The organism is Olivibacter sp. XZL3 (assembly GCF_004368405.1).
GTDB lineage: Bacteria > Bacteroidota > Bacteroidia > Sphingobacteriales > Sphingobacteriaceae > Olivibacter.
In genome coordinates, this window is sequence record NZ_SBJH01000042.1 from 115,343 (window position 1) to 230,685 (window position 115,343).

Annotated in this window: 107 protein-coding genes, 1 tRNA gene and 1 pseudogene (1 of these 109 cut by a window edge); 40 read left to right on the top strand and 69 right to left on the bottom strand. The window is 42.3% G+C overall.

The features are described from left to right. Positions 1–235, top strand: the end of a protein-coding gene (locus tag EPX21_RS09850) for a 1-acyl-sn-glycerol-3-phosphate acyltransferase (protein WP_134089530.1). It extends 512 nt beyond the left edge of the window; only the last 235 of its 747 coding nucleotides appear in the window; its start codon lies off the left edge, out of view; it ends in the stop codon at positions 233–235. Here EPX21_RS09850 and EPX21_RS09855 read toward each other — a convergent pair. After that, on the bottom strand, positions 228–1,364 hold the full coding sequence (locus EPX21_RS09855; RefSeq protein ID WP_240768637.1) for a glycosyltransferase: 1,137 nt from the start codon (positions 1,362–1,364) through the stop codon (positions 228–230). The genes EPX21_RS09850 and EPX21_RS09855 overlap by 8 nt on opposite strands. Next, on the bottom strand, positions 1,345–2,370 hold the full coding sequence (locus EPX21_RS09860; RefSeq protein WP_134089531.1) for a lysylphosphatidylglycerol synthase domain-containing protein: 1,026 nt from the start codon (positions 2,368–2,370) through the stop codon (positions 1,345–1,347). Before EPX21_RS09860 ends, EPX21_RS09855 begins: the two co-directional genes overlap by 20 nt. Positions 2,371–2,430: 60 nt before the next feature. On the opposite strand from EPX21_RS09860, the gene ruvC reads away from it, so the two are divergent. Continuing rightward, positions 2,431–2,997 (top strand): crossover junction endodeoxyribonuclease RuvC, encoded by a 567-nt coding sequence (ruvC, locus tag EPX21_RS09865; protein ID WP_134089532.1) that lies wholly within the window; start codon positions 2,431–2,433, stop codon positions 2,995–2,997. Positions 2,998–3,024: 27 nt separating this feature from the next. Here ruvC and EPX21_RS09870 read toward each other — a convergent pair whose 3' ends face one another. The 5 genes from EPX21_RS09870 to EPX21_RS09890 form a co-directional block, all read right to left on the bottom strand. Continuing rightward, positions 3,025–3,438, bottom strand: a complete 414-nt coding sequence (locus EPX21_RS09870; protein ID WP_134089533.1) for an HIT family protein — start codon at positions 3,436–3,438, stop codon at positions 3,025–3,027. Between the two features lie 147 nt (positions 3,439–3,585). Continuing rightward, positions 3,586–4,059 (bottom strand): transcription elongation factor GreA, encoded by a 474-nt coding sequence (gene greA, locus EPX21_RS09875; RefSeq protein ID WP_134089534.1) that lies wholly within the window; start codon positions 4,057–4,059, stop codon positions 3,586–3,588. A gap of 144 nt (positions 4,060–4,203) precedes the next feature. Continuing rightward, positions 4,204–4,896, bottom strand: a complete 693-nt coding sequence (locus EPX21_RS09880) for a response regulator transcription factor (RefSeq protein WP_134089535.1) — start codon at positions 4,894–4,896, stop codon at positions 4,204–4,206. A gap of 27 nt (positions 4,897–4,923) precedes the next feature. Then, the gene (locus EPX21_RS09885; protein ID WP_134089536.1) at positions 4,924–6,567 is read right to left on the bottom strand and encodes a sensor histidine kinase KdpD; all 1,644 of its coding nucleotides are present in this window, start codon (positions 6,565–6,567) and stop codon (positions 4,924–4,926) included. A gap of 21 nt (positions 6,568–6,588) precedes the next feature. Next, a complete protein-coding gene (locus EPX21_RS09890; RefSeq protein ID WP_166670724.1) occupies positions 6,589–8,373 on the bottom strand; it encodes a S9 family peptidase in 1,785 nt (594 codons plus the stop codon). Between the two features lie 352 nt (positions 8,374–8,725). Between EPX21_RS09890 and EPX21_RS09895 the strand changes: the two genes are divergently transcribed. Both EPX21_RS09895 and rfbC read left to right on the top strand, forming a co-directional pair. After that, the gene (locus EPX21_RS09895) at positions 8,726–9,076 is read left to right on the top strand and encodes a DUF4286 family protein (protein ID WP_134089538.1); all 351 of its coding nucleotides are present in this window, start codon (positions 8,726–8,728) and stop codon (positions 9,074–9,076) included. A gap of 37 nt (positions 9,077–9,113) precedes the next feature. Beyond that, complete coding sequence (gene rfbC, locus EPX21_RS09900) at positions 9,114–9,662, top strand: dTDP-4-dehydrorhamnose 3,5-epimerase (protein ID WP_134089539.1); 549 nt, start codon at positions 9,114–9,116, stop codon at positions 9,660–9,662. A gap of 70 nt (positions 9,663–9,732) precedes the next feature. Here rfbC and EPX21_RS09905 read toward each other — a convergent pair whose 3' ends face one another. From EPX21_RS09905 to EPX21_RS09995, 19 genes are all read right to left on the bottom strand, one after another. After that, the gene (locus EPX21_RS09905) at positions 9,733–10,575 is read right to left on the bottom strand and encodes an OmpA family protein (protein WP_370450962.1); all 843 of its coding nucleotides are present in this window, start codon (positions 10,573–10,575) and stop codon (positions 9,733–9,735) included. Next, on the bottom strand, positions 10,565–10,960 hold the full coding sequence (locus tag EPX21_RS09910) for a DUF983 domain-containing protein (protein WP_134089540.1): 396 nt from the start codon (positions 10,958–10,960) through the stop codon (positions 10,565–10,567). The genes EPX21_RS09905 and EPX21_RS09910 overlap by 11 nt, the downstream gene beginning before the upstream one ends. Positions 10,961–10,972: 12 nt before the next feature. Beyond that, the gene (locus EPX21_RS09915) at positions 10,973–11,251 is read right to left on the bottom strand and encodes a hypothetical protein (RefSeq protein WP_134089541.1); all 279 of its coding nucleotides are present in this window, start codon (positions 11,249–11,251) and stop codon (positions 10,973–10,975) included. 143 nt (positions 11,252–11,394) lie between these two features. After that, positions 11,395–11,919 carry a DUF420 domain-containing protein gene (locus tag EPX21_RS09920; protein WP_134089542.1) on the bottom strand — a complete coding sequence of 175 codons (525 nt, stop codon included), beginning with the start codon at positions 11,917–11,919 and terminating at the stop codon, positions 11,395–11,397. Continuing rightward, complete coding sequence (locus tag EPX21_RS09925) at positions 11,919–12,629, bottom strand: SCO family protein (RefSeq protein ID WP_134089543.1); 711 nt, start codon at positions 12,627–12,629, stop codon at positions 11,919–11,921. The genes EPX21_RS09920 and EPX21_RS09925 overlap by 1 nt, the downstream gene beginning before the upstream one ends. A gap of 50 nt (positions 12,630–12,679) precedes the next feature. After that, positions 12,680–13,042 carry a cytochrome C oxidase subunit IV family protein gene (locus tag EPX21_RS09930; RefSeq protein ID WP_134089544.1) on the bottom strand — a complete coding sequence of 121 codons (363 nt, stop codon included), beginning with the start codon at positions 13,040–13,042 and terminating at the stop codon, positions 12,680–12,682. Between the two features lie 23 nt (positions 13,043–13,065). After that, positions 13,066–13,755, bottom strand: a complete 690-nt coding sequence (locus EPX21_RS09935) for a cytochrome c oxidase subunit 3 (RefSeq protein WP_134089545.1) — start codon at positions 13,753–13,755, stop codon at positions 13,066–13,068. Positions 13,756–13,765: 10 nt separating this feature from the next. Beyond that, complete coding sequence (locus EPX21_RS09940; RefSeq protein WP_134089546.1) at positions 13,766–14,347, bottom strand: cytochrome c oxidase subunit 3; 582 nt, start codon at positions 14,345–14,347, stop codon at positions 13,766–13,768. A gap of 2 nt (positions 14,348–14,349) precedes the next feature. Further along, positions 14,350–15,219, bottom strand: a complete 870-nt coding sequence (gene cyoE / locus EPX21_RS09945; RefSeq protein WP_134089547.1) for a heme o synthase — start codon at positions 15,217–15,219, stop codon at positions 14,350–14,352. A 10-nt stretch (positions 15,220–15,229) separates the two neighbouring features. Next, positions 15,230–16,291 carry a heme A synthase gene (locus EPX21_RS09950; protein ID WP_134089548.1) on the bottom strand — a complete coding sequence of 354 codons (1,062 nt, stop codon included), beginning with the start codon at positions 16,289–16,291 and terminating at the stop codon, positions 15,230–15,232. A gap of 72 nt (positions 16,292–16,363) precedes the next feature. Further along, positions 16,364–18,247, bottom strand: a complete 1,884-nt coding sequence (locus tag EPX21_RS09955; RefSeq protein ID WP_206106043.1) for a cbb3-type cytochrome c oxidase subunit I — start codon at positions 18,245–18,247, stop codon at positions 16,364–16,366. Positions 18,248–18,268: 21 nt separating this feature from the next. Then, on the bottom strand, positions 18,269–19,618 hold the full coding sequence (locus EPX21_RS09960) for a cytochrome c oxidase subunit II (RefSeq protein WP_206106044.1): 1,350 nt from the start codon (positions 19,616–19,618) through the stop codon (positions 18,269–18,271). Between the two features lie 51 nt (positions 19,619–19,669). Next, a complete protein-coding gene (locus EPX21_RS09965) occupies positions 19,670–20,893 on the bottom strand; it encodes a quinol:cytochrome C oxidoreductase (RefSeq protein ID WP_134089550.1) in 1,224 nt (407 codons plus the stop codon). A 24-nt stretch (positions 20,894–20,917) separates the two neighbouring features. Further along, a complete protein-coding gene (locus tag EPX21_RS09970) occupies positions 20,918–21,523 on the bottom strand; it encodes a cytochrome c (protein ID WP_134089551.1) in 606 nt (201 codons plus the stop codon). Continuing rightward, the gene (locus EPX21_RS09975) at positions 21,495–22,031 is read right to left on the bottom strand and encodes a DUF3341 domain-containing protein (protein WP_134089552.1); all 537 of its coding nucleotides are present in this window, start codon (positions 22,029–22,031) and stop codon (positions 21,495–21,497) included. The genes EPX21_RS09970 and EPX21_RS09975 overlap by 29 nt, the downstream gene beginning before the upstream one ends. Positions 22,032–22,035: 4 nt before the next feature. After that, a complete protein-coding gene (gene nrfD, locus EPX21_RS09980; RefSeq protein ID WP_134089553.1) occupies positions 22,036–23,514 on the bottom strand; it encodes an NrfD/PsrC family molybdoenzyme membrane anchor subunit in 1,479 nt (492 codons plus the stop codon). A 30-nt stretch (positions 23,515–23,544) separates the two neighbouring features. Then, on the bottom strand, positions 23,545–26,568 hold the full coding sequence (locus EPX21_RS09985) for a TAT-variant-translocated molybdopterin oxidoreductase (protein ID WP_134089554.1): 3,024 nt from the start codon (positions 26,566–26,568) through the stop codon (positions 23,545–23,547). Positions 26,569–26,606: 38 nt separating this feature from the next. Beyond that, complete coding sequence (locus EPX21_RS09990) at positions 26,607–27,878, bottom strand: cytochrome c3 family protein (protein WP_134089555.1); 1,272 nt, start codon at positions 27,876–27,878, stop codon at positions 26,607–26,609. A gap of 478 nt (positions 27,879–28,356) precedes the next feature. Continuing rightward, entirely contained in the window at positions 28,357–29,337 is a 981-nt protein-coding gene (locus EPX21_RS09995) for a deoxyhypusine synthase family protein (RefSeq protein ID WP_134089556.1), read from the bottom strand. A gap of 109 nt (positions 29,338–29,446) precedes the next feature. On the opposite strand from EPX21_RS09995, the gene EPX21_RS10000 reads away from it, so the two are divergent. Further along, a complete protein-coding gene (locus EPX21_RS10000; RefSeq protein WP_134089557.1) occupies positions 29,447–30,241 on the top strand; it encodes a S1/P1 nuclease in 795 nt (264 codons plus the stop codon). Here the strand turns inward: EPX21_RS10000 and EPX21_RS10005 are convergent. The 7 genes from EPX21_RS10005 to EPX21_RS10035 form a co-directional block, all read right to left on the bottom strand. Next, positions 30,238–30,825: a 5-formyltetrahydrofolate cyclo-ligase gene (locus tag EPX21_RS10005; protein WP_134089558.1), complete on the bottom strand. Its 588-nt coding sequence runs from the start codon at positions 30,823–30,825 to the stop codon at positions 30,238–30,240. The two genes, EPX21_RS10000 and EPX21_RS10005, sit on opposite strands and share 4 nt — an antisense overlap. A 79-nt stretch (positions 30,826–30,904) precedes the next feature. After that, the gene (gene efp / locus EPX21_RS10010; protein ID WP_134089559.1) at positions 30,905–31,465 is read right to left on the bottom strand and encodes an elongation factor P; all 561 of its coding nucleotides are present in this window, start codon (positions 31,463–31,465) and stop codon (positions 30,905–30,907) included. Positions 31,466–31,612: 147 nt separating this feature from the next. Continuing rightward, positions 31,613–32,233, bottom strand: a complete 621-nt coding sequence (locus EPX21_RS10015; protein ID WP_134089560.1) for an ATP-binding cassette domain-containing protein — start codon at positions 32,231–32,233, stop codon at positions 31,613–31,615. A 56-nt stretch (positions 32,234–32,289) separates the two neighbouring features. Next, the gene (lpxA, locus tag EPX21_RS10020; protein WP_013664831.1) at positions 32,290–33,084 is read right to left on the bottom strand and encodes an acyl-ACP--UDP-N-acetylglucosamine O-acyltransferase; all 795 of its coding nucleotides are present in this window, start codon (positions 33,082–33,084) and stop codon (positions 32,290–32,292) included. 1 nt (position 33,085) lies between these two features. Further along, complete coding sequence (locus tag EPX21_RS10025) at positions 33,086–34,498, bottom strand: bifunctional UDP-3-O-[3-hydroxymyristoyl] N-acetylglucosamine deacetylase/3-hydroxyacyl-ACP dehydratase (RefSeq protein WP_134089561.1); 1,413 nt, start codon at positions 34,496–34,498, stop codon at positions 33,086–33,088. Between the two features lie 52 nt (positions 34,499–34,550). Continuing rightward, a complete protein-coding gene (lpxD, locus tag EPX21_RS10030; protein ID WP_134089562.1) occupies positions 34,551–35,588 on the bottom strand; it encodes a UDP-3-O-(3-hydroxymyristoyl)glucosamine N-acyltransferase in 1,038 nt (345 codons plus the stop codon). Positions 35,589–35,664: 76 nt separating this feature from the next. Next, on the bottom strand, positions 35,665–36,891 hold the full coding sequence (locus EPX21_RS10035; protein ID WP_134089563.1) for an HD domain-containing protein: 1,227 nt from the start codon (positions 36,889–36,891) through the stop codon (positions 35,665–35,667). Between the two features lie 291 nt (positions 36,892–37,182). Here EPX21_RS10035 and EPX21_RS10040 point away from each other — a divergent pair, with 291 nt between their 5' ends. From EPX21_RS10040 to EPX21_RS10055, 4 genes are all read left to right on the top strand, one after another. Continuing rightward, positions 37,183–38,733: a bifunctional response regulator/alkaline phosphatase family protein gene (locus EPX21_RS10040; protein ID WP_134089564.1), complete on the top strand. Its 1,551-nt coding sequence runs from the start codon at positions 37,183–37,185 to the stop codon at positions 38,731–38,733. A 94-nt stretch (positions 38,734–38,827) separates the two neighbouring features. After that, positions 38,828–39,271, top strand: a complete 444-nt coding sequence (tsaE, locus tag EPX21_RS10045; protein WP_134089565.1) for a tRNA (adenosine(37)-N6)-threonylcarbamoyltransferase complex ATPase subunit type 1 TsaE — start codon at positions 38,828–38,830, stop codon at positions 39,269–39,271. A 182-nt stretch (positions 39,272–39,453) separates the two neighbouring features. Further along, positions 39,454–40,665, top strand: a complete 1,212-nt coding sequence (locus tag EPX21_RS10050; protein ID WP_134089566.1) for an alanine dehydrogenase — start codon at positions 39,454–39,456, stop codon at positions 40,663–40,665. Positions 40,666–40,692: 27 nt separating this feature from the next. Next, the gene (locus tag EPX21_RS10055) at positions 40,693–41,655 is read left to right on the top strand and encodes a YihY/virulence factor BrkB family protein (RefSeq protein WP_134089567.1); all 963 of its coding nucleotides are present in this window, start codon (positions 40,693–40,695) and stop codon (positions 41,653–41,655) included. 3 nt (positions 41,656–41,658) lie between these two features. Here the strand turns inward: EPX21_RS10055 and EPX21_RS10060 are convergent, their stop codons facing one another. After that, positions 41,659–42,597, bottom strand: a complete 939-nt coding sequence (locus EPX21_RS10060) for a hydrogen peroxide-inducible genes activator (protein ID WP_134089568.1) — start codon at positions 42,595–42,597, stop codon at positions 41,659–41,661. 112 nt (positions 42,598–42,709) lie between these two features. On the opposite strand from EPX21_RS10060, the gene EPX21_RS10065 reads away from it, so the two are divergent. Both EPX21_RS10065 and EPX21_RS10070 read left to right on the top strand, forming a co-directional pair. After that, on the top strand, positions 42,710–44,206 hold the full coding sequence (locus tag EPX21_RS10065; protein ID WP_134089569.1) for a catalase: 1,497 nt from the start codon (positions 42,710–42,712) through the stop codon (positions 44,204–44,206). A gap of 163 nt (positions 44,207–44,369) precedes the next feature. Next, positions 44,370–45,224, top strand: coding sequence for a transglutaminase-like domain-containing protein (locus EPX21_RS10070; protein ID WP_134089570.1), 855 nt, complete (start codon positions 44,370–44,372; stop codon positions 45,222–45,224). 636 nt (positions 45,225–45,860) lie between these two features. Here EPX21_RS10070 and EPX21_RS10075 read toward each other — a convergent pair. The 3 genes from EPX21_RS10075 to EPX21_RS10085 form a co-directional block, all read right to left on the bottom strand. Further along, positions 45,861–46,904, bottom strand: coding sequence for a hypothetical protein (locus EPX21_RS10075; RefSeq protein ID WP_166670725.1), 1,044 nt, complete (start codon positions 46,902–46,904; stop codon positions 45,861–45,863). Continuing rightward, positions 46,873–47,163, bottom strand: a complete 291-nt coding sequence (locus EPX21_RS10080) for a hypothetical protein (protein ID WP_134089572.1) — start codon at positions 47,161–47,163, stop codon at positions 46,873–46,875. Before EPX21_RS10080 ends, EPX21_RS10075 begins: the two co-directional genes overlap by 32 nt. Positions 47,164–48,035: 872 nt before the next feature. After that, positions 48,036–49,127, bottom strand: coding sequence for a hypothetical protein (locus EPX21_RS10085; protein ID WP_134089573.1), 1,092 nt, complete (start codon positions 49,125–49,127; stop codon positions 48,036–48,038). Positions 49,128–49,521: 394 nt separating this feature from the next. Between EPX21_RS10085 and EPX21_RS10090 the strand changes: the two genes are divergently transcribed. Continuing rightward, the gene (locus EPX21_RS10090; protein ID WP_134089574.1) at positions 49,522–50,307 is read left to right on the top strand and encodes an O-methyltransferase; all 786 of its coding nucleotides are present in this window, start codon (positions 49,522–49,524) and stop codon (positions 50,305–50,307) included. A gap of 231 nt (positions 50,308–50,538) precedes the next feature. Here EPX21_RS10090 and EPX21_RS10095 read toward each other — a convergent pair whose 3' ends face one another. From EPX21_RS10095 to fumC, 3 genes are all read right to left on the bottom strand, one after another. Beyond that, complete coding sequence (locus EPX21_RS10095; RefSeq protein WP_240768639.1) at positions 50,539–51,621, bottom strand: BamA/TamA family outer membrane protein; 1,083 nt, start codon at positions 51,619–51,621, stop codon at positions 50,539–50,541. Between the two features lie 138 nt (positions 51,622–51,759). Further along, positions 51,760–52,284, bottom strand: a complete 525-nt coding sequence (locus EPX21_RS10100; protein ID WP_134089576.1) for a fumarate hydratase — start codon at positions 52,282–52,284, stop codon at positions 51,760–51,762. Between the two features lie 16 nt (positions 52,285–52,300). After that, positions 52,301–53,698 carry a class II fumarate hydratase gene (gene fumC, locus EPX21_RS10105; RefSeq protein ID WP_134089577.1) on the bottom strand — a complete coding sequence of 466 codons (1,398 nt, stop codon included), beginning with the start codon at positions 53,696–53,698 and terminating at the stop codon, positions 52,301–52,303. Between the two features lie 253 nt (positions 53,699–53,951). Here fumC and EPX21_RS10110 point away from each other — a divergent pair, with 253 nt between their 5' ends. The 3 genes from EPX21_RS10110 to EPX21_RS10120 all read left to right on the top strand — a co-directional run bounded on the left by EPX21_RS10110 (position 53,952) and on the right by EPX21_RS10120 (position 56,495). Beyond that, complete coding sequence (locus tag EPX21_RS10110) at positions 53,952–55,139, top strand: serine hydrolase domain-containing protein (protein WP_134089661.1); 1,188 nt, start codon at positions 53,952–53,954, stop codon at positions 55,137–55,139. Between the two features lie 141 nt (positions 55,140–55,280). Continuing rightward, on the top strand, positions 55,281–55,586 hold the full coding sequence (locus EPX21_RS10115; protein WP_134089578.1) for a YbaB/EbfC family nucleoid-associated protein: 306 nt from the start codon (positions 55,281–55,283) through the stop codon (positions 55,584–55,586). 225 nt (positions 55,587–55,811) lie between these two features. Continuing rightward, positions 55,812–56,495: a metal-dependent hydrolase gene (locus tag EPX21_RS10120; protein WP_134089579.1), complete on the top strand. Its 684-nt coding sequence runs from the start codon at positions 55,812–55,814 to the stop codon at positions 56,493–56,495. A 114-nt stretch (positions 56,496–56,609) separates the two neighbouring features. Here EPX21_RS10120 and EPX21_RS10125 read toward each other — a convergent pair whose 3' ends face one another. Both EPX21_RS10125 and polA read right to left on the bottom strand, forming a co-directional pair. Beyond that, complete coding sequence (locus EPX21_RS10125) at positions 56,610–57,764, bottom strand: toxin-antitoxin system YwqK family antitoxin (RefSeq protein WP_134089580.1); 1,155 nt, start codon at positions 57,762–57,764, stop codon at positions 56,610–56,612. Between the two features lie 35 nt (positions 57,765–57,799). Continuing rightward, on the bottom strand, positions 57,800–60,583 hold the full coding sequence (gene polA / locus EPX21_RS10130) for a DNA polymerase I (protein WP_134089581.1): 2,784 nt from the start codon (positions 60,581–60,583) through the stop codon (positions 57,800–57,802). A gap of 266 nt (positions 60,584–60,849) precedes the next feature. Here polA and EPX21_RS10135 point away from each other — a divergent pair, with 266 nt between their 5' ends. After that, entirely contained in the window at positions 60,850–61,200 is a 351-nt protein-coding gene (locus EPX21_RS10135) for a hypothetical protein (protein ID WP_134089582.1), read from the top strand. 202 nt (positions 61,201–61,402) lie between these two features. On the opposite strand, the gene nadD is transcribed toward EPX21_RS10135, so the two are convergent. The 3 genes from nadD to EPX21_RS10150 are packed head-to-tail and all read right to left on the bottom strand — an operon-like array spanning position 61,403 to position 63,451. Beyond that, entirely contained in the window at positions 61,403–61,978 is a 576-nt protein-coding gene (gene nadD, locus EPX21_RS10140; protein ID WP_134089583.1) for a nicotinate (nicotinamide) nucleotide adenylyltransferase, read from the bottom strand. A gap of 13 nt (positions 61,979–61,991) precedes the next feature. Beyond that, positions 61,992–62,558 carry a guanylate kinase gene (gene gmk / locus EPX21_RS10145; protein WP_134089584.1) on the bottom strand — a complete coding sequence of 189 codons (567 nt, stop codon included), beginning with the start codon at positions 62,556–62,558 and terminating at the stop codon, positions 61,992–61,994. A 17-nt stretch (positions 62,559–62,575) separates the two neighbouring features. Further along, the gene (locus EPX21_RS10150; protein WP_134089585.1) at positions 62,576–63,451 is read right to left on the bottom strand and encodes a YicC/YloC family endoribonuclease; all 876 of its coding nucleotides are present in this window, start codon (positions 63,449–63,451) and stop codon (positions 62,576–62,578) included. Between the two features lie 185 nt (positions 63,452–63,636). On the opposite strand from EPX21_RS10150, the gene EPX21_RS10155 reads away from it, so the two are divergent. The 3 genes from EPX21_RS10155 to EPX21_RS10165 all read left to right on the top strand — a co-directional run bounded on the left by EPX21_RS10155 (position 63,637) and on the right by EPX21_RS10165 (position 66,713). Beyond that, positions 63,637–64,413 (top strand): hypothetical protein, encoded by a 777-nt coding sequence (locus tag EPX21_RS10155; protein ID WP_134089586.1) that lies wholly within the window; start codon positions 63,637–63,639, stop codon positions 64,411–64,413. A 94-nt stretch (positions 64,414–64,507) separates the two neighbouring features. Next, positions 64,508–65,197: an OmpA family protein gene (locus EPX21_RS10160; RefSeq protein WP_134089587.1), complete on the top strand. Its 690-nt coding sequence runs from the start codon at positions 64,508–64,510 to the stop codon at positions 65,195–65,197. A 202-nt stretch (positions 65,198–65,399) separates the two neighbouring features. Next, on the top strand, positions 65,400–66,713 hold the full coding sequence (locus EPX21_RS10165; protein WP_134089588.1) for an FAD-dependent oxidoreductase: 1,314 nt from the start codon (positions 65,400–65,402) through the stop codon (positions 66,711–66,713). Between the two features lie 53 nt (positions 66,714–66,766). Here the strand turns inward: EPX21_RS10165 and nagB are convergent, their stop codons facing one another. The 7 genes from nagB to EPX21_RS10200 all read right to left on the bottom strand — a co-directional run bounded on the left by nagB (position 66,767) and on the right by EPX21_RS10200 (position 75,569). Beyond that, complete coding sequence (gene nagB / locus EPX21_RS10170) at positions 66,767–68,686, bottom strand: glucosamine-6-phosphate deaminase (RefSeq protein WP_134089589.1); 1,920 nt, start codon at positions 68,684–68,686, stop codon at positions 66,767–66,769. Positions 68,687–68,809: 123 nt separating this feature from the next. Beyond that, complete coding sequence (gene trpC / locus EPX21_RS10175) at positions 68,810–69,592, bottom strand: indole-3-glycerol phosphate synthase TrpC (protein ID WP_134089590.1); 783 nt, start codon at positions 69,590–69,592, stop codon at positions 68,810–68,812. Positions 69,593–69,603: 11 nt separating this feature from the next. Further along, complete coding sequence (locus EPX21_RS10180) at positions 69,604–70,197, bottom strand: aminodeoxychorismate/anthranilate synthase component II (protein WP_134089591.1); 594 nt, start codon at positions 70,195–70,197, stop codon at positions 69,604–69,606. 141 nt (positions 70,198–70,338) lie between these two features. Continuing rightward, positions 70,339–71,751 carry an anthranilate synthase component I family protein gene (locus EPX21_RS10185; RefSeq protein WP_134089592.1) on the bottom strand — a complete coding sequence of 471 codons (1,413 nt, stop codon included), beginning with the start codon at positions 71,749–71,751 and terminating at the stop codon, positions 70,339–70,341. Positions 71,752–71,991: 240 nt separating this feature from the next. Then, the gene (locus EPX21_RS10190) at positions 71,992–72,444 is read right to left on the bottom strand and encodes a cytochrome B (protein ID WP_134089593.1); all 453 of its coding nucleotides are present in this window, start codon (positions 72,442–72,444) and stop codon (positions 71,992–71,994) included. 38 nt (positions 72,445–72,482) lie between these two features. Further along, on the bottom strand, positions 72,483–74,963 hold the full coding sequence (locus EPX21_RS10195) for an outer membrane beta-barrel family protein (protein ID WP_134089594.1): 2,481 nt from the start codon (positions 74,961–74,963) through the stop codon (positions 72,483–72,485). Positions 74,964–75,278: 315 nt separating this feature from the next. After that, positions 75,279–75,569: an ATP-dependent Clp protease adaptor ClpS gene (locus EPX21_RS10200; RefSeq protein WP_134089595.1), complete on the bottom strand. Its 291-nt coding sequence runs from the start codon at positions 75,567–75,569 to the stop codon at positions 75,279–75,281. 348 nt (positions 75,570–75,917) lie between these two features. Here EPX21_RS10200 and purD point away from each other — a divergent pair, with 348 nt between their 5' ends. After that, complete coding sequence (purD, locus tag EPX21_RS10205; protein ID WP_134089596.1) at positions 75,918–77,198, top strand: phosphoribosylamine--glycine ligase; 1,281 nt, start codon at positions 75,918–75,920, stop codon at positions 77,196–77,198. Positions 77,199–77,423: 225 nt separating this feature from the next. Beyond that, a complete protein-coding gene (locus EPX21_RS10210) occupies positions 77,424–78,947 on the top strand; it encodes a hypothetical protein (RefSeq protein ID WP_134089597.1) in 1,524 nt (507 codons plus the stop codon). Positions 78,948–79,044: 97 nt separating this feature from the next. Here EPX21_RS10210 and EPX21_RS10215 read toward each other — a convergent pair whose 3' ends face one another. Further along, the gene (locus EPX21_RS10215) at positions 79,045–79,752 is read right to left on the bottom strand and encodes an SAM-dependent methyltransferase (protein WP_134089598.1); all 708 of its coding nucleotides are present in this window, start codon (positions 79,750–79,752) and stop codon (positions 79,045–79,047) included. A 64-nt stretch (positions 79,753–79,816) separates the two neighbouring features. Between EPX21_RS10215 and EPX21_RS10220 the strand changes: the two genes are divergently transcribed. Beyond that, positions 79,817–80,149: an MGMT family protein gene (locus tag EPX21_RS10220; protein WP_134089599.1), complete on the top strand. Its 333-nt coding sequence runs from the start codon at positions 79,817–79,819 to the stop codon at positions 80,147–80,149. Between the two features lie 87 nt (positions 80,150–80,236). Here EPX21_RS10220 and EPX21_RS10225 read toward each other — a convergent pair whose 3' ends face one another. From EPX21_RS10225 to EPX21_RS10245, 5 genes are all read right to left on the bottom strand, one after another. Beyond that, on the bottom strand, positions 80,237–81,682 hold the full coding sequence (locus EPX21_RS10225) for a TolC family protein (RefSeq protein ID WP_134089600.1): 1,446 nt from the start codon (positions 81,680–81,682) through the stop codon (positions 80,237–80,239). Beyond that, positions 81,675–84,869, bottom strand: coding sequence for an efflux RND transporter permease subunit (locus EPX21_RS10230; protein ID WP_134089601.1), 3,195 nt, complete (start codon positions 84,867–84,869; stop codon positions 81,675–81,677). Before EPX21_RS10230 ends, EPX21_RS10225 begins: the two co-directional genes overlap by 8 nt. A gap of 23 nt (positions 84,870–84,892) precedes the next feature. Continuing rightward, on the bottom strand, positions 84,893–85,975 hold the full coding sequence (locus EPX21_RS10235; protein ID WP_134089602.1) for an efflux RND transporter periplasmic adaptor subunit: 1,083 nt from the start codon (positions 85,973–85,975) through the stop codon (positions 84,893–84,895). A 162-nt stretch (positions 85,976–86,137) separates the two neighbouring features. Next, positions 86,138–86,551: a hypothetical protein gene (locus tag EPX21_RS10240; protein WP_134089603.1), complete on the bottom strand. Its 414-nt coding sequence runs from the start codon at positions 86,549–86,551 to the stop codon at positions 86,138–86,140. Positions 86,552–86,699: 148 nt separating this feature from the next. After that, positions 86,700–87,329 carry a hypothetical protein gene (locus EPX21_RS10245; RefSeq protein ID WP_134089604.1) on the bottom strand — a complete coding sequence of 210 codons (630 nt, stop codon included), beginning with the start codon at positions 87,327–87,329 and terminating at the stop codon, positions 86,700–86,702. Positions 87,330–87,731: 402 nt separating this feature from the next. On the opposite strand from EPX21_RS10245, the gene EPX21_RS10250 reads away from it, so the two are divergent. Then, entirely contained in the window at positions 87,732–88,289 is a 558-nt protein-coding gene (locus EPX21_RS10250; RefSeq protein WP_134089605.1) for a hypothetical protein, read from the top strand. Here the strand turns inward: EPX21_RS10250 and EPX21_RS10255 are convergent. From EPX21_RS10255 to EPX21_RS10285, 8 genes and pseudogenes are all read right to left on the bottom strand, one after another. Further along, positions 88,276–88,488 carry a hypothetical protein gene (locus tag EPX21_RS10255; protein ID WP_130854502.1) on the bottom strand — a complete coding sequence of 71 codons (213 nt, stop codon included), beginning with the start codon at positions 88,486–88,488 and terminating at the stop codon, positions 88,276–88,278. The genes EPX21_RS10250 and EPX21_RS10255 overlap by 14 nt on opposite strands. 588 nt (positions 88,489–89,076) lie before the next feature. Then, positions 89,077–89,385 carry a DUF4372 domain-containing protein gene (locus EPX21_RS23440; protein WP_134089662.1) on the bottom strand — a complete coding sequence of 103 codons (309 nt, stop codon included), beginning with the start codon at positions 89,383–89,385 and terminating at the stop codon, positions 89,077–89,079. 232 nt (positions 89,386–89,617) lie between these two features. Next, a complete protein-coding gene (locus EPX21_RS10265; protein WP_134089606.1) occupies positions 89,618–90,655 on the bottom strand; it encodes a nucleotidyl transferase AbiEii/AbiGii toxin family protein in 1,038 nt (345 codons plus the stop codon). Positions 90,656–90,683: 28 nt separating this feature from the next. Next, a complete protein-coding gene (locus EPX21_RS10270) occupies positions 90,684–91,409 on the bottom strand; it encodes a DUF6577 family protein (protein ID WP_134089607.1) in 726 nt (241 codons plus the stop codon). A gap of 233 nt (positions 91,410–91,642) precedes the next feature. Beyond that, a pseudogene (locus tag EPX21_RS23445) lies at positions 91,643–92,324 on the bottom strand (RteC domain-containing protein). A gap of 72 nt (positions 92,325–92,396) precedes the next feature. Then, entirely contained in the window at positions 92,397–92,522 is a 126-nt protein-coding gene (locus EPX21_RS23260) for a hypothetical protein (RefSeq protein WP_255502100.1), read from the bottom strand. Positions 92,523–92,565: 43 nt separating this feature from the next. Beyond that, positions 92,566–93,711: an MFS transporter gene (locus tag EPX21_RS10280; protein ID WP_166670727.1), complete on the bottom strand. Its 1,146-nt coding sequence runs from the start codon at positions 93,709–93,711 to the stop codon at positions 92,566–92,568. Further along, the gene (locus EPX21_RS10285) at positions 93,704–94,795 is read right to left on the bottom strand and encodes an aldo/keto reductase (RefSeq protein ID WP_134089609.1); all 1,092 of its coding nucleotides are present in this window, start codon (positions 94,793–94,795) and stop codon (positions 93,704–93,706) included. Before EPX21_RS10285 ends, EPX21_RS10280 begins: the two co-directional genes overlap by 8 nt. A gap of 135 nt (positions 94,796–94,930) precedes the next feature. Here EPX21_RS10285 and EPX21_RS10290 point away from each other — a divergent pair, with 135 nt between their 5' ends. Beyond that, positions 94,931–95,842 (top strand): AraC family transcriptional regulator, encoded by a 912-nt coding sequence (locus tag EPX21_RS10290; RefSeq protein ID WP_134089610.1) that lies wholly within the window; start codon positions 94,931–94,933, stop codon positions 95,840–95,842. 285 nt (positions 95,843–96,127) lie between these two features. Here EPX21_RS10290 and EPX21_RS10300 read toward each other — a convergent pair. Further along, positions 96,128–96,199, bottom strand: a tRNA-Arg gene (locus EPX21_RS10300). A 200-nt stretch (positions 96,200–96,399) separates the two neighbouring features. On the opposite strand from EPX21_RS10300, the gene EPX21_RS10305 reads away from it, so the two are divergent. The 10 genes from EPX21_RS10305 to EPX21_RS22670 all read left to right on the top strand — a co-directional run bounded on the left by EPX21_RS10305 (position 96,400) and on the right by EPX21_RS22670 (position 106,245). Beyond that, positions 96,400–97,038 carry a peroxiredoxin gene (locus EPX21_RS10305; RefSeq protein ID WP_134089611.1) on the top strand — a complete coding sequence of 213 codons (639 nt, stop codon included), beginning with the start codon at positions 96,400–96,402 and terminating at the stop codon, positions 97,036–97,038. A gap of 7 nt (positions 97,039–97,045) precedes the next feature. Next, positions 97,046–97,360, top strand: coding sequence for a thioredoxin family protein (locus tag EPX21_RS10310; RefSeq protein WP_134089612.1), 315 nt, complete (start codon positions 97,046–97,048; stop codon positions 97,358–97,360). After that, positions 97,341–97,601, top strand: a complete 261-nt coding sequence (locus EPX21_RS10315; RefSeq protein ID WP_134089613.1) for a hypothetical protein — start codon at positions 97,341–97,343, stop codon at positions 97,599–97,601. Before EPX21_RS10310 ends, EPX21_RS10315 begins: the two co-directional genes overlap by 20 nt. Positions 97,602–97,995: 394 nt before the next feature. Beyond that, on the top strand, positions 97,996–99,018 hold the full coding sequence (locus EPX21_RS10320; RefSeq protein ID WP_134089614.1) for a low specificity L-threonine aldolase: 1,023 nt from the start codon (positions 97,996–97,998) through the stop codon (positions 99,016–99,018). A 30-nt stretch (positions 99,019–99,048) separates the two neighbouring features. Next, complete coding sequence (mutL, locus tag EPX21_RS10325; protein WP_134089615.1) at positions 99,049–100,911, top strand: DNA mismatch repair endonuclease MutL; 1,863 nt, start codon at positions 99,049–99,051, stop codon at positions 100,909–100,911. Positions 100,912–100,919: 8 nt separating this feature from the next. Further along, positions 100,920–101,675 carry a rhomboid family intramembrane serine protease gene (locus EPX21_RS10330; protein ID WP_134089616.1) on the top strand — a complete coding sequence of 252 codons (756 nt, stop codon included), beginning with the start codon at positions 100,920–100,922 and terminating at the stop codon, positions 101,673–101,675. A gap of 34 nt (positions 101,676–101,709) precedes the next feature. After that, positions 101,710–102,561 carry a rhomboid family intramembrane serine protease gene (locus EPX21_RS10335; protein WP_134089617.1) on the top strand — a complete coding sequence of 284 codons (852 nt, stop codon included), beginning with the start codon at positions 101,710–101,712 and terminating at the stop codon, positions 102,559–102,561. 9 nt (positions 102,562–102,570) lie between these two features. After that, positions 102,571–103,707: an endonuclease/exonuclease/phosphatase family protein gene (locus EPX21_RS10340; RefSeq protein WP_134089618.1), complete on the top strand. Its 1,137-nt coding sequence runs from the start codon at positions 102,571–102,573 to the stop codon at positions 103,705–103,707. 145 nt (positions 103,708–103,852) lie between these two features. Beyond that, on the top strand, positions 103,853–105,316 hold the full coding sequence (gene cysS / locus EPX21_RS10345; RefSeq protein WP_134089619.1) for a cysteine--tRNA ligase: 1,464 nt from the start codon (positions 103,853–103,855) through the stop codon (positions 105,314–105,316). Positions 105,317–105,378: 62 nt separating this feature from the next. Then, positions 105,379–106,245 carry a DUF4440 domain-containing protein gene (locus EPX21_RS22670; protein ID WP_166670728.1) on the top strand — a complete coding sequence of 289 codons (867 nt, stop codon included), beginning with the start codon at positions 105,379–105,381 and terminating at the stop codon, positions 106,243–106,245. 77 nt (positions 106,246–106,322) lie between these two features. On the opposite strand, the gene EPX21_RS10355 is transcribed toward EPX21_RS22670, so the two are convergent. After that, complete coding sequence (locus EPX21_RS10355; RefSeq protein WP_134089620.1) at positions 106,323–107,717, bottom strand: peptidylprolyl isomerase; 1,395 nt, start codon at positions 107,715–107,717, stop codon at positions 106,323–106,325. Positions 107,718–108,341: 624 nt separating this feature from the next. Between EPX21_RS10355 and EPX21_RS10360 the strand changes: the two genes are divergently transcribed. The 6 genes from EPX21_RS10360 (at position 108,342) to EPX21_RS10385 (ending at position 114,732) form a co-directional block, all read left to right on the top strand. Continuing rightward, a complete protein-coding gene (locus tag EPX21_RS10360) occupies positions 108,342–109,040 on the top strand; it encodes a phosphatase PAP2 family protein (RefSeq protein ID WP_134089621.1) in 699 nt (232 codons plus the stop codon). A 74-nt stretch (positions 109,041–109,114) separates the two neighbouring features. Beyond that, positions 109,115–109,612, top strand: a complete 498-nt coding sequence (locus tag EPX21_RS10365; RefSeq protein WP_134089622.1) for a hypothetical protein — start codon at positions 109,115–109,117, stop codon at positions 109,610–109,612. A gap of 38 nt (positions 109,613–109,650) precedes the next feature. Further along, complete coding sequence (locus tag EPX21_RS10370; RefSeq protein WP_134089623.1) at positions 109,651–110,226, top strand: non-canonical purine NTP diphosphatase; 576 nt, start codon at positions 109,651–109,653, stop codon at positions 110,224–110,226. A gap of 11 nt (positions 110,227–110,237) precedes the next feature. Further along, positions 110,238–112,727 carry a PIG-L family deacetylase gene (locus tag EPX21_RS10375; RefSeq protein WP_134089624.1) on the top strand — a complete coding sequence of 830 codons (2,490 nt, stop codon included), beginning with the start codon at positions 110,238–110,240 and terminating at the stop codon, positions 112,725–112,727. Positions 112,728–112,731: 4 nt separating this feature from the next. After that, positions 112,732–112,926, top strand: coding sequence for a hypothetical protein (locus EPX21_RS10380; protein ID WP_134089625.1), 195 nt, complete (start codon positions 112,732–112,734; stop codon positions 112,924–112,926). 111 nt (positions 112,927–113,037) lie between these two features. Further along, complete coding sequence (locus EPX21_RS10385; protein ID WP_134089626.1) at positions 113,038–114,732, top strand: sodium:solute symporter; 1,695 nt, start codon at positions 113,038–113,040, stop codon at positions 114,730–114,732. Here EPX21_RS10385 and EPX21_RS10390 read toward each other — a convergent pair whose 3' ends face one another. After that, entirely contained in the window at positions 114,733–115,308 is a 576-nt protein-coding gene (locus EPX21_RS10390; protein ID WP_134089627.1) for a TetR/AcrR family transcriptional regulator, read from the bottom strand. Positions 115,309–115,343: the final 35 nt, after the last annotated feature.

Genomic DNA, 115,343 nt, shown 5'->3' on the forward strand with positions numbered 1-115,343 from the left:
GGTTGGAGGCATTGCGACTATCTTAAAAAAGGTACCGAATGCCTTAGTAGTGCCTATTGCAATTAACAATTCTTGGAAGATGGTACAGTATGGCCCCTTTCCACTTCGCGCATTTACAGCCATGTCCTGGGAAGTGCTGGAACCGATTAATCCAGAGGGGCATACAGCGGAAGAACTTGTAAAAGCGGCAGAAGAAGCCATCCGGAGCAAGGTAGCATTACCGAACGCTATTTAACCTTCCTTCCCTTCCAATAGTATTTGCCGGTATTGCCTGCTATTCCTATATAAATAATATAAAAGATGTGGATAAGACTAAGCAAAGGCAAATTCAGCAGTAAGCTCCGTCGAGATGCAAATTTCACCATGGGTATCAAGAACAAAAGCTCTACCATTATCTTAACGAATAGCGCGCCTAAAAAACAGTAAAAAAGCGTTGGAATGAAAGCCCCGAGCACCACATTTAATAAAATAATCAGATTAAACGCCCAGATTGTTATCCCTAAAGCCACTACCTTTTTGTCTTTATATTTTGTGCTTTTCGATGCCCAACGCTTACGTTGCCTTATAAACGCTTTTAGGTTCTCCTTGGCTTCGGTATAAACCACTGCGTCAACGGATTTACAGAAACCTATGTCTGACGGATATTTCTGAGCAACCTTATGCAGGAACAGTTCATCGTCTCCACTGGCTAAATCGTCAATACCGTTAAATCCACCTAATTCGTAAAACACATCTCGCCGATAAGCGAGGTTAGCGCCGTTGCATGTCGACGGTTTGCGCAAGCCAATAGAGGCGGCGCCTAAACCTATCAGGTACAAAAACTCCAATGTCTGCAGTTTTTCGAAATAACTTTTTTCTTGATGATAAAGTACGGGAGACGAGATTAACTTATAGCTCCCCTCTTCATAGAGCGACACAATGGCCTTCAACCAATTGGGCCCCATCACACAGTCGGCATCCGTCGCCACCATGAGTTCGCCTTTAGCATCAGCTATCGCTTCACTTATCGCCTTCTTCTTATAGGAATTCAACTTTTCATGCTCGTTCAATTCGATCAATCTCACTCCTTGGTCCGCATATGACGCAATAATTTCGGCGGTTCTATCGGTAGAATGATCGTTCACAATAATCACTTCCAGCAACTCTTTCGGAAAATGCTGCTTCAATATGGCATCGATTGTTTTTGCGATATTCTCTTCTTCATTGCGCGCTGCAATCAACACACTTACAAAGGTTTTAAAGACGGTTGAATCCTTCGTTACACAATTTGGTATTCGCTTCCACCCTTTTAACAGGGTAAGCACAACATATCCATAATACAAGCACAGTATAGCGGTAACTCCGCTAAGAATTTGAATTGCCAAAGAAATTAATTTTAAACACAAATACCGACCCTATGATGGCCGGAACAATCAGATTAATAAACCAAATGGACGCAGCGGATGCCATAACGGCCAACTCCTGCGTTGTTATAAAGGCGAAAAGATAGCCAGCTGTTACGCTTCGTACTCCTATATCCAGCAAATCTAACGAAGGCATTGCAGATTGAATAAAAAACAATAAAAAAATCATTAGAATCATCGGCAATGTGGGTATAGAAGGTATAAGAATATGCATAATCAGCACGTATTGCGATGTAAAAACGATATATCTCAGCAAGGATACCGTAAAAATATATCTTAGTTCCTGCATGCTATATCGCTCTAAGAGCGAGAAAAAGCGATGAACTTTCGCCAGCCACTTTAAGCGTCGAATAAAGCGATTAAGCAACTTAATTCTAAAGTACAACACCAACATTAGTACAATAAAGGCGATTGCTGCAGCACAGAGGAGTACATACAGCCAAAACGGGGGACGTTTATAACTTCCAATAAACCAAAGCAGGGCCGTTGCTCCCATGATATTGGTGATAACTAACTGTGCAAATGCTCCGACGGCCATCGCCAATACGCCAAATAGGCGCTTACGCGGCTTTAAGAACAACACCCGTCCGCCGTATTCGCCAATCCTGTTTGGCGTAAAAATCGCCCAACTTAATCCACAAAAAACGGATTCAAACGCGCGGACGAAAGAAAGTTTCTGTATAGGCCGACAGAGGTATTGCCATTTGACGCATTCGAGTGACCAATTTACCATCATTAACATGACGAGCGAAAAGATGGTAACAAACAGCACCTCTTTGTTTAACTGTTTTACTAACGAATTGAATTCGTACAAATTATGGTTATCGCTCAGCTTCTTATATACAAACCATATGGTTAATAAGAGTACGGCTATCTTCGTGCTTATGCTGATTATTTTTCTCCCCTTAACGCTCAATGGTATTTTTGTTTTTGCAATGTTAAGAAAACTTAAATAAAATTGTAACATGCCAAGGCCGAAAGAACGTTCTCAACGCTTTTTATGATAATAAAATCGTAATATTGTGCCATGTTGCAACGCGATTTAAAGGAGCGCATTATCTTGGGAATCGATCCCGGCACCAAGGTTATGGGATATGGCTTGATCAAAGAGAAGGGAAAACAACTTACACTCATTAGCCTAGGAATCGTTAAATTGGCCCATCTGGACAATCATGCGCTGAAGTTGCAACGCATATTCGAAAAGACTGCAGCCTTAATCGATCAATATCATCCGGATTGCATGGCTTTAGAAGATCCCTTTTATGGCAAAAACATCCAAGTGATCCTAAAATTAGGAAGAGCGCAAGGGGTGGCCATGGCTGCGGCCTTAGCCAAAAGCGTTGAAATCGCAGAATATGCACCCAGAAAGATTAAGCAATCAGTTACAGGAAATGGAAGCGCATCAAAAGAACAGGTGGCTTCTATGCTAAAGAGTTTACTAAACTTCAACGAAAGCCCACAATTCCTTGATGCGACAGATGGTTTAGCGGTAGCGGTATGCCATGCCTTTCAGGGAAGCAGCGCGGGTAGCAATAAAAAGAACTATACCGGCTGGGAGGCCTTTATAAAAGACAATACACATCGCCTGAAATAAGTACCCGGTTGCACGCCGTGTTCAATATCAGGACTTGCTGGTTAATTTGGCAAGTTCTTCTCTGATTCGTTCGGCATGTATATTCAGTTGTTCGCTGCTAAGGCTGAGCTTTTCCTTTGAGAAATTAATATCGCCAACGTGATTGATCGGTACCAAGTGAATATGCGCATGCGGAACCTCTAAACCCACCACTGCCACGCCCACCTTTTCACAAGGAAAAACGACCTTGATCGCGGATGCGACAATCTTAGCGAACATCCAAATCCCCATGTATTCATCGTCGTCCAGATCAAAGATATAATCTGTTTCTTTTTTTGGAATAACAAGCACGTGCCCTTCCGCTAAAGGCTGGATGTCCAAGAACGCTAAAAAGTCATTTGATTCAGCTACTTTATATGAAGGAATTTCGCCTGATACGATTTTTGAAAATATAGAAGACATAGTAAGTAAAAATTCAAAAGTAAAAAAACTTATCTCTGTTGGAATGGCCTGCCTCCCGAAGGAATGGTAAAACCACCAGACCAAAGGTAATTTATTTTTAGTGCTATGTGGCGGTTATGGCAGCAACCGCACATAACCGCTAACAGCTTATCTCGAAATTTCTAATATTTCCAGTTCAATTTTCCCTGCGGGCACTTCTATTTCGGCCTTATCCCCAACCGATTTACCTAATAGACCTTGCGCGATGGGTGATTTTACGGAGATCTTTCCAGACTTAAGGTCTGCTTCCGTTTCTGAGACTAATTGGTAAGTCATAACCGCTCCATTTTTTGTATTCTTGAGTTTCACAATAGATAAGGCCAGTACTTTGGTTACATCCAATTTAGATTCATCAATTAATCTGGCATTCGCCAAAACCTCTTCAAGTTTGGCTATTTTAGCTTCATGAAGGCCTTGCGCTTCTTTGGCCGCGTCGTACTCTGCATTTTCGGATAAGTCTCCTTTATCCCTTGCTTCTGCAATAGCCTTCGCTATGGCCGCCCTTCCTTCCGTCTTCAGATATTGAAGTTCCTCTTTCAGCTTTTCCAATCCTTCTTTGCTATAATATGTTACGTCTGCCATAAAAAAATAATATATTAAGGTTCCATTATAAAAAATAAGCAAGACCACGCCTAATTACCAAGCGTGGTCTTGCTGAATTACCAACGAAGTTAACTCAATTTTCTTAAAAAAACAAATTCAACTGCCTCTTGATCTGCTTCCCGCCTACGTTCTTTCTGCCACAAATTTATAGCCCATTCCCCTTACCGTTTGCAGATGGTAAGGCTTGTCTGGATTAATTTCGATCTTTTTTCTTAATCGTACAATATGCATATCTAATGTGCGTGTGTTGACATTAGAGCTATACCCCCATACTACCTGCATGAGTTCATCTCTGCTGATAACCCGATTAACGTTCTGCAAAAAATAAAGCAAGATCCGATTTTCAAGAATCGTCAATTCTATCTTCTTACCGTCCCTAATTAAAGAATGCGTATTGGGATGATGCTCGGTATTGCCGAAATAGAGGGTGTCATTTGTATTGTTGACAAAAAATTTCACTTTATTCTCAATCATGGCCACCAAGACGTCCATATTGAAAGGTTTGGTTATATAATCCGAAACACCAAAGCTATACGCGTCAATTTTATCTATATCTTGCGACTTTGCCGTCATCATAATAATCAGGTTGTTAAAGCCTGCTTTACGCAGATTAGTGCATACTTCAGATCCCTGCTTTCCAGGTAACATCCAGTCCAATAATACGATATCGGGCTTTTCGCTCAATATCAATGCCTCCGCCTCCTTCCCGTTCGAAGCTTGTATTACGTGATAATGTTCTGATTCCAGGCGATGAACAACCAAAAAACGGAGATTTTCATCATCTTCGATGACAGCAATTTTAGTGTTTTTTTGCATAGTCTTACTTCTGTGCCGTTTGTCTAATTAATGTGCATATGGCAGTGTTACTATAAACGTTGACCCCTTCCCTACCGTGCTCTTCACTTGTATATCTCCCTCCATAAAGTTCAACAACTCTTTACAAAACGCCAAGCCTAAACCGACACTGCCTTGTTGGTTATACTGACTTTTTACTCGATAAAATTTCTTAAAGATGTTTATAAGCTCACTTTTAGGAATTCCTATCCCCTTATCAACAAACTTAAACATTATTTGCTTTTTTTGCCTAAAAATTGTGATTTTTAACGATTTACTTCCCTCTTCGGAATACTTATAAGCATTGTCTATTAGGTTTTGAAACACACTTCCTAACAACACAGGATCTGTGTACAGGGTAGACACCTCTTTGAGCTCATACTGCAAGTCAAAATCCGGAAATTTGAGCTGGTATGTACTGATGAGTTTCCTGCAAAATTCGTCGAGATTTACCTTCTCGTAGGCTAGCTTAATAGACTTGTTTTCAATTTGGGTAAATGACAGCAAGGTATTCAATAAGTTGTTTAGCTTATCGGCTTCTTCATCTAATATTTTACCGTATAACTGCCGGGTGTCATCCTTAAGTTCCTTTGCGCTTCGAATATTATTTCCGGCTATTTTAATAACGCTTACAGGGGTTTTAAACTCGTGGGTCAGGTTGTTCACGAAGTCATATTGCAGTTTAAACATTTTATTGTTAAAACTGATATTTCTGTAGATCAGGTAGCCAATTATAAACAGCACAAGGTACCCCATCGAAATCATGAGTGCTAAAGGCATAAAACGTCTATTGGCTTCATTTGTTAAAAAATTTCTGTTCGCGCTGAAGTATATCTTATAAGATGCAAGCGCCCCTGGCAATGGGCTCTCGGCAGTTAACAAATCAGGGTCGGTATCAAGCGAAGTATAAAACAAAGGCTTTATCTCTATTTTCTCATAAAGTTCGGGATGATTGTTCTGTAATTTCAGCGCCTGTGGATCGATATAGTAGCTCAATATATCTTGTTCATAAACAGAATTGTTGTCTACAGATCCTTCGACGAACTGCTTATAGGCTTTAATATCCTCCTTGCGAGGAATATTCATATAGGTGATCTTCTCAGGAATGACGGCATAGAAAAACTTATTTATTTCGTCGTTATTAACGCTCCGCGAGGTATCAGCAATATCAATAAAGCCACTAAGCCTGGCGGCCATGCTATTGAAATCATCTGCTATACGGATATCCATTTTGGTGCCTGAACCGGCTTTATAGATAATATGACTCTTCGGACAGTCCCTATTAAACTGATAGACGACGCGAGGGCTTATGGCAAGCCCTCCAGCTGTATTACTCACATAGGCATCAAAAAACAAGATCCGCTTTACAAAGTCATATTTCCTTAGTATTGAATCCGCATAAATAAGGGCGGAATTTGAATCGAGATAGCCTTGATAAAAGGATACTTCCGGTATTTTATTGAAGAAAAGGTCGTTATAAGATTCGATATTTTTGTCTAAAACATCTATTTTTTTACCTACAAATTCATTTTCTACGATTTTTCGCGCATATTTTTTCGCAAAGCCCAATGCTGTGATAAACAATAGCGAGGCCAATACTGCAAAAATGATAATGAGCCAGTAATTTTTTCTATAGTGGTTATGATGTGGCATATTATACCCGATAAGCCTATTTTAATTCCCGCCGAGATTGGCCGCGAAAAAAGCCTCTAGTTGTTGATAAAACGCCAAACGCGCCTGCTCATCTTTAAAGAAATGTCCTTCTTTCTCTTTTAAAAAATAAGTTATATTAATATTCTTTCCTTTAAGATCTCTTACCATCTGATTCGTTTCATTTACATTACCCCGTTCATCTTTGCCACCCTGTGCGATAAAAATAGGCCCTTTGATTTTATCGGTGTGAAAAACAGGAGAAACGGCCCGGAAGTAGTCTGCTTGCTTCTCTGGATTGCCAATTATCTCATAATACATTTGCAAATATGGCTTATAGTAAGGTGGTATTTCCTTTAGGTAAGTAAACAAATTTGTAATTCCCGAATAGGATGCGGCACATTTATACAGATCCTGATGGAAACAGGCGCCATATAGTGCACAGAAACCACCGAAGCTATATCCATAAATGCCAATTCTTTTAGGGTCTGCGATTTTTTTATCGATCAGGTATCTTACGCCATCAGCAATATCTTCTTGTATTTTACCTCCCCATTCGCCGAAGCCTGCGGACCAGAACGCTTTTCCATATCCGGTTGACCCGCGGTAATTCGGCTGGAAGACTGCGTAGCCGCGGTTTGCTAAAAATTGGACCTCGCTGTTATATTCCCACACATTTCTTGCAGAAGGCCCGTTATGCGGAATGACAATGAGCGGCAAACCTTGCTTTCTCAGTCGATTCGGCAAGGTCAAATAGCCACTAATGGGCATCCCATCCCGTGCATTGTAGCGGATAGAATCCATTTTGCACAATTTCCGACCATTAAGTGCCGGATTGACATCAGCCAATTTCGTTAAGCGGTCGTCGTTAATACTATATAAGTAGACAGCTCCGGGGTCATCGTCTGCGTAAGTACGGATAATGAATCTCGTCTCCGCTTCATTCTTATCGACGACACGCATCCAATAACCATTTAGTCGGCGTCGCAGATCCTCGTGCACATCCTTTATTCTCTTGTTAAAATAATACTTCTCGGGCTTCCATGTGTCGTATTCGGCATAAGCCAAGCCTTTTGCCACCGAAGAAAAACGAATGTCTTCTATATCACTTTCGGGATGCATATAAACAGTTTTGATCTCTTCGCCTTTGTCGAGATCAATAATTACCAAAGCGAGTTTGTCCCTATCAATATTCGACAAAGCGTATATATGGTTAGTCCGTCCTTCCAAAAACCGCAAAGGCTTAACCGTTGTCTTAAAATTATTCTCAAAAACGCGTCTGAAGGCATGCTCTTCGTCTTCACGATAAAGCAACGTTTCGTTTACACCATCACTGGCAATGGCCAACCGCACTTTTCCATCAGGATCGGCAACCCAATTGCTGATATTACCCGGATTTCGGGCGACAATTTTTAGGTGACAGTTATGGAGATTTAGGCGATAAACGTCGAATACAGAGGAGTCTCTTTTGTTTAGGGAGATCAACAACTCGTCGTTATTTACTTGTTGGCTCACCCAGCGGAAACGCATCGGTTCGGGCGTTATCAAATTACGGACTGAAAGCGAGGTTCTGTTAACTGCATAAATACTTAAATTATCATCCTTCGATCGCTCTTTCCAAAAAACAAGTTCATCATCATCAGCCCAAAAGTAATTAGCGATATTTTTATCTGTTTCGGTTGTAATACGCTTCGGTTCAGCGTTATCCCAAGTAGTTAGATAAAGGTTTTGGGTTCCGTTGTAAGATTGTAAAAAGGCGATATAGTTTCCACTGGGAGAAATTTGAAAATTACTTTTCGGCGATTTCATAAAAAAACTCTCTATCGGAATTTCTTCTCTTCTGGCAAAATCATTGCAAGCGCAAAAACTTAAAAGAAAAAACACTAAAACGATCGGAGTAAGAATCCTCATGTATGCCCGTCTCTTTATTATACCCAATTTGAGTTGTTTGTTCCCGGCGACCTACCAGGTGTGTACATTTTGTACGGTTAAGTTAACAAAAGAAGCTTTTTTTTTCAAAACTTGCGCGTAACATTTAAAGTACACTTCCTTCAATCCCTTCTCTCGCTAAAAAGCGGAGTTGATATATTCTTATAAGCGCAGAAATTCAACGGCAACTCTAGGAAAGGCACCTTCTGTTTCAAAGCATTCTGAGCAGAAAATGATATCCGAACTCGAGTTAATACACGAGGATTACTATCTTAGCCGAATGATTTTATTTAATATTACGCACATTATTTCTGACCAAAAAGCCGCAGCGTATACCGAATGGCTTAAGGCCGAATATATTCCTTTGGTGAAGGAGCAGTCGCCATTTCGTGAAATAAGACTACTGAAGATTGTCGACTCTCCGAATGAAGGGCAGTCCTTAAGCCTGCAATTGTTCACAAATAACCAGGATGATATACTAAAATTCAAAGAATCCCTGTTTAATATTTTACAGAAGAAGATGCAGGAAGACTTTTACGGACACCTTTTTCTGTTCGATACTGTTATGGAATATATCGATTAAGGTAAACAAACACGATTAGGTTACACACTATATTTATATGAATTTTATAAAGACACCGATAGAAGGGCTGATGATTATTGAACCAAAGATTTGGAAAGACAACAGGGGAGCCTTTTTTGAAACTTATAATGAGCAATTATTTAAGGATAATGGCATCGATGAGCAATTCGTTCAAGACAATCAGTCAATATCCTGTAAAGGAGCCCTCCGCGGGCTGCATGCCCAAGCCGGCCCCCATGCGCAGGGAAAGCTTGTCCGTGTTATCAAGGGAAGCGTTATTGACATTGCGGTAGACATCCGAAAAAAGTCGCCAACATTCGGCCAAAGCTTCCACATAGAGCTCAGTGAAGCCAATGCAAAAATGGTTTGGATTCCGGTTGGCTTTTTACATGGCTTTGTTTCACTGGAAGAGGATACAATCTTCTGTTACAAAGTGACGGGGAAATACGATAAGGAAAATGAAATCGGCGTTCGTTATAACGACCCGGCCTTCAATATCCAATGGCCATTACCTCAAGATGAATTGGTATTGTCTGAAAAAGACTTGCAGTTACCTCTGCTTGCCGATATTGACAACCCTTTTTAAGTAGTAATTATAACCGGCGAGAAGCGGTCGGCTGTGCATTTTGTCAAGACAAATATTGTCAACCGCTTCTTTACTTTATTAAGTCGTAAAGTTCATCTAATTTGGGTGACAGGACGATCTCTATTCTTCTATTCGCGCTCCTAGCTTCTGTGGTGCTGCTTGTGTCTACCGGCGTAAACTCGCCCTTTCCCGTTGCAATCAATCTTCTGGGATCAATACCTTCCTCTTCTGTCAAATACCTTACGACAGAGGTTGACCGCAAAACACTCAGATCCCAGTTGTCTTTTATCTGACCTAAACGTCTTACTTTTTGATCATCGGTATGACCTTCAACGGCTATGTTAATTTCAGGCTGCGTATCTAAAACTTTGGCCAACTCGGCAAGCGCTTGTTTTCCGTGTTGATCAATCACAATGCTACCTGAAGGAAACAGCAACTTATCTGCAAGTAACACATACACTTTCCCTTCCCGCATTTCTACTGTTAATCCGCTTTCGCGAAAGCCGAGTAATGCGCGTTGTAATTTATCTTTCAATAGGTTACCCGCTTCTTCACGTTTACGTAGCACGTCTTCGACTTCTTTTAAACGTTCTTCGCGTTCTGCTAAGTTGGCCGCCAATTTTTTAACCTCGCCCGAACTCGAACTCAAGCTTTTTTCCAAGGAAGCCAATTTCCTTCCTAAAGAGGCCGTATCAGCTTGTAGTTTAGCAAGCTCATCTTCCAAATTATCAATCTTTATCTGAGCTGCTCTCCAGCCCTGATTCAAGGAATCCTGTACATTCAGCATAGATTGATAAGCCTTAGGAGACATCACTTTACACCCGCTAAACAGCATACCCGCGAAGATAAATAAGCTAAAACCTTTATTAAGAAATGACATACTATGTAAATAAGTGATAAATCTAGCGCTCATCGTCAAACTGATATTTCGGATTGTACTTAATCTTGGGTGTGAGAAAATACAACAGAATTAACCGTGAATACCGGTAATTAAAAGGTGCCAAAAGTAATATAGCGAACAGCAACACAACCGAATAGAACCAAGGAGACTCACTTTTGCTGAGCATATAGCTGGTCAATCCAATCGTGATGATTTCCAGAACAGCCATGGCATAACTCACATACATCGCTGCATAGAAATAGCCAGGTTCTATTTCAAACTCTAAACCACAATACGGGCAGATATCGTTTGTTCGTTGCTTCCTAAAACCATATGTCCCACCAACGAACATCTTTCCGGTTCTGCATTGCGGACATCGGGCTTCCACCAAGGCACGAATCTTACTTCTACCGGCCATGCCTTTAAAACCTTAGTTGAGATTGGCAGGATCATGCTTAAAGCCTACTTCGCCCTGCTTTCTCCGATACTTTTTATACCAAAGATAGCCTACTGCTCCAATCGCCAAATAGGGCATCGCTAATAAAAATAAAATGCCTTTATTTAATCCTTTACCTTGGCTATTTCCGTCTTTGACAGACTGTTCGGCATTCAATGTGCACATCGCGCACTGACTATACGCCGGATTCGTATTGACCGTCGAGACAGTCAACACGAACATCAGTCCGATTATCATGAGCATCTTCTTCATCTCTAAATAATATTAATCCACCCTTTGACCCCCATCTGTTAGGTAGCCACTAGGTTACTATACAGGCTACTTGCCATTGTAAAGAACAAATTTAGCTATTAAAAATTGCTTTACCTACAAAAACAGCCTGGATCTATCTTCAACTAGTTGTAGTACGGCGCCATCATCAAATATACGATTACGCCTGTAGTAGTTACGTATAGCCAGATGGGATAGCTCCACCGCACTAGCCTGCGATGTTTTTCAACCTGCATTTTCATACCCCGGTAAAAACTGAACAGCACCAAAGGAAGTACGATTGCAGATAATACAATATGGGTTATCAGTATGAAGAAATAGATTGGGCGAATGATCCCTTGTCCGCCAAACTTAGTTTCATTTCCAGTAGAATGATAAATAATATATAACACTAAAAACAGGGAAGAAAGTATAAAGGTTATTATATTTAATCGCTTATGCATCCCTATATTACCCTTTCTTATGTAAAGAAAAGAGACGATTAACAAAATGGTACAAGTAGCATTTATAACGGCATTCATCATAGGCAAGTAGAAAACCCATTCGGGTACGACTCGCCATGCAATCAGTCCACTTTGCAACAGCGCCACCACTACAAAAACGAAAACAGAAACACCCCAAACCAATCGAAAAATAGCCTTATCGCTCATTATTGTCTTATACTTATATTTCTAAACTCTTCTGTTAATAACAACTTTATCTCATCAATAAGCTTATCCATATCCGCTTTGATCAAGGCATCGTAATACCCGCGTATTCTACGTTTAGAATCCAATAGTACAATAGCGGAACTATGTGTAACGGGGAGCCCCGTCTTCGGATCATAGACCACATCCAGCATAAACTTCTGTTGTGCTAAGGAGCTAATTTCCGCCTGGTTATTGCCTCTTAATAGGTACCACTGCTTATATACGCCCCATTTTCGCCTGTAATCCTTTAGTTGATTCGCTGTATCTCTTACCGGATCAATATCGATGGAATACAGCTTCACCATTGCATTCTTCTGAAAGCGCTCCGCTATTCTTTGCATAGCGCCATTAATCGGTTCGGCCAGCGATTCGTTTTCCAAAAAAAAGAAACTGACAACCGCTATACTGCTATCAGGCCCGAAAACGAGCTGCTTCCCTTCACTGTCCGACATGGTGAATTCACCCGCCGTGTGGTAGAGCGTATCGGGAATCTGCTTTCCGCGTTTGCTGTGAAACGTCCCTGTTAACTTCTTTTCACCGTAAAAGGGAAGCGATTTATACCGATTCTCGCCCTTCTCCTGAAGCAGATAATAACAAAATCCTGGCAAGGCCAATATGGTTACCAGGATTGCAATTTTCTTTATTGAAAAAGAACTTGTTTGCTCTTTCATTCTACATATATACCACTCAATCTATCCTATCGAAAGACGCCAAAAAAGCGTTAACCAAAGACATGGTTCAGATGTATGCCTAGATAGCTTCCTTCAGTTAATAGCAGAATGATGAAATAAATAATAAAGACGAACACAATCAGTGTCGAAACAATAAAGCCCATCTTTTCAAACTTCAAGTGCATAAAATACGCCACAATGTAGTAGGCTTTTACGAGTGTAAGCACTATATATATGAAATTAACTAACGGTCCTTTTTCAAGAGGCCCGTGATAAACCAAAGCCAATGCAATAAAGAACTCTAAACAAGTGATCGCTAATAAGTAGAAGAAGACCTTCCAGATTAGCTTTTTAGACATATCGGCATGATGCTCCTCATGCGCGTGTTCAATATGTGAATTATGTTCGCTCATTTGTATATCGTCAAAGATAAAAATTAAACCAAATAGAAAAAGGTGAATACGAATACCCAAACCAAGTCAACGAAGTGCCAATATAGCCCAACTTTCTCAATCATTAAGTACGTGCCTCTTTTCTCGAACACGTTTGCCATGGTCATGAAAAGAATGATAATGTTAATGATTACTCCTGTGGTAACGTGGAATCCGTGAAAGCCGGTAATCGTAAAAAACAGATTGGCAAATTGTTGTGCTCCAAGTTTATCGATCCCTTCGTAATGTGTTGGTATGGTTCCCCACCAATATCCTTCATGATGTAAGTGAGACCACTCTAAAGCCTGACAGCCCAAAAACATCAAACCGCCAATAATGGTAGCAACCATCCATCCCACCACCTCTTTTTTCGAATTGCGGTGCCCTGCTTCAACTGCCAATACCATTGTAACGGAACTCATGATAAGTATAAAGGTCATGATGCCTACAAACACCAAAGGGTAACCGTGATCAGCAATTCCGGGAATGGACTGAAAAACATCATCTGGATTAGGCCATGTTACTTGGGCAAAACGCTGTGCACCATAATAAATCAAAAAGGCGGAGAATGTAAAGGCATCTGACACTAGAAAAAACCACATCATAATTTTGCCATACTCCATGGCAAAAGGAGATCTACCACCATTCCATGGTCCAGATTTCACTTGATCTAATTGCGATACAGTAGTACTCATTTAATTAGTTTTATTGATTCAAAAGTAAGAAAACATATATATAAATCCATAGAATATCCAGAAAATGCCAGAAAATAGTAGCAAGTTCCATTCTAAACCGATTCTTAATCAAAGGGTTTCCATTGCTTGCTTTAAAAAAAGCATTCAACAGTACAATGATACCCGCAAAAATATGGGCCTGATGTGCCCAAACAAACACGTAAATAAAGGACTGTGAGGCATTGTTATTAATAAACATCACCCCGTTTCTGGCTAGTTCCATCCAAGCACTGTATTGCAGGAAAAAGAACAAGCCACCCAGCAAAATAGTGATCCCTAGCCAGAGCCGCTGTTTCGCTATATTGCCCACTTTCGATGCTGCATAAGCCAAATGCATACAGACGCTACTTAGCAAAATGCTAACGGTACTGTATATAAACGTAGTAGGCAGCAATGTTTTCAAGCCTTTATCTTCTCCCCCTGCGGAATAAACAATAAATCCGCTAGACCAGGCCGCAAAGAGCATGAATGACACTACTAAAAAAACATATAAAGAAAATTTCTTCGCCTTCAAAGACGTTAGATAATTATTATTATCTGCTCGTTGAACCATTATCATATCTTAATAAAATCAAACAACAACACTAATTGCATCAACGGCAATATGAAAAAAGAAGTAAACATCACTTTCTTTGCTGAAGCCAAATCTTTCTTCAAAAACAGCTGCAATGCAAAATAAGTAAATAACAATCCGCTCAAGAGCGACACTCCTGCCAATGTGTATCCTGCGAACCCGTACCAGGTAGGCAAGAGCGACACAGGAATCACTAAAGCTGCGGATAAAAAGACCATAAAGGCGCTGATGCTATCCTTCTTCGTTGTTGGCAACAGCCGGAAACCCGCACGTTTATAATCCTCATCAAGCACCCAAGCGATACTCCAAAAGTGAGGAAACTGCCATACAAACTGAATACCGAATAATATCAACGGTATTTCGTCAATGAAGGGCTGCTTATACGCCGCAAAATAACCAATAAGCGGCGGTAATGCACCAGGGAAAGCGCCTACAAACACGGCAATTGGCGACTTTTGCTTCAGCGGTGTATAAAAGAAGGCATACAGTAAAATAGAGAATACCGATAACACCCCGGTCAGAAAGTTTAACCTGACCAATAACAAGGTGCCGACCAAGCCCATGAGTAAACTCAACACCAAGGCTTGTCCGGAAGTCATCCTACCTGCAGGCAATGGCCTATCCGCCGTCCTCTTCATCAGCTTGTCCAAGTCGCGCTCAATAATTTCGTTAAACCCGTTAGCCGAACCCGTCACCAACAATCCCCCAATAGTCAGAATTGCCCAATTAAGCCAATTTATATCTCCCTGAGCCCTACTTCCAACAAGAAAAGCAACTGATGCAGAAAAGACGACTGTAAAAGAGAGTCGAACTTTTATTAATTGCTTTAAATCACTTATAAAATCCTTCACTTTAATCAATTTACTGACCTATATACTCGCTCGTCTTTCCCAGTAAGAGCATAAGATAGTATTGCGCACCGAATAACAGACTGGCTAGCATTAAATGCACCGTTTGCGCATAAGCCGGAACTCCGAGATAAGAGAGTACGAAGCCTGTAGCAAGTTGTAAAATCACCAGTATAACGACTAGATTAACAATCTTGCTTTGTATACTTCTATGCGCGTACCGTGTACGCACCAAAAAGAACATCACCAAGCACAGGGCCAAAACACCAATGGCGATATCCCTGTGATAATTAAAATAATTACTCAGTTGGCCGATCCATTGAGCCCGATCCGAGGTCGAAGAAGCGATCACATCTATTTCCTCCCGAACGGTTGTACCCAACGTCACCTGAACTACGATCAGTAGCAGCACAACGAGTGCAAGCAATTTTGCAGACCTATTTCCCCTATTAATCAACAAGCTGCTATCTCTTAAAACCTTCGCCTGAAAATACGTATAAATACTTATTCCCAATATCACCAATGCCAATAGCATATGGACCGTAATTACCCAAGCTAGCAGGTTGGTAGATACAACAATAGAACCAAGCCATGCTTGCAGTAATACTACAAAAAGATTGAGTACACTAAAATAAAATATCCGCTTCTTACTCTTCAAGAATGCGAGCGAAAAGACCGCACATAGTAGAAGGAAAAGTCCGGTTATAGCACCAACCAACCTGTTGATATACTCCGTCCAGGTCTTCGCAGCGTTAAACTCCTCATGCTGAAGCACACTCTTATCGTTTCTCAATTCATCTGCCAGCTTACCGAAACCAAACAGGTCCAAGGTTTTTGCGAAACGTTCGTTTTTCTTTGCCCGATTGTCAATGTACTTTTGCTCATACCCTTGAGGTAATTGAGACTCATCTGTGGGTGGCACATATTGGTCAAAGCATTTTGGCCAATCGGGACATCCCATTCCTGATCCGGTACTTCTCACGATCCCTCCGGCCAGGATAAGCAAAAAGAGTGAAAGAATAGTAATCTTATTGATTACTACAAATCTCCTCTCGCCAGGTAAATAAACACTCATTTAGCATAAAAATGGGGCACCTGATTAGCTTTCAAAGCCTAGGCAGATACCCCAAGTACTTTATCGAATCAATTAATGATGTAATTCTCTTTCTACGCCGTGTTCTTTATCCCACTCGCGTTGAATTTGTTCCGCTACCGCATCCCCTTCGAAATCGTGAGGCAAATTAGAGCTCATCGTTTCAGAGAAAGGGACCGTCTGAGGAATGAAATCGTCCTCATGCCCAGGCTTGCTGTAATCGTAAGGCCAGCGGTAAACTGTTGGAATTTCGCCTGGCCAATTTCCATGTAGATGCTCCACCGGCGTTGTCCACTCCAAGGTATTGGATTTCCATGGGTTCTGCGTTGCTTTCTTCCCGAACCAGATTGAATAGAAGAAGTTAAACAAGAAAGCCACTTGTCCTAAGCCAGCGATGATAGCCGCCCAAGTTACGAATACATTTACCGTTAACCATTCCTGCATAAAGGGGAAGTTAGTAAATGAATAGTACCGACGAGGCACGCCATCAATTCCCATAAAGTGCATTGGGAAGAACACCAAATAGGCACCGATAAATGTCATCCAGAAGTGGAGATATCCCAACTTATCGTTCATCATTCTTCCAAACATCTTCGGATACCAGTGGTAAACGCCGCAAAGCATTCCACAGATGGAAGCCGACCCCATCACCAAGTGGAAGTGAGCTACTACAAAATAGGTGTCGTGTAAGTTAATATCTAATGCTGAGTTACCCAAAAAGATACCTGTTAATCCACCTGAGATAAAGAAAGACACCAATCCGATAGCAAATAACATCGCCGGGGTAAATTTAATATTACCTCTCCACAGCGTTGCTAAATAGTTGAAGGTCTTAACGGCAGACGGCACGGCGATGATCAAGGTAGTGATCATAAATACGCCCCCTAAGAAAGGGTTCATACCCGTAACAAACATATGGTGTCCCCATACGATAAACGACAATACCGTGATTCCGATCAATGAGTACACCATCGCATGGTATCCAAATATTGGTTTCCGTGAATTGGTAGCAATTACCTCTGATGTCAATCCTAAGGCCGGCATCAACACGATGTACACTTCGGGGTGGCCTAAGAACCAGAAAAGGTGTTGGAATAAAATCGGACTACCTCCTTCATTCGGTAAAATCTGCCCACCAATGATAATATCAGACAGATAAAAGCTGGTTCCCATGCTTCTATCAAAAATCAGTAGCACCACGGCAGAAACCAAAACCGGAAATGATAATAAACCTACAATGGCTGTTAAGAATACCGCCCATATAGTTAAAGGCATTCTCCAAAGGCTCATTCCTTTCGTACGCATATTTAATACGGTACTGATGTAATTAATACCGCCCATCACCTGAGAGGCGATAAATAAGACCATACTGGCCAACCACAGTGTCATCCCTGTTCCAGAGCCGGGGATTGCCTGAGGTAATGCCGATAACGGAGGATAAATCGTCCATCCGGCACTTGCTGGTCCGCTTTCCACAAAGAAAGAAGAAATCATTACCACACAAGCTGAAAAAAACAACCAGTACGATAACATATTCATAAAAGGAGAAGCCATGTCGCGTGCGCCAAGCTGTAATGGAATAAGTAAATTACTAAAGGTACCACTTAATCCAGCCGTTAACACAAAGAACACCATGATCGTCCCATGGATGGTAACCAATGAAAGGAAAAAATCGGGTCTTATTCTACCCCCTTCAGCCCACTTTCCCAGGAAAACTTCCAATATCGGAAAATCCTTTTCTGGCCAGGCTAACTGAATCCTAAATAAGATGGATAGAAACATAGCAAAGAACGCCATGATAATACCCGTAATTAAAAACTGCTTGGCAATCATTTTATGATCCTGACTAAAGATATATTTAGTCAGAAACGTTTCATGATGATGCTCGTGAGCATCATGGCCATGATCGCCTGCGTGTGGAATTGCTATACTTGACATAAGCTCTTAACCTCTATATATTTAATAATTTAACGCCAATTGTTTATTATCTTCCTCCTGCTCACCTTTATTAGCCGATTGCGAAGCCTTAAATTCTTTCTTCACATCATCGCTAAAGAAATAGCTCTGCGTTGCAAGCCATTCTTTGTATTCTGCTTCCGATACAATGCGCACCGTTTTCTGCATATTATAATGCCCTTGTCCACATATCTTGGCGCAAAGCATTACGTAATCAAACTCCGGGTTGTTCAATTTTTCCCGCATTTCAGCTGTAGTATAGCGAGGAGTCATTTGAAAATGGGTTGCCATCCCCGGTACGGCGTTCATTTGAACTCTAAAATCGGGCATATAAAAACTGTGTAAGATATCTTTAGAGTTAATGGTAAATCTGACTGGTTTGCCAACCGGCAACACTATATCAGATCCCATTATATCATCCCAAGCACTCTTATCATTATAGTCGATTCCCAAGCCGTTCAAAGGCGTTGTCAACTTAATGCTTCTTTTCCCAATCTTATTATCCTTTCCACCATAGCGCACAGTCCAAGCAAACTGCTCACCGGTAATTTCAACCTGTAACGCATCCTTTGCAACGTCATCCGGCACGTTGGTTATACTTCTCCATGTAAAAAATCCAAACAATACCAAGACCGTTAAGACGATAGCAGGAACGATCGTCCAAATCTTTTCAATCAAGTTGTTATGTGGATAAAAATAAGCTTTACGTTTTCCAGTGCTCTTATATACAAAAGAGAACCCGAATAGTAAAATATGTGTTAACACGAACACGATAGTGGTAATTACTGTAGTAGTAATAAACATGCTATCAATCCGCTCTCCGTGTTCCGAAGCAGACTCATGCCAAGCTAAGCTACCGTGATGTGCATATGACCAATAAGCGCCGTACAAACCGACAAACAGACTGATCAGGAAAAGCGTTCCATGGAATTTATTCCAATTCACCCGCTTAGCCCGGCCTTGCATCTCGCGGGTTAATTCATAAACTTGAATAATTTTGCCTACAATTCCTACGATAATACACACTAAGAAGAATAACAGTACATAATAAAAGAAATTCTTGTATACCTGAGGATCTATTGACTTCTCTTCTTCTTGTGCTGCTTGAACCGCATTACTAGTTGCGCTCGTACCTTCAGGCGTTGCAGCGGCTACAGCATTACCCGTTGTATCAGCAGCAGTTGTACCAGCTGACTCCGCTTCGGCTTGCAGCTCAGAACTTGATACAGTGGTATCGTTCTCGGTAGCAGTACTATCTCCCGCCTGAGCGAAAGCTGAACCGTGTAGTAATAACATGGTCGCTATTACTAAGCTGAAGATTGTTCTAAAATTGATGTACTTTCTATATCTCATTTCAATATTAACGGTTATTCGTATTTCAATTTACAGTTCTTATCAAAGGAACTAAATCTGGTGATGAAGACTTTCTTCCAAAAAAGGATGATTCTTTGGAGCGAGAGATTGTTTACTTAATTTGCTCAGCATAAGGAAAGTGAACAATCCAGCGAAACCTAAAATAGATCCTATCTCACTCAAGCCGAACCCCCTATGATCTTCAACAGTTCCTGGCATGATCATAATATAATAATCTAGCCAATGCCCCGCTAAAAGCAGAATACATACAAAAATCATAATATTTTCTTTTCTTTTAGCATCACGATCCATCAAAATAAGCACCGGAGCAACAAAGTTAATGATAATTGACAACCAAAACCAAGGTTTATATTCAGGTTCCCATCTTTTATAGAAATATACAGTCTCTTCAGGAATGTTCGCATACCATATCAACATGAACTGCGCGAACCATACATAAGTCCAAAAAATAGAAAAACCAAATATAAATTTGCCTAAGTCGTGCAAGTGATTCTCGTTCACCCAAGATAGGTAACCCGCGCGTTTCAGCAGGATAACCGTTAGTGTAATGGCACAGAGACCGCTAACCCACATCGCGGCAAAGTTATACCAACCAAACATGGTGGAAAACCAGTGAGCCTCTAAGGACATAACCGTGTCAAAAGACCAGATTGGCGTTGTAAATCCGAAAATCACTAAGAATATCGCAGAAAACTTAAAGCTCTTTTTATAGGAGTTTAAGCTTCCCTCTAAATCTTCTTTGTATGAAAATTTAGCGAGCGCCGCTCCGAAAATGCTGTAACAGCCTAAAAAGATAATCTGCCGCGCAAAAAAGCCGGGTACATTTAGGAAGGCCGATTTTCCTGCGACTAAAGCATCGTAGTGCGGGCTATTCGGATCCGTTATGCCATCGGCGTGCCAGTGATGATATAGATTATGCGTGAATAACCCTGCAGCTGTAATAATAATCAATATGATAGATGCGATCGGCAAAACGCCTGCAAAGGCTTGCGGAATACGTAAAAAACCCGCCGACCAACCTGCTTGCGCTACAAATTGAATAGCTAAGAAGCAAGCACCTGCTGCACACACACAGGTGAAATAATATCCCATTAATAATAGGTTGGCGAACATGCGATGACTACCATCCACAAAAAAACCTGCAACAATCGCAATAACACCAATTATTATTGCCGCCAAGCTCCAAGTCTTCGCCTTTCCCGCGAATTCAAAGCGCTCGTCAAAATTATATGTAGTGTGACTATGAGTTCCCATTTGATATCTAAATATTATATACTACTACTTTTTTTGCAATTCATGAACATACATCACCACTTTCCACCGTTCCTCAGGTGATAACTGAGAGGCGTGAGATCCCATTAAGTTAAGACCGTAAGTAATGGTATGATAAATTTTACCATCTGTTAAGTCTTTCATCAATCCTCCACGGGAAGAGTTGCCGGTAGCATAAGATGGTGGCGGCGGAAATTTCTCCATATTTACGATGGTACCATCGCCGTGTCCTTCCGGACCGTGGCAAGGCGAACAAAAAGCCTGATACAAATGAGCCCCTTCTACAAGGTTCTTTTCAGTTCGTTCCAACGGATTGTGTACATTGGTACTTGCAGCCTCGTAACCTTCTAATGTATTAGGGTAATCAAAACGTTCAAAACCGATAGGCGTTGTCCCTTCTGGCGGCACTTGCGCTGTTTGCCCATTGACGAAATTTTTATTCGGTTGGTCTGGATTATATCCTATTGGATCGTACATGTTTCGTGAGAATTCCCATCCTGTGCTACGCGTTGTTTTATCTCCACAAGAAGACACTACCGCCGCGAACGCTATTGCAAAACATGCGGTTCCAAACAGTCTAGTCTTATTCATAGCTAACATATTTCCTTTCATTGTACAGTACTTCTACCGCACCTGCGTCTTTTAATAAACTGTCAATTTTTTCGTGATCAGTGTTTGATTTAGCGTCAATCGCAATGACAAAACGGTCGTCTGTTGCGCGCAAATCCATCACCCGTGGTGCCCTTCCTGGAAAAAGGTGACTTCTAAAGTAGAAAGCGGCCACCATACCCAAAGCACAAAACAGGATAGTCAGCTCAAAGGTCACAGGAACAAAGTCGGGCATCGGCAAGGTAGGTTTACCACCAATGATCATAGGCCAATCCTTGTGCAGCGTGTAATATAATAAGCTAATGCCTGATATAGTTCCAGTAATACCACATAAGAAGGCTACAATAGGCAAACGAGATGGCGGAACACCTAATTTAGCCTCAATACCGTGAATCGGCATTGGCGTATACACATCATAAATAGAAATGTTACTCTTTTGCAACCGATCTATTCCATCCATAAGATCATCTGGATGTTCAAAATGTCCTAAAATATATTTTGTGTCGCTCATCTTTTTATTTTGCTAATTCTTTAATTTCTTCTTCGCTAACACTATCGTATTTATCCAGCGATTCCTTATAGAATTCGACTTGTTCCGGCTTCAAGTGACCTTCCTTAACAAGCTTAAGCTTTTGTTGGTGACTAGCGGAGTGTAATAACAACTTAACCTCTGCGATCGCTATACCCGGAAGTACACGAAGGAACAGCAAGAACAATGTAAAGAATAGACCGATCGATCCAACAAAGATTCCAACATCCGTCCATGTTGGGTAAAACATCGCCCAACTTGAAGGAATATAGTCGCGATGTAAAGATGTTACGATAATCACGAAACGCTCGAACCACATCCCGATATTTACAACGATGGATAATACCCATGAAATTGGAATGCTCGTCCGTATTTTCTTGAACCAGAATAACTGGGGAGAAATCACGTTGCACGTCATCATCGACCAATATGCCCACCAATAAGGTCCTGCCACCCGATTAGCAAAAGCGTACATTTCGTATTCCGAGCCAGAGTACCAAGCGATAAACAATTCCGTAAGGTAAGCAACCCCCACGATGGATCCCGTAACCATGATAATCTTATTCATCGACTCGATGTGGAACATGGTTATGTAATTCTCAAAGTTTAACACTTTACGGGTAATCAACAACAATGTTTGCACCATGGCGAATCCGGAGAAAATCGCACCTGCCACGAAATAAGGTGGGAAAATGGTTGTATGCCATCCAGGGATTACCGAGGTGGCAAAGTCCATTGATACGATTGTGTGCACCGAAAGTACCAGTGGTGTTGAAATACCTGCCAAAATCAGTGATACGATTTCGAATCGCTGCCAAGTCTTTACGTTGCCCGTCCATCCAAAAGAGAGGATAGAATAAACCCTTCTTCTCAATCCAGTTGCACGGTCGCGCACCGTTGCTATGTCCGGAAGTAGTCCGGTATACCAGAAAACTAAGGATACAGTGAAATAAGTAGAAATCGCAAAGGCGTCCCATACCAGTGGGGAGTTGAAATTCACCCACAGGGATCCGAATTGATTCGGCAACGGGAAAATCCAGTAGGCCAACCAAGGACGGCCCATGTGTGCAACGACGTAAGTGGCAGCACAAATTACGGCGAAAATCGTCATCGCCTCTGCCGAGCGGTTAATGGAATTACGCCAGTTTTGACGGAAAAGCAATAATACGGCGGAAATCAACGTTCCGGCGTGACCGATACCTACCCACCATACGAAGTCGGTAATATCCCAAGCCCATCCGACAGTCTTGTTAAGGCCCCACGCTCCGATACCCGTCCAAAATGTATAACTTACACTAAAAACCCACAGCAGTGCGCCCAACGCGGCCACCGTGAAGCCTATCCACCAAGCCGCATTTGGTTTATTCTCTACAGGCACGAGAATGTCATTTGTTACCTTTGCGTAAGTAATATTCTTACCGGTAACTAATGGTTCTCTAAGTATTGATTCATTATGCGATGACATATTCTTATTTTTTCAGATCAATTAAACCGATTAAGCTTCAAAAGTATTTCTAACCTTAGTCATGTAACCAATGTTAGGTTGTACGTTAATTTCTTCCAATACATAGTAAACACGTTCGTTTCTCAATGCTTTTGATACCTCAGAATTAGGATCATTAATATCACCGAAGATAATTGCATTGGCAGAACATGCCGCTGCACACGCCGTATTTACATCTCCATCTCTCAATTTGCGTTTCTCTAATTTTGCTTTCAATTTACCACCTTGAATACGTTGCACGCACATTGAACATTTCTCCATTACCCCACGTGAACGCGATGTAACATCAGGATTCAATACTAATTGGGTAAACTCATTGTTCAGGTAGTTATCAAAGCGCGAATCGTTCCAGTAGTTAAACCAGTTAAAACGACGTACTTTATATGGACAGTTGTTTGCACAATAACGTGTACCGAAGCACCTGTTATAAGCCATGTGGTTCAAACCTTCTGAAGAATGGACAGTTGCTAATACCGGACACACCGTTTCACAAGGAGCGTGGTCACAATGCTGACATAACATCGGCTGGAACACCACTGAAACGTTATCCATATTAGCATCTTCCCTGCTTAACCTGTCTATTTCCTTTTCTTCCGTTACTTGCTCCCCGTCATGTTCAAAGCTGTAATAGCGATCGATTCTCAACCAATGCATTTCACGACGACGGCGGACCTCGTCACGCCCTACTACCGGAACATTGTTTTCTACATTACAAGCTACGACACAGGCACCGCATCCAGTACAAGCATTCAAATCGATAGCCATTACCCACTTATGCCCTGGAGCTTCAAATTTATCCCACAAGTCGTAGGTCCTATGCTTTTGCCCATGATTACCACTACCATGTGCCGGGTCTTTCACGTAATCTTTAAAAGTTGTCTCCCGAATCACATTACGGCCTTCGATGGTATGATGTGTTTGCGTTTGCGCTAACTCATAAGTCTTAGAAACTTTTTCAACTTTCGCGGTTGTATTGAATTGAAGTGTACCGTTTACTAACTTCGCAAAAGGATAAGCATTCTGTCCGACCTCGTTTCCGGCTTTACCAGCCTTTGTTCTTCCGTATCCAACGGCGATCGATATGGTACCTTGTGCCTGACCTGGCTGCAATAACACAGGTAACTCCACCTCATATCCATTCTCAGCAGTAACTTTTACCACGCTATTTTCGCCAAGTCCAAGACTTTCAGCAAATTTAGGAGCAATGGCTACATAGTTGTCCCAAGTAACCTTTGAAACCGGATCGGGTAATTCATGTAAATAGGCGTTATTCCCTTGTTTACCATCTCTTAAGGCCACGCTCTGGTAAAGCTGCACTTCTACATCTTTCGCCAATGCTTTTGCGCCATTTACAGCGGCCGCAGCAGCAGCGTTGATATCGCCAGCGAAAGCGTATGCTTGTGCAGGCTTATCACCTTTATATTCAAATCCAGTTTGCAATACATCTGTCCAAGTTCTATTGGTGCCTGCGAGGATCGTTTTTTCCCAGTTCTCTTTCACAAAATCGTGGTAGGCGACCTCACTATCCGACCAGACAAGTAAACTTTGTTCCGCCTGACGCGTGTTGAAAACCGGATTTATTGTAGGCTGAACAACGGTGTAGTATCCTTCTCTAATACTGCTGTCGCCCCAAGACTCTAAAAAGTTATGATTCGGTGCCAGTACATCAGCCAATTCAGCCGTCTCATCCTCGCGGTCGGCGAAAGAAACTTTAAGCTTAATCTTAGTTAGGGCTCCCTTAACCTTTTCGCGATCAAAATAATCGTAAGCCGGATTTACATTCAAGAAGAAAGCCACATCCACTTGGCCCGCTGCGGCCTCATTTAAGAAAGTGGTGAAATCCGAATCATTTCCTTTATACTGATACGACACATTGTCTAAATCAATTGTGCTTCCGTAGTTGTTCAGCGCTGCATTAATAGCGTTAGTAAGCGTTTGCAGCGCAACATCATTACTTCCGGCAACCACAACGGATCTGCCTTTCGCATTTAGTAGTTCCTTTGACACTAAGCCGACTACTTTCTGTGCCTTTTCATTACCTGTAAGACCACCAGAAAGGGAAGCGCCCGTCACGGCGTTATACAGGGAAATCAATACAGCCGCTTCTTCAGACGGCTTCACGGCTACGCGCGCATCGGCATTGGCTCCCGTCATACTCAATCCGCTTTCGAACTGTATATGGCGAGACATTCTTTTATTCTCTAAGGATTTGTATCCTCTATTGTCAGCATATTGCTGTGTATGTTCTTCCCCTGCTAACCAAGTTCCCAAGAAATCGGCACCTACACTCACGATCACGTCTGCTTTATCGAAGCGATAATGAGGAATAGCTGCTTTACCAAAACTTGCTTCATTTGCCTTTATGATACCGGCATAGGAGACCGCATCAACCTCTACCAATTTGGCAGTAGGATATTTCGCAACAAAGCCGGCTATTACCGACAGCGTAGAAGGACTGTTAACGCTTGACGAGACGATTCGTATCTGCTTACCGGCGCTATTAGCTGCACTTAATGCAGCTTTCACCTGCGCATCGACGGTTTCCCAATCTGCTTCTTTACCTTTAATTTTGGGTCCTTTTAACTTGGACATATCATAAAGGTCTAATACAGATGCCTGGGTTGCTGCGTCAGTACCCCGGTTTACACCAATCGACTTTGGATTAGGCTCAATTAATATAGGTCTACCTTCTCTTGTTTTAACCAAAATACTTTGTCCGTTGTAACTAGAAGCATAGTAATTCGGAACACCTGGAGTTATTTCTTCAGGCTTTATTAAGTAAGGTATAGATTTATGCACCGGTGTACTTTGGCAGGCAGCCAGTGAAACGGCACCTACTCCAAAACCTAACGCTTTCAAAAAGTCGCGACGAGGAGTCTTTGTACTTAACCCGGCTTCGGTTAATACGTTCTCTATAGGAAGGGGTTCTGCGAACTCACCTTTGCTGTCTTTTACAAAAGCAGGCGTTTGTTCCAGTTCTTCTAGGCCTTTCCAATATTTCTTGTTGCTATCCATTTAAGCTATATATATTAAAGATGCGTATTCTCAATTTATTAATAATGACATTTACCACATTCTAAGCCACCAAGCGAAGCAGCCGTAATTTTATCGCCCTCTTTCAATTTTTCGTGAGCAGCGATTAATTGGTCATAGTAAGCATTGTCTTTGTGGTTAACTTCTGTTTCACGGTGACAATTGACACACCACTTCATGGTTAATGGCGAATATTGGTAAACTTCCTCCATTGTTTCAATAGGACCGTGGCAACGCTGACACTCAATTCCGGCAACAGAAACGTGTTGCGAGTGGTTGAAGTAAGCGAAGTCAGGCAAGTTGTGAATTCTCACCCACTGGATAGGACGCTGATTAGGTCCATATTGCTGTCCGTCCCAATCCAAAGCATTATATATTTTCTGGATTTCCGGTGAAGTTTCTCCATTATACTTTTCGCTTGCCGTAACGTATTTATGACAGTTCATACAGACGTTGGCTGAAGGAATAGAAGCATTTTTAGACTTAAACGCACCGGAATGGCAATATTGACACTCGATCTGGTTGACGCCAGCGTGCAGCTGGTGAGAGAACTTAATCGGCTGTACCGGTTTATACCCTTGGTGCACACCAACATTCCACAATGTTTTCCAACCCGCAGATCCCAAGAAAACTACCAAGCCTAACACAAAGAAGAAAACCAATTTCTTATTCTTTGCTAATCTTTTAATAGTTCCTAAGTAATCTTTGCCTTTTTCCTCTTCCTCTTCTTCCTCCTCAATCAGCACCTTCTTGTTCAGAATGATTCGCTCCAAAGTTCTGATAACGCGATTTAGAACGACAATAACAATGAACGCGATCACGATTACTGCGATCAGCCCGAACAACATAAAGTTGCTTACATCATCACTTTGGGCCGCAGCATTACCGCCTTCAGCTTGATTACTACCAGCAGCCGGAGCACTTGAAGCATCGTCGATATAGGCCAATATGTTCTTGATATTGTCATCAGACAAATCAGGAAACGGAGTCATAACCACTCTGTTGTGTCCCTCGAAGAGCGCAACTGCTTGTTCATCTCCCGCAGCAACTAAAGCTTGCGAATTTCTGATCCACTTAATCAACCATTCCTCCTCATGTCTTTTGCTTATGTCCTTCAAAGCAGGACCCACGAGATCCTTGTCAATAGCGTGACACGAGGTACATTTCTGCTTAAACAGAGACGCCCCTTCTTTAACGTCCTGCGCACGGGCAGACACAGCTGCCATACTTAGTACTGAAACTAAGATCAAGGACTTTACAACACTTCTAAAAAGTAACGAGATGTTTCTCATATTGAGAGCTTTATACTATTTTATATGAATGTAACCTAACAGATCCAAAGATGCACTGGGCATACCTCTTTAAAACCTGTGCACAAAAGTATAACTAATTAAGATATCACTGACAATTTCGTGACTTTAATTATCAATTTATAACGATTCTAAATTGTTTCAAATCTGCCTTATTTACTTTCCTAAGCGCCTTTTTGTATCCCTGTGAAAAATTTGCAAAAAAAACCATGGGGCGGAAATTTGAAATATTAGAAAAATATTGCTACTCTATTTATAAGCTTCGCGCCACGCTTTGCACCTGCAAAAGCTGACGGTTAAGTCTTCTTAATAAAGCCCCAAAAAGTGAAAAGGCTATTCAAAAATCTCATCTTCGTAGCATCATACCAAACCGGTGTAATGAGGTCTGGACATGGGTCTCTTCCCGACTCTCCGAGAACGAGATGGCGACGAACTGATACTTTTTAAACAGCCTCGATTATTATTGCTTTAATATCCACGCGAAAATCAATGGAGCAACAATCGTTGCGTCCGACTCCACAATAAATTTAGGGGTGTCTATATCGAGTTTTCCCCAAGTAATTTTTTCATTGGGCACCGCACCGGAATAGGATCCGTAGGAGGTGGTGGAATCCGATATCTGACAGAAATAGCTCCAAAACGGAATGTTCTCCATCTCCATATCTTGATAAAGCATGGGAACGACGCAAATAGGGAAATCCCCTGCTATTCCTCCTCCAATCTGGAAAAAACCAATACCTTTTCCTTCCGAATTCTTCACATACCAATCGGCTAAGTAAGCCATATATTCGATTCCGCTCTTCATCGTACTGGCCTTCAGCTCACCTTTGATAACATAGGAGGCAAAGATATTACCCATTGTACTGTCCTCCCAGCCTGGCACCACGATCGGCAGGTTCTTTTCTGCCGCTGCCAACATCCATGAATTTTTTGGATCAATCTCGTAGTATTGTTCCAAGACACCACTCTTGAGCATTTTATACATATACTCATGTGGAAAATAGCGTTCGCCCGCAAGTTCTGCATCTTTCCATATTTTATATATATGTTGCTGTAGTCGCCTAAAAGCTTCCTCTTCCGGTATACAGGTATCGGTTACCCGGTTATAATGATTCTCCAACAGATCCCACTCATCTTGCGGACTTAAATCGCGGTAATGTGGCACTCTTTTGTAATGAGAATGCGCCACCAGATTCATGATGTCCTCTTCGAGGTTTGCACCCGTACAACTGATGATCGAAACTTTGTCTTGTCTGATCATTTCGGCGAGCGAAATCCCAAGCTCGGCAGTGCTCATTGCACCCGCCAAGGTGATCATCATTTTTCCTCCGGCATCTAAATGCGCCTCGTAACCTTTAGCCGCATCCATCAGCGATGCAGCATTAAAATGCAGGTAATTTTTTTCTATAAATTGCGATATTGGGCCTCGTTCAACACTCATTATGCTAATATTTTGGTTAAAGACGCAAAGATAGCTATAAAGCGCTAAGCTTTAAAGCGAAAAGATATAAAGGCCTTCCATGCGACTTGAAATTAACTAACTTTGCATCATGAAAAAGATTACCGCTTTCAACCTGCTAACCGCTTTATTTATTTTTTTAAGCAACTCCGCTTTCGCATGGGGACTTACCGGTCACCGCGTGGTAGCGGAGATAGCCGACCAACGCCTAACGAAACGGGCAAAAAGAAATATCCAGCAAATTCTGGGAAATGAATCTTTGGCGATGGCCGCTAATTGGCCTGACTTTATAAAATCCGACCCTTCGTATGCTTATCTCAACAGTTGGCATTACGTGAACTTTAACAGCGGCTTAACGTTTGAACAACTGAAATCACAACTACATCAAGACACTACAGCGAACGCTTATAGTAAGTTAATGATGTTGTTCGACCAGCTTAAAAATCGCCAATCATTAGATAAAGCAACTCAAATTATGTATTTGCGACTTGTTATACACCTTGTTGGCGACATTCACCAACCCATGCACACGGGCCGCTTTGAAGACTTAGGTGGAAACAAGATTAAACTATACTGGTTCAATACGCCTACCAATCTGCATAGAATATGGGATGAACAACTTATAGACTTCCAACAACTGAGTTTCACCGAATATACCAAAGCGATTAATTTCACGACCCCAAAGCAGCAAGCTGAATGGCAAGGCACTCCGCTAGAGAAGTGGATGTATGAATCTTATCAAATAAGTGAATCGTTATACGGCGGCGTTCAGCCAGAGGAAAAGCTAAGCTACCGTTACAACTTCGACCACATCAACACCCTGAATCAGCAGCTTTTAAAAGGAGGGATCCGATTGGCTAAGATACTGAACAACCTGTTCGGCTAGCAATTAGCTTCAGAAAACACCCAGATTTTTTCGGGCGTTACACAGGTATCCAAAGGAATATCGTGCGGTTCGCTATCAACAATTTTATCGACGGGGTCAAACAGCGAAAGTCCAATCTTCCGAACGCCGGGTCGACATGCGCTCAAAAAGCGATCGTAGTAGCCTTTACCGTAGCCTACTCTATTGCCTTCCATATCAAAACTTAGCAGAGGCAATAGTACCGCATCGATTAGCTCTACAGGCACTTCCTGTTCCGGGCCGGCAGGTTCCATGATGTCCCATTTATTTCGGACTAAGGCTTGCTCACCTAAGACGTGGTGCGTCATTAGATTCGTCGTCAAATCGCTTTTCGGCACAACAATTTTTACATCAGGCCAATGGGTCTTTATGTGTTCAATTAAGAGAAAGGTGTTGGGCTCCTTCTTGGAAAAGATGGGTAAAAAAGTATGCAGGTAAGCAAGGTTGCTGAATGATAAGGTAGCAAAACGCATTAGCAAACTGGCATTAAGTGCATCATATGCGGTATCCGATAATTGATCACGCAAAAATTTAAATCGTAATCTACTTGCCTGCTTCGTATACATTAACCCAAATATAAAAAACGGCCTTAGAGAAGAATTCTCCAAGACCGCCTAATCAACCTAAACCTAAAAACTTAATCAATTACTTTACCCGTTCTATATAATTCCCTGTTCTGGTATCAACTTTTACTTTATCTCCCTGATTGATGAACAAAGGAACCCGAATTTCTACCCCGGTCTCTACGGTAGCATTTTTCAGTGCATTGGTAGATGTATCGCCTTTCACTGCCGGTTCGGTATACGTAATCTCTAACTCCACTGTAGTGGGCGTTTGCGCCATGATCGGCTCATCACTTTCAAAAGCCACTAACACATTCATTCCTTCTTTCAAGAACCGTGCCGAGTCGCCGAAAAGCGATTTAGGGATATTATACTGTTCGAAGGACACATTATCCATTACAACGAAAAAATCGCCTTCATCATACAGATATTGATAATCGTTTGTCTCGACACGCGCGATCTCTACCTCTTCGTCGGTACGGAAACGATATTCCACTAATTTACCTGTTTTAACATTACGCATCTTCGCCTGATAAAAAGCGCGTAAGTTCCCCGGAGTTCTATGGATGTATTCATCAACAGATACAAGTTCGCCGTTAAACCGTAATATATTGCCCGTTTTGACCTCAGAAGCTTTAGCCATATCTATAAGTTATTATGTGAAAACATTTGGTGGTGCAAAGGTAACCTTAAAATTTGTATTCCCAAAAATTAAGTCGCCTAGTAGATTTCGTCTAAAAACCTTCTTTTATATAAGCCTAATACGGAGCAAAACCACCCCTTGGTTACCCTAGCTCTTATAGTGCTCAATCTGAATCCGATGCTGACAAAAGCTATATTCATGTTCCTGATTAGAACCAATAATCAACAGCTTGTTCTTGGCAAAACGTTCAATCAAATTGAGATACCAAGTAACTCCATTGACATCCAGGTTCGTCGTCGGTTCATCTAAAAACAGCGTAGGAGTTTGCGCGCAGCAGGCCAAAGCCAACTTAGTGCGTTGCCGCATTCCAGATGAAAAATAACGCAACTCTTTGTCGGCAGCACGTTCGAGTTCTAATAATTCAATTAGCAATCGGGTATTCATCCCGTCTTCCATCCGCTTAAAAGAAAAATGGAAATCAATCAGCTCACGCAATGTGAAATCCTCTATCAACTCTTGATAAGGCGCTGCTAAAGAAGTCGACAAGAAAAAGTCGTTAACATCTACTTCTCCCTTTTCCGACCAATAGCTTAACTTTCCTTCAGATGAACTGAGACTGCCGAGCAGCACTTGTAGTAAGGTGGATTTGCCGGATCCGTTTGGCCCTAAAACAGCATAGCTATTCCCTTGTAAAAAGCGGTAATTAATAGCTTTAAAAATCCACTCCCTATTAAACCGTCTGCCAATATTTTCGAGTAAGATATCCAATTAGTAATCCCTTACAAATAGCTTATACAAATTGCTCTCAATATAATGATAGCGCGCTAAAGCGCTACTTTCCCTTGGCCAAACCCCTTCATAATCCCTCTGTTGGAACTACGGACAAAATCCAATATTTCGTCTCGTATTTCCGTAGGCTGACACTCTGTTTCGATAATATCGAGCGCTTTCGTTAGGTTATTGTTCTTTACGAACATCGTTCGATAGATATCCTGAATTTCGTTGATCTGTTCGGACGAAAAACCGCGCCTTCTTAATCCGACAGAGTTAATCCCCACATAGGAAAGCGGTTCGCGCGCGGCCTTTACGAACGGAGGGACGTCTTTGCGGACCAAAGACCCTCCCGCCACAAACGCGTGCGAACCGATATGACAAAATTGATGTACAGCAACCATTCCGGCTAACACCACATAATCACCAACGGTAATATGCCCGGCCAGAGTACTGCTATTCGAAAAAATGCAGTTATTACCTACAAAACAGTCGTGGGCGATATGGCTGTATGCTTGTATTAAGCAATTGTTTCCAACCACCGTACGCCATCGGTCCTTTGTTCCTCTATTGATGGTTACGCACTCCCGGATGGTTGTGTTATCACCGATTTCTGCGGTAGTTTCTTCTCCGGCAAACTTCAGATCCTGTGGAATACCACTGATTACGGCACCGGGAAAAATCCGGCAATTTTTCCCAATACGGGCGCCATCCATGATAACCACGTTTGAACCTATCCATGTACCTTCACCTATTTCCACATTTTTATGAATAGTAACAAAGGGCTCAATCACCACATTTTCCGCGATTTTGGCCTGCGGATGTATATATGCCAACGGTTGGATCATCTTATTGCTCTTTAATTTCTTCTTTTACCTTAACTATCTGCGCCATCAACTCAGCTTCTACCACTATTTTTTCTCCTACCATACCAACTCCCTTCATTTGAGCGATCCCGCGGCGAATCGGTTGCAATAAACTACAGTGGAAAATAATCGTATCTCCCGGTTTTACCTGTGCTTTAAACCGGGCGTTCTCAATTTTCAAAAATAACGTTATATAATTTTCGGGATCGGGCACCGTATTTAACACCAGTATCCCGCCGGTTTGAGCCATCGCTTCGATCTGCAGTACACCGGGAAACAGCGGCTCGTTTGGAAAGTGCCCCATGAATATATCTTCGTTCATGGTTACGTTCTTCAAACCGACCACATGCGTTTTTGTGAGTTCAAGAATCTTATCAACCATCAGCATGGGCTGCCTATGTGGTAAGATCTTCATTATCTGCGCGGTGTCGTATACCGGCGTCATATTTGGATCGTAGACCTTGACATATTTTTTGTTCTTTTCTCGGTTTATCTGGGCTTTGATCTTTTTCGCAAAAGCGACGTTCGCCGCGTGCCCGGGCCTGGCCGCCATAATATGGCCTTTCAATGGCCGACCTACTAAAGCGAGATCACCAATCATGTCCAGTAGCTTATGACGAGCAGGCTCATTCTGATGGCGGAGCTTAATATTGTTTAATATGCCCTCCCTTGCCACGTCAATATCCTCGCGATTAAAAAGCTTTGCTAAATGTTTCAGCTCTTCTTTGTTTACATCCTTATCAACTACAACGATCGCATTGTTTAAATCGCCCCCCTTTATCAAATTATGCTCCAGTAACATTTCCAATTCATGTAAAAAGCAAAAGGTGCGCGACGAGGCGATTTCCTTTTTAAATTCGCTGATGCTTGTAATTGCGGAATGCTGACTGCCTAATACCGGAGAGTTATAATCGATCATACAAGTGAAGCGGTATCCGTCCAATGGCATTGCTACCATCTCGACCCTTCTATCTGCCTCCGTGTAGTGTATGTTGTGAGGTATTTCGTAATATTCTCTATCCGCTTCTTGATCTTTGTATCCGGCTTTTTCGATGGCTTCTACATAAACCAGCGCGCTTCCGTCCATAATCGGCACTTCAGGGCCATCAATTTCTACCAATACATTATCAATCTCCATCCCTACCAAGGAAGCCAACAAGTGTTCTACCGTGCTAACACTCGCGCCATTTTGCGTAATAGTTGTTCCCCTTGAGGTGTCTGAAACGTTATCTACATCCGCATCTACGATAGGCTGACCTTCTAAATCGACGCGTTTAAATTTATATCCATGATTTACCGGTGCCGGCTTAAAAACTAAAGTAGCGTGCTTACCGGTGTGAAGCCCAACTCCCGAAATGGTGATTTCTGAATTAAGTGTTCTCTGTTTGACGTTCATTTCTTCCTATAATTTTGCGACCAGCATGCCCCTTTGCTGCCGGCGGCTTTAACTATTTTTCGTCCGTTTTTTTGATTAGTTTTTCAATTTGATCCAATCGCCGTTCCAAATCGGGTAATCGCTGCAATACTACCTGTGTGCGCATCTGATTTTGGAATTGGCTTGCCGGTGTTCCCGCCCATTTTAAACCGGGCGACTCTATCGAGCGATTAATACCCGACTGTGCCTGCACTTGACTTCCGTCTGCTATCGTGATATGCCCTACCGCTCCTACCTGCCCTCCTAAGACTACATTTTTACCGATTTTGGTGCTTCCGGAGATTCCGGTTTGCGCAGCAATAACCGAATTTTCGCCGACCTCAACGTTATGTGCTAACTGGATCAAGTTATCCAGTTTAACACCTTTTTTAATCGTTGTATGCCCCATCGTAGCGCGATCAATCGTGGAATTGGAACCGATTTCCACATCGTCTTCGATGACGACATTACCTATCTGACTGATCTTGCGATAAGTTCCATCCTCCTGAGGAGCGAAGCCAAAGCCGTCGCTCCCTATAACCGTTCCGGAATGCACCACTACATTTTTTCCCAAAACGCAATCGTGGTATACTTTTACGCCGGGGAACAAAATACTTCCTGCCCCTATCGTTACATTATCACCAATGTAGACCTGGGGATAAATACTCACATTATCGCCCAATACGACCTCATTGCCGATATAGGCAAAAGCACCTACGTAAACGTCTTCCCCGAGCTTAGCGGAGGGGTGAATATACGACGGCGCTTCAATGCCGGTTTTATGGAGCCTGAACTTATTATATTGCTCTAACAATAAAGTAATAGCCGTATAAGCATTCCGTACGCGAATAAGCGTGGCGCTCATTGGCTCTTCAACCACCAAGTCGTTATTTACTATGATAATGGATGCTCCGGTAGTATAAAGATAGCTTTCATACTTAGGGTTGGCTAAAAAAGTAAGTCCCCCTTGACTCGCTTCTTCGATTTTTTCGACCCGTGATACCACCACATCTCCGTCTCCCTCAATCGAACCATCAACGATTTCGCTAATTTGTTTTGCAGTAAATTGCATCGCGCAAATTTATATGTTAAATATTTATGAACAAATTTTAAATTCCTTTGTATATCAACGCCTTGTAGACCTTCCTTCAACGTAATTCTTTTGGATAGGCAATCATGAATTTTTTAACCTTTTTTGCCAGCACTTCCAAGTTCGATAAGTCGGACGCCGTTGTGATGTCTTGGATCGTACCGTCCTTCATCAAAATATTGATATTGCCTTCCTCTATGTCATAAGCACTGTTTTCCACCGATTGCGTGAATACGAAGTAATGCACGTCTTCTTCCTGTACTTTGAATAGTTTCAAAGCCGCCGTCCGTAACGCATCTATCCTTTCTTTTGCAGGCATGTAATTACTCAATTCGACATGATAAAGCTTCCTTGTCATAAATTGATCGCATAGCTTAGACAAGACCGTGTCTTCATGCTTTACGCCCATTTTTACCGTTGCCAAAACATCCGTATCATCCAACATGGTAAAAAAATCGAGATGAACTTTGTTTTGTAAAAAATCCTCCTTTGTAACTTTATTATGAATAAAATGTTTCAAGGCTTCAGTGGCAAACACCTCTCTTCCTTTATCTGTGAGCTCTTTGGCACGCTGTAAAATCTTTATCAACATCTGCTCCGCACTCAGAACCGTTTTATGCAAATACACTTGCCAATACATCAGCCTGCGCGCTATTAGAAACTTCTCTACCGAATAAATTCCCTTCTGCTCGATCACTAAGCCGTTGTTTGCGACATTGAGCATCTTAATAATCCGATCAAAGGAAATTACACCTTCTGAGACGCCGGTAAAAAAGCTATCTCTATTGAGATAATCCATTCGATCGGTATCGAGCTGACTTGACACCAACTGATGTAAAAACCGTTTCGGATGTTTGTTCTTAAAAATGTCAATCGCCATCGACAACTTACCGCCGAATGCCCTATTCATCTCATCCATTATTAACGATGAAATATGCTCATGCGATACACCTTGTACCAAGGTGTGCTCTAATGAATGCGAAAACGGGCCATGCCCTATATCATGCAATAATATGGCGATGATGGCAGCCTCTTCTTCTTCTGCCGTCACCTCAATGTCTTTGCTTTTTAACGTTTCCAAAGCCAGGCCCATCAAATGCATCGCTCCCAATGCGTGCTGAAATCGCGTATGCAAGGCTCCGGGATACACTAAATGCGTTAGGCTTACTTGCTTAATGTATCGAAGACGTTGAAAATAACGATGCTGGATCAGATCGAATATTAAATCTGATGGTATGGAGACAAATCCATAAACAGGATCATTAATAATTTTTTTCTTATTCAAGAGCCAAAAATTGTAAGCACAAAGGTGCTATTTTTTAATGAAATGTCCATGACACAGCTTCTCTTTCTACATCAAAATCAAATCTAAATTGAATTTAATGACGCCGCTGTTAATTTTTGTTAAAAATGAAGGAAGCCTCCAAACAATTACGTATGTTCGTAATTGTATGTTGGGGAAAGGTGATAGGAGTGGAAGGGGTGATAAGGTTAAGGAATAAGGCTTACGCTCGGTAATAACATACTTACCTGCCGGTCGGCCGGCAGGTATCCCAACCAAAAACAAAACAACACTATGCAAGAAACAAATATATTATGGGCAGATGACGAGATTGATTTACTAAAGCCTCACATTATGCTCCTCAACGAAAAGGGATACGCTGTAAAAACGGTTACCAATGGTCATGACGCCGTTGAAGCCTTCAAGAACTCCTTTTATGATTTGGTATTCTTAGACGAAAATATGCCCGGACTTACGGGACTCGAAACCTTAGGCATTTTAAAAGGCATCAATCCCACTATTCCCATGGTGATGATCACCAAAAACGAGGAAGAGTTTTTAATGGAAGACGCCATTGGTTCGCAGATTGACGATTACCTTATTAAACCGGTAAATCCGAAGCAAGTGCTACTGACAATTAAGAAGTTTACCGAGAACAAGCGCCTCGTCAGCGAAAAGACTTCTATGGCCTATCAGCAAGAATTTAGAACACTTGGCATGACACTGAACGACAACCTCGATTTTAATGAATGGGTTGATGTATATAAAAAATTAGTATACTGGGAACTGTCTCTCGAAAAATTGGAAGATGAAGGCATGCATGAAATATTAACCATGCAAAAAGCGGAAGCGAATGCCCAGTTCTGTAAGTTTGTTGAAAGGAACTATTTAAATTGGGTAAAAGATCCTGAAAGCGGTCCCGTTTCCTCTCCGCAGCTATTTAGAAAAAGAGTGTTCCCTGTTTTGGACGATAAACCGACTTTTTTCTTTTTGATCGACAACCTGCGTTATGACCAATGGAAGATCATTCACGATATCATTGGAAATTACTATCGTATGGATGCCGAAGAAACCTATTACAGTATTTTACCTACGGCCACTCAGTATGCGCGAAACGCTATTTTCAGCGGCATGATGCCTTTGGAGATGGAGAGAAACTTTCCTCATCTCTGGCAGAACGATGAAGATGAAGGCGGTAAAAATTTACACGAAGAGGAATTTTTAGCGGCACAGATAAAGAACACTTTCCGAAAAGAATGCAAATTTAGTTACCATAAGATTCTTACCTTGGAACAGGGACGTGATATTACGGATAACTTACCGAATTTAATGGGAAACGATCTCAATGTGCTTGTTTACAATTTCGTCGATATGCTTTCGCATGCCCGAACTGACATGGCGATGATCAGGGAGCTTGCTAGTGATGAAGCAGCCTATCGTTCACTTACACTCTCTTGGTTTAAGCATTCACCGCTACTTGACACCTTGAAATGGCTTGCTCAGAAAAACGTTCGCGTTATTCTTACAACGGACCACGGTACTATTCGGGTAAAACATGCAAGCAAAGTGATCGGCGATCGCAATACAAACAGCAACCTCCGGTATAAGCAGGGTAAAAATCTAAATTTCATCGACAAGGATGTCTTACATATTAAGAACCCGCAAGAGGCGAAGCTGCCAAAACTCCATGTAAGCTCCAGTTTCATCTTTGCGAAGGAGGACAGCTATTTCGTTTATCCGAACAACTACAATCAATTTGTCAATTATTTTAATGAAACTTTTCAGCACGGCGGTATTTCACTGGAGGAAATGATTATTCCTTATATCACTTACAGTCCGAAATAACCGTTAAAAAAACACACTTTGGTTAGCAGAGTCCTTTTTAACCCAACTGCTCGCGCACATTGCATATAAAGGCTACTTTACCTAAGTTTGCTTCATGATTATTACAGTTGACGATATGCACGAACTACCCGAAGCGGCAAGAAAGATACTCCAGTTTATTGCCGACTACCGGGTAGTTTTATTTTTCGCGCCCATGGGTGCGGGAAAGACGACCTTGATCAAAGAACTCTGTAGGCAGCTGCAGGTTGTAGACCAAGTTGCCAGTCCCACTTTTTCAATTGTTAACGAATACAGCAGCCCCGATGGAAATGTTTTTCACTTTGATTTTTACCGCTTAAAAGAGGAACAGGAGGCACTGGACCTCGGTTATGAAGAATACTTCTATTCGGGCAACTATTGCTTCATTGAGTGGCCTGAAAAAATACCGAACCTCTTGCCCGAAGAGGTGATAAGCCTCACGATGACGCTTGGAGAAAATGCGGAACGCAATATAACCGTGCAAAAAGGGCTTCCTGAATCGTATTTTCCGGCATATTAAAGCGACACGCAATTGGTAAAAACCGCCAACTTGCTTCTTCTCTATACCGCTTAAAAAAGCCGTACTCAATCTCAAAAGACTTCGTTACACACTGCGAAGTGGCGAACACAATTGTAAAACTTAGACAAACTGTAGATACTTTTTCGTAAATTAACCCGATTTTTTGTGTAATTGAGCTCTGTATGACAGAATTATCCAACTTGGCGCGTCAGGCGATGATGCAGCCGCAGGAGGCCATGCTAGAAACCGGCAAAAAGAAAAACAGTTTATTAATCGGTATCCCTAAGGAAGTGAGCTTCCAGGAAAACCGTATTGCTTTGACGCCTTTATCGGTTGCATTACTGATAGAAAATGGCCATCAGATTATGTTAGAAACGGGTGCGGGAAACGGTGCTAATTTCTTAGATCATCATTACAGTGAGCAAGGGGCTATGATTGTCCACGAGAAAGAACGTATCTACACCTGCGATATTATCGTCAAAATAGGGGCACCAACCCTGGAAGAAATCGCTTTGATGAAACCGGGACAGGTTCTGTTTTCAAGTCAACAACCTTCATTATTGGGCTTTGAGCATTTAAAGGCTATGATGAAGAAAAAGATCACTGCACTTTCCTATGAGTATTTACGCGATGAAGACAATAGGTTGACGGTGGTACGTGCCATGAGTGAAATAGTCGGTGCTACCTCTATTTTGATAGCCGGCGAATACCTAAGCAACGTATTTGAGGGTAAGGGCTTGATGTTGGGAGGCATTACCGGTGTTCCTCCAACAGAAATCGTTATTATCGGTGCTGGCACCGTGGGCGAGTATGCAACTCGGGCAGCGCTTGCTTTAGGCGCGCAAGTAAAGGTTTTCGACAGTTCTCTGTATCGCCTCCGGCGTCTTCAGAACAACCTCGGCAACAAGGTTTTTACATCCGTCATCCAACCCATTGTACTCCAGAAAGCAGTGCTCTCATGCGATGTCGTGATAGGAGCCATGCGTGCCACCAACGGCCGTAGCCCCTGTATCATAACGGAAGAAACCGTTTCTAAAATGAAACCCAACTCGGTGCTGATTGACGTCAGTATTGATCAAGGTGGCTGTTTCGAAACTTCCCAAATCACTAATCATGACGTGCCGGTTTTCAGAAAATATGATGTCATCCATTACTGTGTTCCAAATATCGCGTCGCGTGTAGCCAGAACCGCCACCTACGCGCTGACAAACATTTTTGCTCCTATTTTGTTAGATATCGGAGAGCAGGGTGGGCTTTTGAAAGTTATTTGGAATAAGCCCGGTATAAGAAACGCTATTTATCTTTATCAAGGGCAGTTAACGAATAAAGACATGGCCCATAAATTTAATTTAACCCCAAAGGATCTTGAGTTACTCATCGTATCTCATCGATGATCACGCTAGGCGTTAAATAAAGGATATATGAAGGTTTTAAAAAAACAATTTTACAAAGACGCTTTCACCTTACTTAAAGCGACTGCCATCGGCTTCGGCGACGATAAGATTTCGAAAATGAGTGCAGCCCTTTCTTATTACACCATATTTGCGCTTGCTCCTCTTCTTATCATTGTGCTCGCAGTTGTTAGCTTTCTTTTAGGCGATGACGCTCAACAAGGCAAAATATTTCAGCAAATAAATGAATACGTCGGTGCAGATGCAGCCGCTCTGATACAGTCACTCATCCAACAGTTATCGGTCGGCAAGGGATCCGTTATCGCCACCGTCATTGGTGCAGGAACCTTGATCTACGCCTCTACAAAAGTCTTCGTTGAAATGCAAGACTCGCTTAATATGATCTTCAACGTAAAGCCTAAGCCGAAAAGAGGCTGGGTTAAATTATTGATTGACCGCGCGCTTTCTTTTTCCATCGTTTTAATCCTTGGTTTTCTGCTCGTAGTATCTTTGCTGTTAAATGTCGTTATTTCGGTTGTTAGCACCACGCTGGTTGAGTACCTGCCCGACCTTCAGGTTTTTGGCTTAGACCTTCTCGACGAGACCACGAACATTGCGTTGTATCTTATCAATACCCTCATAACCTTTATTGTCTTATCCGTTCTCTTCGGCTGTATATTTAAATTTTTGCCTGATGTAAACATCAAGTGGAAAGATGTGCGGTCGGGCGCTTTCTTTACCGCTCTTTTGTTTATGATAGGAAAATGGGCGATAGGCCTCTATATGCAATACGCCGCTCCTGCGTCGGGTTACGGCGCAGCCGGATCCATTGTGATTATCCTCTTATGGATTAACTATACTTCGTCCATCCTCTTTTTTGGCGCAGAATTTACAGAGAAAAACGCAGAAATGTTTGGTGATGGTGTCAAACCCTCATCTATCGCTGTCCGTGTAAATCAACAGGAAGTTACGAGCAGCAGCTTCAAGCAGTGATTATCAATCGATTTCCATCACTTCTTTTTTCTTCCGACTTCTGAAGCGCTTCGGTAGCATCTGTAAAATCTCATCTTTTAATGCTTCAATAGCCCGCTTCTTCAGATAATTTTGTTGAGTGATCAAGCTTATTTCGCGAACGGGTTCTGGCGACTTAAAATAACGCACTTGATCCAATTCTTTTACGGAAAACTCAGCAATACTCAGTTCGGGCATAATGGTTACGCCAGCGTTAGTATCCACCATCCGCTTTAGCGTTTCAACACTGCCGGTATTATATTCGAACGAACCATCCGGATTCATCGTCTTCCTCCTATTGCATATATTCAACACCTGGTTTCGCATACAGTGCCCTTCATTCAGTAGCCAGAGCTTCTCGTTCAATATATCACTGGCGGTGACCGACTTCTTTTTGGTCAAAACACTCCCTTTAGAAATATAAGCCACAAAAGTTTCGTAAAACAAGGGATGTTCTTGGAGGTTAGGCTCGTGAATAGGTGTCGAAAGAATGCCACAGTCCAAGACGCCGGTTTTCAACTCCCGAACTATTTTTTCGGTAGTATATTCCCAGACGTGCAAATGCAGTTTCGGATACTTCTCCATAAAAGTACCCAACACTTTGGGCAATAAGTAAGGCGCTATGGTAGGAATTACGCCAATCTTCAACTCTCCCTCTACTTCCCCTTTTTTATATGCTACTATCTCTCTTATTTTCTGACTTTCCAAAACCGCCACCCTTGCCTGCCGGATGATCTCTTCTCCTATTTCTGTCGGCACAACAGGTTGCCGCGTCCTATCGAAGATCCTTACCCCCAATGAATCTTCTAACTTTTGGATTTGCATACTTAGGGTCGGCTGTGTAACAAAACATTTTTCTGCAGCGGCAACAAAGCTTCTATAAGTGTCTACAGCTATAACATATTCTAATTGAACGAGCGTCATAATATAAATTTTGCTTATACAAACATAGCAAAATTCGATGGAACATCTTAGTGTAGAAGCGGTATATTTGGTCAACGCGGAAATAAATAATTAGTTCACTAAACTTTACATCATGGAAGAAAAAAGGAAATTAACCACCGCCTCGGGTATCCCGGTGACGAACAATGAGGACTCGATGACCGTCGGTCCCCGGGGCCCTATTTTATTGCAGGATTTCCACTTGCACGAGAAAATGGCACACTTTAACCGAGAGAGAATCCCGGAGCGCGTAGTACACGCGAAGGGCTCGGGAGCATACGGCACTTTTACCGTAACGCAAGACATCACACATTATACACGCGCCAAGATCTTCAGTGAAATAGGTAAAAAGACCCGGTTATTTTTACGCTTTTCAACTGTAGGTGGTGAAAAAGGATCAGCAGATACAGAAAGAGATCCAAGAGGTTTCGCGGTAAAATTTTACACCGAAGATGGCAACTGGGACCTTGTTGGCAATAACACCCCGGTATTTTTTGTAAAAGACCCGAAAAAGTTCGGGGACTTCATTCACACGCAAAAACGCGATCCGCAAACGAATATGAAAAGCGCAACAATGATGTGGGACTTCTGGTCGTTAAACCCTGAAAGTCTACATCAAGTGCTTATATTAATGTCCGACCGGGGCACCCCCGTGGGGTATCGGCACATGCACGGGTTTAGTAGCCATACTTTTTCCTTTATTAACAAAAACAATGAGCGCGTCTGGACAAAGTTCCATATAAAAACAGAACAGGGAATTAAAAATTTCACCAACGAGGAAGCGATCCGCATGAAAGGCGAAGATCCTGACTTTGCACAGCGTGACTTATTTGAAGCAATTGAACGCAGCGACTTTCCACGCTGGAAGATGTTTGTGCAAATTATGACGGAGGAGCAGGCGAAAACTTTCCGTTGGAATCCTTTTGATCTTACTAAAACCTGGCCACAAGGGGAATACCCGTTACAGGAGGTAGGTATATTAGAGCTGAATGAAAATCCATCTAATTATTTTGCGGAGGTAGAGCAGGCAGCTTTCGCTCCCGCACATGTCGTAGACGGTATCAGCTACTCGCCCGATAAAATGCTACAGGGACGGATTTTATCGTATCCGGATGCCCATCGTTACCGCTTAGGCGTTAATTACGAGCAAATTCCGGTAAACCGTTGCCCTTTTATGGTAGCCAATTATCAACGCGATGGTTTTATGCGCGTGGACGGCAATGGAGGAGCTGCCCCCAATTATTCCCCTAATAGTTTCGACGAGATTTATGAGGATGAAAGCTATAAACAGCCGGCATGGAATCTAGAAAGCGACATTGCTGATTGGTATAACCGCAACGCTCCCGGCGAGGACGATCATTATACGCAGCCGGGCGATCTTTTCCGATTAATGACGCCCGAAGCTCAAAAGAATACCGTCCACAATATCGTTAGTGCCATGAGCGGCATCAGTGGCCCTAAAAGGGACCTGATCATTAACCGACAGCTATGCCACTGGTTCCGAGCGGATATGCAACTGGGCATGTCTATTGCACAAGGACTAGGCCTTAGCATGGAGTCCTTAAGTCAACATATACCACAAGCTCAATAAACAAACCAACCGATCAGGGGAGAGCAGGTGCTCTCGCCTGATAACGTAAACCTATATTCCAGGTACCATAAGGTTTTTTAAACACGTTTATAGGGTTCATCTAAATGCAATGGTGACAGGCAGCTGGTAACTGACAACTCGCAACTTATTTTTATCTTTGTATATGCTTAATGATAAAGAGATAAATTCCTTAATACATTTACTTGACGACCCAGACGAAGAAGTCTTTCGGCACGTTGAAGAAAAGCTGCTGACATTGGGGACAGACGTTATTGCGCCTTTGGAAGCTGCTTGGGAAAAATCTTTTGATTCTTTCCTGCAATCGAGGATAGAGAATTTGATTCATAAAATCCAGTTTGAGCAGGTTTTTAACGAATTGGAGCTATGGTATCTGGGAGGAGGATTTGATTTGTTACAGGGTTTAATTATCGTTAATAAATATCAATACCCGGATCTGGAAGAACAAAACATTATCAATCAGGTAGAAGAGATAAAACGAGATGCCTGGTTAGAGATGATGTATAATATGAGTGCTGTTGAAAAGGTGCGCTTGCTTAACAATGTGTTTTACAACCTGCACGGCTTTAAGGGCAACACCAAAAACTATCACGATCCGCAGAATTCTTACATCGGAAAAGTCCTAGAAACGCGAAAAGGAAATCCTATTTTATTGGCTACCTTATACAGTATTGTGGCGCAGCGGTTGGACATTCCTGTTTATGGTGTCAATTTACCGCGTCACTTTATTTTGGCCTACGTAGATGAGCAAACGAAGTCGGAAAAAGGGGACGTTCTCTTTTACATCAATGCTTTTAATAGAGGCCAAATATTTGGTAAGCACGATGTGCTGTCATTTTTAAAGCAACTCAACCTTCCTGCCGATGAGCAGTTTTTTCTGCCCTGTGACAACTTAGCGATCGTGAGTCGTGTCTTACGCAATCTTTCGGCTTCTTATAACCAAGCGGGTAGCTTGGAGAAAGCGGCGGAAATACAACGTTTGCTAAGTGTTTTCGGTTGAAACTGCTCTTTCCTCAAACACTCAATCAGACAATTGTGAAATCCATTTCAAGTTGCCCTTTCTTTACATTATATCTACGTGTTTGTTGCCCCTATCCGTTACCAATGTCTTGTTCCGGTTTCTTTATAGTGCATCTAATACGGATCATAGCATACAGATATTACTGGAATGGAGAAGCGACAAATTGGAGAGAAGCCTGTCTACATGTTCATTCTAAACAACGCAAAAGAGGACTCTAGTAGGGTTTCGCTTGACGTGGCTCGACATGCATTTAATCCTCATAATCTCTTGAAACTTTAATTAATAAAGATAAGCAGCACGGACGAGTATAAGGCGTAAAATGATTGCCAAAAACGACATTAATAGACTGTTCTACGAGGATTACATGTATTAGCAATCAATTAGGATATCTCTAGATAGCGGCTTGTAGATAACTTAGGCTATGGCATTTTATTGTTCCTCTATTGAAAAAAGGGGCGAGCTCTAGGCTAAACAGAATAGATAAACAGCCACCAGAGATTTCATTTTATTTGTTATCTGTTTTTTTAAAGAGGGAAAAAATTGGTGCTTTAAAAGCTAATTAATTATGGGCTTAAGAAATGAAAGGGATCGTAGAATTACGCCCCTTTCTTTAGATTAATTTAAAAATCCCATGTTAGGACTCAAATCGTCAAGGCCGCTGTTAGTGGAAAACCTAAGGCGATGTACCTGATTATCCGCGTCTGGTCTTGGGTAGCATAGTCTTAATTCAGACGTATTATGTAATACAAAAACGCCGTTTTTTGCGTTCTTGCCTTTCGGTGTTGCAGGGTCGACATATGATTTTGAAGACCAGATTTTCTTTCTTTCCGTAGAGGTTATCTCGTATATTGCTAAATCACCATCTAGTTGAAAATAGCATTCGTATTTAGAGCCTAAAGCCCCTTTGGTTAAAGATGACCACGAACCCACAATATTACTTTCATCTTGAGTAGGATCAAATTGCCAATTAGACGGTACTCCAGTAACAATAAGACAGCCATTGTTTGTTAACCTAAGTCCCAGTTTCCCATCTTTAGATTTTATCCACTGGCCGTCATTTCTCAAGATAGGTTGGCTTGAGGTATGAATAAAGACTGCGTCATTAAAGAATGACATTGGTCTCGTGTTTAGGATTTTTGGTATCCATGCGGCTGGTGTACCAAAAGGATCCTCAGGAGATGGTTCGGTTAGGAACGTTGTCGTTGCTAATATATCACCGCTCCAGTTTGATGAGGATGGAATCCAGTATTTATAGCTTAAGTAAATGGTGCCGTCGTAGCTTTTTGCAGGTATGTTAAAGTTGATATTTTTTTGAGTTGTAAAACTGCCTCCAAATTCAGCATCTTCAAGAAAGATTTCCTGTGAGATTATCTTGTCCTCTTGGCCAAACCGTTTCAGAATTACCTTAAAGGCTATACGTGTATAAGAAAAACCGCTACTTACTGGCGATCTATTGACATTTACACTCATCGTGCTCTGAGTTTCACTATTGTCAGATATTGGAACATATCCGTCTTGATAAATCGGTGTGAAGCTAATTCCTGTGATAACCGGAGGTGCCCAATTTTGGGAGTACGAATGGGAAGGAAGCAAGAGAAATGCTGAAAAGAATATGTAGGTGAAAAGGTTAATTGTTTTCATTGTAAATGTTTTCTTCATAGTTAGCCTTATATTCATTTGCGTTATTGTACTGATCTTGTATCTCTTTGATGGAGACTTTGTACCACCCTTTTAATACTAATGAGTCTTTTGTCGCATTGTATGTGATTTCATTTTTTGGGGTATTTGTTGTGATGTGTAAGTAGTTAATTAGTTTTTCTCCTGATTCAAGCTGTTTTGATTCTGCTTGGGGTGATTGTTGTTTACTACACCCCATGACAATGAGGAGCGAAGCCCCAATTAAAACTGATTTCTTCATGTGATTAATTTTTAATAATATAATTGTTCAAATCTATTCTTTTTACTAAAAGAATTAGTGTATTTTACACGAACAGTGCTTTTCACTACACATAAAGGTTGTTTCTTCACTGACATACGGAAAAGATAGAGGTTGTTATTGGTAAAAATATGCTGAGCGGATTATGTGTGTGAGATTATATTGATTCATACCGTATATTTGGTTCGTACGTAAGTAAGAATCCAAATTTTCGATTTTCCGCCCAGTAATACCTTGCCGTTAAGCTAATAGCTTCATTCCAATCGCTGACTCCTTTTCCATTGCGGGCTGCACACGTAACCGGCAAACAAGTCCCGAGTCAACGGGGCGATGGTATTATTGCAAAAGAAGTAGGAGATCGGCTACGTCCGTCGGATAAAAGTAGTTCGCTAGTGGGGGGATTGGTGTTTCGAAGTTGAATTATTCGTTACTGCTATAATTACTGTTCTGCCCAAAGCAGCCATGGAGCCGTCTGCTATTTCTCGACGTATTTTTACGATGTGCCGTGTAAACTCGAATCGACGAAAAAGGCATTTATCTCGTGTTAATATATGCAAAAAATACATCAACAGTCTTGAGTCCTGTTTACTCAATTTCTGAAATAATTTTAATCAACTGATAATAGGAGGTTAGGTAAAAGATAATACAATCGTTGCTACTTGAAGACAATAAAAATTGCTTGTAAAATCCTAGAGTGAGCTGCAGGGACATTCACTAAATATCGTGAATTACGTAAGAGAGTTTTCGTTACAATGGTTCATAATTCTATAAAATAAAAGAGCCCTTAACTTCTATGGCACATTGCTGGTATAACAAACTAGACGTCTCGTGTATATCGAAGGTTGAAATTTGAGTTACTCATTTGGCCCTCGAGAATCGAGATACATGAATTCGGGTGTTAAAGAAAATGTTCCGCTTGCTTCCGGCTCGGCGTTTCCGTTGGCATCCAGAGGAAATCTTGAAAGTCGTTTCGCTCGATCTATAACATAGATATAGTGGTTCCGATTTGGCAAATCAGTAATCGCTACGTCTATTGGGTCCACCAAAGCGGTTCTTGATCCCGTGATGGTTCTTGTAGGCGTGATAGTTCCGCCAGTCATTATTGCCTGCTTTGCATTTTCGATAACATAGATTTTTCCATCGGTACTACTATTACTAGGATTATCTGTGAGTTTTGCTAGCCCTAGGTCGGAAAGGACAAGGATATCAAGGCGTGAAGAGTACGAAATACCTCTCAAATCATTCGCCGTCTCGATGCTGATAGTATAATTTGGTTTAGCGCTATTAACGAAGGTGTCTTGCACGGAAGCGAAATCTTTTAATGCAAATCCCCATATTTGTTTTGTGTTCCCTTGCATCGAAAGTAATAATAAAGAATCGCTGGTGTTAAGCGTCATTCCCGTTGCGATACCCCATGGTGCATTTGCAAGGCCAAGTCTTTTCCTTGGGTTTTGTTGTCCTACCAGCCTAGCAGGATTATAATAAATGTTTAGCGATGAGCTGTCAGGGCGGTCATTTGTAATAAATAGTTGGTCGGACTTGTTGTCATAGCGAATAGATCGAGGACTATATAGATAAAATACATCTTTAAAGCTACGCGTGGAGGTGCTTATGTTACCCACGTCACTCACGGAAAAATAGCGGATAGTGGTGTCATTTCTACTCACTTGGAAGCCTAGTTGCAAATCCGGACTATAAAATATGCCCATTCCTTGTTGGGGGTTTGTGTTTGCCCCTGTCGGTGTCGGAATATAACCAGCGCTGTCAGCTGGGTCAACTACGACGGCATTTTGATAGACCTGGGTGTCAGAATTCGCGATATCCGAAAAGGATATATATAACCTCGAGATAGGTGTTGCGGGATATACCGGCTCGTCGTCCGCCCGTTTACAAGAAGTCCACAGGCAGAGAATAATCAGGTTCAGCGCGAATAATATACGGTTCATTTGCATCGAGTACATTTTTATTTCGGGAAACAGAACACATCGTAAATCCCTATATTTACTATATAACGGCAACAAGGCAGAAAATTGCACAGGTGCAACAAAAATAGTATAGCAAACTTAGATAAACTTTCTTTCATAAAAAAGTTTATCAATCTATTCTCAAAACAACTGCATTTTATAGTGCTTCTATTAAAAAGAAGGTTTTTATTATTCAGCTTTTTTTTTGATAAAAAGCTGACCAAAACCGAAGAGCGTATAATTAAAAAAAGTTCCTTTTTTAGTACAATTCTGGTTCCCGATTTATTATGACAACAATCATCGGTATACAGCAATGCCCATGGCCGGATGAGCATATATTTCTCACTCTGATGAAAAGCTTTATCTTTGCTGCAATATGGCAAACTACCGCTTTTTCCTTGACTATTTAGCACATAGGCTTTCCGCTAAAACGCGTCATGGTGTGCATTCGCCTTTTGTGTATCAGCTCGTTGATGAGGTAATTTACGATTTTTCACCTAAACCGTACGAAGAAGAAATCGAAAGGAAGCGGCAAGCGCTACAGAAGGATATGCGGATTATCAAAGTAACCGACTATGGTGCCGGTTCGATGATGAATAATGGAAAACAAAAGGCCGTAGGCACGATTGCAAAGAACGCCTTGAAGCCAAAACGGGTTGCACAGCTTATTGCTCGATTAGCCAATCGCTTTACTCCAGCAACCATCATAGAATTAGGCACCTGTTTAGGAATCACAACGGCCTATCTTGCCAAAGCGGCACCTAAGGCCTCAGTGATCACCGTCGAAGGGTGCCCTGAAACCTCAGCTGTTGCCAGGCAAACACTCGATGAGCTAGGTGCACCGCATATCACACTAAAAACAGGGAATTTTGACAACATTTTGCCCGAGCTCATCCAGCAGCAAGAAAAAATCGACTTTCTCTTTTTAGACGGGAATCACCGAAAAGAGGCCACGCTCAATTATTTTTATCTCTGCTTGCCGAAAGTACATGCACAGAGCCTGCTTATTTTCGATGATATTTATTGGAGTAAGGGCATGAAAGAGGCTTGGCAGGAAATCAAAAACCACCCCCAGGTGACCTTAACGATTGACTTATTTTTCATAGGCCTCGTCTTCTTTAAAAAAGGTCAGGAAAAAGAGCATTTTAAAATAAGGTATTAGTTATTGGCTATTTGTTATTGATTATTCGTTACCTATATGATTTAGGATAGGCGGTAGCCACAATCGTATACCTTTCTCGCCATCATCGCGGAGTGATGAGGGTGTTGCGCAGGAGAGTCGAGACCTCGCTACGTATATGGCAGCGCAGGAGCGCAACCTTGTGCCCAAAGTCACAGCTTATTGCAGATAGCGTATGGCTTATAGCCAAAGCTGGTCGTGCAATAGACAGCCCTAAAATGCTTCACCCAGCGATAAATAAAAGGCCGACTGCCTCGGTTCGCCGGGCCGTTTTTCTCCCATACCGTAATCAATTCGAATACTCGAGTTATGTTCCAAATCAAAGAAATAACGCAAGCCGCCGCCGAACGAGGGTTTGAAGGACGAAAAATCGATCTTCTTATTATAAACCGTGCCCGCCCCCATAAAAGCGGCGAATCCGATACGGGGATGAATCCGGTAGCGAAGCTCTGTTTGGGATGTCAGCAAAGTTTTATCACGATACCTTCCCGGATAATAGCCACGCATCACCTCATCGCTGCCCAATTGCGGAAACAGATAGAAGGGTACGTTTCCGAAATATTCGTCGTAAGTTGCATGCAAGCCTAAAGTCAGTTTTGGAGTTAACGAAAAAAAGGCCCGCAGGTCGAAATCCAACCGCCCTCCGTCAAAGTTATTTCCTCCCCAAAAGTCGGGTACGTAATGATAAACAGCCCGCGCGTAATAGCCCTTCGTCGTATAAATGTTTGTATTCCGGCTATCGTATAATTGAGAAATTCCCAAGGCCACATACTTTCCCCCTTCTTTCCCGTAAAGAGGCGTCCAATCGTAAATTCCCCCTGGGGCCTCATCCTTATATTCATAATTCTCATAAATCAAACCCAGTCCGACATAATAGTTTTTGAGCAGTTTTTTTTCTCCTTCCAACCGGAACCTGAACAAGCGCTGCACCAAAGAATCCTTGTCCGCTTTCCAGGTTTGATCGCCGATGCCATAAAAATTAAACGGAAAATCCCTATACCGCAATTCAGAGATGATGTGGTAGTCGTTACCTTTCGTCCATAGGTCGGATGTCAACTTTAAATTGGCCTGCTTCTTTGTGGTTAAAGAGCCCTGCAGCACAATGCTGGATGTACGTATGAGTGTATCGCTCTTGTCTATATAAAAATTATAAATGCCTGAAAGGCCGTATTCCAGCCCCGTTTCCGGCGCATATCCCAATAAGGGTAATACTACAAAACCGGCAGAGCGCGTAGAATCCTTTTCAGAGGAAATAAATTTCTGTACAAGTTTGCTCTGCATTAATTTGCCGTTCATTATTCTTTTATAGATCCCCTGGTTGCCTTCTTGTGCCACGGCCGACAAGGTGGTCAAACAAAGAATAGCTGTCCCTAGAAGGACCCTTTGCAAAAATATTCGCATAAAAATAGTCAGTGAATAGTCTAAATATTAATGTTACAGCGGTTTGGGTACGCAGGTAATATCCTCAATTTTTCGCAGGTTAACCGGCATTTGATAATATTGACTTTCGAGGTAAACTGAATCGTCCGTATGCTTAGCCAGTTTAAAGCGCGGCAGGAACTGTCCGATTCGATGGCAGCCCGACAATTTCTGTCGCCAATTGCTATGGGTGAATGTTGACTCAATTAGTAAGCTATCGTTCCGAACTAAATAAACCCCTCGGGCATATTCTTCCCATTGCCCATCACCATAACAGGAATCCACCACGGTTTTCGCTTTACTGAATGTTTTCAAGGTAATATAAACCGAGTCACATGTAAACTTAAATCGATACAAACTATAGGTCAGCAACTGATCCTGATGCGGTACCGTATCTTGCGTCCATACACCTTGCAAATAAGGCGTTCCCTCGCCCTGTATATTCGGATTAAATTTACAGGCCGAACAAAACAACAAGCACATACCAATCAAAAAATGGTATGTGCTTGAAAAGCATAAATAATGATTCCTAACCCTCATTATCGTATTAGAAACACTATTTCAACCCGCCAATCATATCTTCTGGGCGCACCCATTGATCAAACTGCTCATTGGTCAACAACTCAAGCTCCAAAGCAGCTTCTCTTAGGGACTTGTTCTCCTTATGCGCCTTCTTTGCAATTTTAGCTGCATTTTCATAGCCGATATGCGGATTTAGCGCGGTCACAAGCATCAGCGAATTTTCGACATGTTTTTTTATACCCTCGTAATTAGGCTCGATGCCGATAGCGCAATGATCATTAAAGGAAACACAAGCCTCGCCGATCAACCGCGCAGATTGCAAAAAGTTCGCCGCCATCAAGGGCTTAAACACATTCAATTCGTAATGTCCGTTGGCGCCACCAACCGTTATAGCCACATCATTGCCCATTACCTGAGCCGCCACCATTGTCAAAGCCTCGCACTGCGTTGGATTCACTTTTCCAGGCATGATAGAAGAGCCAGGTTCATTTTCCGGAATAAAAATCTCGCCGATACCCGAGCGCGGCCCGGAAGCCAGCATCCGTACATCATTGGCAATTTTCATCAATGAAACAGCTAACTGCTTTAATGCACCATGACTTTCTACGATCGCATCATGCGCCGCCAAGGCTTCAAATTTATTCTCAGCCGTACGGAACGGCAACTTGGTAAATTCTGCAATATATTTAGCGACATTTACGTCATATCCCTTCGGCGTGTTGATCCCTGTACCTACAGCGGTACCGCCCAAAGCTAGTTCAGACAGATGGGAAAGCGTATTCTTCAAGGCCTTCAATCCATAGTTTAGCTGCGCGACATAACCCGAGAATTCTTGTCCCAGCGTTAAAGGCGTAGCATCCATTAAATGGGTACGGCCGATTTTCACCACATCTTTAAACTTGTCCGACTTTTCTTTCAGCGTATCACGTAATTTTTCAACGCCCGGAATAGTGGTTTCCACCAACATTTGGTAAGCGGCGATATGCATCGCCGTTGGATAGGTATCATTGGAAGATTGCGACTTGTTAACATCATCATTCGGATGTACAAAGGTTTTTCCTTCTCCTAATTTATTACCTTGAATAACGTGCGCACGGTTAGCAATAACTTCATTCACGTTCATATTAGATTGCGTCCCGGAACCTGTTTGCCAAATGACCAACGGGAACTCGCCATCATGTTTTCCCTCTAGTATCTCATCACACACTTGGGCAATTAGATCCCTCTTTTCGGCCGGCAATACGCCCGCATCGGTGTTTGTAAAGGCAGCAGCCTTTTTCAAATAAGCAAAAGCACGAATAATCTCTTTAGGCATTGAACCTTCTGGACCAATTTTAAAATTCTCATGGGATCTTTCAGTTTGGGCTCCCCAATACTTATCGGCAGGCACTTGCACCTCGCCCATTGTATCGCGTTCTATTCTATATGACATGTTCTACTTTTTATGTATTAATATTTTTCAATCTCGTCAACGGCAGGCTCGGCCCCGCGCTGGTTTATTCCTACAAAGTTAAAAAACTTATACACTTGACCACATTTGCGTATTAATTGTTTTCATTTTTCCCAGCCCTTATTACACTGAGCATACACAGCGTGTAAAAATTCCATTAAATTAGCATTTAACACAATATTTTACCAATTTCGCCATTCCTATGTTAGTACATTTGACAAGAAAAACTGATTCCGTGTTGAGACGATTCTTACAACTCTCCTTCTTTTCGTTAATCGTGTTTATTGCTTGCAATTCTGCCGAAGAAAAAAGAGAGCAAAAAGCCAAAGAACAAGCAATAACCGATAGCATCCGACTTCTGTATAACCCGAAAGACGCCCATAAGGAGATCGACGCTTTTATGCAGAAACTTCACAAAAAATCGGGCTTCAATGGTAACGTATTGGTGGCAAAGAAAGGCAAAATTATCTACGAGAACACCCTCGGTTGGGCGGATTATTTACGAAAAGACAGCCTGAAAATCGAATCTCAATTTGAGTTAGCTTCTGTTTCCAAACCCTTAACGGCTACGGGCGTTTTACTGCTGGTACAGGAAGGAAAAATAAAGCTTGATCAGGAGGTCAAAGAATTTTTTCCCGACTTCCCTTACGACGGAATAACTATTCGCATGTTACTAACACACCGTTCAGGCCTGGTAAACTATGTCTATTTCACTGATAATTTATGGCCCGACAAGAAGAAGGGTATGACGAATACCGATGTCATGAAGATTCTTGCTGAACATAAACCCTCTCCCTATGCCAAACCGGATGCGAGGTTTCATTATAACAACTCGAACTTTATGATATTGGCAGCGATTATAGAGAAAGTGAGCGGGCAATCGTTTACGGTATTTATGCGAGAAAAGGTCTTCAAACCAGCCGGAATGAAGAACACGCATGTCTATTCGAAAGCCGATTATGAAAAGATACCGACAGACGTTGTTGGACATGACAAAGTCTGGAGAAGATCTGTAGTACAGAATTTTCACGATGGCCCGGTAGGCGACAAGGGAATTTACAGCACCGTGGAAGACCTATTCCTCTTTGACCGCGCCATGCGTGAGGAGCGGCTGATCAACCAAGCTTGGCAGGATTCTGCTTATACACCGCACAACGACAAATCGATAAAAGGCGTGTTCAATTATGGCTTCGGCTGGCGGACCTTTGAACAAGGAAAGGAACATGTTGTATACCACACCGGTTGGTGGCATGGATTTAAAAATTTGTATATTAGAGATCTAAAAAACGATGTTACCATTGTTTTGTTAAGTAATATGGCGAATGGAAGTCTGACGCATTTAGACGACCTGTACAAAATACTGGATATGCCGGTTATTCGACAAGGCGCCTATAATGGAAGTGGCGATTATGTTGGAGAATAGCTAATTAACGCGTGGCGCTCTATAGGAGCGTGATGAATGATAAGCAGAAGGCGAAAGCTGGAAGCAGACAGGGCTGGCTAACTTAATAGGAGTTATAAGTACAGCCAATAGTGAAGAACAAACAAAAATAACCAAATAGATATGTTTGATAAATTGTTCCAGGCCCAACAAAAGGCCGAAGAAATCAAAAAGCGTCTCGATACAATCAGCGTATCGGGCGAAGTAGAAGGTGGAGCTATTAAAGTAACCGCCACCGCTAATAAAGAGATTAAATCGATTAATATCGACCCAGCCTTCCACGCAGAAGCAAACATAGAGGAACTGGAAGAGCTGTTAGCCGTAGCCATAAATAAAGCCCTTCAACAGGCTGAGAACGTGAGTCAAACGGAAATGCAGGCGGCCACAAAAGATATGTTAGGAGGCTTCGGCGGTATGTTCGGTCAATAGTTTTGGGTTATAAGCGGTAAGGTAAAAGAGGACACACCTTGCCTGCCGGTAAACTGGTGTCCTGATACCTAAAAGAAAAAGGCATAAGGTATAAGGCTTAAACTATGAGGTGATCAATAGAAGGCAATTCATCCTGATACCTGATACTTATGTCCTCATACCTAAAAACGCAACTATTATAAGAAACAGCTTTTTACTTTTGAATTTTCACTTTTTACTTGGCATATGAAAGCAACATTTTACGGACATGCTACCATAGCATTGGAACTCGAGGGCGCAAATGTATTGTTCGATCCCTTTATTACGCCTAACGAACAAGCAAAGCACATTGACATCAATAGTCTGAAGCCCGATTACATTATACTCAGTCATGCCCACGAAGATCACGTAGCCGATGTGGCAACCATTCAAAAAAATTCGGACGCTGCGGTCATCGCCATCGTTGAAACGGCTGCTTGGGTCGGAAGGCAAGGGGTTAGTCAAGACAAGATTCTTGCGATAAATTTTGGCGGAACCATTAAAACGTCCTTCGGATCAGCAAAAATGGTCTATGCACTGCATACAAATGCTACACCCGATCAGCAATATGGCGGCGTAGCCGCGGGCTATGTAATAAAAAGTGGCGACAAGAAGATCTATTTTGCGGGCGACACCGCCCTAACGCTGGAAATGAAACTTTTGGCCGACGAACAATTAGATTGGGCTTTCCTACCGATAGGCGACCATTTTACGATGGGAGTAGACGATGCCATTAAGGCTGCCGGTTTCATAAATTGCAAAAACATTATCGGTATACACTATAATACCTTCCCTCCCATTAAAATAGACGAGGAAGAAGCCAAACAGAAATTTAGTGCGGCGGGCCTGAATCTCCACTTACTGTCGATAGGAGATTCTATTGAGCTGTAAGAACGTTAGCTAGCTTCACTGTAGACATTCTTTGTGAACAAGGGAACGGCTTCGCCCCCTTATCGCAAAGAATGTGCCCACTTACCTATTCAGGAAAACCGTCTGCTCCTACGCCTATATTCCGTTTTCCCGCGCTATTTGCAAGTTATAAAAACGGAGTTGTCCGTTTTCTTCATCCACCGTTACATCCACGGTGATAGTGAGCACATCGTCTATATAATCAGTGCCGGCATAAGAAGGGATCCAATAAGCAATATTTTGTAGCGCGTTTGCGATAATTTTGTCGCCATCCTTTTCAGATAGACCTTCAACGATTTCTAAGTCCCGCAAGCTTCCCATTTTATTAACGCTTACCGTTATTTTAAGTTTTGAGGGCTCCGATAGCAAGCCGCGGGAATCATAAATAGCAAACGCAGACTCCAGTTTTTTCATCACGTACATGGAGAAATCCTGATTTTCGTCGATGGTACAATTCTTACTCACCATTTCCTCCGCTTGAAGGAAATACAATGATGGCCCGATTTGTATACGGGAGGAATTCTTGTAAGGAATACTGGTAATCTCATCATATCCTCCCTTGAACAGCCCTTCCTCAAAACGCTCGTAGCCAGCATAGTCGCGTTCGTTTTTTGGATAAACCAGAAAGATATTCCAATTGCCGTCCGGCTTTCCCGATTTAATATTTCCTTGGTAGTTTTGAAAGGTATAACCATATTCATTGTATCCTTCGGCTCTGACCGAAAATTCATATTTTCCGTTCCCCTCGATAACCCGTTGCCGCCTTCTGGTATCCCAGTAGTTTTGAACAAAGGCTCCTTCTTCATTATAGAGAATCTCTAGCATGGGCAAACCATCCGGATAGTTATAACGGGAAATCCCTTCCGCCTTCCCATTTTTAAAGGTGGTTATCCACTTGACTTGTCCGTTAGCGAAATAGGCTGTAAAAATGCCCTCTTTTTTCCCTTGTGCATAATTCCCTGTCAATATTACTTTACCATCATTGTTGTAATCAGTAAAAGGGCCATCAAAGCTCTTGATCGATAAATCGTATTTACCGACCCGTTCAATCGATTTGAATTGGCAGAACTTATCCACGAGAAAATAATGCTCGTCAAAATAGAACTGCGTCGTCCCATCCGTCAACTTTTCAAAATAAATCGGCTTAACTTCTGCGCTATCGGTTTGTGCCCAGAGCTTTGAGCCGACGAACAAGCTGACGACCAAGAGCAATCCGATTCTATAAAAAGCCTGTATGTTTTCGATTTTCATTCGAGTGATTTATTATATACCCCCACCTATTACAACTAATGTGCTTCGAGCCAATTCTGCCCTTCACCAATTTCCACTACAATGGGCACTTCTGTCTGTATAGCCCCCTTCATGCGCTCTTCTATAATTTCCTTAAACGCATGTACCTCGTCCCTTGGCACATCGAACACCAATTCGTCATGCACTTGCATGGTCATCTTGCCTTGGAGATTGGCTTTTTTGATATCCTGATGGATATGAATCATCGCAATCTTAATTAAGTCGGCCGCAGAGCCTTGAATAGGTGCATTAATTGCATTTCGTTCTGCAAACCCTCTTACAGTCGCATTGGCAGAATTGATATCCCTTAGGTAACGTCGGCGCTTCAAGAGTGTTTCTACATAGCCATGTTCTTTTGCGAACGCAATGGTATTGCTCATGTAATTCCGTATACCGGGATACTGAAGAAAATACTGCTCAATCATCTCGGCTGCCTCCCGACGGGGAATCCCTAAACTTTGCGACAAGCCAAAGGCCGATTGACCATATATTATACCAAAATTGACGGCTTTTGCATTGCGCCGTTGACTGGCCGTCACTTCCGCCAAAGAAACACCATACACTTTAGCTGCAGTAGCGGTATGAATGTCCAACCCTTTTGCAAAAGCATCCAGCATGTTTGCATCTTTACTGATTTCCGCGATCAACCGAAGTTCGATCTGCGAATAATCGGCCGATAAGATTACGTGCTCAGCATCACGAGCAATAAATGCCCTTCGAACTTCCCGCCCCCGCTCGGTTCTGATAGGAATGTTCTGCAAATTGGGATTGTTGGAACTCAACCTTCCCGTGGCGGCCACTGCTTGATTATAGGAAGTATGTACGCGTCCCGTTTTCGAATTGATCAATTGAGGCAGTGCATCTACATACGTGGATCGCAGTTTCTGCAATTGTCTATATTCCAATATATCCTGCACAATATCACTTTTGCTGGCCAGTGCTATAAGAACGTCTTCACCTGTTTGATATTGCCCCGTCTTCGTCTTTTTCGCTTTTGGATCCAACTGCAATTTATCAAACAACACCTCGCCAAGTTGCTTTGGCGAAGCAATGTTAAAAGGTACGCCTGCCTTTTCATAGATTCGGGCTTCCAATACTTGGACTTCATTTTGAATGGCCAACGAGAAGTCGGCAAGCGCCTTGACGTCAATGCGCACGCCCACTTTTTCCATCTCTACCAACACGGGCACCAAAGGAAACTCGACTTCGCGCGCCAGTTTATCCGCCTCAACTTTCACCAGCATCGGTTCAAACACCTCTTTCAACTGTAACGTAATATCAGCATCTTCCGCCGCATAATCACTTACAATTTTCGGGTCGACATCGCGCATATTTAATTGCCCTTTTCCTTTCGGTCCGATCAATGTGGTGATGGAAACCGGTGTATAACCCAAGTAGTTCTCCGCTAGCACATCCATCCCATGTCTCGTCTCCGGATCGATTAGATAATGAGCCAACATTGTATCAAAAAGCTCACCGGCTACTTTTACATCATACCAACTCAAAACCAAGATGTCGAATTTTAGGTTTTGTCCGATTTTACTTATAGCGGGATTTTCAAAAATAGGTTTGAAGCGCTGAATCAGTGCGCTCGCTTCCTGCGGATCTGCCGGCGCTGGTACGTACCAAGCTTTTCCCTTTTCTACGGAAAAACTAAGACCCACCAATTCGCAACAGTTGGCGTCCGTTCCGGTTGTTTCTGTATCAAAACAAATAGCCGACTGTTTTCCTAATACAGTAAGCAGTTCGTTTAATTTCGGCTCATCATCTACAAAAGTATAGCTGTGATCGGTACTGCCAATATGATTCCGAGACGGTGGCGGCTCGGTGGCTTCGGCAACAACCGTTTTCTCACTCGAACCAAAAAGATCCATCTGGCCGCCGTTGGAGGCCTTGTTATCGGCCACACTAAAATCGTCACCAAAGACCCTTTTACCTAAGGTTCTAAACTCTAGTTCCGCAAAAAGCGGCTCCAATAAATCTTTATCGGCCTCTCTAACCGTTAGGGTTTCCGCCTCAAATGCGATTGGCACGTCCAGGATGATCGTTGCCAATTTCTTTGAAATTAGCCCCTGTTCCGCATAGGTTTCCACATTCTCTTTCAGCTTGCCTTTTAACTGGCTCGTGTTTGCAATAATCTCTTCTATAGAACCGAATTCCTGAATTAATTTTTTTGCGGTCTTTTCTCCAACGCCCGGTATCCCGGGTATGTTATCCACTGCATCGCCCCATAAGCCTAAGATATCGATTACCTGCTCTACTCTTTCAACTTCCCACTTTTCTAATACCTCCTTTACTCCTAACACTTCATGCCCATTCCCCATGCGAGCAGGTTTGTAGATTTTTATGCGATCGCTTACCAGTTGTGCGAAATCTTTATCCGGCGTCATGCAAAAAACTTCGAAGCCCTCCTGTTCGGCCTTCTTAGCCAAGGTGCCGATGATATCGTCTGCCTCGAAGCCGTCCATCATGATTACCGGAATATTAAAGCCTTCAATCAAGCGGAAAATATAAGGTACCGCAGCAGCTAAATCTTCAGGCATCGCTTCCCTATGCGCTTTGTAGGCTTCAAATGAAGTATGGCGTTCTGTCGGCGCTTCTGTATCAAACACCACCGCCATGTGAGATGGTCTTTCTTTCTTAAGTACCTCCAACAGGGTGTTGGTAAAGCCCATAATAGCCGACGTATTCAGTCCGGTAGAAGTAAAACGCGGACTTTTACTTAAAGCAAAATGGGCCCGGTAAATCAGCGCCATACCATCTAACAAAAAAAGTTTCATTTGAATATATTTATTCGTTATCGTTCAATTTTGGAATTAAAACAGCGGTGTTATTAACAATTGTTTTTCTCCACCTCACCCAAACTAACAGCATGAAGTTGAGGCATCGCCAAGCAATGCTTTCGAAACCGCTGCAACCACCGGATACAAAGTTAAAAGAATAGCCCGATATTGAGGTATCCTTTGCACTTCCTACATGGAAGACGCAAACTATTTAGAGCATCCCATGTTATACAGTAGTTTAACAGCTATCATATCGAGTTATTATGAGTACATCTGCATCTATGACCCCACTATCAGTAGTGATGAATAAATTGGCCGCTAAAGGTTATAGCGAAGAAATCACCATAAAAGAAGAAGGCGCTTATCTGGGTAATCAGGACTCGCCCGTTTACCAAGCAAAAGATTTGACAATCGTCCGCAATTATCGTTTTGAAGGCGAGAGTGATCCAGCAGATATGTCCGTATTATACGCAATAGAAACCAACGATGGTAAAAAGGGCTTTCTTTTAAATGCCTACGGCACTTATTCCGACCAAGATACCGCCTATTACGATGCTTTTATTCTGGACGTGCCCATTAACGAAAAAGCAGAATTGGAAGAATTAGGGAATTAGGGAGTAGCGTTAATAGGGAATAAGGCTTTTTAAGGCATAGAAGGTAGGATTCTTTGTTGCGGAGGTAAATTAAAGAACAAGGAGTAAGGTAAGCCTTAAGATATAGGTTGTAGTATTCTTTGCTCCAGAGTTAAACATTAACTACCAATAACGGGCAACAGGCAACAGGCAACTGACAACTAACAACTGACAACGGGCAACGCTATAAGTAAACTCCTTTTTTATCAATAAAATCCAGTACTTTATCTGGCAGAAAGTACTGTACGTTTTTGTGTTCCTTAATAGCCTTTCTAATAAAGGTCGAGGATATTTCCATTAAGGGCGTCTCCGTGAACGTTATCCGCGGATGCGCCATCCATTCATCGGCCCCGTAATTCGGTCTGGGATACACATAAATAGAAAAATCGCGTAAGATGATCTCATAGTTCTTCCACTTCTTAAGTGTTAAAAGATTGTCCGAACCCATGATTAAAACGAAGTCTTTTGTTGGGTGCCGCTCTTTCAGGTGTATTAGCGTGTCGATGGTGTAAGAAGGTTGTGGAAGGCGGAATTCAATATCATTGGCCTTGATGCGTTCGGCATCTTCCAATGCCAGATTTACCATCTCCAACCGGTCGTACATATTCAACAGGCTGTCTTTCTTTTTAAAGGGATTGTGCGGCGAGACCACCAACCATACCTCCGACAGATCGGTATAATTGGCCATATAATTGGCAATAATTAGATGACCGATGTGAACAGGATTAAATGAACCAAAAAAAAGTCCGATTTTTTGCATTCCTTAAGCGCCCTTATTTCAGAAAATCAAGCAATAATTTGGACGCCTCTTGACAGGCTCTGTCGAGATCGTCATTCTTTAAAATAACATCAAACTTGTCCGCATAGGCCAATTCTTTATCGGCCTTTTCAATGCGTTCCTTCAGCTTCTCCTCTGTATCGGTCCCTCTTCCCCGTAGTCGTTCTATCAGTACATCCAACGTGGGTGGCTGCACAAAAATGGCAAGGGCGTTATCTCCAAACTTCTTCTTCAAGTGAAGTCCCCCGATTACATCGATATCGAAAATAACGGCCTTTCCTTCCGACCAGACCCGTTCAATTTCGGCCCGTAACGTGCCATAGAAAGTCCCAGAGTACACTTCCTCGAATTCTACGAATTCCTTTTTAGCAATTCGATGTAAGAATTCCTCTTTACTTATAAAATAGTAGTCCTTTCCATCAACTTCTCCTTCCCGAGGTGCCCGCGTACTAGCAGAAATAGAAAACGAAATCTTGTCATTAAATTTTTCCAGTAACCACTTTACAATTGTTGTTTTTCCGGCCCCCGAAGGCGCGGAGAAGATAATAAGCTTTCCTTCCATCTGGCAACGACAAGTTTCTATAAAATATTCAATAACTGTTCTTTGATTTTTTCCAATTCTTCCTTCATCTGAACAACGGTCTGCTGGATTTGGGCATTGTTGGCCTTCGAACCGAGGGTATTGATCTCCCGGCCCATCTCTTGTGAGATAAATCCTAATTTTTTCCCATTAGCATCCGGTGCTGTCAAAATCTTTGCGAAATACTCGCAGTGACTTCTCAAACGCACCTTCTCTTCCGTGATATCCAACTTATCGATGTAATATATCAATTCTTGTTCAAAGCGGTTTTTATCAATATTTTCTCCCCCAACTGCTTCCACCATATAATTACTGATCCGTTCTCTGATCAAGGGAATACGTGAGGTCTCCTGTTTTTCTACGGCCGACAAAAGGTCTAAAATCGTTTGATTTCTTTTAAAGAGGTCGTCCTTAAGCACCTGGCCTTCGTCTGAACGAAATTGTTGAAACTTTTCCAATGCCAAATAAAACGTATCCAGTAAATCCTGCCATTCTTCCTCATCAGCAGCTTCTTCCGAATAGCTGATTACTTCCGGTAGATTAAGTGCTAATTCGAATATATTCTCCGTAGGATCATTTAATTCTTTGGCGATGGCCTTTAACTGGGCATAATAATTTTTAAGCAAGCTGCCATCGATCGTTGCCGCCTTCGCCGAGGCGTCCGCGTATTCAACGTTGACCGTAATATTTACCTTACCTCGTTCAATGAGCTTTGTACACTCATTTCGGAGGAAAAGTTCTTTTTCTGAGAAAGTCTTCGGCATTTTCAGATTAAGCTCCAAATATTTAGAGTTTAGCGACTTGATTTCTACTGTATATTTCGCTTTGGCACTTTCTTTGGTCCCTAAACCAAATCCGGTCATTGATTTTATCATATGCAAACTTAGATAAAATGCCTGACATTTGCGAACACGCGTTATGATATCATTAAAGCTAATGATATCAGATTGGCCCTATTAACAGCCGAAAGCTGATGGCTGACAACTGACAGTAATTAGCTAATTTAACATTTTTTAGCACTATTAGTGCAAATGATTTGTTATGTTTACCGAGGAGAAGTATGGAGCGTAAAAAACACTTTAAAAGCATATATAGCGTCGTTCTAACACTATTTTTACTCAGTTTCGGCTGCTTAGCACAAGCCCAGGAAGCCCTGGAGGGAATAGTGGTAGAGAAGGGAACCCCTAAGAGAGTAGCGGAGGCTACCATCACCAATAGGCGGACTTTGGAGAAGGCGATTTCAAATAGTGAGGGAGGCTTCGTCATTCCTGCAAAAGCAGGGGATACGCTTATTGTTACCAAATACGCCTATTCGTCTATGTATTACCGTATAACAGATCCACGGAATATTGTGGTAAGCTTAAATCCTACCATCGAACTGGAAACGGTTACCGTTACCGGCAAGACCAGAAAAGAAGAGCTTCAAGATATATTGGAAGATTACGAAAAACAGACGCCCTATGGCGCCAGTAAACCGAAAGCACTGGCCTATGTCTTTAACCCCTTGAGCGCGCTATACGGAACCTTCAGCAGGTCAGCAAAAAATGCGAGAAGGTTTAACAATTATGCACAGAACGAAATAAGGGAAACGGAAGTCGACAAGAAGTTTAACAAGTACAATGTGGGCGAAATTACCGGCCTTGAAGGGGACGATTTAATGAACTTTATGTCTCTGTATCGTCCGAGTTACGAGCAATGCAGGTATTGGAATGAATACGATATTCGAGATTATGTTAAAACGGCATTGGCAAAATTTGAGCGTGATGGCCGACCGAAAGCGGAATCCTTACCGAAAATCCCTATTCCGGAACAGCAACTTAATAAAAACGAGTATTAATCAAGGTCATTTAATCGAGTTTAAAATTAGTGTTTTATATTTAATTTTTTGGCACTTAGTTTGCGCAGGTTTAACATTATCAAATAACATTAAAATGAGCATAAAAAATAAAATAGCAGTTTTTGGTGTTGCTCTTGCTACATCGAGTATACTATTCACAAGCTGTAACACGATAAAGTCTATGAACAACACCCAGAAAGGGGCCGGTATCGGCGCCGTAGGCGGTGCGGGATTAGGTGCCCTGATCGGCAACAAAGCGGGTAATACAGCGGTAGGTGCCATCGTTGGTGGCGCACTCGGAGGTGTTGCCGGTGGCTTGATTGGTAAAAAAATGGATAAACAGGCCGCGGAGATTGAGCGGACGGTAGATGGCGCGGAAGTCGTAAAGGCCGGAGAAGGTATCATCGTTAAATTCGATTCGGGTATCCTGTTCGGCTTTGATCAGACTGCTTTGAAGCCGGAGGCCCAAACCAATATTAAAAATTTAGTCAAATCGTTAAACGACAACCCGGATACCGATATTTTGGTAATCGGCCATACAGATAATAAAGGGACAGCAGAATATAACCAAGGCTTGTCAGAACGCAGAGCCGTTGCTGTCAAAAACTATGCTGTGGCGCAAGGTTTGGCCGCTAGCCGCGTAAGAACGGAAGGAAAAAGTTTCAGCGAGCCAATCGCCGATAACGATACCGAGGCTGGACGGGCTCAAAACCGTCGCGTAGAAATTGTCATTGTTGCAAACGATAAGATGAAAGAGGAAGCCAAGCAACAAAGCTCATTATAGACTAAACATTCATTATATACTTCGAGAGTAAGCGCGTAAAAGCGTTTACTCTTTTTTTGTTTAGGTTATTAGCTTTTTAGTCCTGACCGAGCGCATCCCATTCAGGCTTACGCAACACGCTGCCGCTAAGTGGGGATATAATTGGAAATTATTTACCGTCTATGTACCTTGCAGCAAACATAACGACAAATTATTGTATACAATGGTAGCAAGACTTTTCCTCTTCATTTTATGCTCTTTGTTATCTTTTTCAGGACTAGCACAGAAAAGTAAAAAACCACCCAAGCCACAAGTCTTTGTATATGGCCATGGACCTGATGCTTTTTCCGCCGCTATGCAGGCCGCCCAGTCGGGCGTCCAAACGTATTGGGTCGTCGACTCGACGCACATCGGCGGCCATTTGATACAGGGGGAAACAAAACACATACGATCTAATCAAGGCTTAGATGTAGGAACGTGGGCCTTCCTGTTAAAGGCAATAGCCAATGTTCAACAATTATCAGACTCCGCCCTTACCGCAGCCAAGAAAAATATAGCACCAAAAATCGCTCAGAATGTATTCGAAAATAGTGCGGACACCATTAAACGCCTCGCTTATAAAAAAAATTTAACGGTTACAAAAATTGAAAAATCAGGCAAGAAATGGCAGGTAATTCTAAGTAATGGAGAAAAGATTAAAGTGAACGCTTTGGTGGACGCCACCCCGCATGCATCTCTCCTTCGGCTACTGAAGGCAAAAAATATTGAACCCAAATTACAACCGAAAAATCTCGATAAAAAAATCGACTACCATTCTTCTTTATACAGAACCGGTATTGCCGTTGCGGAGTTAGATAAGCAGCTGTTCAACATCCCTTTAAACAGTATACTGCCCGATAGCACACTACAAAATTACTTCGCGACCGCTACCACGGATCAGCTGTTCTCTTCGGGAGAGGCTAACCATACGCCTTTACTCATGCTTCGTGCGCAGGCTTGCGGAGCGGCGGCTGCATATTGCGCTTTCTTCAACACAAGTTCTGATAACATGAATGTCAGGACACTACAAGGCGAACTTTTGGCGTTTAAAAGTTTCGTGATGCCTTTTCAGGACATCAGTTTATCCGACCCTCATTATCCCCAAGTTCAGCGCGTTGGGGCTACAGGCATCCTGAAAGGCGTTTATACCGAAAGCGATGCAAAAGGAGCTTTTCTATTTCGTCCTGACAGCCTCGTCTCATCCAAAGAGATCGAGCCCATCGTTAAGCAGTTGTATACGAGAAGCCAAATATGGTTTAAAGACAAAAATATAGCCGTTTTAAAGCTAAAACATCTGCTAGATTTAATAAAATACGTCGCTAATAGGGGAGAAGAATTAAACGCGGAGGTCGAAAAAGGGTGGACAAGGCGTTTTAAATTCGAGGGCGAATATAACTTAGACGCCACATTATCCCGCCGGCAATTTGCAGTGCTGGTAGACACCTATTTACAACCCTTTCATGTACGGGTTAATCTAAAAGGCGAGTTCCAATATTAAAAAAAGGCCTGTCTAATACACCTACAAGAGGTTATTAGACAAGCCCGATTTTTCTAAAATCTCCAGCGCACAAAGGCTTCAATTGCCTCATAATCCGCTAGACCTAATTCATCGTATTTCCTGGCCGTTTCACTGGTTCTATCCTCTGCACGTACCCAGAACTCGCGTGCGTCATCTCCGGGGAATACAGGAAGATCTTTTTGCGATTGATGCTTAAAAATAGCAAGCCGCTTCCGGACGACTTCTTGTGGCGACAGTGGAACAGCCATTTCAATTTCATGAATTTCGAATTCATGCCAAGCGCCTCTGTACAACCACAACCAACAATCTTTCGTCCACTCCTCCGTTTTGCTCAAACGGGTCAATGCCTCCAGCATAATGTCAAAACAAACTTTATGCGTTCCGTGAGGATCGGCAAAATCCCCTGCCGCAAAGACCTGATGCGGCTTGATCTGTTGCAACAGCTCCATGGTTTGCAAAATGTCATCCTCATAAGAAACAACCTTTGAAAATTTACCTCTATCATAGAAAGGTAAATCCTGAAAGTGAATATTCTCATCGGGCAAGCCGGCAAACCTAGCGCCTGCTATTGCTTCCCCTTTACGGATCAGTCCTTTGATCGTACGAATTTCATCCGTATCAATTTGATTCGGCTTCTTAGCCGCTATAAACTTTCTGGTTTCAGCGTATAGCGCATCCAACTTCTCTGTCCCCAACTGCAGCGATTTTGTAAAGTCGGTAGCGAACTCGATATAACGCAGTACATCGTCGTCCCAAACCGCCGTATTACCGGAAGTTTGATAGGCAACATGCACGTTGTGCCCTTGATCGGCCAAACGGATGAATGTACCGCCCATTGAAATCACATCATCATCCGGATGTGGCGAAAAAATAATCACATTTTTCCGAGCAGGCACTGCCCGTTCCGGACGTTGACTATCGTCTGCATTTGGTTTACCTCCCGGCCAGCCGGTAATTGTATGTTGAAGCTTATTAAAAATATCAATATTAATATTGTAAACAGGGCCTTTTTCAGTAGCCAGCTGGGCCATACCGTGATTGTTATAGTCCTCTTCGGTCAATTTGAGAATCGGCTTTTTCACAGTCTGCGCAAGCCAGATAACCGCCTTCTTAATCGTTTTCGAATCCCATGTACAATCTTTCACCAGCCAAGGCGTATTGAAGCGCGTAAGTTCGCTGGCAGCGCCCTCGTCTAACACAAACTCAACGTGATCGGAAAGTTGTAGAAAGGTCGCAGGCACGTCCGAAGACATCTCTCCCTCAACGGCCTTTTTAACGATTTCTGCTTTTACCGGACTCCAAGCCATTAAGATAATCTCGCGTGCCTTAAATATCGTACCGATACCCATGGTAATTGCCTTAGTTGGCACATTTTCCTTTCCGCCAAAGTCGCGAGATGCATCCCGACGGGTAAGGTCGTCCAAAGTCACTAAGCGCGTACCAGAATTTGGAGCAGAGCCCGGCTCATTGAAGCCAATATGCCCCGTTCTACCGATACCTAGAAGTTGGAAATCCAAGCCACCTAATTCGCTGATCTTTCGCTCATACTCCATACAGTAGGCCGGTATTTCCGACTGATCAAGCGTACCGTCGGGAATGTTTATATGCTCCCTTTTTATGTCGATATGATCAAAAAGATTTTTGTTCATAAAAGTCACGTAACTCTGGGCAGAGTCGGGTTGCATCGGATAATATTCATCCAAATTAAAAGTAATAACGTTCTGAAAGCTTAGCCCTTCCTCGCGGTGAAGCCGTACAAGCTCTGCGTAAACTTGAACAGGAGTTGCGCCTGTAGCAAGACCTAATACGGCCTGCTCACCTTTTTCTTGCTTTTCTTTAATTAATGTTGCGATACGAGCAGCAACAGCTAACGAGGCTGCCTTTGAATTTTTGTAAACGCTTACGGGGAGTTTCTCGAAACGCGTTTCTTCCAATAGATTTAATCTAGCCATTTTTGAGGATAGTTTCATTTAAGGTGAGACGCAAAAATAGCGAAATATTATATACGTCCTAATAAAATAACTAGCTTTTCGGCGGATGTCACCCTTTTTGTGCAAAGCAATCGAGTGCGTAAATTAGAGCTCGCTCACAAACCTTTTAATTGATTCCGCAGGGTCAGCCGTTTTCATAAAATTTTCGCCGATTAAGAAAGCCTGAAATCCGGCTTCCTTCAACTGCCCAATAATAAGCGGATCGCTTATCCCACTTTCCGACACTTTTATAAAGGATTCCGGAATGCGATCCACCAAAGCTAAAGAGTGATCAATCGACACGGTAAAGTCTTTAAGATTCCGGTTGTTTACACCGATAGCGTCAATCGTATCGAATAAACTCGCTTCCAGTTCCTCTTCATTGTGTACTTCCAAAAGCACATTCAAGCCTAAATCCTTAGCATACTGAGCCAGCGACGCCACTTCTTCCTTGCTTAATGCCGCAGCTATTAGCAGGATAATGTCAGCACCGTATGCTTTTGCCTCAGCTATCTGGTATTCGTCAACGATAAAATCTTTCCTTAACAAAGGGATTTTCAGCACTTCTCTAGCTCTTTTTAAATCCTCCAAACTGCCTTTAAAAAAATCTGCATCGGTCAAAACCGAAATAGCTGACGCTCCCGCTGCTGCATAACCGCTTACCACCTCTTCAACAGAAACTTTGTCGTTGATGACACCCTTTGACGGAGAGGCCCTTTTATACTCAGCGATAATCCCAGTCTTGTTCGGATCCAGCACCGCATCCTTCAGGTTGTAACAAGTACGATTAAACAGTGGCTGTTGCATTAGATCAGCAATCGTCACCTTTGTTTTCGCAACAGCAAGTTCTTCCTTTTTCCTACCGATAATCTTATCCAGTATATTCATATGCCCATCGATTATTTGTTCAACCAGTTTGCAATCATCCGCTTTCCATGTTCACTAAGAACCGACTCAGGATGGAACTGCAATCCTCTTACATCATAGGTCTTATGAGACAAAGCCATGATCACCCCTTCATCATCAACAGCGGTCACTTCCAGTTCCTCGGGGAATTGCTCATGAGCCACTGCCCACGAGTGATAACGCCCGATGCGGAAACGTTCCGGCAAATCTTTAAACAAAGGTTCTGTCGATTTTAAGACCTGCAGCGGCGTGGCCGTTCCATGTACCGGCTTTTTTAAATTGAACAATTTTCCTCCGTACACTTCCGCTATTGCCTGTTGCCCAAGACAAATACCGAGAATGCTTTTTGAGGCGCCATAAGTGCGGATAACATCCATAAGCAGTCCGGCCTCTTCCGGAATCCCCGGTCCCGGAGAAAGCAAGATTTTGTCGTAAGCCGCCACCTCTTCTATATTAAATTTGTCGTTTCTAATAACCGTGCAATCCATACCGCACTCTTGCAGCAGATGCACTAAATTGAAGGTAAAAGAATCATAATTGTCTACCACCAAAATTTTGGGTTCAGTAGCAAGTTTTTTCTGCGCCATTGTTATTTATCAGCTTTTTTTATTGTCGGCATTTCGCCGGCAGCTTATTTATTTACTATTTATTGGCTGTAGGCTATAAGCAGTATGCTGTAGGTTATATACCGTATTCCCCTTATACCCTCCACCTTCCAGCCTTGGATCCTACAGCTCCTCGGCCAACGTTAACGCTTTCCTCAAAGCAGCTATTTTATTATTAACTTCATTTAATTCGCCTTCGGCTGAAGAGCCCGCCACAACACCGCCTCCAGCCTGATAATGCAATCGATTATTCTTGCTCAGAAAAGTCCGGATCATAATCGCATGGTTGAAGTCGCCATCGAAGCCCATATAACCAATGGCCCCACTGTAAAAACCACGTTGCTGTTGTTCATACCTATCTATCAATTGCATGGCCATATGCTTCGGCGCGCCGCTCAAGGTACCGGCAGGAAAAGTATCTCCCACCACATCAAAGGGATTAGCACCCTCCTGCAAAGTACCACTCACCTTAGAAACCAAGTGGATTACATGCGAATAAAACTGGGCCTCTTTAAACGATTTGACCTCCACATCCACACAATGCCGACTCAAATCGTTTCTTGCCAAATCGACCAACATCACATGCTCAGCACTTTCTTTAGGATCATTTTTTAGCGCCTCTGCCACACGCAAATCCTCTGCCGTATTTCCTGTTCTTTTGAAAGTACCCGCTATCGGATATATGGATGCTTCTTTTCCCTTGATGGTCAATTGCGCTTCGGGTGACGAACCGAATAATTTAAAATTACCATAGTCGAAATAAAACAGATAGGGAGACGGGTTCACCGACCGTAAGCTTCGGTAAACGTTAAATTCGTCCCCTAAAAATGGACGGCTAAACGCTCGGGAAGGAACGATCTGAAAAACATCTCCTCTAAAAATGTGTTCCTTCGTTTTCTCCACCAAGGCTTTATAGCCTTCATCGGTTTTATTCGAGCTTTCGTCGCCATTCAGTTCAAATTTATACTCAGGGAAATTTTTGTTTTGTATAAGGTACTGAATCTTGCTCAACCCATCCTCCTCAGGCTCACCACAATAGTGCTCAAACACATAAAGCTCATTACGAAAGTGATCAATGGCAATTACATAGCGATAGACATGATACTGCAGAAAAGGAATATTCCGCGCCTCGTCTACGGGCGTTTCCAAGGTTATATCTTCAAAATGAGCTACGGTATCAAAAGTGAAATACCCGAATAGTCCGTTCGTGATAAACTTAAACTCCTCCGGTTTATCGGCCTTAAAAGACTGACGGAATTGGGACACTTCCTCTCTTAAATTTATACTATCGGCGGGTTTACTGGATTTTTGTCCATCAGGAAAATACACTTCCAGTTGATTTTCGTTGAGACTGATCCCCGCAATAGGCGAACAACAAACATAACTCATACTATTTTCGCGACTATGGTAATCAGAACTCTCCAACAGCAGACTATTCGGAAACACATCCCTTAATCTTAAATATATACTAACCGGCGTGGTTGTGTCTGCCAATAATTTTTTAAATCTCGTTCGTAATTGATATGTGTCCGTCATTATTTATTAACCTTTTTGTAATCGTTAAGCATAAAAAAACCCGACGTTATGCGCGTCGGGTTATAAGTTTAAGGCTTTGGTTGATCAATCTATGCCATTATATGTGCTCCCGGCGCTGTTCTTAACAGGCCACCACCAGTTGCGTATAGTAGTATTGATCGTCATGATGAAGCAAACCTAATATAAAATTTTAATATTTCAAATTTTTATTCCAAAGTTAACACAAAATCAGTCAAGCGCTTAGATTCCCCAGAAAGAGATGAACCCCTTTCCTACCGCCATCTGGATAGCTATAAGTATCACAACGAGTGCAATGGTGTAAAACACGACAATGGCCTTATGTTTCGCAGATGATTCAATCGCTTTCTTAGATTTGGAGTGCCCAACGGTAATCAAAACAATCGCTATCACCATCATGCTGATGTGCTCAACTGTCCAATACCTCAAATTAGCCGTTTTCATAACGGTGCTCATATCATTAAAGCTAACCATCGAACTCATTGTATACAAAGCCAGGCCCACCAATAATTGAATGTGTGCGGAAATCAAGGTAAATAGATTCAATTTACGGTTGCCTTCGGTGTATGATTTTCTTCCTGTTAATCCGCTTATTGCTGAAATGATTGCTAATATTAACAATAGAAGAACCACATAACGTAGTCCTGAATGAAAATGTTTAAGTCCTGTATACATGTTGTTTAGTTTTTATCCTCGGACAAAAATACATCTTTTTATTGCATTTCACCTGCGCCTGGAAAATCCTCTGAATTTTCTTCTTTTCGTTGCTCCTGATCTTGACCGGGATTCCGTGTGCCAAAGCGATAAGAGAAGGTCAACATCGCTCGAGGCCCTCTCATGAAATTACGCTCAAATTCACTAAAAAACTGTGCGGTTGTGCGGGTACCTCCAAAACGGGCCTTGTTAAAGATATTCTGTACGTTCAACATGATACTGCCCTTATCTTCCAATACAGACAGCTTGAGCCCCGCATCAGCGAAGAACATACTCCTAGACGTTCCCTGAGCCATCACACGTGGGGCCATATAATTCGCTCTTACTTGCGCTGTTAATCCTTTAGTGATCCTTCCGTTCCCCGTCAGGTTCGCATCCCAGTTGAATCCGCTATTCGGATCGACACCATATTCTTCGCTCCCGCTGAACGACTGGTAGTTACCATTGAAGTTAGCCATAAAGTCGATATTTGGGTTCAATGTAAATTGCGAAATCAATTCAATGCCGGATGCGCGATTTTGACTGATATTACGGAATGTCGAATAGGTCACATTGGTTCCTGCGGCGGCTGAGTCAACGATCATTTCCACGACATCGTTCGTGATCCGATGATATATAGAAGACGTTAGATTCACCTTTCCCCACTGCTTGCTATAGGCTAGCTCCAAAGAGTGGATATCTTCCGGTCGCAAATTCGGGTTTCCCTGCCGATAATTAACAGGGTCGGAAATATCCAGGAAAGGATTTACTTGCCAGCCTCTGGGCCTGTTTACACGACGTGTATAACTTAATTGTAAGGAAGATCCTTCGGTTAACTCTTGCGTCAAATATATACTTGGATAAACACGGAAATAGTCGAGGCGGCCCCGCGTTGATCGGTCTTCCGGGGCGACATTCGGATCGTAAGAAAGGTATTCGGTATTTAAATACGCTTGTTCAGCCCTTAACCCAACCTGATACCCGAATTTCTCAGTCAACTTATTCTGATAATTGCCATACAGCGCATGGACAATGTCATCCATATTAAAATCATTTGTCAAATCGTAATCCCGCTCGTATAACCCATTCGAGGTATTTAAGGCATCCGACAATTGTTGCTCGTCGCTATAGCGGAGCGTTGTCCTATAACCTGCTTCGAGCTTTTGCTCTTTACTGAAAGGAAGCACATAATCTACTTGGATATTAACATTTTTACCGTCTTCATAGGTGTCGTTAATACGACCGGGGTCGATCACAATAGATGGGTGGGTAGCCGTTTGCTCAAAGGTTTGTATACCATCTTCCTTGCTTCTCCCGTAAGAGACGTTAGCGGTTAACTCTTCTCCTTCCCGTTTAAATTCCCGCTTAAAATCGAAGTTTACTTCATAACCCGTATCGTCTTCGTTCTGGTTGGTGTACCGCGGACTGGTTCCGATTACGGAACCTAGCGAATCGTAATAGGTATAGAAAAGGTCTTCTCTACGCATATTGTCCCGTAAATTTAAGTTGGCAGAAAGTCCTAAGGTCGTTTTCTCCGTTGCAAAAAAATCGGCGCCTAAACGAACGGTATGGCTATTTCCCGTTCTGCCGTTATCGCTGGTATTATATACCCGGCTCCCATCATTGTACGTATTGTTATTAAAACCACTTCCCGGATTGTTTCTTCTTCTATAGTTATAGCTTCCGAAGTAATTAAACTTGGAGTCGCGGTAGTTAAGGTCGAGCCCACCATTGTAATTGTTAAAAGAGCCGCCGCCCACACGCGCCATTCCATTGAATCCGGTACGGATATTTTTCTTTAGAATAATATTGACAATCCCTCCCTGTCCTTCCGGATCGTACTTGGAAGAAGGATTCGTCATCACTTCAATGCGCTGTATCGAATTTGCCGGTAAGGATTCTAACAAATTGTTGATATTACTGCCCGCTAGAGCCGACTGCTTTCCGTCGATCAAAATCCGAACATTGGTAGAACCTCGTAAACCTACATTCCCATCCATGTCTACCGAAAGCGAAGGAACATTCGCTAACAACTCAGAAGCATTCCCGCCTGCGCTCACGATACTCTGTTCGGGATTAAACACCTTTCGATCGATTCCCATTTGCATCGCAGGGGGGGTACCCTCGATCACCACTTCCCTAAGCATGGTGCTGGCAGAAGGACTTAGCTTGATGTTTCCCATCGCAACCGACTGTCCGCCATTTATACGAACTGACCGTTTTTCATAGGCATCATAGCCTACAAAGCTTACCCGTAGCATAAAAGTGCCAGCGGAAATTCCCGAAAAAGAAAACCGGCCTTGTTCATCGGTCTGTCCGCCTTTTACTGCTTGGTTCGTTTGCTGGTTCAGTAGCGTTACGCTCGCAAAATCGATCGGCTCATTCGTTACTGAGTCGACCACAACACCACTTATCTTTGCGTTGTCTTGCGCGTACAGGATGAGGGGACCTAGGCATAAGGTTAAGAAAAACACAATATTTCTTGCACATTGTAACTTCATTTGATCAATCTGTTTAGTTTTAGCTTTATCTGACGTCGTCAAAATTAACATTATCAATTAGTCTAAGACCTGTTTTTCAACAATAAGATTAACCCGTAACACCATTATTACAGTATATTTGTGGTAGCCCGGCGGCAGACCCTCCCAGAAATTCATATAGATATTTCACTTAGCAGCACCGGAACGGGTCAAGGTACTTCGCTCGCTAAGTAATAAAGAAATAGCGAAGGGGGAAGCAGGCGCCAAAGGATTAAGTAAGGGGAAATGGGGCGGACAAGCCGGAAAAAGTAGCCGCACGCTTAAGCAGGGGCCAAGCTATTCGATACTAACGGTCAGTCCTTCTTCCTTTAAGATTTTTCTATAAACATCCACCTCTGTATAAGTGCCTTCCAGCACAGCGCACTTTCCTTCATTGTGCACTTTCCACGCTATTTTTTCAGCTTGATTTTCGCTGTAATCCAAATATTTCATCAAGCAATAAATCACATGGTCGAATGTATTTATCTCGTCATTCCACAAGATCAATCGATGATACTCTTTAGTTCCTGCCAGAATTTCTTCCAGTGTAAAGGTTTCCTCTTGTACCTGCGTTTCAGCCATCTTCATCTTTCGAGCGCTATCTTCATTTCAATTTGTTCGCTGAAAAGCCCTATTAGAAATAGGCGATTCTGCTACGTAAATTATTCTAAATTAACTATGTGGATTCGTTTCGCAAAGCTAGACAAAGTTCGCCTGATATGCAAAAAATTCCTTTCAAAGCCTTAGGCCTACCTTCAATTCGCGATAAATGGCCTGCAATGCAACGCTTGTAGAAGACTTAGCAGCAAGCTATCAGATACGCTTTTCGGATATAGACCCATAAAAGGAAAAAGCTTCTATAAAGCGGCCAATAATTGGCGAAAAAAAATAACTTTGCGGTGTTAGAATGAAAAGAATATCCTCAAAATTTAAAAAATGAATATTTTATTGATTGGTTCCGGGGGAAGAGAAAGTGCTTTTGCGTATAAGATTTCTCAAAGCCCATTGGCCTCCCAACTATTTATTGCCCCAGGAAACGCAGGAACTGGCGCCTATGGAAAGAACATAGACATAAAAGCTACCGATTTTGAAGCGTTGGGCTCATTTGCATTGGAGCATCATATCGAGCTTGTAGTGGTTGGCCCTGAGGAACCTTTGGTGAAAGGCATTCATGATTTCTTTTTGGAGAATGAGCAGTTACGAAATATTCCCGTAATTGGGCCGACAGCGGAAGGAGCTCAGCTAGAAGGGAGTAAAGACTTCTCAAAGCAATTCATGCAACGCCATGGAATTCCTACTGCCGCTTCGCGCTCCTTTACAAAAGACACCTTAGAGGAAGGGCTGCAGTATTTGGAAACCCGATCGCTGCCCATCGTTTTAAAAGCCGACGGTTTAGCCGCCGGAAAGGGCGTATTAATCTGCTCGGACCTGTCAGAAGCAAAAGCAGAACTCCGTGCTATGTTGGCCGAAGCGAAATTTGGTCAGGCCAGCAACAAGGTCGTTATAGAAGATTTCTTAAAAGGGATCGAATTGTCGGTTTTTGTCTTGACTGACGGTAAGGACTATAAAATTTTACCGTCAGCGAAAGACTATAAACGCATAGGGGAAGGAGATACGGGACTGAACACTGGAGGAATGGGATCTGTTTCACCGGTCCCTTTTGCCGATGCGGCTTTTTTAAGTAAAGTCGAAAATCAAATCATTAAGCCTACCATTGATGGCCTAAGAAAAGATAACATTCATTATAAAGGTTTCATTTTTATAGGATTAATGAACGATAACGGTAATCCGTCTGTAGTAGAATACAACGTGCGGATGGGCGATCCGGAAACGGAGAGTGTCCTCATACGTATAGAAAGTGATTTTGTTGATTTGCTGTTGGGAGTGGCAGAAGAAAACTTGGCATCCAAAACCTTTCATGTGTCGGAAAAAACCGCCGCTACTGTCATGCTCGTGTCGGGCGGCTATCCCGGCAAATACGAAAACGGCAAAGTAATCAGCGGACTCGAAAACGTGAAAGAATCTTTGCTTTTTCACGCCGGCACGGCACTTATTAACGAAGAAGTCCAAACCGCCGGAGGCAGGGTGTTAGCGGTAACCGCCCTAAAAGATAATTTACTGGAAGCACTTCAACAAGCTACCGCCGATGCCGGACGAATTTATTTCGAAGGAAAAAACTTCAGACGGGATATAGGCTTTGATCTTATAAACTATTAACGAAATATGCAGGTGCAATGCGAATGCTATTGCACTTGTATACACACCCACCCACCGCACAGACTCCCTGTTCATTTTGTTCATTATCGATTCTATTCTAAGCACTTAGAAAAGGATTGGGTATTATTGCAACAACGAACCGTCGTTAACCGGCATCATTCAGTTGACAAGGGTTTTCTTATGAGCCATAAGAGTAACCTGTTTAAACCCTAAAAAAAAATGAACATGAAGACACACTTTTTCAAAATCCTGTCCTTATCATTTCTTTTCTCGGTGCTGTTTATACGGTGTGAAAAGCCAGCACCTGAACCTGAAAGCCAAATCGATGAAGAAGCTTTGCATACGGTCACCCTCAAACTCAAAGGGTTTACCAAGCGCATCACACCCCTTGCCGATCAATCCGCGATGAACTCCTCAAGGCTAATGACGACATCATCGTCAAATCGCATGTCCACGTCCGCATCAGAATCGGGGCCTGAAGAACAGCACCTTTATTTCTGGTCGTTTAACAACGACGATCTGGTACCGGAAATAGCCGTTGGGAGCGCAGCGCCCTCTCTAAGCTTTCAAGCGGTAGATACTTCGCCCAGCTTCACGGCAGGCTTCGGCCTGAGCCCCTATCCCGCAGGAAAAGCCCTCAGTTTACGCGGCTTACAAGCCTTAGTCATCACGATGCCGCTAAGCGGGGTAAGCCAAATAACGACACTCGCTTTTGACGTTGCAAGCTCGGGCACGGGGCCAAAAAACTTTAGGATCTATTCGTCAACAGACGATGGCACTACCTATCGCCCGCTGTCTGAAGATAATCAATTTTCTAACACCAAAGACAACACCAGAAACAGTTATGAGTTTGATCTATCCCAGCTTGGTGCCGTTCAGGCGGAGCGTCTAACAATCAAAATTGAACCTTTCGAAGGGGAAAGAGGTGAGGCGAACGACTATGATCAGAATAGAGGAACCTTTAAGCTCGATAACTTCCGGCTTTCTGGACTTTATAATGCAGAACATGCCGAGGAGCCGACGGATGACATCAGTAAAATTCAGTATTTTATCTTTAACGCAAACGACCATACATTCGCAGCCCAGGGCAATACCACATTTGATCCTTCAACCGATGGGATCGACTTGTCCTTTAAGCTACCCCGAGGCACCTATTATGGATTTATTACATCCAATGTATCCAAAGCAGCGTTAGTGCTACCGCCAAGGATCGCACAGGCATCAGATCTTTATATTTCCAATAGCTTCGCCAATCATCAGGCACTAATTTTCGGCGCTCAAATCCCACACCTTGAGATCGATAATCACATCGAAGTTGACGCCGTACTGAAACGATATTTTAGTGAAATACGCTTCGAATTTACGGACGGATATGATTTGTCTGAAGTACACAAGATTCGTATTAGTCCGGAGCACGAAGACTTCCTTTACGCTCCTTTCAACGCGCAGACAACGGAAAGACAAGCGGCCTCAACCTTGGTGTTGCATCCCTCTTTTGACAGCAGCAACAAAAGCCTCAGTTTCCATCAGTTCATCGGTGATGTAAGCGACCCGGTACATATAGGCTATGTAGTGGATGTTTATAACGAAAATGACGAATTGTTAAGAACCTTTACCGTAACCGCATCCATAAAAAACAATGTCCAGCTATTGTTTAAAGGTGAACTCTTAACAGATGTGGACAGGAATAATCAGTTTCAAATCGAATGGAACCAGTTGTGGGATGAATCCTTAACGCAGACGTTTTAAAATATCACTTGGCGGTCATATCGAGTGCATCGAATCGGGATACGGTCGATATGGCGCGCCAAGAAAATGACTTGTTAACCAGCCACTGAAAATCCCATTATAGCATCAAAAAGATCGCCGGTTTTTTATGAAGATCCACCTTCTTCTTTCGCCAATTTTCCACCGTATCACTACTTATCCATTCATCAGATCCGGTGATATTACAGGCAATGCACAGACGCGTTTTGGGGGTACAGACTCTTAACACTTCTTCGAGCAGTTGATTGTTACGGAATGGCGTTTCCATAAATAATTGCGTTTGCCCAGCCTTTTGCGCTGTATGTTCCAGTTCTTTGATTTTTTTTGCTCGAGCGACCTTATCGATAGGCAGATAGCCATGGAAGGAAAACGTTTGACCATTGAATCCCGAAGCCATCAATGCCAATATCATAGAGTTAGGGCCTACTAAGGGCCTTACTTTAATTCCCAGCTTATGCGCCTGGGCAACGATGTCTGCACCGGGATCAGCAATACCGGGGCAACCAGCTTCGCTCATTAACCCGACGTCTTCTCCCTTCAACAATGCTTTAAAAAAATGATCTTTATGATAGTCATCCCGCGCATGCTTACCATAGTCGTGTATAATCAAGTCTTGTTGAGGTATCTTCAATCCCGCTTGTTTTAAAAATTTACGGGCCGTCTTTTCATTTTCAACGATATACTCTTTGATTGAATTGATGGTCTCAGAAAAGAAAGCGGTGAATGATCCCGCCGCCGCGTGATCTGATAATGGTACCGGTAATAGATACAACGTTCCTTTAGACATATACAAAGATGCATTTTTTGAAAGGGAAAATCACTATTTTAGCAAAAACCACGTTAGAAACAAGGTGAAGGAATTAAACTTTTACGAAAGCGTTTATGCCATAGTTAGACAGATTCCGGCAGGAAGAGTTACCTCTTATGGTGCCATTGCCAGAGCCCTCGGTCGCGACGGCGCTGCGCGTATGGTTGGCTATGCCATGGGAAATGCAGGCAAGGCCAATCCGCCGGTGCCTGCTCATCGTGTACTGAACAGTAAAGGTCAACTGAGTGCTAAAGCAGCCTTCGGCCATCCGACACTTATGCAACAGCTTTTGGAAAATGAAGGCATCGCCGTAAAGCACGACCGCGTCGTTAATTTTCAATCTGTTTACTGGGATCCCTTAACAGAATTATCCTAACGCTCACCACAAGCTTAACATAAAAGGAGGCTATCTAAAGCCAAAATAACGACTTCCAGACAGCCTCCTTATCCATAAAAAAAAACACTAATTCCATCCGCCGCCCAAAGCCCGATAGATCTGAACCATCGCACTCATTTGCTGCATTTTGGTCTCAACTAACTCGAATTTTGACTCCAAGGCATCACGCTGCGTCAGCAATACTTCCATGTAATCGGCCCTTGCCGACTTAAAAAGACTGTTAGAAATGCCAATCGATTGTGATAGCGCTTCCACCTGCTTCGCTTTTAACTCGTAGCTTTTTTCCAAGTTGTTTATCTTAGCTAACTGGTTAGCTACCTCAACGTACGCGTTTAAGATCGTCCGTTCGTAATTGTAAACCGCCTGAATTTGCTTCGCGTTGGCATTGTAATAGGTTGCTTTTATTGCATTCCGATTGATTAAAGGCGCTGTCAGATCACCCCCGAGCGAATAAAGCAGCGACTTGGGCGTCTTTATCAGATAAGCCGGATCAAAGGCTTGGTAGCCAATTGCGGCAGAGATTCCCAAAGAGGGATAGAATCTGGCCTTTGCCACCTTTACGTCGAGTTTTGCAGCCGCCAAGTCCAGTTCCGCTTGCTTGATGTCCGGACGGTTTGCCAGCAGTTGAGTTGGAATACCGGTATGCACAGCTTCGGGTATCAAATCTTCAAAATTTTTGCTGCTCCGCTGAATAGGCTGTGGATACCGGCCTAACAAGAAATTTATACGGTTCTCCGTTTCGGTAATCCGCTGCTGAATTGTGTACTGAAGACTTTTTGTGTTTAGCACTTCGGCCTCAAATCGGCGCACAGCCAATTCGGTAAGCTGGGCAGCCGCCTTTTGCATTTTCACGATTTTTAAGGCATTGCTTTGGATTTCTATGTTTTTCTTCACAATATCTAGCTGATTATCAAGCGCTAGCAATTCGTAATAGCCGCTGGCCACTTCAGCAATTAAGTTCGTAATAACGAAGTTCCTACCCTCTACCGTCGATAAATATCGACTGACAGCCGCTTTCTTGGCGTTGTGCAGTTTTTTCCATATATCCGCCTCCCAAGTAGCGTAAGCCGCTACAAGATAATCGGGCAGCGGTTCGGGCATTTCTCTTCCAGGTTTAATATCCGTGTTCGATTCCATCGCCCCTATGTTGGTATAGCGGGCGACCTTATCGATACCTGCGGAACCTTTCAAACCGACAAAAGGCAAGTATTCCCCTTTCTTTTCACGGATTTCGTTCCTTGAAATTTCGATTTCCTGCAAGGTGATATTCAATTCCTGATTATTGTGCAATGCTGTATCAATCAGCGCATCTAGATAAGGATCGGTAAAATATTCCTTCCAGGTGAGCTTTGCCGTATTAAGCGTATCCTGCGAGTCGTTATAACGCGCAGGTGTTTCTGTATTTGCTTCACGCTGAACTAAAGAAGGTGTTTTACATCCTGTATATGTTATTAGTACCAGGCAGCCCGCTATAACATATACATATTTATATTTACTAATTAGCTTACTCATTTTCATCAGTATTATCGAATTTATCTATCTGATGTACAAACTCATCAGATAATGAGATCTCATCTTCATCCTTAATCAGTTTTCTTCCGCTGGCAAGGGAACCGAAAATATAGTATAGTCCCGGAACTATAATTACGCCGAAAACAGTACCGAATAACATACCCCCCATCGCGGATGCGCCAATGGTCCTGTTACCGATTGCGCCGGCACCTGTTGCAATGATCAATGGAATTAATCCCGCAATGAAGGCAAACGACGTCATAAGGATTGGACGGAAACGCACCTTAGCTCCTTCAATAGCTGCTTCGAGTATCGTGGCACCTTCACGGTGTTTGAGTACCGCAAACTCCACGATCAGCACCGCGTTCTTTCCGAGTAGCCCCACGAGCATAATAAGACCGATTTGCGCATAGATATCGTTTTGAAGCCCCATTAACTTAAGTAATAAGAACGAACCGAATACCCCAACAGGCAGCGAGCATACTACCGCAAGCGGTATAATAAAGCTCTCATATTGTGCTGCAAGCACGAAATACACAAATGCGAGTACAATCAAGAATATATAGAGAGATTCATTCCCTCTATTAGCCTCGTCATAGGAAAGGCCCTCCCATGCAATATCATAGCCGTTAGGAAGTGATTTTTTCGCTACTTCACGAATGGCCTGAATGGCATCTGCGGTAGTAAAGCCTGCTGCAGGCAGCCCTCTGATAGCTGCAGAGTTATACATATTATACCGGGTGATCTCATTCGGCCCTTGAGACTTTTTAAGCTTCATGAATGCCGAATAAGGCACCATTTCACCATGATCGTTCTTGACAAAAAGGTTCAGTACGTCAGAAGGCAATCTTCTGTATTTAGGATCTGATTGAACATATACTTTAAAGAAACGTCCAAACTTAATGAAACCCTGCTCATAGGTACTACCTATCATAATATCCAGGTTTTCCATTGCTTTACCAATAGAAACTCCCTTTTGCATGGCTAAATTGTTGTCAATTTCCAGCTCATATTGAGGGTAGTTTGCCGCAAAAAAGGTAAATAAGCCGGTGAGCTCTTTACGTTTACTCAAATCATCAAGGAACTGTTTGTTCACTTTATCAAAGTCCTGATAATCAGTAGTCGTATTTTTATCTAACAAACGCAGTGAGAAACCACCGGATGAACCGAAGCCCGGAATGGCGGGCGGTTCAAAGAACTCGATGATCGCCCCTAATCCTTTAGATTTCTCTTCCAGCTCTTCCATGATCTCGGTAACCGAGTGTTCCCGTTCATGCCATGATTTAAGGTTAATCATACAGGTACCGGCATTAGATCCCCTACCTTCTGTCATAATCTCATAACCGGCCAGAGATGATACCGACTCTACCCCTTCTAATTCTTCACAAATTTTTTGAAGTCTTCGCGACACCTGGTTAGTAGTTTCCAGCGTAGACCCCGGAGGTGTTTGGATAATCCCATAAATAGTGCCCTGATCTTCACTGGGGATGAAACCTGCGGGAAGTATCTGGCTTTCAAAGAAGATACCCGCACAAAACGCCGCTAATATGGCAAACGTTAGTACTCTTCTGCTTACTATGGATTTTAACACTCCAACATATTTACCGGTAAGTTTATCAAAACCACGGTTAAAGCTGTCTAGTGCTTTACTAAACATATTCGGCTTTACATGTTCTGCATGGTGATTTTTTAACAACATGGCGCACAGTACCGGCGTAAGGGTAAGTGCGATAATGGCCGAAATCACAATTGAACTCGCCATAGTAATAGAGAACTGTCTATAAAAGGTGCCTACAGGGCCGGTCATGAATGATATGGGTAAGAATACCGATACCATCACGGCAGTAATCGCTATAATGGCACCACTGATTTCACCCAACACTCTTTTAACAGCCTGATAAGGCGTCATCGTAGGAAACTCATCAAACTTGGCGTGAACGGCTTCCACCACGACGATGGCGTCATCCACCACAATACCTATGGCTAGTACAAGGGCGAACAATGTGACCAGGTTAATGGATAACCCGAAGAACTGTATGACAAAGAACGCCCCTATGAGCGACACCGGTACGGCTAATATGGGAATAAGGGTAGATCTCCAGTCGCCGAGGAAAACGAACACAACAATCGCTACCAAGATAAACGCGTCCCTTAGCGTATGAATAACCTGTTCTATAGAGGCGTCAAGGAACTGAGAAACGTCATAACTAATTTTGTAATCCAAGCCCGGAGGAAAAGTTTTCTTCATCTCCGTAAGTTTATCTTTTACAGCAGCGATTACATCACTCGCGTTACTACCATAGTTTTGGTTTAAGAGTATGGAAGCCGAAGGGTGGCCATCGAGATTAGAGTAAATATCGAAGAACTCACTTCCTAACTCTACTTTACCTATATCTCGCAGACGAATACGTTCGCCATCCGCATTGGCACGAATAATTATATTTTCATATTCAGAAGGTTCACTATACCGACCCTTATACGTTAAGACGTACTCTAATGACTGCGCTTCGATACCCGAACTCTGCCCGATACGCCCTGGACGACCAACAATACTTTGTTCGGCCATGGCGTTCATCACCTCGTCAACAGACACGTGGTAAGCTCTCATACGGTCGGGGTTCAGCCAAACGCGCATGGCATAGGTTCTACTGCCTAATATCTGAGATCTTGCCACCCCTTTAATGCGGTTGATTTCAGGGATCATTTTTACGTTGGCATAGTTATAAAGGAATTTTTCATCCATGTTTTTGCCGGTTGCGTACAGGTTCACGTACATCAACATACTCGGCTGGATGGGGGTAACAACGACCCCTTCACGCTGAACCAACTCGGGCAAGAGGGGCATAACCTGGTCGACCCTGGTCTTTACTCTGACTACTGCTTGGTCGGGATCGGTACCCGGTTCAAAAATAATTCTTAGGGTAGCTTCGCCGGCACTGGTCGCATCGGTAGCTATATAACGCATGTCCTGAACGCCATTAATAGCGTTCTCTAAGGTAATCAGTGTCGACTTTACCAATACGTCTGCACTGGACCCCGGGTAAGCTATAAAAACATTTACGGTTGTTGGCGCAATCTGGGGGAATTGCGATATGGGTAACTGCTTGATTGCTAACGAACCCACAAATACGATCATGATGGATATGACGATCGCAAATACAGGCCTATGTATGAATTTATTAAACATTTGATCTTTTTTAAGTTATTCCATTATTCTGCATACAGCTCCAAATGCGATATAACATGTTTCGGACTTTCTAGTTTGTACTCAATTTTCTCGTTTTCTTTAACAAGACGAATACCTTCCAGAAGGATCTTATCATTTACCGATAGACCCGATTCAATAATAAAGATATGTGGCAGCTCGGCTGCTATTTTAATCTCTCTCGATTGTATCTTATCCTCTTTATCCAGCACATAAACATATTTTTTTTCAAGCACTTCGAAAGTAGCTTTCTGCGGAATGATCATGGCGTTTTTGAATGGTGTTTCCATTTGAATGTTACCGGTTTCCCCATGTCTCAACAGTCCCTTAGGATTAGGAAAGGTTGCCCTGAAAGCAATGTTTCCGGTTTCATTGTTAAAGTCGGCCTCGATCGTCTCCACCCTACCGGGATAGTCAAATAACTGGTTATTAGCCATTAGTAAATCAACCTTCGTTAGACTATCCTTTTTAAGGTTCGCTTTATAATCTAGATATTCAGCTTCGGGCACATTGTAATACACCCACATCTTACTATTATCGGAAAGCTCGGTTAGTAAGTCGCCTTCATCAACCAAACTTCCTTGCCGTACATGGAAGCGATCGATAATTCCATCAAAAGGAGCCCTGATTTCCGTAAATTGCAAGTGCACTTTTCTTAAGGCCAGTTCGGCTTTGGCCTTATCAAACTTAGCTTTCGCCATCGCAAGTTCATTGGGAGCCACAATATTACTGTCGGCCAAACTTTTTGTGTTTTGGTACTCTATCGAAGCGAAATCAGCTTCGGCCTGCGCTTTTTGCAGCTCCGCTTCGTATAGCTTGGGCATGATCTGGAATAAGAGTTGGCCTTCTTTCACAAACTGGCCTTCATCTACAAAAATCTTCTGCAGATAGCCCCGTTCTTGGGCTCGGAGTTCTATGTGGCGTATGGAGCGGATTTGACACACATAGTCTTTCGTGATAGCGGTGTCCATTTTAATGGGACTGGTCACGACAAATTTAGTTTGCTCTTCCTTTTCTTCTTTTTTTGATTGACAGCTTGAATGGCATAATACGGCACCCAAGCCCATGAGCATGAAAATTCTCTTCATAATAATTTTGCTTACTGAAGCAATATGATTTCTAATACTATTTGAAATTTGTGTACGAGAACATTTCCGGTTTATGCGAAGCGCAAACCCCTGGAATGTTTATTTAAGAAGTAGAAATGACGGAATAGCAAGGTTAGGCCTTTTCCGTTCACAAGAGACGAATCAAATCCGAATAACCCTAAATAGGAGATAGGAACGGGATAAAGAATAAGAAAAATGCGCGCAAAACGCAGCGCTATGCTTAATCTGGAGGAAAAGATAGGCAGACTTCAGGGCATAAAAAAAATCAGTAAAGTAATTACTGATTTCTACATATTTTCTCGAAGAAACCGATTCATCTTCTTCCTCATTGTCGGCAGGCCGTTCTCTCTCGGCGATGTTCACACTGTGGATTGGAGCCGGTTTAAAAACCAGTCTAGCCATATGCGCTGCATCTATAGAGGCCGCCTCCTTCAGCGCTGAAACTTTTACCAGCGTATGCGGTGTGCCATGCTGAGGCACATTCGCGTGCACTTGATGGTATCTACTGACGAAGAGCAGACATAGCGATAAAAAAAACCTGACGAACCATTTCATGATCTGCCGTCAAAAGTATATAAAGTTAACCACACGAGCAACAGTGAATTGTTAAATATTAGTTACATGAACGGTTATTGCTTTCGCTAATGCTACGTTGAGCAAGTAAACAAGGAGCGGAGCCGGAGATCCCGGCTCCGTCAACCTCTTACCTCGCCATTAAGCTAACGGCTTCACTCCAATCGCTCACCCCTTTTCCGTTGCGGGCCCGTACACGTACGCGGCAAACAACTCCTGGAATCAATGGAGCGATGATGTTGTTGCGGGACGAGGTAGTAGATAGAATGTCGCCCCATAATATATCACCATTATCGTCCACTTCGGTGGAAAAACAATACTCGTACTCCCAAGCCCTTTTTACTGGGTCAAAATCAAAACGGATCTGTCCACTCTGCGTTGTGTCACTCAATCTAAGTCTTTCGGGTATGGCAGGAACCGTTAAAGAAGACGCGAGTGATTTCACCGAAAAGCCGGAACTTAAAATAATATGTAACGCTCCGTCAGCGACAGCATCGACATAAAATGCTAATTGTCTAAGTCCCTTCTCCAGTGCCTGACGACTCACGTTTTTTTCGCTGGTATTTAATGGGCTGCCCTTTCGGGTAACGGCCAGTTTCGCACGGTAATCATCTAGAAGCGCCTGTATATCCGTCAAGGCCGGAACGGGCGTCTCAAAGTTTGGATTATCTGTCATGGCCGTAATTACCGTTGTTCCTAAAGTCGCCATGGCATCGTCTGCTATTTTACTAAAACCTAAAGAGATATATCTATTTTGCATGATTTAAAAAGTAAAAATTCAAAAGTAAAAATTCAAAACCCCGAAGGGCTCATTGATGCCTTAAAGAACTAAATAAGACATCAATAATTAAAAGGCCTGTTACCTATAGCGCATTTAAGTCGGCTTGCCTGGATGCTTTCTTTTTGTTATCATTTACTTATTCTTGTTAAAGTCCACCAACCGCTGATGAACAGAACAAAATTGAGCAGAACCGGAAAATGCCATGTCCGATTTTGACGCTTTTGTCGTTTTTGTCGTTTTTTGACGCTTTTGTCGCCTTATATAAAAGCGATAAACCATTTAAGGATCATTAATTCGAATAAGGTTGCATTAAAGACAAACAATTGTAAGCTAATTCCAATTGACATTGACATAAAGACATACGACTTTAAAGCAAAGGCGATGAGATTGAGATCAAAGCCAACCGGAATTGACACGAAGTCGACCGGAAATGAAGTTACGTTGACCGACATTAATATCACTTTTAACAACTTTAGGGCAAAGTCGCACTACTTAGTGCTAACTCCCAACGGGTTTAAGCTATCTCCAATTGGGTTTATAACCAAACCTGTCGACTTTACTATGAACCCGATTGACGACGGCGCAAAGGCGTTTCACTTTTTAATAAATCAGTACGGATTCAAGGTCATGCCGTTCGGGATAGCACTTAAGTCGATCATCTTTAAGTTCACGTCCATGGCTTTTATGATAAAGCCCTTTGGCAATGATATAAAGTCATACGTAAGTATAATATCGCCTGACAGGTTAAGATTAAAGTCAATAGGCTTCGCCATGAAGCCAATGGAATCTGTGACAAAGCCGACCGTCTTTGCTCTCGTTTTTACGCTTTTTTTTACGAGAGCAATAAGAAAGGCCACGAGCGTTTGCCCATGGCCTATCAAGAAATCTTTTTACATCGGAGCAATCCCATTGCTCATTTACCCATCTAATTTCGGTTAATCTTCAGAAAAGCAGCTATTTTTGATACAGGCGTATCGAGGTATTCTGCAACATGATATACCGTTACGGGCTGCTGCTTTTCCAAAGCATACATATCGCGGATCAACTGCATATGGCGTTGGCATGTACGCATGCTTTTGCCTAAGATCAGCTGCAAATCCGCGGTAAAAACAGATAATCGACGTAAATTCACTTCCATATCTTCCATTTTTGCTATCACAAATTTACCAGCTACCGTAGGCTTAAACAAGCAAAAAAGCAACAAAATATGGCTTTTATTGAATTTTTATCAAATTCTAAATGCACGTTCTACACGCATTTCAATTTTCATAACGCTTGTTTACATACTCGTTATGAAAATGTTAAAGCTTTTGTAACAAAAGGAAGGGTAGGGGAAATAGAAAAAACCGGTAAGTTGTTTCCTTTTCAGTTACTTTAGTTCATATACAATCGCCATTTAGATCGAGATCGCCATTTAGATCGAATAAGTAAATACCCCTAATTAAAGGTTTGAGATCGAATGCAAGACGCCGTATATATCTTTACATAGCTAAGCAAGAGCGTATAGTGCCTCGGCTGTAAGAATGCTATAGAATAAAAACCTCCATTACTTTAAGGGTTTACTTCAAAATAAAAATAGGCAAAGCAAAAATCGCACAATTTCCTGCAATATTAAATAGAAAAGCGGCCTATCCTCGGGATGTGGGTATAAATTTAACCATCAAATAATTTCAGCTGCGCCATTTCTATAATCTGCTTATGCTCGTAAAAAGGATTATCAAGCCATTTATAGAGGCCGATTTTCACAAAGAGGTTCAATCCGATAAATGAAACCAGATTTGATATAGGAAAGACTTGATTTGCACGGTACACTGCCTATCCCCAGATGATTCATAATGCCCATGGTGCTCCTAAGACCCTGACTGATATCACGGACGGAACCGGCTCCGCCTATATGGCAAAATAACATCGACACAAAATATGTCCCGCTGTTGATACCCTTGCTATACTTATCGCTACCATGCTTTTTTACCAACCTGTCGAATTTTTCCCTCGGAAAATATGACAATAACTGACTGAATAAACTTATATTTATTCATCAATTGTTTTATCTTTATGGCATTCATGCTATCCGCATAGCGAATGGTACCATCGGAGCTTATGTTTGAATTAGAGACTCAAAACTTACGGCTTTTTAGCCGTACCTCCACCTTTTTCCTTAATTATTTTTCAGCGTTTTGGACGCTCGTGAGGTTTTTTTAAATTCTTTCAACTATTTTCCAATGCGTCATACAATATAGCACTTTATTTCTTGTGATAATATTTGCTTATTTCAAGCCCCTATACCAATAGAAAAACGCTTCTGGATTGGTCTTTTTTAACTTGTTCAATTTATTAAAGGCTTGGTCTTCAATTAGCCAATCCTTAATCTCCAACGGATTTTTGAACCGTTCGATTTCCTCATTTTCTTTGTTCAATAATGAAGTCAGATAGGCAACTTTAGCCGATGCTGTTATGGCTTCTTCGATTGAAAAACGGTCAATAATGAAATTCGTGAAGTTCTTAATACCCAATTGTAAGTGTTTGAACTCATCGGACTTCATATCTCTTTCTGCTATGATATAGCAAGTTTGCCAAGTGTCTTTCAGTACCTCATCGGCATTTAGGTTTAATTTTCGATAACCTATTTCTTCATTTACCACACTTGAATAGCTGTCTTTTACTACATTAAGATTAGTTATTTGGTCAAACAAGAAACCTATATCATACAACTGTTTTATAATTTCGACAGGACGATTTTTTGAATACAATATGCCTGTGGTTTTGGGTGCGAAGGCCGTTAACTTATCTCCCAAAATAGCCTCGAATGTCGGCAATACAACTGTAGTGTCTTTGCCCGATGTCGCTAACCAACTATGTTTTATCGAATATTCTTTTGTTTCAGGATAAGGATTGGACGTATATAACAAATCCAATAATATTGGTTCTTCGTGACCATCTACCACGCTTTTGTAGAACATTTTAAAATGTCCGATAGGTGCATCAGGCGTATGTCTTCGGTCGTTATCATCTTCCCAGCGGATAAATATTTCTAATTGGCTTATCTTCTCTAAAATCTCCTTGATTTTATCCTCCGGTTCTTCTGTAATGATGTCAATGTCTATAGAAAACCGCTTAGGTGTTTCCGTTGCTAAAAGTAAAGCCGTACCTCCTTTAAACACGAAGTTCAGATTGTTCAATTGCAGCTGCTCCAAAAGGGTCAATGCATATATTACTTTCTCAATCAGTTTCGGGTCAATGCGTTTTCCTAACTTATTTCGTAAGTCGGTAATCCATTCAACCGTATAGGACTTTGTATCTATCATAATTTACATAATATTGGCATAAATAAAATTATTTTGCCAAACTTATGTTTATTAGTTCGTCAATTTCTCGTTCTCTGTTTCTTCGTACAGCATATCTACGCATTTTCAACTCATTTAGAGTGTATTTCTGCATTACACTCCTCATAATAAATTCCTTCTCATTTTGCTGTGCCGAAAAAAGTGTTGTATCAATTAACATATCCACTAATAGTTTTTCCAATGCAGGGATAACTATTTTGTCTATTTCTATTAAGGGGGACTCTGAAACCATATTCTTCACAATATAAACTTCATCTTGATTATGAATATATCGGTCAAATATTTCTTCATCAGGATTAAAGAAAACATTTTTATTAATTTCTGTCAGAAAGGCAAATACAGATTCGGAAGCATCTTTCTCGACTTCCACGACGGTATAATGCTTAAAAGGTTGATGACGCATAAAATCATTCAACCACACGGTATCCCAAACACAAAAACTGATATAGGGAAATTCCCGCTTGACCTTATTGAATGTTCTTTTTAGCGAGGTTGAAATATTAGGCTGAAAAGGCTTGTGTCCATCCAGTTCATAAATTCCTCTGGAGGGAGCGTTTATAACCCCTTCTTTTTTCAGCTTGGACAGATACATATTAATGGTATTGTCAGACCAATCAGGAAAATCCTTTTTGATTGAACCAACAAGTTTCTGCTTGGAAAGTCTCTCGTTCTCCTTGAAATAACGACTAATATGTTTTTCTAACGCTTCTACCAAAATCTATTTTACGGTAAAAATACTATTATTTCGTATAACTTCGGCACAAAATTTATTTTTTTGTCAGAGTTATATCTTTGCGTCATACCGTTGAAAAGAACATAAAATATTCACTCCAAAAGAAAAAAACAGAAAAAAAAGAAAGCCTTTCCGCTAATGGGTATAAGATAACGAAGCACTATAAGTCCCGAAGGGTGGCGAAGCCATTATGCGTGCGAAGTTATCGTTATCCTTTATTTTTGCTTCCCTTTTTGTTTGTTTTTGACACCTTTATAATCTTTATCCATATATTCTTCCAAAGAAGATTTCAGTTGATCTAAAAATGCGGTTCGGGAACCTGCTCGGTATTTCATTCGATGGAAAGAATTATGCAGATCTCCTAAAGTAATCTGGAATTATTTTTCTAAAACAAAACTGACTTTCATATTCCTATTTTACCATAGGAAAGAGAACCCATTTGCATAAAGTGCATAAATCAGTTCTATCAGGGCATTTTTGGTATTCGTCCAAAGGATACCCTCAGATGAGATACCGCTTGCAGAAAGAGAGCCTGCTATTTCATCATTGTTGATTCTTTGGAGTATGTAGGTATAGAGTACTCATTGGCAATTATCCGAACCACTTTGTTATCATAGTAAGTTGAAAACAGCGAATCAATCTCAAAAACGAAACTATTCAAACCGTCGTGTAAATTGATGTTGCCCAAACTAAAATAGGTTTCATCATGGTCTGTTCTTCCTGAACGGTAGTATCTGTAGAAATCAGAATTGTAGATACGCTCCCTGTATTCCCGTTTCAATTTCTGTAATTGTTCTGAAAAACAACTTGTGTACATTTTTCCTCCGTCAACGGGGCACCCGTCTGAATACGAAATATCTTATTGTGGTAAATGAGTTTGGAGAGGATGTACGGCATAATGTTACTGAAGAAATTGATTTCCTCCCAATGGTTTTTGAAGCCTTGCTTTATAATATCCTCCCTTACCAATCATAAGTATTCTTGCAGGTATATGGTCATTTGGTATGCTTCATCAATCTCATTGAGAGAAGCGAGCGAAAGAGCTTTTTCTTTTCGCTGTATCTCTGAAATAATATGATTTAATGAGGATGTCATTTCAGTTGGTTTATTTAATATACTTCTTTTCTAAAATACTATTTCACGGTTTTAAAAACCGAGATAAACCACCTATAAACAATGATGAAACGACCAATAGCACAAACGCCATCCTTAGATTGAAATATTCTGATAGGATGCCAATTAAAGGTGGACTAAACAGAAAGCCTATAAATCCAATGGTCAAAACAGATGCAATTCCCGAAGCTGGAGCCATTCTCTTGGTTTTACTTGCAACACCTGCTATAAGCGGAACCATTGAGGAAATACCCAATCCAACCAACCCAAAGCCAATACAACTGACTGTAAGACTTGGGTAAATGATTGCACTCAATGTTCCCGAAAAAATCAGACAGGCGTTTATCAGAATAAGATTTCTAATGCCATATTTACCCAACAGAAAATTATTTGCAAACCTACCTACGGTCATCATCGCCATAAAAATAGAATAGCCAATCCCGATATTGTCATTTGCATTATATACCTCTTTCTGAAAGTAAACCACACTCCAATCGTACATTGCACTTTCACAAATCATTGCAAAAAATGCAATCACTCCAAGTATAATAAGTGATTTTTCAGGTATGGCAAATGCCTTTCCTACCCGCTCTATTTCGGGTTTGTAAAAAAGATGCCGTTTAGATATAAGGATTGCAGTTATTCCCAAAGAAGCGATAATAGTAAATTGTGCTACGGTCGATATTCCGCTTTTGATTAACAGCGTTCCGACAGATGCTCCTATAAAACCTGCCACGCTCCAAATACCGTGAAAAAAGGGCAATAAAGGTTTATTTATCTTTTGCTCCGCAAGTGTTCCTTGTGTATTCATAGATACATTTACGGCACTGTAAAACAGCCCCGACAGGAAAAGGCTGACTGCAAGCTGTATCGTGGTATTGCTCAAACCTATTGCTACCAATATGATATGGTATAAAACCAATCCCCAAACGGCAACTGACTTACTTGAATATTTCCTGACAAACCACCCCGAAACGGCTAATGAAATCCATAACCCCACAGGCATAGCAAACAATACACTGCCTAACTGCCCGTCCGTAAGATTTAGTTTCTGCTGAATATCGGCTACTCTCGAAGTCCAAGTCGTGAAGCTCAATCCCAATAGAAAGAATACAATCCCAACCGCAATATTCTGATTGTTGAAAACATATTTTTTAGGCTCTTTATTCATAGCGCTCATCATCATTTTGCGGAAGTATCTCGGCTACATTTGATTTTATACCGTTTATGGTTGTGCCTGCCTGCAAAAGGTCTGCTGTGCCATTCAGTAAGTTATGTGGAAACGGCAGTTCGGGAACAGACAGCTTGTTTAGGGATTGCAGTTCTTCAACGGATAATAATAATTCCGACGCTTTGATATTTTGCTTCAACTGCTCCAATGTCCTTGCTCCGAGCAAGGTCGAGGTAACTCCCTTTTGGTGCATTACCCACGCAATGGCAACAGCCGATACAGGAACATTTCTGTTTTTTGCGATGGTTGCTAATTGTTCGATTATCTGATAGGTTTTTTCGGGAAGCTCGGGGCTTATTCTGCTTTCGTTCCTGCCACTTAATTGCTGACCTTTGTTTTCCCTTGTGTACTTTCCGCTCAAAATTCCCTCTTTCAATGGCGACCAAGGCATAACCCCCAATCCCATATCCAAAGCCATAGGGATTAACTCGTTTTCTACCGACCTTTCCAAAAGAGAGTATTCTAATTGCAAACCGATAAATGCCGACCAACCCCTGAATTTGGCGAGCATTTGAGCTTCTGTGATTTTCCATGCAGGGGTATCGGAAATAGCGATATACCTTATTTTTCCTGCACTTACCAAATCCTGTAAGGCTGAAAGCGTTTCTTCTATCGGGGTATGGGGGTCAAAAGCGTGAAGCCAATAGAGGTCTATGTAATCTGTCTGCAACCTGCGTAAAGAATGTTCCAACGATTGGATAATACTTTTTCTACCCGCCCCGCCACCATTGGCATCATAAGGATACATATTGCCCCAAAACTTTGTGGAAATAACCAAAGCATCCCTGCGGACGGTTTTACTTGCCAAAAAATCCCCAATGATTTTTTCCGAATGTCCTTTGGTGTAGATATTTGCCGTATCTATCACGTTTCCACCATTTTCTATATATTCGCTCAATATCCCGTGAGCATCCGTAGGATTAGCTCCCCAACCCCAATCTTCGCCAAAAGTCATTGTTCCCAATGTTAAGGGGCTGACACGTAAGCCCGATTTTCCCAATGTCCTGTAATCTGATAAACCCATAACAATTATTTTATAAATCTTTAACGGAACAAAATTAGTGAGGGCAATCGGGGGAAAATGTCCGCAATCAAACGAAGTATATCGAAAATCAATCAATAATTAGTTTGGTGCTAATAGGTTTTGTAAATTAACACAATGAAAAACAGTAACGATATAGCGGATTTTTATAAAGCAAAAAACTTGAATGTTCCTGCTTATTTTCAGTGGGGAACAGGGCATTTTGACGTAATGGAAGTTGATACGCTAAAGAAAAGGAATAAAGCTATTTCGTTGCTTGCATTTACACGGAAAAGCCTGTACAAAATAAAATTGGTGCAGGGTAAATGCAAATGCCATTATGCGGACAAGACTATCGAAATCGAAAAATATGCATTGGTTTTTATCAATCCGATGATACCTTTTCTTCTTGAAGAAACGGAAGAACCGATAAAGGAATACTTCTGTATATTCAATGATGACTTCTTCAGCAATTTCGGAAATGTTAAGGATTACCCCGTTTTTCAAAATCATCAGGAAAACGTATTTAGTTTATCGGAAGAAAACTATCGGGAATTTGAAGCTATTTTGGATAATATGAAAGGGGAACTTTCTTCTGATTATGAGTACAGGTTTGATGCTATCCGTAATATGGTGTATGAACTTATCCATAAAGCAATAAAAATGAATGGCATTCAACCCAAAACGACTAAAAGAAATGGGGCTGATAACCGAATAACTTTACTTTTTGAGGAACTGTTGGCTTTGCAGTTTCCGTTGCACTCCACTTCCGACAGCGTTAAACTCAAGAAACCCAAAGACTTTGCCGAACAGCTTTCGGTATCCATTAACCATCTGAATAAATCGGTTAAACACATCCGCAACAAAACTACTTCGGAAATCATTACCAACAGAATATTGCAGGAAGCCAAAATATTGCTTAAAGTCACGGATTGGTCGGTTTCTGAAATTGCTTATTCTTTAGGCTATGAAACTCCGTCAAGGTTTATCTATACTTTCCGCAAAAATATAGGTGTATCGCCATTGGCATACCGGAATGAAAACACATAAACCAACACCGCTTCCGATTACAAATTTCGATAAAACTATTTGACAAACAGCTATTTACAAACACGACAATGAACGCCAAATAGTGCCACTGAATGCCATCTTGATTAAGTTCACACAAGGAGAGCCGTTATTGGTTCGATATTCCCCGAAAAATTAGCGTTTGACGGAACAACGTATCGAACCACCCGAATGAATGTCATCGCAAACCATATCTTCCAGATAAACACCGGATTATCCCAAAATAAAAACAGGAGAAACGATTATTTAATCATTTCTCCTGTGTAGTAGCCCCGACGGGAATCGAACCCATATCTAAAGTTTAGGAAACTTCTATTCTATCCGTTGAACTACAGGGCCAATTTGGAAGGCAAACTTAGACAAATTTCCAATTATATGCAATTAACAAAGGAAATAGCTGTTTTTTCACCGATATTTCATATTACAATATCACAACACTGTAAATATAGTTTTTATTTATAAGGCCATAACAAAATAAGATACTTTAACCTATTAGAAAGCTTTATCTTTGTGACATCAAAAACGAAAAAACATTTAATATGAGCTTAGTAGGTAAAAAATTCCCGAACATTACTGTTGACGCCATGGATCACATGGGCGATGATTTAAGAATTAACGTATTAGAAGAAGCTACTAAAAAAGGAAAAAAAGTATTATTATTCTGGTATCCAAAGGATTTCACTTTCGTTTGCCCTACCGAATTACATGCTTTCCAGGAGGCATTACCTGAGTTTGAAAAAAGAAACACGATTGTAATCGGTGCATCTTGCGATACCAATGAGGTACATTTCGCGTGGTTAAACACTTCGAAAGATAATGGCGGTATTGAAGGAGTAACGTACCCAATTTTAGCAGATACAACACGCAATTTAGCAAATGTGTTGGGTATTCTTGATATTCAAAAAGCAGCTTACGACGAAGAATTGGATTCATTGATCATCGAAGGTTCTAACGTTACCTTCCGCGCTACTTATTTAGTAGATGAGGATGGCAAAGTGTTCCACGAAAGCGTAAATGATATGCCTCTCGGCCGTAATGTAAAAGAATACTTACGCTTGATTGATGCTTATGCTCACGTTCAGAAATTTGGAGAAGTATGCCCTGCTAACTGGGAAGAAGGAAAGCAAGCGATGAACGCAAACCGCGAAGGTGTAGCAAGCTACTTATCCGCAAACTAATATAGATATGTTACAAGAATTAGAACAAGATAATTTAGTGGATATCGTCAACCAAAACGATGTAGTGTTAGTTCAATACGCTGCAACATGGTGCGGTAACTGCAAGATTATGAAACCAAAATTTAAAAAACTGGCTTCAGAAAACGAAAACGTTCCGTTTGTCATTGTAGACGCCGAGAAATTGCCGGAATCAAGAAAACTTGCAAATGTGACCAATTTACCAACATTTGCAGCGTTCAAGGGAGGTAAATTGCTCAGTCAAGTGCAAACGAACAAACTGGATGCCTTAACGCAATTAGTAAATGAAGTTACCAATAATTAAGCATTTAACTCAGTTCATTGAGGAGAACGACGAAGACTTTGTGATTGAAGCAATTGAAACGCTTGAATCCCTTACAGAAGTTCCCTCACTGAAAGATGAAGAGTTAGACGTTATAGGTGAGCTAATTTCAAACATGTATGGCGCTGTTGAAGTCAATAAATTGGTTCAAGAGCAAGGCATGGATAAAAAAGAAGCCCTCAACACGTTCATGAAACGCGTGTTGGGCTCTATAGACAAATAGCATTTCATCGGCTAACGCAAAAGAAAAGCGGCATCTATACGGTGCCGCTTTTTCTGTTTAGGCCCTTTGGGCATTGAAGGATCTCAATAACACTCAGTATACCAGACTTTTCCACAAAAGCATGTTGAAAACCTATTTTCCTGTTGAAAACTAATTTACATGAACGACTAAATTTTCGTAAATTTACTAGAGTTAAAGGTTAATGCTTTAAGTCGCTTTTTATACAGCTCATAGTATTTTTTATCACGCAGTGATGTGTCATTTAGTTAAGCCAACTTAAAGAACAAGATTTTTTTAATTGTTAATTTACAAAGACCGCCGAGCGAACACCGCTCGGCGGTCTTTGTGTTACGACACATTTACTTACCTTTGGACTAAAAAAACGAATCTACAGATGAAATCATTGGCAAGCGACAATTATGCAGGAGCTGTCCCGGAAGTTATGCACGCTCTTCAACGTGAGAATGAAGCCCACGCTACGGCGTACGGAAATGACACCACGACAGCGCATCTCAAACAACTATTACAATCGCTCACGAACCGTCAATTTCACTTGCATTTAGCTTTTAATGGTACCGGTGCAAACGTATTAGCGTTGAGCACACTCGTAAAACCCTATCAAGCGATACTCTGTGCCGAAACCGCTCATATATATGTCGACGAATCAACGGCTCCCGAAACGCTTAGCGGCTGTCGACTCATCCCCCTTCCAATAAACGATGCAGGAAAGCTGGATCCGGCAACAATAAGACGGGCAGTCAAACGCCGTGGTGACTTGCATCACCCGCAAATAACAGTATTGAGCATCACACAGCCCACCGAGTATGGAACCTTATACACCTTAGCCGAGCTACAGGCTATTCGACAGGTCGCAAAGGAAAACGACCTTTTATTGCATATCGATGGTTCACGCCTGTTTACAGCACTGACGGCCCTGGGATGTGAATTGAAAGACATTGTCGAGGCCAGCGGCGTGGACGCCCTGTCTTTAGGCGGCACCAAATCGGGCATGCTTTACGGAGAAGCCGTGCTGATTTTCAATGAAGCTGTTCACGACAGTGCATTCTACCACAAACGAAGTATGCAGCTAGCTTCCAAAAGCCGCTTTATTGCGGCTCAATTCTTAGCGCTATTGCATGAAAATACATATAAAAAGTATGCGGAAATCGTTTTGCAACGAACACAGCGGTTGGCCGAAGTGCTAAAGAAATATCCCTCGGTTACCATTACTAAGCCGGTAGAGGTAAATGCTATATTCGCCAAATTTCCGGCCGACTGGATCAGGCCTCTACAGGAAACCTTGCTTTTTTATGTTTGGGACGAGTCTAACCATGAAGTCCGACTGATGTGTTCTTTCGATACAAGTGAAGAAGAAATCGATTTGTTTGACAGAAAGCTGGCCGAGCTCTCAAGGTAGTCTCATATCTAATTTGTAAATTCGCAGGGTATGTCAGATATCATTCAATTACTACCGGATGCAGTAGCCAATCAGATTGCGGCGGGAGAGGTAGTACAACGTCCGGCATCGGCAGTAAAGGAGCTGATCGAGAACGCGATTGACGCGGGTGCGGATAAAATACAATTAATTATTAAAGATGCGGGGAAATCACTCATTCAAGTGATAGATAACGGTTGTGGCATGAGCATCACCGATGCGCGCCTTTGCTTTGAACGCCACGCCACTTCAAAGCTCAGAAAGGCCGAAGATCTCTTTGCTATCCGCACCATGGGCTTCCGTGGCGAAGCAATGGCTTCTATTGCTGCTATTGCGCATGTGGAGCTTAAAACGAGGCGGCATGAGGACGAACTGGGAACCTGCATTGTGATTGAAGGTTCGGAAATAGTGAGCCAAGACCCGATCGCCGCTCCGGCCGGAACCAGCATCAGCGTTAAAAATCTGTTTTTTAATACGCCTGCACGTCGTAATTTCCTCAAAAGTAATCCAGTCGAAACGCGTCATATTATTGAAGAATTTCAACGTATCGCGTTAGCTCATCCTAAAATCTTTTTTAGCCTACACAGCGATGGTAACGAAATTTTCCGTCTTCCTTCGGAAGGGCTGAAGCAACGTATCATACACATTTTCGGCAACAACTATAATCAACGCTTAGTACCGGTCGAAGAGTCGACTACCATCATCAATTTAAATGGCTTCATCGGGAAGCCGGAATATGCAAAAAAAACACGCGGCGAGCAGTATTTCTTCGTCAATAATCGCTTCATTAAGGATCCATACCTTAATCACGCCGTATTGAATGCCTATGAGGAGATCCTCGCTGCCGACAGTTACCCGCTGTATGTCTTATTCATAGAGATCGACCCTTCGCAGATCGATATCAACGTTCATCCCACCAAAACAGAAATTAAGTACCAAGATGAGCGGTCGGTATATGCGATTATTCGCTCTGCAGTTAAGCGTTCCTTGGGAAAATACAATATCACGCCTAGTTTAGATTTCGATCAAGAGACCGGCTTCAGTCACATGATCTCGCAGAAGAAAACGGAAGACATTGTTCCCCCGACCATTTCCTTCAATCCGCAATTCAACCCTTTTGACACAGGTTCCCAACAAAAGGAACGGCAAGACAATTATTCGCGTTCTTTTGATAAAAAAAGTGGCATCCCTCAAAATTGGGATACACTTTATCAGATTTCGGAAAAAACAAGCCATCAACAGTTAAGCATCGACTCCCGGGATACGAACGACACCACTATCGTTGAAAATGCACAGGAGAAACCGGCGGGAAAACTCATCTTTCAGATACATAACCGTTTTATTTTATCTCAAATACGCTCGGGCTTTATTTTGATCGACCAGCAAGCAGCGCATGAGCGGATTCTGTTTGAACGTTTTTTACAGCAATTGGAAACGCATCAGGGTGCCAGTCAACAAAGTCTTTTCCCGCAAACAGTGGATTTAAGTACCGGCGATTTTGAACTGATAAGGGATCTATTACCCGATATTCAGGCATTAGGATTCCAGATTAGGCCCTTCGGAAGAAGCACCTTTATTGTAGAGGGTATTCCGGCTGATTTGGGAAGCGGACTGAGCGAGTCGCAAGTACTCGAGCAGCTATTGGAGGCCTACAAGAACAACCAATCCAGCTTTAAATTAACTAAACGGGAAAACCTGGCAAGAAGTTTAGCCCGCAATGCGTCTATAAAGAGTGGTACCATACTGGGCATCGACGAAATGAACGACATCATCGACAAACTTTTTGCCTGTTCAACGCCTAATGTCTCCTTGAGTGGTAAACCCATAATTATTACCTTTACCCTCAAGGAACTGTTAGAAAAATTTGAAAAATAGACCAAAGCATGTTTAATAACTCATCCTCTCAATTTGGTGGGATTCCACCCGTAGTAAAAAACTTACTGATTGCAAACATCATATGCTTTATAGGTGCCAATTTTGTTTTTCGATACGCATATACGATCTTTCCTGTTTACTACTTTGATTCGCCCATGTTCCATTGGTGGCAACCTATCACCTACATGTTCATGCATGGGAATATCAACGCGGGAGGCATCATGCATATCCTGTTTAATATGTTTGCCCTGTATATGTTCGGACCGATATTAGAACGAATCATGGGCTCCAAGCGATTCGTATACTTTTACCTTATTACCGGATTAGGCGCTTTAGCTTTGCAATTTGGCGTTCAGGCTTTTGAGGTCTTTAATATTACCGGCTCCGTCTCCGCAAAAAGCGTATTGGACTTTAATTTTGAAACGGGAATGGTTTCAAGCAAAATCGATGGCATTGCAAAATCCAGCTTTGACACGCTTGCCTCCATCTACTTTACACCCATGGTAGGAGCGTCCGGAGCCATTTTCGGCCTGCTTGTTGCCTTCGGCTACCTGTTCCCCAACACCGAATTATATTTGATGTTTATCCCTATTCCCATTAAAGCTAAAATATTTATCCCTATTTATATTATATTGGAATTATTTTTGGGTGTGTCAAAATTCTCCGGCGACTCAGTAGCTCATTTTGCCCATTTGGGTGGAGCCCTATTTGGCTTTATTCTCATCAAGGTCTGGGGAATAAAGCGCCCGGGATTTTGGGGGTAAACTTAACACAAAACAGCAACGAGATAGTAAATTTATGAAGAGATCATTTTTCGGCGAACTTTATTATAAAGCATTCCAATCGGGAAATACGCTTAACCTGTTTATAGCGATTAATACGATTGTTTTCATCGTAATGGGATTTTTTTCGGTGGTTGATTTCTTCGCAAAAACTCCTATAAGTTCTTTTCTGATTGAGCAATTGTCGTTACCGGCCAACTTAAACAAACTTTTGTATAGGCCGTGGTCTATTGCAACGTATATGTTCACCCAAGTGGATTTTTTCCACTTTTTATTCAATATGCTTTGGCTCTATTGGATTGGACTTATCTTTTTAGACTTTCTTAACACCAGACAATTTATTTTCACTTATTTAGCCGGCGGTCTCGTTGGCGGTGCTTTATTTCTGGTACTCTATAACCTGGTCCCTTCATTAGGGGCGGGCTTCGCGGTACTCGTAGGATCTTCGGGCGCTGTATATGCGATCGTCGTAGCCACGGCAACGCTTACACCGGATTACACCATCCGTCTATTGTTTTTTGGGAATGTCCGTTTGAAATACCTGGCAGTAGCCTTTATCGTCCTGAACCTTTTGGGCTTAGGTGGTGGTAATCTAGGCGGAAATCTGGCCCACTTGGGAGGAGGCCTCTTAGGATTCGTTTATATACTGCAACTTCGTAAAGGAAACGATTGGAGCAAAATCCTTCAAGCTAAAAAGAAAAAGCTTCGCGTGATTAAAAACGATGCTCCTAGTAAAAACAAAGCTACTTTTACCAATCAGGAGTACATCGACAGCATCTTGGATAAGATCTCCCAATCCGGCTATAGCAGTTTGAGCAAAGCAGAAAAGGAAGCGTTATTTAATGCCGGCAAGCAAGATCAAGACTGAGTTTTATTCATGGCCGCAAAGAAAAGAAAAGGAAAAACAAAAAGAAGCCTTGGCAAGGTCCTGCTACTTAGTGTGAATGGCTTATTTATGCTGTTCCTTTGTCTGAGTTACTTAGCGCCTTATGTCGACCCTCAAAAGTTTTGGCCATTTGCTTTTTTCGGTTTAGGCTACCCCATTTTCCTATGCGCAAATTTCCTTTTTATTTTATTTTGGCTGTTGAAGAAGTCGAAACTTTTTTTTCTTTCGCTCCTTTGCATTCTCTGTGGATATGTCCCTTTGAAAAAACACGTCGGCTTTCATAGCAGCCCTGGCGATGCGGCCGTTAAGCATCCCGACAGCGCCAACATCCGGGTGCTAACTTACAATGTGCACTTGTTTCGCGAAGACGACCAAGACATGCAACCGAAAACGAAGGCAGCTGTTACCGAGCTGATCCACAGCGTTTCGCCCGATATTGTCTGTATGCAGGAGTTCTATACACGCAAAAAAGGAAAATACAACAACAAACGCGACATGGCTCCGGCTTTGGGACTTCCTTACAGCTACTTTCATCCTGTAATTGAAAACGAATATGAGGCTTACGGCCTCATCATTTTGTCGCGCTACCCCATAAAAAATGCGGGAGTCATCCCCAATTATCGAGGTAAACGGACATTAAACAGAGCTATATATGCCGACATCATTAAAGACGGCAGGGCGTTCCGCGTATATAATATCCACCTCCAATCAATTGGCTTCCAACCGCAAGACTACGCCTTCGTGAAAGACGTAAAAAACCGAAGCTTTGAGAAAGACAACGTTGCTTCCACAAGAAGGATCGGTTCAAGACTAAAAAACGCCTTTTCCGAACGGAGTATTCAAGCGAAACACCTAAAAGAAGAAATCAACCGTTGCCGCAAACCGGTAATTATAACGGGCGACTTTAACGATACGCCGCTATCTTTTGCCGTACATACAGTGGCCAACGACCTAAATAATAGCTTCGAGAAAAAGGGCACCGGTTGGGGCATTACTTACAACGGTGAATTCCCGAACTTCCAGATAGATTACATCCTTTCCTCCAAGGCTTTTGAAGTTATGCGGTACCAAGTTCTTAAAAAGCAGCTTTCCGACCATTATGCTGTTTGGAGCGACCTGAAGCTGTAGCGTCAGCAGACTGTCTTCTTGTGTTCCTTTCTCTGATGTCCACGCTAAAAATAGCAAGGAATGAAAGGAAATTATTAAATTCGCAAATTCACTTAATAGGGTGCCGCTGGCGACCTATTATTACACTCCTTAAAAAGCAAAACGAATGAGCAGCAATTTAGTCATTTATAATACGCTTAGCCGAAAGAAAGAGATCTTTGAGCCCATTAATCCGCCAATGGTAGGCTTATACGTATGTGGCCCTACCGTTTATAGTGACGTACATTTAGGCAATTGCCGCACATTCGTATCTTTTGACCTGATATACCGCTATCTGTTGTATCTTGGGTATAAAGTGCGTTACGTAAGGAACATTACGGATGCAGGCCATTTAGAAGGTGATCGAGATGAGGGAGATGACAAATTTGCAAAAAAAGCGAAGCTCGAGCAGCTAGAACCTATGGAAATTGTTCAAAAGTACACCATTGGCTTTCATGATGTGCTTCGTTTGTTCAACACACTTCCGCCAAGCATTGAGCCCACCGCCACCGGCCATATCGCTGAACAGATTGAGATGGTAAAGCAAATCATCAACAATGGCTATGCATATGAAGTAAACGGCACCGTGTATTTTGATGTGGAGAAATACAGTAAAAGCAATGACTACACGATCCTCACCAATCGTCAATTAGAAGACATGTTGAATAACACGCGCGAGCTCGGCGGTCAGGACGAAAAACGCGGACGATTGGATTTTGCCTTGTGGATCAAAGCCAAACCGGAACACATCATGCGCTGGCCGTCTCCTTGGGGAATTGGCTTTCCCGGTTGGCATATCGAGTGTTCTGCTATGAGCAATAAATATTTAGGCCATCAATTTGATATACATGGAGGCGGTATGGATTTGGCGGCGACCCATCATACCAACGAAATTGCGCAGTCGCAAGCTTGCAATCATACCAATCCGGCGAAATATTGGATGCATACAAATATGCTGACGGTTAACGGAGCCCGCATGTCTAAATCAGCCGGCAATGGATTTCTTCCAAGAGAACTGTTCACTGGCGATCATCCACTGCTAAATCGAGGCTATTCGCCTATGTCCGTACGCTTTTTCATGCTGCAGGCCCATTATAGAAGTACGCTCGATTTTTCGAATGACGCGCTGGAGGCCTCGGATAAAGGTTACCGCCGCTTGATGAATGCCATCGCCTTACTGCCAAAACTGAAACCTTCAGCTACTTCAGAAGTCGACCTTGAAGAAATCAAGCAACGCTGCATAATGGCCATGAATGACGACTTCAACAGCCCGGTATTAATTGCCGAATTGTTTGAAGTAGTGCGAATTATCAACAGCGTGTATGACAATAAAACTAAGATTGACGCAAAAGGCCTGAATGAACTCCAAACGCTGATAAACGACTTCGTCTTTAACATCCTTGGTCTAAAAGACGAGCATATCGAAAACAATGGCGATTTAGAGAAGCTAATGGAGTTCATCATTAAATTAAGGCAAGAGGCTAAAGCCGCCAAAGATTACGCTACGTCGGACTTAATCCGTAATGGCTTACAAGAAATGGGATTTCAGCTAAAGGATAGTAAGGAAGGCACTATTTGGAGCAAATCATAGTGAAGAAAAGTTTTGGCATCAATTTGGTAAAGGTAGAAGCCTTAAATTCATTTAATAGTATAATGTTTAGATTTGTTTTAGTTGCCTTATATATTATTGCCTTTTCAGGCAGCCCAACCTGGGCTCAACAGGAGCCAGATCAACAGATAAACCAATTAGTTTCTGCTGAGTATAACATGGCCGTTTTGGCCACCAATAAAGGCCTTTTTACAGCTTACCAAAACTATAGCGACGAGAACTCGGTGTTTTTTACGCCGGCCCCAATACCCGCCTCTATCTATTTGAAAAATAGGCCACAGATTCCAGATATAATCACTTGGAAACCTGTTTACGCCAAAGTCGCAAAGAGCGATGAGTGGGGCTTTACCACTGGCCCTGTTTCTTGGCAAAGTGTAGGCTCTAAAAAGAAATATGGTGAGTATTTTTGCTTGTGGAAAAGGGACCGTAAGGGCGAATGGAAAATCGCTTACCGTGCGATCAGTGAGCATGGCGCGCCTACGGCACATGTAAAAGCCATTCTGGAGAGTCCGGAGGACAATAGATACAGAAAATCGCGCTCAAAAGCGCGATTAAAACAACGGCAGGACATCATTCTGAGTACGGACCAGCTATTTTCTACCATACTGAAAGCAGATAACCAAACAGCGTTTAAAGAGTTTCTAACCGATGAAGCAAGAATCTATATCCCAGGCTACACGCCAGTCATCGGCATAGATAAGATCCGTTCCTTTTTAAACAAACAGGATTTTCATATTGAAAGCACCGGAAGCGAAGTGGACCGCGCCTATAGTGGAGAACTCGCCTACAGCCAAGGCGAGGCGACCATCAGACAGGGAGATAAAATAATAGAATGCTATTATATCCGCGCTTGGGAGCTGCAAGAAGATTCGATGTGGAAGGTTACCGTAGATATGTATTTTGAGAAATAATCGCCACAAAATGGGTATAAAAGGAAAGGGGCATTGCAGTGCAATGCCCCTTTCCTTTTATCTTGTTTTAAACAATATTACTCTTTAATATTTGCCTGCACATTGTCTACCTCACTATCCCGAACCCAACTTTTTAATTCCGCGCAGGTGTTAAATTCATCATCAATCCTAATATAGGTGGTTTTCCGGCGCTCTTCAAACCATTCACTAACGACTCGGTTCAGTTTATCCTCTTCCGCCAGCTCTTTGATTTTTGCGTAATCCTGTTCCAAGGAAGCCTTATGTGGCTCGGTGCGCGATTTAAGGTATAAAAAGCGATAGCCTTCCTTTTTGGTCTGTGGATCTGAAAAAGCAAAAGGCCTGGAATATTCGCCGGCTTTCAACGTATCAATGGCCGAGAAATCGGCTGCGTCGAGCTGATCTACGGGGATGTAAGTTGTACGAGTCTGCTGATTCATTGCATTCAGCATCATGCCTCCATTGTATTTAGTCATCTCATCGCCCGAGTATAAAGCGGCTGCCGTAGAAAAAGGCATCTTATTTTCCTTTACCTGCGTATAGATGCTGTCGATTTGCTTTTTAGCGCGTTCCAGACTCTGCTCACTCGGTTTTAACCCTATTAAGATATGCCTTGCTCTTACCTGTTCGCCCCGACGCTCAAGAACCTGTAAAAAGTGAAATCCAAACTCCGATTCGAACACTTTAGAAATTTCTCCCGGTTTTAACCTGAAAGCAACCGATGTAAACTCCTTTACCATACTGCTTCGGTCGAAAAAGCCTAAATCACCTCCCGAGGAAGCCGACCCGGGATCCTGTGAATAGAGCCTGGCCATCGTACCAAAGTCATCTCCTGCCTTGATACCCATCCGCAGGGACTCAGCCCTGTCGTAAAAAGGTTGCTTCTCCTCCTTTGTCAACTTCGGAAATACCACTATCTCACCAACCTCCACTTCTGTATTGTAGTTCGGCAGACTATCGGCAGGGATTTTTTCAAAATACCGCTTTACTTCCAAAGGTGTAATTCCGGTCTTTTCAGTAATTTTCGCCTGCATCTTTTGGGCTATCAATTGTTCTTTGACTGCAGGCCTCATCTCTTCTTTATATTGAAGTAATGAGCGATTCAGGAATTTCTCCAACTGCTCCTGTCCGCCTGCCTGACGCGTCATATATCGCAAGCGGTTGTTAATGTTGTCGTCTACCTCGTCCTCACTCACCTCAATCGAGTCTATAGCCGCTTGCTGCGTCAAGAGCTTATTTGTTAATAATTGCTCTAAAATCATACATTTGACATCAGGATCAGCACGGTTACCTTCAGAAAGATACTGAGCATATTGCATCTCAATATCCGATTGGAGAATAATATTTCCACCTACAACGGCCGCAACTTTATCAATTACCTGTACGTCCTGAGCTTTTAGGCTCCCGGTACAAGCCATGATGATAAAGGTCAACAAACCAGCGAACTTCTTCATTTGTTAAATTCTATATTTAATACTAAGCAGTTTTAATAGCTTGCTAAGTTACACAAATCCATTACACTCTATTTCATATTTAACGAAATTTAACAAGAAAATGGACAAAATCTTCCACTCGTCGATAGCGACAGCAATACAGCATGTATAATACACCGCCATAATACACTATGTTGATGGTCTTAAAAAAAGGTTTTTATTATTCAGCTTTTTCTTGATTTGCTGCTCGTTGCCTCGGTCTCCTCCAAGGCCATTTAAGCACGCCGGAACGGTTTTGCAAGGGACTTCAGCGCGACGGGAATGACGGCCTTCTAGGATGAGCGTAAAGAAAATTCAGTTAGAAGGGCAGGAAAAAACGTTCTGCGAAAAAGCGAAGGGAAGGAATTGAGAACAGGCGCGGCTCCACAGAACGGTGTACAGGGAACTGAATTTTTAGCGAGAACTAGACTGCCTTGATTTTTGGTTCTTTTCATCTAAGGAAAAGAACAAATAAAACATGATTAATAAAAACTTTCCTTTAACATAACCCCTATTGTATGTCAAAGTGAGACCCTGAGTAGAATCTGATGTTTGCAAAAACATAAACATTTTCGTTATGTTTGGGACATTAAGCATCTTAAAAGAATGAATACTTTACCTTCTGAAAAGCAAAGTTACTTAGCATTTTTAAAGCAATTTCCCTTATTTATCTTATTGCTACTTTGCTTCCAAGCCATTGGTGTTTTGTACTCACTTATTTATTCGCAAGCCGAGCTGTTTTTGTGGGTAAACCGCTTGCACCACGATATGGCCGATGAGGTCTTTATGGTTATTACCGACTTGGGGGACTGGCCGGTAACCCTCGCTATTGCTATCGTTTTTCTCTTTATCAATTGGCGAAATTCGCTTTTACTGATCGCGACCATGCTTTACACGGGCTTTTTTACCCAGTTAATTAAAATGGTGGTAAAACACCCCCGTCCGGCGATTTACTTCGAACATAGCGATCCCATTTACACCATTAAAGATTACGTTTTAGAAAACTCACTCAGTTTTCCATCTGGCCATACGACTTGTGTCTTTTCGCTCGCCATCACACTTTCGTACATCTTTGTAAAACAAAGGCGTCAACCTTGGCTCTTCCTATTTGCACTTATGGTCGCCCTGTCTCGCGTGTATCTCTCTCAGCACTTTTTTAAAGATCTTTTAGCCGGCTCCTTAATCGGCACTTTCTTCGCACTGCATCTCATTTGGCTATTCGAGCGCTCGAAATGGTTTCATACCGAAAGCATCAACAGTAACCTGCTGGATTTCTTAAAGAAAGGTAAAAAACCCGTTTCATAGACACAATTCGCTTTTTAAGTTTGCATCTCGGTGTAGATTCTTCTATTTTCGTTGGGGCTTACCACAATCGTACCATGACGCAGCTAAATACTAGAAATCCTTTTGCTTTACGTTACTTAATGGATGACACGATCTTCGATTTTGAGGTCGATTCGGCACAGGAAGGCGTGCTAGCGTCCGATCCAACACAGCCTTTTAGTTTCATGGGAATGAATAAAAGCCGTATTCTCTATTTGATAGAAAATGCGGAGGAAAGCTATTTCTCTCCATCGGCATTAGACGCGTTTACCAAAACCTTACACGCCCTACGGCTTTCTGTGGACGATGTGGCTGTGCTGAATCTTGCTCAGATAGAACGAAAGCTTAATTTGGACGAAATCGTTTCCTTTTTCAACCCCCAAAAAATTATTTTCGCCGGAGCTTCCCCTGTTAAAATGGGGCTCACCGACCTGGAGGTCAACCGCGCATCCATGCAACAAGCGGTCCAGCTGTTGTACACCTATTCTTTTGAAGAGATGTTGACGGACACAAATAAAAAGAAAGCCTTCTGGCAGGCCGTAAAGGCTTTCTAAAAGCAATTAGAAATCACAACACTAAACACTCGGACGATATGGAACAACTGGTATTCGCAACGAACAATAAACATAAACTGGAAGAAGTTCAGGCGATGGTAAAAGATTTTTTTTCCATCCAATCGTTAGCTGACATACAATGTGATGTGGACATCCCGGAAACGGCAGATACTTTTGAAGGCAACGCTTCTCTTAAAAGTCAATATATTTTAGAACATTATAACCGCAACTGCTTTGCCGACGATTCGGGTCTGGAGGTAGAAGCCTTAAACGGTGAGCCGGGAGTCTATTCTGCCCGTTACAGCGGATCGAGGGATATGGAAAAGAACATCGACCTGCTATTATCCAAATTAGCGACAGAAACCCATCGTAAAGCCCAGTTCCGGACGGTTGTTTCCTTACGGTTAGATGGCGAACATCACTTTTTTGAGGGCATTGTTAGCGGTACCATCACCGTAGACAGAACAGGAGCGGGTGGATTTGGCTACGATCCGATCTTTAGGCCGGACGGTTACAGCAAGACTTTCGCTGAAATGTCTGCCAATGAAAAAAACCAAATTAGTCATCGAGCCATTGCTATACAGAAATTAGTTACTTTTCTAAAGAATCGTTAAACATTTGCCCTATGTTTCGTAAACAGCTAAAGTTCCTTTTCACTATTGCTTTGATTGCGTCGCTGACTTGCTCCTTACGGGCGCAGAACGCATCGTCCAATAATGCAGCAGCCATCAAATTGCGCATCCAAAAATTAAACACCTTGGGCAGTGTGCTTTATTTTGCAGCACATCCGGACGATGAAAACACGCGTTTGATCGCTTGGCTAGCAAATGAACGGCTTTATCGGACCGGCTATTTATCCTTGACGCGCGGAGATGGCGGACAGAACCTCATCGGTACAGAACAAGCGGAGGAACTCGGCTTAGTACGGACACAGGAACTTCTTGCAGCAAGAAAAGACGACGGAGGCGAGCAGCTTTTCTCTACGGCCAACGACTTTGGCTTTTCAAAAACCTTCGATGAAACATTCCAGATATGGGGTAAAGAAAAAATTCTGGCAGATGCCGTTTGGGTTATCCGAAATTTTCAGCCCGACGTGATCATCACCCGGTTTCCGGGCGATCCCAGGGCAGGCCATGGTCACCACCAAGCCTCTTCATTGATAGCCCAAGAGGCGTTTAAGGCCGCCGCAGATCCGACGCGATTTCCTGAACAGCTCAAATATGTTAAACCTTGGAAAGCAACAAGGATTCTTTGGAATACGTACAATTTTGGCAGCGCGAATACCATTGAGGAGGGGCAGTTTCGCGAGGACTTAGGCCAATATAATCCCTTTATCGGCCGAACTTATGGCGAAATTGCCGCGATTAGCCGAACGAATCACAAAAGTCAGGGTTTCGGTTCTACTCCACAACGAGGCGAGATGTATGAATATTTTGAGACTTTGGGTGGCACTCCGCCACAAAAAGACTTATTTGACGGTATTAATACAAGCTGGTCGAGAATCGGCACCTCGAACAAAGTGCAAGAACTGATCGATGTGCTGACGAAGGATTTTGATCTGGCCCATCCCGAGTATTCCATTAAAGTGCTTGCAGAATTACTTAACGAATTGGAAAAACTGGAAAGCAGTTATTGGACTACGCAGAAAATAAAAGAGGTTAAAGACCTGATTTTAGACTGTGCCGGTATTTGGATTACCTGCCTGGCGAATGATCAGAAATATGCTACAGGCGAAACGGTCCATGTAAACACCAATGTGGTGGTACAAAAGCCAGGCTTATCCGTTTCGCTCCTTGGCCTAAGAAACGCAGACGGGACAAATGCAAACTTAACAGGTACCATAAACCTCGCCTATAACGAGCTGAAACAAATAGAAACTTCGTTCGAAGCGAAAAAAATAACACAGCCCTACTGGCTTGCTTCTCCTCATCAATTGGGGGCCTTTGCCGTAAACAACCAGCAGTTGATCGGTAAACCAGAGGCCGACGATTTACCGCATCTAATCGCCACACTCGAAATCGAAGGAAAAAGTATAAGCTATGCGCTCCCTATCACTTACTCGTATAACGATCCGGTACGGGGAGAAATAAATAATCCGCTTATTATCGCGCCGCCTTTGACCATTAATCTCAATCAGAAGGCTGTTATTTTTAATGGGAATGAACCAAAGCAACTTGAACTTTCTTTCGTTTCAAATGGCAGTCAGATCAGCGCCAATATCAGGCCGATACTTCCCGAGGGATGGAAGATGGAGCCCTCATCCTTCACGGTCGACCTGAACCAAAAAGATGATGAGCTCACTAGATCGGTAATGATTTATCCCGCTTCGATTTCATCCACGGACGATTCCATCAATTTCAGTCTTGAATATAAAAACGGCCAAAAGGATATCGCGAAATCTATCCGAACAATCCGCTACGATCATATTCCTCAAATTACTTGGTTCCCAACCGCGAGTGCCCGCTTGAGTAAAATTGAAACAGGCGTATCAGCCAAGCGCATCGGCTATCTGCCTGGGGCGGGTGATTTGGTTGCGCAATCGCTACGCGAAATAGGCTTGCAGGTCGACATACTGTCGGAAAACGACATTATGCATCACGATCTTGCTCAGTATGACGCGATCATTACCGGCATTCGAATTTACAACGTAAACGATCGTATCCGTTATATACAATCTAAACTAATGGACTATGTAAAAAATGGAGGCACGCTGGTTGAGCAATATAATGTTAGTGGCGGATTAAAAGTAACACAAATTGGCCCGTATCCTTTTACCATTACACGCGAAAGGGTAACCAATGAAGATGCTCCGGTTACCTTTGCATTGCCCGAACATCCGGTGCTAAATTATCCAAACAAAATAACAGCAGCCGACTTTGACGGCTGGATCCAAGAACGTGGCTTATATTTTGCCTCCAATGCCGATAAACGCTATGCGCTGCCTTTAACGATGAACGATCCGAAAGAACCGTTAAGCAACGGCTCGCTCTTGGTTGCTAATTACGGAAAGGGCAAATATGTATACACCTCCCTCGCTTTTTTCAGAGAATTACCCGCCGGGGTGCCGGGGGCTTATAGATTATTTGTAAATTTGCTAGCAAAAGAAAACAACTAAAAACATGGAAAATCAAGAAAAAAAAATCAACACAGACTCTTTATTTTATCTTATCGGTGCTTTTTTCGGCGCTTTAACTGGCGGCTATTGCGCTGAATCTTTTTGGGGTACCGTAGGCGGATTGGTTATCGGTCTGTTCTTCGCTATGTTTTTCTTAAATGTTTTGGTAAAACGCAAAAGTGAGGAAGAACCTGCCTAAAGATAAAGGCCTCCCCCCCTTTGTAAATAGCTGGACTCAATTTTACTGGTTAGTATTGATGTGGCTATTTGTGTTGATCCTATTGTTTTACTTATTCAAAATAACGTTTGAATGAGTGTAGTGGACTGGATTGTTCTTTTCGGCACACTACTGCTGATTGTCAGTTACGGCATATATAAAAGCCGTGGTAGTAACAATATTGACGGCTATCTCCTGGGAAATAAATCGTTACCCTGGTATCATATAGGATTCTCTGTGATGGCGACGCAAGCCAGTGCCATCACCTTCCTATCCGCACCAGGCCTTGCCTACAGCTCGGGCATGAGCTTTGCTCAGTTTTATTTTGGCGTACCGCTTGCCATGATCGTGCTCAGCATCACCTTTGTTCCGATGTTCCATCGAATGCGGGTTTTCACGGCTTATGAATATCTTGAAAAAAGGTTCGACGTAAAAACGCGCGTTTTTACAGCCTTTTTGTTCCTGATACAGCGAGGCGTATCGACGGGAATCACGATTTATGCCCCTTCTGTTATCCTTTCGAGCATTTTACAGATCGACGCTACTTATACCACGCTATTTATTGGTTGCTTGGTTGTGCTATATACCGTTTGGGGCGGAACAAAAGCCGTTTCGTACACGCAACTCCTGCAAATGGGCATCATCTTTTTCGGTCTGCTGACTGCAGGCGTGATGGTTGTCCATTTGTTACCGGCCGAAATAGGCTTGGTAAAAGCCTTACATATTGCCGGGAAATCCGGCCGAGCAAACGCGATCGATTTCTCTTTCGATTGGAATAACCAATACACCGTCTGGAGTGGCCTTATTGGCGGCTTCTTCCTGCAATTGTCCTATTTCGGCACTGATCAAAGTCAAGTCGGCCGCTATTTAACGGGCTCTTCGATTCGAGATAGTCGCCTAGGCTTATTGATGAACGGACTCATTAAAGTGCCTCTTCAGTTTTTAATATTAATGATTGGCATCCTCGTTTTTGCCTATTATCAGTACAATCAACCGCCGATTTTTTTCAATAAATTAGAGTTGAATAAAATTGAGAAAAGTACTTATCAGGATGAACTGCAAAAGATCAAAGATCAATTCAATACGGTTTTTCAGGAGAAGCACCGTTTAATCAGCAAGCTTAACACCGCCTTGGATCAAGAGGCGGATCGCGAAATTGACGAAATTAGAGCAGATCTTCATATCGCTAATAAAAAAACGGCGGCAATCAGGGACGAGTTAACGGGGCTGATGCAAAAAAATGATCCAAAGGCAGACACCAACGACAATAACTATATCTTCCTGAATTTTGTTACCGAGAAACTGCCTAAGGGACTCATCGGCCTACTGATTGCAATTATCTTTTTAGCCTCTATGGGGTCGACCGCCAGTGCACTTAATTCCTTGGCCTCTACTTCCGTCATCGACATTTATAAACGGTTTATCCATAAAGAAGGTAGTGCAAGCAATTATCTAAACGTATCGCGGTTAATGACATTCTTTTGGGGCATATTTTCTATTATCATCGCTTTATATGCAAGCCGACTTGGTAATCTATTAGAAGCGGTCAATATATTAGGATCCCTATTTTATGGTACCATCTTAGGGATATTTATTGTAGCTTTCTATATCAAGCGCGCTAAAGGTACTGCTACCTTTATAGCAGCCATTCTCGCCGAGATATTGGTAATTATTTGCTGGAAGGTAGACGTGATGGCTTTCTTATGGCTTAATTTAGTAGGTTGTATACTGGTTGTTTTCTTTGCGATGTTGATCCAAGCGATGTTTCCTGCTATCCAGAGAAGATAACTAACTTACCGTAGCCTTTACCAAATAAGGCAGCATTTCCTTCTGGAAGGACACAAAATATTTCCGGACGTCGGCAACGCTTACAGCGGTAAACGCGAAGGAAAAGACGATGCTCTTGCTCGATTTAATCAAAAACACCAAGCTTTCTTTCGGTATATTCGGATCGATGATATGACTTTCATTGAACGAATTAATAAGCAAGTTTTCCAAATCGTCCGAAAGCGTCTTTAAATATTCTTGGGCATTGGCCGATTCTCGTATAAAATCCCAACCGATAAATTCGTTGCAGATGGTATAGGTTAATCGGCTTACCTTCAAAATTAGATTGCTCAAGTAGGTCTCTTGATCGGTCGCTGTGCTCGGATTGTGTATAAGCTCTTCCACTCCCACACGGATATAATCCATCAGGATCGCATGCAAGACCATCTCTTTACTGTCGAAATACTTGTAAATGGTAGCTTTGGCAATTTTGGCCTTTTTCGCTATCTCATTGACACTAGTTTTGTTGTAACCGTAACGCCTGAAGAGATCCTTTGCCGACCGTTTGATACTTTCTTTTATTTTATCTGCTTCCATTTAATTAATTCTGATATCATAACGTATCCGCTACA

Bases quoted from the DNA above. Each gene is read 5' to 3' on its own strand.
- EPX21_RS09860 (WP_134089531.1), bottom strand. From the start codon at position 2,370: ATGTTACAATTTTATTTAAGTTTTCTTAACATTGCAAAAACAAAAATA.
- ruvC (WP_134089532.1), top strand. From the start codon at position 2,431: ATGTTGCAACGCGATTTAAAGGAGCGCATTATCTTGGGAATCGATCCC.
- EPX21_RS09870 (WP_134089533.1), bottom strand. From the start codon at position 3,438: ATGTCTTCTATATTTTCAAAAATCGTATCAGGCGAAATTCCTTCATAT.
- greA (WP_134089534.1), bottom strand. From the start codon at position 4,059: ATGGCAGACGTAACATATTATAGCAAAGAAGGATTGGAAAAGCTGAAA.
- EPX21_RS09880 (WP_134089535.1), bottom strand. From the start codon at position 4,896: ATGCAAAAAAACACTAAAATTGCTGTCATCGAAGATGATGAAAATCTC.
- EPX21_RS09885 (WP_134089536.1), bottom strand. From the start codon at position 6,567: ATGCCACATCATAACCACTATAGAAAAAATTACTGGCTCATTATCATT.
- EPX21_RS09890 (WP_166670724.1), bottom strand. From the start codon at position 8,373: ATGAAATCGCCGAAAAGTAATTTTCAAATTTCTCCCAGTGGAAACTAT.
- EPX21_RS09895 (WP_134089538.1), top strand. From the start codon at position 8,726: ATGATATCCGAACTCGAGTTAATACACGAGGATTACTATCTTAGCCGA.
- rfbC (WP_134089539.1), top strand. From the start codon at position 9,114: ATGAATTTTATAAAGACACCGATAGAAGGGCTGATGATTATTGAACCA.
- EPX21_RS09905 (WP_370450962.1), bottom strand. From the start codon at position 10,575: ATGAGCGCTAGATTTATCACTTATTTACATAGTATGTCATTTCTTAAT.
- EPX21_RS09910 (WP_134089540.1), bottom strand. From the start codon at position 10,960: ATGGCCGGTAGAAGTAAGATTCGTGCCTTGGTGGAAGCCCGATGTCCG.
- EPX21_RS09915 (WP_134089541.1), bottom strand. From the start codon at position 11,251: ATGAAGAAGATGCTCATGATAATCGGACTGATGTTCGTGTTGACTGTC.
- EPX21_RS09920 (WP_134089542.1), bottom strand. From the start codon at position 11,919: ATGAGCGATAAGGCTATTTTTCGATTGGTTTGGGGTGTTTCTGTTTTC.
- EPX21_RS09925 (WP_134089543.1), bottom strand. From the start codon at position 12,629: ATGAAAGAGCAAACAAGTTCTTTTTCAATAAAGAAAATTGCAATCCTG.
- EPX21_RS09930 (WP_134089544.1), bottom strand. From the start codon at position 13,042: ATGAGCGAACATAATTCACATATTGAACACGCGCATGAGGAGCATCAT.
- EPX21_RS09935 (WP_134089545.1), bottom strand. From the start codon at position 13,755: ATGAGTACTACTGTATCGCAATTAGATCAAGTGAAATCTGGACCATGG.
- EPX21_RS09940 (WP_134089546.1), bottom strand. From the start codon at position 14,347: ATGGTTCAACGAGCAGATAATAATAATTATCTAACGTCTTTGAAGGCG.
- EPX21_RS09950 (WP_134089548.1), bottom strand. From the start codon at position 16,291: ATGAGTGTTTATTTACCTGGCGAGAGGAGATTTGTAGTAATCAATAAG.
- EPX21_RS09955 (WP_206106043.1), bottom strand. From the start codon at position 18,247: ATGTCAAGTATAGCAATTCCACACGCAGGCGATCATGGCCATGATGCT.
- EPX21_RS09960 (WP_206106044.1), bottom strand. From the start codon at position 19,618: ATGAGATATAGAAAGTACATCAATTTTAGAACAATCTTCAGCTTAGTA.
- EPX21_RS09965 (WP_134089550.1), bottom strand. From the start codon at position 20,893: ATGGGAACTCATAGTCACACTACATATAATTTTGACGAGCGCTTTGAA.
- EPX21_RS09970 (WP_134089551.1), bottom strand. From the start codon at position 21,523: ATGAAAGGAAATATGTTAGCTATGAATAAGACTAGACTGTTTGGAACC.
- EPX21_RS09975 (WP_134089552.1), bottom strand. From the start codon at position 22,031: ATGAGCGACACAAAATATATTTTAGGACATTTTGAACATCCAGATGAT.
- nrfD (WP_134089553.1), bottom strand. From the start codon at position 23,514: ATGTCATCGCATAATGAATCAATACTTAGAGAACCATTAGTTACCGGT.
- EPX21_RS09985 (WP_134089554.1), bottom strand. From the start codon at position 26,568: ATGGATAGCAACAAGAAATATTGGAAAGGCCTAGAAGAACTGGAACAA.
- EPX21_RS09990 (WP_134089555.1), bottom strand. From the start codon at position 27,878: ATGAGAAACATCTCGTTACTTTTTAGAAGTGTTGTAAAGTCCTTGATC.
- EPX21_RS09995 (WP_134089556.1), bottom strand. From the start codon at position 29,337: ATGAGTGTTGAACGAGGCCCAATATCGCAATTTATAGAAAAAAATTAC.
- EPX21_RS10000 (WP_134089557.1), top strand. From the start codon at position 29,447: ATGAAAAAGATTACCGCTTTCAACCTGCTAACCGCTTTATTTATTTTT.
- EPX21_RS10005 (WP_134089558.1), bottom strand. From the start codon at position 30,825: ATGTATACGAAGCAGGCAAGTAGATTACGATTTAAATTTTTGCGTGAT.
- efp (WP_134089559.1), bottom strand. From the start codon at position 31,465: ATGGCTAAAGCTTCTGAGGTCAAAACGGGCAATATATTACGGTTTAAC.
- lpxA (WP_013664831.1), bottom strand. From the start codon at position 33,084: ATGATCCAACCGTTGGCATATATACATCCGCAGGCCAAAATCGCGGAA.
- EPX21_RS10025 (WP_134089561.1), bottom strand. From the start codon at position 34,498: ATGAACGTCAAACAGAGAACACTTAATTCAGAAATCACCATTTCGGGA.
- lpxD (WP_134089562.1), bottom strand. From the start codon at position 35,588: ATGCAATTTACTGCAAAACAAATTAGCGAAATCGTTGATGGTTCGATT.
- EPX21_RS10040 (WP_134089564.1), top strand. From the start codon at position 37,183: ATGCAAGAAACAAATATATTATGGGCAGATGACGAGATTGATTTACTA.
- tsaE (WP_134089565.1), top strand. From the start codon at position 38,828: ATGATTATTACAGTTGACGATATGCACGAACTACCCGAAGCGGCAAGA.
- EPX21_RS10050 (WP_134089566.1), top strand. From the start codon at position 39,454: ATGACAGAATTATCCAACTTGGCGCGTCAGGCGATGATGCAGCCGCAG.
- EPX21_RS10055 (WP_134089567.1), top strand. From the start codon at position 40,693: ATGAAGGTTTTAAAAAAACAATTTTACAAAGACGCTTTCACCTTACTT.
- EPX21_RS10060 (WP_134089568.1), bottom strand. From the start codon at position 42,597: ATGACGCTCGTTCAATTAGAATATGTTATAGCTGTAGACACTTATAGA.
- EPX21_RS10065 (WP_134089569.1), top strand. From the start codon at position 42,710: ATGGAAGAAAAAAGGAAATTAACCACCGCCTCGGGTATCCCGGTGACG.
- EPX21_RS10070 (WP_134089570.1), top strand. From the start codon at position 44,370: ATGCTTAATGATAAAGAGATAAATTCCTTAATACATTTACTTGACGAC.
- EPX21_RS10075 (WP_166670725.1), bottom strand. From the start codon at position 46,904: ATGAAGAAAACATTTACAATGAAAACAATTAACCTTTTCACCTACATA.
- EPX21_RS10080 (WP_134089572.1), bottom strand. From the start codon at position 47,163: ATGAAGAAATCAGTTTTAATTGGGGCTTCGCTCCTCATTGTCATGGGG.
- EPX21_RS10085 (WP_134089573.1), bottom strand. From the start codon at position 49,127: ATGAACCGTATATTATTCGCGCTGAACCTGATTATTCTCTGCCTGTGG.
- EPX21_RS10090 (WP_134089574.1), top strand. From the start codon at position 49,522: ATGGCAAACTACCGCTTTTTCCTTGACTATTTAGCACATAGGCTTTCC.
- EPX21_RS10095 (WP_240768639.1), bottom strand. From the start codon at position 51,621: ATGAACGGCAAATTAATGCAGAGCAAACTTGTACAGAAATTTATTTCC.
- EPX21_RS10100 (WP_134089576.1), bottom strand. From the start codon at position 52,284: ATGAGGGTTAGGAATCATTATTTATGCTTTTCAAGCACATACCATTTT.
- fumC (WP_134089577.1), bottom strand. From the start codon at position 53,698: ATGTCATATAGAATAGAACGCGATACAATGGGCGAGGTGCAAGTGCCT.
- EPX21_RS10115 (WP_134089578.1), top strand. From the start codon at position 55,281: ATGTTTGATAAATTGTTCCAGGCCCAACAAAAGGCCGAAGAAATCAAA.
- EPX21_RS10120 (WP_134089579.1), top strand. From the start codon at position 55,812: ATGAAAGCAACATTTTACGGACATGCTACCATAGCATTGGAACTCGAG.
- EPX21_RS10125 (WP_134089580.1), bottom strand. From the start codon at position 57,764: ATGAAAATCGAAAACATACAGGCTTTTTATAGAATCGGATTGCTCTTG.
- polA (WP_134089581.1), bottom strand. From the start codon at position 60,583: ATGAAACTTTTTTTGTTAGATGGTATGGCGCTGATTTACCGGGCCCAT.
- EPX21_RS10135 (WP_134089582.1), top strand. From the start codon at position 60,850: ATGAGTACATCTGCATCTATGACCCCACTATCAGTAGTGATGAATAAA.
- nadD (WP_134089583.1), bottom strand. From the start codon at position 61,978: ATGCAAAAAATCGGACTTTTTTTTGGTTCATTTAATCCTGTTCACATC.
- gmk (WP_134089584.1), bottom strand. From the start codon at position 62,558: ATGGAAGGAAAGCTTATTATCTTCTCCGCGCCTTCGGGGGCCGGAAAA.
- EPX21_RS10150 (WP_134089585.1), bottom strand. From the start codon at position 63,451: ATGATAAAATCAATGACCGGATTTGGTTTAGGGACCAAAGAAAGTGCC.
- EPX21_RS10155 (WP_134089586.1), top strand. From the start codon at position 63,637: ATGGAGCGTAAAAAACACTTTAAAAGCATATATAGCGTCGTTCTAACA.
- EPX21_RS10160 (WP_134089587.1), top strand. From the start codon at position 64,508: ATGAGCATAAAAAATAAAATAGCAGTTTTTGGTGTTGCTCTTGCTACA.
- EPX21_RS10165 (WP_134089588.1), top strand. From the start codon at position 65,400: ATGGTAGCAAGACTTTTCCTCTTCATTTTATGCTCTTTGTTATCTTTT.
- nagB (WP_134089589.1), bottom strand. From the start codon at position 68,686: ATGGCTAGATTAAATCTATTGGAAGAAACGCGTTTCGAGAAACTCCCC.
- trpC (WP_134089590.1), bottom strand. From the start codon at position 69,592: ATGAATATACTGGATAAGATTATCGGTAGGAAAAAGGAAGAACTTGCT.
- EPX21_RS10180 (WP_134089591.1), bottom strand. From the start codon at position 70,197: ATGGCGCAGAAAAAACTTGCTACTGAACCCAAAATTTTGGTGGTAGAC.
- EPX21_RS10185 (WP_134089592.1), bottom strand. From the start codon at position 71,751: ATGACGGACACATATCAATTACGAACGAGATTTAAAAAATTATTGGCA.
- EPX21_RS10190 (WP_134089593.1), bottom strand. From the start codon at position 72,444: ATGTATACAGGACTTAAACATTTTCATTCAGGACTACGTTATGTGGTT.
- EPX21_RS10195 (WP_134089594.1), bottom strand. From the start codon at position 74,963: ATGAAGTTACAATGTGCAAGAAATATTGTGTTTTTCTTAACCTTATGC.
- EPX21_RS10200 (WP_134089595.1), bottom strand. From the start codon at position 75,569: ATGAAGATGGCTGAAACGCAGGTACAAGAGGAAACCTTTACACTGGAA.
- purD (WP_134089596.1), top strand. From the start codon at position 75,918: ATGAATATTTTATTGATTGGTTCCGGGGGAAGAGAAAGTGCTTTTGCG.
- EPX21_RS10210 (WP_134089597.1), top strand. From the start codon at position 77,424: ATGAAGACACACTTTTTCAAAATCCTGTCCTTATCATTTCTTTTCTCG.
- EPX21_RS10215 (WP_134089598.1), bottom strand. From the start codon at position 79,752: ATGTCTAAAGGAACGTTGTATCTATTACCGGTACCATTATCAGATCAC.
- EPX21_RS10225 (WP_134089600.1), bottom strand. From the start codon at position 81,682: ATGAGTAAGCTAATTAGTAAATATAAATATGTATATGTTATAGCGGGC.
- EPX21_RS10230 (WP_134089601.1), bottom strand. From the start codon at position 84,869: ATGTTTAATAAATTCATACATAGGCCTGTATTTGCGATCGTCATATCC.
- EPX21_RS10235 (WP_134089602.1), bottom strand. From the start codon at position 85,975: ATGAAGAGAATTTTCATGCTCATGGGCTTGGGTGCCGTATTATGCCAT.
- EPX21_RS10240 (WP_134089603.1), bottom strand. From the start codon at position 86,551: ATGAAATGGTTCGTCAGGTTTTTTTTATCGCTATGTCTGCTCTTCGTC.
- EPX21_RS10245 (WP_134089604.1), bottom strand. From the start codon at position 87,329: ATGCAAAATAGATATATCTCTTTAGGTTTTAGTAAAATAGCAGACGAT.
- EPX21_RS10250 (WP_134089605.1), top strand. From the start codon at position 87,732: ATGAGATTGAGATCAAAGCCAACCGGAATTGACACGAAGTCGACCGGA.
- EPX21_RS10255 (WP_130854502.1), bottom strand. From the start codon at position 88,488: ATGGAAGTGAATTTACGTCGATTATCTGTTTTTACCGCGGATTTGCAG.
- EPX21_RS10265 (WP_134089606.1), bottom strand. From the start codon at position 90,655: ATGATAGATACAAAGTCCTATACGGTTGAATGGATTACCGACTTACGA.
- EPX21_RS23260 (WP_255502100.1), bottom strand. From the start codon at position 92,522: ATGACATCCTCATTAAATCATATTATTTCAGAGATACAGCGAAAAGAA.
- EPX21_RS10280 (WP_166670727.1), bottom strand. From the start codon at position 93,711: ATGAATAAAGAGCCTAAAAAATATGTTTTCAACAATCAGAATATTGCG.
- EPX21_RS10285 (WP_134089609.1), bottom strand. From the start codon at position 94,795: ATGGGTTTATCAGATTACAGGACATTGGGAAAATCGGGCTTACGTGTC.
- EPX21_RS10290 (WP_134089610.1), top strand. From the start codon at position 94,931: ATGAAAAACAGTAACGATATAGCGGATTTTTATAAAGCAAAAAACTTG.
- EPX21_RS10305 (WP_134089611.1), top strand. From the start codon at position 96,400: ATGAGCTTAGTAGGTAAAAAATTCCCGAACATTACTGTTGACGCCATG.
- EPX21_RS10310 (WP_134089612.1), top strand. From the start codon at position 97,046: ATGTTACAAGAATTAGAACAAGATAATTTAGTGGATATCGTCAACCAA.
- EPX21_RS10315 (WP_134089613.1), top strand. From the start codon at position 97,341: ATGAAGTTACCAATAATTAAGCATTTAACTCAGTTCATTGAGGAGAAC.
- EPX21_RS10320 (WP_134089614.1), top strand. From the start codon at position 97,996: ATGAAATCATTGGCAAGCGACAATTATGCAGGAGCTGTCCCGGAAGTT.
- mutL (WP_134089615.1), top strand. From the start codon at position 99,049: ATGTCAGATATCATTCAATTACTACCGGATGCAGTAGCCAATCAGATT.
- EPX21_RS10330 (WP_134089616.1), top strand. From the start codon at position 100,920: ATGTTTAATAACTCATCCTCTCAATTTGGTGGGATTCCACCCGTAGTA.
- EPX21_RS10335 (WP_134089617.1), top strand. From the start codon at position 101,710: ATGAAGAGATCATTTTTCGGCGAACTTTATTATAAAGCATTCCAATCG.
- EPX21_RS10340 (WP_134089618.1), top strand. From the start codon at position 102,571: ATGGCCGCAAAGAAAAGAAAAGGAAAAACAAAAAGAAGCCTTGGCAAG.
- cysS (WP_134089619.1), top strand. From the start codon at position 103,853: ATGAGCAGCAATTTAGTCATTTATAATACGCTTAGCCGAAAGAAAGAG.
- EPX21_RS22670 (WP_166670728.1), top strand. From the start codon at position 105,379: ATGTTTAGATTTGTTTTAGTTGCCTTATATATTATTGCCTTTTCAGGC.
- EPX21_RS10355 (WP_134089620.1), bottom strand. From the start codon at position 107,717: ATGAAGAAGTTCGCTGGTTTGTTGACCTTTATCATCATGGCTTGTACC.
- EPX21_RS10360 (WP_134089621.1), top strand. From the start codon at position 108,342: ATGAATACTTTACCTTCTGAAAAGCAAAGTTACTTAGCATTTTTAAAG.
- EPX21_RS10365 (WP_134089622.1), top strand. From the start codon at position 109,115: ATGACGCAGCTAAATACTAGAAATCCTTTTGCTTTACGTTACTTAATG.
- EPX21_RS10370 (WP_134089623.1), top strand. From the start codon at position 109,651: ATGGAACAACTGGTATTCGCAACGAACAATAAACATAAACTGGAAGAA.
- EPX21_RS10375 (WP_134089624.1), top strand. From the start codon at position 110,238: ATGTTTCGTAAACAGCTAAAGTTCCTTTTCACTATTGCTTTGATTGCG.
- EPX21_RS10380 (WP_134089625.1), top strand. From the start codon at position 112,732: ATGGAAAATCAAGAAAAAAAAATCAACACAGACTCTTTATTTTATCTT.
- EPX21_RS10385 (WP_134089626.1), top strand. From the start codon at position 113,038: ATGAGTGTAGTGGACTGGATTGTTCTTTTCGGCACACTACTGCTGATT.
- EPX21_RS10390 (WP_134089627.1), bottom strand. From the start codon at position 115,308: ATGGAAGCAGATAAAATAAAAGAAAGTATCAAACGGTCGGCAAAGGAT.